Consider the following 115343-nt stretch of genomic DNA (forward strand, 5'->3'; position numbering starts at 1 on the left):
CGAAAGCCAAAACGCTTCCCCGACTTTTTTGCCAGTTCGGGGCCATGCCGGATTTTTTGTTGCAATAAAACTAACAAGATTGGTGATTTATGGATTCTACGAAGAGCACGAACAGCCACGCCCGCCCTCTCGAACTGTGGGGCGGCCTCGAATGCACCGTCAACCGCGTCCGCGACGACTACTTCCACCAGCTCGACCGTAACGGCCACGCCTCCCGGGCCGACGACATCGCCCGTTTCGCTTCCCTCGGCATCCGCGCCATCCGCTACCCCGTGCTGTGGGAACGCACGGCGCCGGAAGGCATCCATGCCGCCGACTGGACCTGGCCCGACGAACGCCTGAACGCGCTCCGCGCCCACGGCGTCACGCCCATCGCGGGCCTGATCCACCACGGCAGCGGCCCCCGTCACACGAGCCTCGTCGACCCCGCGTTCGCGGAACAGCTGGCGGAATACGCCGGCGCCGTGGCCGCGCGCTATCCGTGGATCGAGTACTACACCCCCGTCAACGAACCGTGCACGACGGCCCGCTTCGCCGGGCTGTACGGCGTGTGGTATCCCCACGGCCGCGACGACCGCACGTTCGTGCAGGCCCTGCTGAACCAGTGCCGCGCCGTGGTGCTGGCGATGCGCGCCATCCGCGCCGTGAATCCGGACGCGAAACTGGTGCAGACGGACGATCTCGGCAAGACCTACAGCACGCCCGAGATGGCCAAAGTCGCCGAGTTCTACAACGAGCGCCGCTGGCTCGCGTGGGACCTGCTGTGCGGCATGGTCGGTCCCGAGCACGCCCTGTGGTCGTATCTGACGAAGACCGGTATTCCGGCCGAGGAATTCCTGTGGTTCCGCGACAACCCGTGCCCGCCGGACGTCATCGGCGTCAATTACTATGTGACGAGCGAGCGCTGGCTCGACCACCGTCCGGACCGCTATCCGGCGCACCACCGCGGCGTGGCCGACGGCATCCCGTGCGCCGACATCGAGGCCTCGCGCGCGCTCGCGACGCCCACGGCCGGCATCGCCCCGCTGCTGCACGAGATCTGGGACCGGTACCACATCCCGCTCGCCGTCACCGAGGCCCACATCGACGCCAACCGCGAAGACCAGTTGCGCTGGCTGCTGGAGATCTGGGAAGCGGGCAAGGAAGTGCGCGCGAACGGCGTCGACCTGCGCGCCGTCACCGTCTGGTCGCTGCTGGGCTCGTTCGACTGGAACAGCCTCGTCACCTGCAACAACGGTTATTACGAACCGGGCCCGTTCGACGTGCGCGCGCCGGAACCGCGTCCGACGGCCGTCGCGCGCATGATGCGGGAACTGTCGGCCGACGCGCCGCTGTCGCACCCGGTGCTGCGCGGCCAGGGCTGGTGGCGCCGGCCGGGCCGCTGGCTGTGCACGCCCGTCGCGACGCCCGATGCGCTGACGTCGATCACCGCCGACGGCCACACGCTCGTCGGCAAGGATGCGGCACCGATCCTGATCACGGGCGCGTCCGGCACACTGGGGCGCGCGTTCGCCCGCATCTGCCGCAAGCGCAACCTCGCGTACCGGCTGCTGTCGCGCCAGGACATGGACATCACGGACCCGGCCTCCGTCGAACGCGCGCTGGACAAGTACCGGCCCTGGGCCGTCGTCAACACGGCGGGCTACGTGCGCGTGGACGATGCCGAGCGCGACGCCGAGCGCTGCTTCCGCGAGAACGCGATCGGCCCCGCGATCCTGGCCGCCGCGTGCGCCCGCCACGGCGTGCACCTGACGACGTTCTCCAGCGACCTCGTGTTCGACGGCGCGCTCGACCGGCCGTACGTGGAAAGCGATGCGGTCGCGCCGCTGAACGTCTACGGCCGCAGCAAGGCCGAGGCCGAGCTGCGCGTGCAGGACAAGCACCCGGGCGCCCTCGTCGTGCGCACGAGCGCCTTCTTCGGCCCGTGGGACAAGTACAACTTCGTCACCCTCGCGCTGCAGACGCTGGAGCGGGGCGAACCGTTCCGCGCCGCGCGCGACATGGCCGTGTCGCCGACGTACGTGCCCGACCTCGTGCACGCCTGCCTGGACCTCGCGATCGACGGCGAGTCCGGCGTCTGGCACCTGGCCAACGTCGGCACGCTGACGTGGGCCGAGCTGGCCGAACAGGCGGCGGCGCGCGCGGGCGTTGACTCCAGCCGGCTGGAAGCCGTAGCGTCCGAGTCGTACGGCTTCGCGGCGCCGCGGCCGCGCTACACGGGGCTGCACAGCGAGCGCGGGATCCTGCTGCCGTCGCTGGACCATGCGCTGGGACGCTATCTCGAGCTGCGCAACGAGATCGACCAGGAGATGGAGGAAGTGATCCTGATGGCAGAGAGTCGGCAGGCGTGACGGCGGCACCGCGTGGGCACGGGGTGCCCACTCTACGATTTGTCGATGCCGTAGGGTGGGCTCCCCGAGCCCACGCGTTAAAATTGCCGGGATCCCTGTCCAATAAAGGCCATCCGTGCAAGAGCAACACGCCTTCCCCTTCCTGCGCGAAATCCTGTTATTCCTCGCCCTTGCCGGCATCCTGATCCCGCTGCTGCAGCGCCTGCGCATCAACCAGGTGCTGGGCTTCCTCGCCGTCGGCGCCCTCCTCGGCCCGTTCGGGCTCGGGCGCATGGCGCAGGATTTCGCGCCGCTCGGCCTGTTCACGTTCCCCAACAACGACAACGTCGCCATGCTCGCCGAGCTGGGCGTGTTGTTCCTCATGTTCATGATCGGCCTGGAGCTGTCCGCCGCGCGCCTGTGGGCCATGCGGCGCTGGGTGTTCGGCACCGGCAGCGCGCAGGTAGTGCTGTGCGCCGCACTGATCGGCGGTGCGGCGTATCTTCTGCTCGGCCAGCGGCTCGGCGCGGCGCTCGTGCTGGGCCTCGTGCTGTCGCTGTCGTCGACGGCCGTCGTGATGCAGTTGCTGGCCGAGAGCCAGCGCACCGCGAGCCCAGTCGGCCAGGCCGCGTTCGCCGTGCTGATGCTGCAGGATCTCGCCGTCGTGCCGATCCTGATCCTGATCGGGGCGCTCGGCAAGAACGAAGGCGGCGGCGCGAACGTCGCGTTGATCGCCCTGCTCGCGATGGCCAAGGCGGCCGTCGCCATCGCCCTCATCTACCTCGTCGGCGGCAAGGTCGTGCACCCGCTGTTCCGCGCGTTTGCCCGCCATCGCCAGCCGGACGTGTTCATGGCCCTGATCCTGCTGTCGACCTTCGGCATCGCCGCGCTGTCGCACCTGGCCGGCCTGTCGATGGCGCTCGGTGCGCTGATCGCCGGACTCCTTCTCGCGGAAACGGAATTCAAGCACGAGGTCGAGCTGATGGTCGAGCCGTTCAAGGGCCTGCTCATGGGGCTGTTCTTCATGACGGTCGGCATGGGCATGGACGCGCTGCAGATCCTGCACGCGCCGCTGTGGCTCGCGTGCGCCGTGCTGGGCCTCGTCCTGCTCAAGGGCCTCGTCGTCGCGCCGCTGCTGCGGCTCGGCGGCCTGCCGTGGGGCCGCGCGATCGAAGGCGGCCTGCTGCTGGGCCAGGGCGGCGAATTCGCGTTCATCGTGATCGGCTACGCGACCGCGTCGAAGCTGCTGGATGGCGCCCTCGGCGCGCGCGTGATGCTGGCCGTCGGCCTGTCGCTGTTCATCACGCCGCTGCTGGCGCGCATCGGCCATGCGATCGGCGAACGCTCGGCGGCGGAGCCCCGGGGCGCCGCGGCTCACCTGGCCGACAACGAACTCGATGCGGCGCGGGGCCGCGTGATCATCGCCGGTTTCGGACGCGTCGGCCAGCAGCTGGCCAAGCTGCTCGCGGCCCAGCAGATTCCCTACGTCGCGTTCGAGAACGACGCGAAGCTCGTCTCGCAGCTGCACGCGAACGGCGTGCCCGTTTATTTCGGCAACGCGGCGCGGCCGGAACTGCTGCGCCGCGTGCATGCGGACGAGGCGCCGGCAATCGTGCTGACGATGGATCATCCAGCCTCCGCGCTGCAGGCCGTGCGCGGCATCCGGCGCGAGTTCCCGCACGTGCAGTTGTACGCGCGCTCGCGCGACGAAAAACACGCACGCGCCCTCAAGCGGGCCGGTGCCAACGTCGTCGTGCCGGAGACGCTCGAAGCGAGCCTGCAGTTGTCGGCCTTCGTGCTCGAAGGGATGGGGCTGGACGAGCGCATGGTCGACGACATCGTCGACCGCGAACGCGACGCATTCGCCGCCGCGCTGGACGACGCCCGCTCGCGGGAGCGCGACGAGCGCGACGTATAATCCGCGCCGAGAACAACTCATCGAATCGGAGACCAGATGGCATTCATTCCGAACGGACCGCACAACGGTCCGGACAATCGCCTGCAGGGCGCGCTGGGCCACATCCGCGTGCTCGACCTGTCGCGCGTGCTGGCCGGGCCGTGGTGCTCGCAGAATCTCGCCGACCTTGGCGCCGACATCATCAAGATCGAGCGCCCCGGCGCCGGCGACGACACGCGCGCCTGGGGCCCGCCGTACGCGCCGGACGCCGATGGCCGGCCCACCACCGAAGCCGCCTACTACCTGTCGGCCAACCGCGGCAAGCGCTCGCTCACGGTCGACATCGCGAGCGAACCGGGCCAGGCGCTGCTGCGCGAACTGGTGCGCCATTGCGACGTCGTCATCGAGAACTTCAAGGTCGGCCACCTCAAGCGCTACGGCCTCGATTACGACACGCTGAAGGCCATCAGGCCGGACCTCGTGTACTGCTCGATCACGGGCTTCGGCCAGGACGGGCCGTACGCGCACCGCGCCGGCTACGACTTCCTGATCCAGGGCATGGGCGGGCTGATGTCGGTAACGGGCGAACGCGATGACCTGCCGGGTGGCGGCCCGCAGAAAGTGGGCGTCGCGCTGACGGACCTGATGACGGGCATGTACGCGACCGTCGCCGTGCTCGCCGCGCTGACCCACCGCGACCGCACCGGCGAAGGCCAGCACATCGACATGGCGCTGCTGGACACGCAGGTCGCGATGCTGGCGAACGTCGGCAGCAATTACCTGAACAGCGGCAAGCGGCCGACACGCTGGGGCAATGCGCACGCGAACATCGTGCCGTACCAGACGTTCGCGTGCAGCGACGGCCACATCATCGTCGCCGCCGGCAACGACGGCCAGTACCAGAAGTTCGTGGAAGCGGGCGGCCGCCCGGAACTGGCGCGCGACCCGCGCTTCGCCACCAATCCCGCACGCGTACAGAACCGCGACGTGCTCGTGCCGCTGCTGGCGGACATGGTACGCGAGCGGCCGCGCGCGGCGTGGATCGCGCTGCTGGAAGCCGTGGGCGTGCCGTGCGGTCCGATCAACGACCTGGACGAGGTGTTCGCCAACGAGCAGGTGCGCGCGCGCGGCATGGAGATCGCCCTGCCGCATCCGACCGCGGGGCAAGTGAAACTGGTGCGCAGCCCGATGCGCATGTCGGCCACGCCGGCCACGAGCGACAAGGCGCCGCCGCTGCTGGGCGAGCACACGGAGGAAGTCTTGCGCGACGTGCTGGGCAAGACCGACGCGGAGATCGCCGCCCTGCGCGAGGGCGGCGTCGTGTGAGGCCTGTCAGTGCAGCTTGTGCTTCAGGTCCGACAGTTCGGCATGCACGCGGGTCACCGCGGCTTCGACGTGGGCGGGCATCGTCGGCAGCGAGCGGCTGATGCGCTTGGCTTCGTCGCCCATGTCTTCCAGGCTGTCCACGCATTGCTGGATGCGCTGCTGGTCGTTCGACTGCATCACGCTCTGCGCCTGGCTGGCTTCGCGCGACAGTTTTTCGATGCAGTCGCGGATCTCGTTGGGCGCATCCTGCTGGCAGGCCTGCTGGGCTTCCTGAATGGTTTGCTGAATATGAGTGAATCGCTGCTGGATTTCGTTTGCTTGCAACATGACGTACTCCTTGCATTGATGGCTCGATACCGCATCCGCACGGGATGCGGGGCTGGAGCGTCATGGTAGCCCTGATGGGAATCGGGGGGCGCACGAACCGTATTGACGAGCTCAGCACCTGCCCCTTGAATTACCGGATTTGACGATCAGGGATATTCGGCGTCGATCTCCGAACCGGCATAGTTCTCGAGCTCCACGAACAGCTCCTTCAGCGGCACCTTGCCCGCGATGTTCTGCAGGAGGATGCTGTTGCGGTAGCTCTGGATGCGGTCGGCGATGATGGCCTGGTGCGCTGCCGGGATCTGTTCCAGCAGCGCCGCCCAGCCCGCGTCGAAGTCCGGCTTCGCCTTGCGGACCGTCTGCACGAAGCGCTCGAATTCCTTCTGCCCCGTGCGCGCGACGATGCGTCCGCCGCCTTCGACGCCGAAGATGATCGCGAGCGCGATCACGCCTTCCGCGTTCAGGTCCGGATCCTTGACGGGGCCTTCCCAATGGTGCCGGCGCAGCCATTGCGCGGCGCGCACGACGGCCTGCACGTCCCGGCGCTGCTTCAGCTGTCCCAGGTAGCGCTCGTAGCCGGACCACGTCTCGCCCGGGTCGGCCGTGCAAATGTCGACGAACAGCTCCTTCAGGCGCCGCGCCGAGTACACGGGGTCGTTGTCGAATTCCCCGATCAAGGTGTCCTCCGGCAGCGCCGCCAGGTCGCGGATCAGGCGGAAGCCCTGCTGGAACACGAATTCCGCGCCCTCGCCGAGCAGCACGTCGAGCGCGTCCAGGTCGCCCTGGGGATCATCCGTTTCAACAAGATGTTCCAGCCCCAGCGACACGCAGCCGATGCTCAGGAGCTGCGCGCGCTGGATGCCTTCGGCCGTGCGGTCGTTGGTGAACTTCTCGGCCACCATCGCCGTGATGCCGGCCAGCTCGTCGGCGAGGCCGGCCGCCTCGTCGGCATTGGCGTTCCCGGGAATCAGCCGGATCGCGCGGATCAGCCGGGGCAGTTTTTCGATGACGATAGCCGGCAGCATCGATGCGCTCGCCCCCGTCACGAGAAGATGTCCGTGCCCATGCTGCGGCGCCCGCTGCGGCGCTGCAGGCTGCGGACGGACGGCACCTGCTTGCGCAGGCGGTACAGCAGTTCGCGCGTGCCGCGCTGCTGGAATTCCGTCTCCTCGTCCGGATCGTCCGGCAACTCGACGTCCGCGAGGTCGGCCGTGTTGCGGTATTCCGGGAACAGTTCCAGCAGCGAGCGCTGCCAGCCGTCCTCGCTGGCCTTGGCCAGGTCGACGGCGAGCGGCACGATGTCGCTGTCGGACGTCGTGTGCACGTTGATGTGCGGGCCGCGGTTGTTGATCTCGCCGGCCACTTCGAGGATCTCGCGCGGCGCCAGCGACCACACGATGGCGAACGCGGTCGCGCCGTAGTCGGTGGCGGACGCTTCCGTCAGCAGCTCGTGGCGGCGCCCGTCGTCATCCGTCGCGTAGACGATGCCGTGGATGTGGTTGAACAGGTTTTCCGCGATGCGCTCGGGGTCGTCCTCGATCATGTCGTCCGGCCACGTGGCGGCGAGGTAGGCGAGGCTTTCGGCCCAGGCCTTCGGCGGCACCAGCAGGGTCGCCACCGACGTCTTGGCACCGTCGAAGCCGGCCAGGTGCAGCGCCGTCACCTGCGGGGGCAGCGTGGACAGCACTTCGGCCACGGCGTAGTCGCCATGCTCGTCGGCGGCCTGCGACAGCGCTTCCTCGGCGTGGTGCAGCGAACCGGCCAGCACGAGTTCGCCGACCTGCTTGCTCAGCGCGGGCAGGTTGGATTTGTTGTCGTCGCTCATTCGCGCTCACCTCCATCCTGGTCGAACAGCTGGGAGAAATCGTCGCCCACGGAGGTTTCGTCGAGTTCCTCGTCGTCGCCTTCGTCGTCTTTCGCAAGCTGGTCGAGCGACTGGTCGTCGTCTTCCCAGCGGGCCTGGTTCTTGTACAGGAACGCCGTCACGATGGCCTGGCGCGCCAGTTCCGGATGGTTGTCGCAGATGGCGGCATACATCGCGCGGCCTTCGTCGTCGCCGTCGCAGTTGGCCATCGCGAACACCTTGGCCGGGTCGCCGCCCTCGTAGTCGTAGGCTTCGCGGATCAGGCCTTTCGGGTCCGTGAAGCGGATGCGGTCGACGAGCGCGAACGCCATCATGTTGACGTCGTCGAGGCCGTCGCCGTTGGCGTATTCGGACACGAGGGCCTGCACCATCATGTCGTAGTTCTTGCGGTTGGGCGGGTCACCCAGGGTGCCTTCGATCTGGCCTTCCAGCTCGCGCGACTGGAAAGCGAACTCCGGATGTACTTTTTTCATGATTGACTCGTATTCTGTTGGAACGTGTTCAGGCAGGGAGCTCAGTTGACCAAATTGACGCCGTTCAGTGCGAACACCGAGCGCCACAATTCGAAGGCTTCGGTCTCCGCGTCGAGCACGATGCGGTGGTTCACGCTCTGGTCGTATTCCGCCCGCTTGATCGGGTCGGACAGCATCTCGTACGCCTTCGTGACGGCCTTGAAGCGCGCTTCCGCGCCCGGCGCCTGGTTGCGGTCCGGGTGGTAGCGCATGGCGAGCGAACGGTAGACCTTCTTGATGTCGTCGTCGCTGGCATTCGGCGCGACGCCGAGGATCGCGTATAAATTTTCCACTTGGAACTCTCCGGCTGTGGCCGAAAAAACATTAAACCGAGATTATCCTATAGAAAGCGCCAACTTGACAGGCATCCCAGTATGCGGACTGCCCATCACGCGAACCGTGCGCTTGGCCACATAGCGGACCGGATGCCGTCTTGTACGGTAAAATGCCGGGAATCATACCCATTCAAGATAGGCTTCATGAGTAACGACAAGAACGCTGCGGCGGCCACCCCGTCGCCGAATTTTGTCCGCGCGATCGTCGAATCCGACCTCGCCGCGGGCACCCACACGCGTGCCGGCATGCCGTCCGTGATCACGCGCTTCCCGCCGGAGCCGAACGGCTACCTGCACGTGGGCCACGCCAAATCCATCTGCCTGAACTTCGGGCTGGCACGCGACTACCAGGGCCGCTGCCATCTTCGTTTCGACGATACGAATCCGGAAAAGGAAGACCAGGAATACGTCGACACGATCATGGACAGCGTCAAGTGGCTGGGCTTCACGTGGGAGCAAGGCGGGCAGGAATATCTGCACTACGCCAGCGACTACTTCGACCAGCTGTACGCGATGGCCGAATACCTGATCCAGAACGGCAAGGCTTACGTCGACAGCCAGAGCGCCGAAGACATGTCGCGCAACCGCGGCAACTTCGGCACGCCGGGCACGAACTCGCCATTCCGCGACCGTCCGGTCGAGGAATCGCTGCAGATCTTCCGTGACATGAAGGCCGGCAAGTACAAGGACGGCGAACACGTGCTGCGCGCCAGGATGAGCGAGGACGCGATGGCCTCGCCCATCATGACGAACCGCGACCCGGCCCTGTACCGCATCCGCCATGCGCATCACCACCGCACGGGCGACAAGTGGTGCATCTACCCGATGTACGACTTCACGCACCCGATCTCGGACGCGCTGGAAAACATCACGCATTCGCTGTGCACGCTGGAATTCCAGGACCACCGCCCGTTCTACGACTGGCTCGTGGAAACGCTGGCGGCCGGCGGCTTCTTCGAACGTCCGGTGCCGCGCCAGTACGAATTCGCGCGCCTGAACCTGACCTACGTCGTCACCTCGAAGCGCAAGCTGCGCCAGCTCGTGCTTGACGGTGTGGTGAACGGCTGGGACGACCCGCGCATGCCCACGATCGTCGGCCTGCGCCGCCGCGGCTACACGCCGGAATCCATCCAGCTGTTCTGCGAGCGCATCGGCGTCTCCAAGGCCGACGGCTGGATCGACATGAGCACGCTGGAAGGCGCCCTGCGCGACGACCTCGACCCGAAGGCGCCGCGCGCCGTGGCCGTGCTGCGTCCGCTGAAACTCATCGTCGACAACTTCCCCGAAGGCGAAACGGTGGAGTGCAGCGCACCCGTCCACCCGCACCATCCGGAATGGGGCACCCGTTCGTTCCCGTTCTCGCGCGAGCTGTGGATCGAGCAGGAAGACTTCATGGAAGTGCCGACGAAGGGGTACCACCGCTTCTACCCGCCCATCGACGACAAGCCGGGCTCGCGCGTGCGCCTGAAGTACGGCTTCGTGACCGAGTGCACCGGCTTCGACAAGGACGAGAACGGCAACGTCGTCGCCGTGCACGTGAACTATTTCCCGGACTCGAAATCGGGCACGCCGGGCGCGGACAACTACAAGGTCAAGGGCAATATCACGTGGGTCAGCGCGCAGCACGCGCTGGAAGCGGAAGTGCGCCTGTACGACCGCCTGTTCCTCGACCCGCAACCGGACGGCGGCGGCAAGGATTTCATGAGCGTGCTCAATCCGAACGCGCTGGAAACCGTCACCGCGTACCTGGAGCCGGGCCTGGCCAGGGCCGAGGCCGACCAGCGCTTCCAGTTCGAGCGCCACGGTTATTTCGTCGCCGACCGCGTGGATTCCGTCCCGGGCAAACCCGTGTTCAACCGCGTGACGACGCTCAAGGACAGCTGGGGCAAGTAAAACTCATTTGATCTAGCGCAAAAGCCCGGTTCGGCGACGAATCGGGCTTTTTCTTTGCTCCATTGGGAGCCCAGCGTCGTGCTGGCTCGGCAACTCCCCGATCTGCTAGGTTCATCACGCACCCAAGCCGCGTAAGTTGAATTAAACCAACAATTCCGTGCCGTCGCGGTGCCTCATGTCGATCACGCTGAGAGACGCATTTTCCGTTACGCGGTTCTCGTTCTGGGCCGGTGTCATGCTGTCGACGCTGGTCGGCGGCGTGCTGTACGTGGTCACGACACGCTCCATCGAGAGCGACGTGCAGGAACGCTTCTCCCGCCACGCGAAATATGCGCAGGCCGTCATCAACATGCGCATCAAGTCGTACACGGACCTGCTGCACGGCGCGGCCAGCCTGCTGCAGAGCGGCGAGACGATCAGCCACCGCCAGTTCCACGACTACGTGCAGGGGCTGGACCTGGCCAGGAATTACCCGGCCGTCGACACCCTCAACTTCGCTACCTGGGTGCGCGAAGACGAGCGTCCGCAATTCGAGGCGGACTTCGCGCGCGAACTGCAGGCCTTCCTCGGCCCGGGCGCGCGTCCGGTCGTCACGCCATCCGGCCGCCGTTCCGCGTACCTCGTCGTCACCTACATCGAGCCGGACGCCACGAATACGCAGCTGTACGGCCTCGACCTGATGAGCAATCCGTATTTCCGCACGCAGCTCGCGCAGTCGCGCGACGACGGCAGGTTGCGCGCGTCCGGCCGGCCGATCGCGGCGGTGTCGGCGCCCAACGACAACCACCTCGGCATGCGCCTGCCGGTGTACCGGCACGGCCCCCTGCTGACCGGCGCGGAACAACGGCGCGCGGCCTATCTCGGCTCGCTCGGGATCGCGTTCAGCCTGCCCAAGCTGCTCCACGGGGTGATGGACGAGATGCCGATTCCCGGCGTGCGCATGACGCTGTTCGACGTCGGCCCGCGCGAGGTGATCGGGCACGATACGACGACCTGGCCCAAGGTGCTGTTCGACAGCCATGGCACGGCCGCCAACCCCACGCCGCCGCTCGACGGCGGCGATGACGTGTTCACGGCCACGCTGCCGCTCGATTTCAACGGGCGTCCATGGCAAACCACGTACAGCGTGCCGAAAGCCCGCCTGCGCACGCATTTCGACGTCTATTATCCGAAGCTGATGATGGCGTTCGGCTTCATCGGCTCCGTCCTGCTGTACGCCCTGCTGCACATCCTGACCTCGTCGCGTCGCGCCGCCCTCGAACTGGCGCAGGAGATGACGAGCGAGCTGCGCGAGAGCCAGACCAGGCTGCAACTGTCGCACCAGAAGCTCAGGCGCCTGGCCGACCACGCGTACCAGATCAAGGAACTGGAACGCAAGCGCATCGCGCGCGAGATCCACGACGACCTCGGCCAGAGCCTGCTCGCCCTGCGCATCGAAGCCGAGCTGCTGGCCGGCCGCACGCAGGGCACGCACAACCACCTGAACACGCGTGCCCGTTCCACGCTGCAGCAGATCGACACGACGATCAAGAGCGTGCGCCAGATCATCAACGACCTGCGCCCGACCGTGCTCGACCTGGGCCTGTCGGCGGCCGTCGAATGGCAGGTGGACCAGTTCCAGAAACGTACGGGCATCCAGTGCGAGATCCGCGACGACCACGGCGAGATCGCCCTGCCCGACCATTGCGCGACAGCCTTTTTCCGCATCCTGCAGGAATCGCTGACGAACATCGTCCGGCATGCCAACGCGACGCGCGTGAAAGTGGAGCTGCGCCTGAACGGCGGCTGGCTGTCGCTGACGGTACGCGACAACGGCTGCGGCCTGCCCCCCGGCGGGCGTAACAAGTATGAGTCGTTCGGCCTGGTGGGCATCGAGGAGCGCATCGTGATCCTCGGCGGCACCTGCGCCGTCTTCAGCGAACCGGGCGGCGGCACGACCGTGATCGTGTCGGCGCCCGTCATCGGCGGCCCCGAACCCGCCGTTCCCCTGCAGCAGGAACACGGCCCGGGTTCGGCCGTCGTCTAAACACTTCCTTCGCAACGACCAGCGCCGCCCAATCGGGCGACGCCTCGTCACGCCTATTCCCCGCGGGTATCGCAACTTCATGAAAAAGAAATTGTATAGCCGACTCAACAACAAATGTTGTTTCTTTGACAAATATCAATATCTCATCAGATTGCGTGAATTACATTGATTACGTGTAAGGCGCGCCAACGAATCGACCCACTCGTTGGCAGATGTCATCACGAACCTTGAGGAATTACTGTCCAGCGCTGGCCCGACAAGCCAACACAACCACAACTAGGGAAGCAGTCACAACGCAATCTTCAACAACCAATGAGGATGACCAACATGAACGCCAACGACCTGTTTAACGCCGTAATGCAACTCGACCTGGAACCGATCAAGACGAAGTTGATGCACGTGGAGTCTGGCGAAGGCTGGAGCCTGGACAAGGCCAATGCCGTGGAAAAGGAATACCGGCGCTTCCTGTGCCTGATGAAGATGTATCCCGACGAGTCCATCGCGCCCCTGGTCGACGTGGACACGTTCTGGCACTACCACATCCTCGACACGATGAAGTACGCGGTCGACTGCGAGCAGGCGTTCGGCTACTTCGTCCACCATTACCCGTACGTCGGCATGCGCGGTGGCGACGACGCACAGTTCCGCATCGACAGCGGCGAGCGCATGCAGAGCCTGTACGAAGCGACGTTCGGCGAAGCCTATCCGGTGGCGGACGCGACGCCGGTGGAAGCGTCCGGCACGGCCTATTGCGCCGGTCCGTGGGACAAGCAGGGCGCGCAGGCCGCCGCCCGCGGCGAGACCGCCTACTGTGCCGGTCCGTGGGACAAACCCCGTGCCCGCGCCGCCGCCGGCGCCGGTACGGCCTACTGCGCCGGCCCGTGGGACAAGCACGCCAGCACCGCCTACTGCGCGGGTCCGTGGGACAAGCCGCATGCCCATGGCGCCGCCCAGGCCACGACCGCCTACTGCGCCGGGCCGTGGGACAAGCACGCCGCCACCGCCTACTGCGCGGGCCCGTGGAAACAGGAGGGCGCACGGACCGGGAACAATGCCGCCACCGCGTACTGCGCCGGGCCCTGGAAACCGGCCACCGCGACGTCCCCGCTGAACGTGTGAAGTACCACCGGGGAGCGCGTTCCTCGTACGCACTCCCCGCGCATACCCATTGCCCGCTCCGGAACAGGCGCGGGCCTTTTTCTTTTGAGATAATTCTGCCAGTGAACAACTCTTCGAATGACTAGGTGTCGCACCGCATCCGAGACGAGTAAGTTGCAAATTATAAACTTTGTGGCGCCGAACGCGATTCGGCCGCACGCCTCTGGGAAGATTATGCAGGCCGTTCTGAGGGACGCATTTTCCGTTAACCGGTTCTCGTTCTGGACCGGCGCACTGGTGTCGACGCTCGTCGGCAGCGCCCTGTACGTGATGACCCAGCGGTCGATCGAAACGAATGCCCAGGAACGGTTCATCAACCATGCCAAATATGCGCAAAGCGTCATCAACGTGCGCATCAAGTCCTATACCGACCTGCTGCGCGCGACCGGAAGCCTGATCCATAGCACCGACATCCTGAGCCACCGCAAACTTCACGAATACGTGCTCGGGTTGGACCTCGCCAACAACTTCCCGGCGGTCGATTCGATCAATTTTGCGCTGTACGTCACGGACGACAGGCGCCAGCCCTTCCTCAGCGACCTGCGCGAGGAAATGGGTGGGCACATCCACGCCGCGGCGCCGCTGGACATCGTGCCGCCGGGGCAGCGCGACGCCTATCTGATCATCAGTTACATCGAGCCGGACCAATCGGGCCCAGGCCATTACGGCATCGACCTGATGGCCAACCGTTATTTCAGCAAGCAATTGGCCGAGTCGCGCGACAACGGCACGGTCTACGCTTCCGGCACACCCATTCTTGCCTTGTCCGGCCCCAACGATACCCATCTGGGCATGCGCATGCCGATCTATTATTTCGGCACCATGCCCGACACCGTGGCCGCACGCCGCGCCGCCTATGTCGGGTCATTGGGCATTGCGTTCAGCGTGCCGAAACTCCTGTACGGTGTCATGGACGAGATACCGGTCAAGGGGCTGCGCATGACGCTGTTCGACATCGGCCCCGGCCTGGACGTCCATGGCCATGAAACCGCGGGGACGCCGCGCACGCTGTTCGACAGCCACGGTACCAGCAAGAACCCGATGCCGCCGCTCGCGGACGGCGACACGCGCATGTTCAGCACGACGCTGCCGCTGGATTTCAACGGCCGTACCTGGAAGACGACCTACAGCGCGCCCAAGGCCGCCCTGTACACGGAATTCGACACCTATTATCCGAAGCTCATGATGGCGTTCGGCTTCCTGGGCTCGATCCTGCTCTATGCCCTGGTGCACACGCTTACGTCGTCGCGCCGCGCCGCCCTCGCGCTCGCGCGGGAAATGACGAGCGAGCTGCGCGAAAGCCAGACCAAGCTGCAACTGTCGCACCAGAAGCTCAGGCGCCTGGCCGACCACGCGTACCAGATCAAGGAACTGGAACGCAAGCGCATCGCGCGCGAGATCCACGACGACCTCGGCCAGAGCCTGCTCGCCCTGCGCATCGAAGCCGAGCTGCTGGCCGGCCGCACGAAGGGCACGCACAGCCACCTGCACAAGCGCGCCCGCGCCACGCTGATGCAGATCGACACGACGATCAAGAGCGTGCGCCAGATCATCAACGACCTGCGCCCGACCGTGCTCGACCTTGGCCTGTCCGCAGCCGTCGAGTGGCAGGTCAACCAGTTCCAGCGCCGCACCGGCATCCAGTGCGACATCCAGGACGACCACGGCGAGATCGCCCTGCCCGACCATTGCGCGACGGCCTTCTTCCGCATCCTGCAGGAATCGCTGACGAACATCGTCCGCCATGCCAACGCGACGCGCGTGAAAGTGGAGCTGCGCCTGAACGGCGGCTGGCTGTCGCTGACGGTACGCGACAACGGCTGCGGCCTGCCGCCGGGCGGGCGCAACAAGTACGGCTCATTCGGCCTGGTCGGCATCGAGGAACGCATCGTGATCCTCGGCGGCACCTGCGCCGTGTTCAGCGAGCCGGACGGCGGCACGACCGTCATGGTGTCGGCGCCCGTCATCGGCAGTCCGGACCGCCCGCTGCCCGCGCCAATCGAGCACGGCTCCGGCTCGTCCGTCATCTGACTTAAGTCCCCCCTCCCCGGCTTCCTTTCCCTCCGCTATTCTCTCCAGATACGCCGACCCTATCCAAAGGCTTTGGCGTATCAACCTAAGCAACAAATGTTGTTTATTTGACAAATATCAATAACGCGGTGAATTGCGTCAACTAAATTGAGCACGTGTAAGACACGTCCGCAAATCTGACGAAGATCTGCCGGGCGTCATCACATGTTTAATGGAAATGTCGTTCGAAAGCAGCAGATTCACCGCATAAAACCATAACTAGGGATAGCAGTACTTCACTAACTACTACGAGGATGACCAATGAATACCAACGACCTGTTTAAAGCCGTGATGCAACTCGACCTGGAACCGATCAAGACGAAGCTGATGCACGTGGCATCGGGCGAAGGCTGGAGCTTGGAGAAGGCCAACGCGGTGGAAAAGGAATATCGCCGCTTCCTGTGCCTGATGAAAATGTATCCGGACGAGGACACGGCACCGCTGGTCGACGTCGACACGTTCTGGCACTACCACATCCTCGACACGATGAAATATGCCGCCGACTGCGAGCAGGCCTTCGGCTATTTCCTGCACCACTACCCGTACGTCGGCATGGGCGGCGACGATGACGAACAGTTCCGCCTCGCCAGCGGCGACCGCATGAAAGCGCTGTACGAAGCCACGTTCGGCGACGCCTACCCGGGCGCCGTCGCCCAGGCTGCGGACGGCGCCGGCGCCTACTGCGCGAGCCCCCGTATCGAGGCGGCCTATTGCGCCAGCCCGCGGATCGACACCGCCTACTGCGCCAGCCCGCGCAAGGAAGCGCGCGAAGGCGCCGTGGCGGCGACCGCATATTGCGCCAGCCCGCGGATCGACACCGCCTACTGCGCCAGCCCGCGCAAGGAAGCACGTGAAGGCGCCGTGGCGGCGACCGCATATTGCGCCAGCCCGCGGATCGACACGGCGTACTGCGCCAGCCCACGCAAGGAAGCACGCGAAGGCGCCGTGGCGGCGACCTCATACTGCGCCAGCCCGCGGATCGACACAGCCTACTGCGCCAGCCCGCGCAAGGAAGCACGCGAAGGCGCCGTGGCGGCGACCGCATATTGCGCCAGCCCGCAGATCGACACCGCCTACTGCGCCAGCCCGCGCAAGCAAGCACGCGAAGGCGCCGTGGCGGCGACCGCATATTGCGCCAGCCCGCGGATCGACACGGCCTACTGCGCCAGCCCCCGGGTCCAGACGCAGCCCGGTCGCAGTGAGGCGGCCACAGCCTGACCCGCCACAGGAACACCTTTCAATTCCTGCAACATCCCAGCCCGCTTCGGTTTCCGGAGCGGGCTTTTTCTTGTGCAAAGGACTTCGCGCGACACTCGACACAAGTTTTGCAACAAATTAACATTGCATATCCGGCCGTGCTGGAACACATTCTTTTAGAAAGCGTATTTGATGGCGACGACGCTGAAAGACACCTTTTCCGTGACCCGGTTCTCGTTCTGGGCCGGAGCATTGCTGTCTTCGCTGGTCGGCGCGCTGCTGTATCTGTTCACGGCACGTTCCATCGAAAGCGACGCCGAAGCCCGTTTCATCAGCCATGCCAGGCATGCGCAAAGTGTCATCACGGTCCGCGTGAAATCGTATACGGACCTGTTGCGCGCCACGGGCAGCATGATCCAGAGTTCCGACGTCCTGACGCACCAGGGCTTCCACGAATTCGTGGCCGGACTGGACCTGGCCAGGAGCTTCCCGGCGGTCGACTACATCAATTACGCGGTCCAGGTGCCGCATGAGGGGCGCGACGCGTTCGTTACCGCACTGCGCACGGACGTGTCGCACATCTTTGGCAAGCCGGTCGACCTGGACATCATGCCGCCCGGCATCCGGCCGTCGTACCTCGTCGTCGCCTTCGTCGAACCCGCGCCGCCGGGCGCCCACTACTATGCGATCGACCTGAAGGCCAACCGCTATTTCGGGAACTTGCTGCTGCAAGAGCGCGATAGCGGCATGATATTTTCGACCGGTACGCCGATCCCAATGTTGTCGCGTCCGAACAACATCTACGTGGGCATGCGTATGCCGGTCTACCGCAAAGGCGTGCCGCTGCGCACAGTCGACCAGCGCCGCGCGGCCTACACGGGTTCGCTCGGCATCGCGTTCAGTATCCCCAAGCTGCTGAACGGCGTCATGGACGAAGTTCCGGTCGCGAACCTGCGCATGACGCTGTACGACGTCGGCCCCGGCATCGACGCCCGCGGCCAGCCTACGGTATCGAAGCCGCTCGCGTTATTCGACAGCCGCGGCACGCGCGCCGAGCCGACGCCGGCGCTCGACGTCGGCGATGACGTCTTCACGACCAGCCTGCCGCTCGATTTCAACGGCCGTCCATGGAAAACGACGTTCAGCGCGCCCAGGGCCGCCCTGTACACGGAATTCGACACCAATTATCCGAAGCTCATGATGGCGTTCGGCTTCCTCGGCTCGATCCTGCTCTATGCCCTGCTGCACACGCTCACGTCGTCGCGCCGCGCCGCCCTCGAACTGGCGCGGGAGATGACGAGCGAGCTGCGCGAAAGCCAGGCCAGGCTGCAGTTGTCGCACCAGAAGCTCAGGCGTTTGGCCGACCACGCGTACCAGATCAAGGAAATGGAGCGCAAGCGCATCGCGCGCGAGATCCACGACGACCTCGGCCAGAGCCTGCTCGCCCTGCGCATCGAGGCGGAACTGCTGGCCGGACGCACGCAGGACACGCACAGCCACCTGCACAAGCGCGCCCGTTCCACGCTGCAGCAGATCGATACGACGATCAGGAGCGTGCGCCAGATCATCAACGACCTGCGCCCGACCGTGCTCGACCTTGGCCTGTCCGCCGCCGTCGAATGGCAGGTCAACCAGTTCCAGCGCCGCACCGGCATTCAGTGCGACATCCAGGACGACCACGGCGAGATCGCCCTGCCCGACCATTGCGCGACGGCCTTTTTCCGCATCCTGCAGGAATCGCTGACGAACATCGTCCGCCATGCCAACGCGACGCGCGTGAAAGTGGAGCTGCGCCTGAACGGCGGCTGGCTGTCGCTGACGGTACGCGACAACGGCTGCGGACTGCCGCCGGGCGGGCGCAACAAGTACGGCTCATTCGGCCTGGTCGGCATCGAGGAACGCATCGTGATCCTCGGCGGCACCTGCGCCGTGTTCAGCGAGCCGGACGGCGGCACGACCGTCATGGTCTCGGCGCCTGTCATCGGCGGGCCCGAACCCGTTCTCTCCCAGGAACAGGAACAGGGCGCGGGTTCGGCCGTCATCTGACATTTCACCGGCTCGCCCTACTCCACTATCGAACTTCTGCATAGCCGTTCAAACAACTCATATTATTTGTTTGACAAATATCAAAATCTGGGCGAATTCCCTCAACTACATTGAGGACATGCAACACACGCCCGACCACTCCTGAACCCTTGACAAGGATGACCATGAACACCAACGACCTGTTCGACGCCGTAATGCAACTCGACCTGGAACCGATCAAGATGAAGCTGATGCATGCGGCATCGGGCGAAGGCTGGAGCCTGGAGAAGGCCAACGCCGTGGAAAAGGAATACCGCCGCTTCCTGTGCCTGATGAAAATGTATCCGGACGAGGACACGGCGCCCCTGGTCGACGTCGACACGTTCTGGCACTACCACATCCTCGACACGATGAAATACGCCGCCGACTGCGAGCAGGCGTTCGGCTATTTCCTGCACCACTACCCGTACGTCGGCATGCGCGACGACGATGACGAACAGTTCCGCCTCGCCAGCGGCGACCGCATGAAAGCGCTGTACGAAGCCACGTTCGGCGACGCCTATCCGGGCGCCGTCGCCCAGGCCGCGGACGGCGCGACCGCGTGGTGCGCGAGCCCGCACATCGAGCCGGGCCAGGCGACGGACAGCGCGACCGCATGGTGCGCGAGCCCGCATACCGCAGGCAAGCGCGCTGCCGCCACCGCCTGGTGCGCGAGCCCGCACATCGACAAACTGACCCGGCGCGCAATCGACACGGCCTGGTGCGCGAGCCCGCACATCGGCAAGCTGACCCAGGGCGGCAGCGCCACCGCCTGGTGCGCCAGCCCGCACAACGCCGACAAGGCCGCCTGAGCGGTCAGGCCGCGCTGGTCTCCGCGTGGGGCCGCACCATCAGCGCGCGCAGCTCGCGGATGCTGTAGTCGGACACCTCGTGCATGCGCAGCAGGAGGGTGGCGCCGATCGGCAGGGTGTGATGGCGGATCTTGCTGATCACGGGCGGCGCCACTTCCAGCAGCCGCGACAGCGCGGCGTCGTTCTTGAGCTTGAGTTTATTGATGATGGCGTCGAGGATCCGGTTCGGGTCGTACTCGGCGCCGTCAGGTATGCGTCTGATGGGCATGTTCGTCTTTCGCTTGTGACATCCATGGGAAATTTTCCACAGCCCATAGCGGGTTATGGAAAATCAGCCAGTTTCGGGAAATATAAGTTCTTTGTGTGGTCGCTCTATGGCGTACCCGAATGATACATGGATTAGTTGCGAAATGCTTAAGACGCCCTTATGCCGCCGCCGACATGGGGATAGCGCAGCCGGGCCCGCAGCTCCGTGCCGAGGCGGCGGTTGTCCAGCCGGCGCGATTCCGACATGAAGGACAGCAGCATCGGCGACACCGCCTTCTCCAGCTCGGCACGCGCGAGACGCGGCGGCCGCGCCAGGCCGAATGCGTCGGCCACGAGATCGAAATAATCCCCCATCTTCATGCGCGTGTCGTCGGACGCGTTGTAGACGCGCCCCGGCCAGGCGCGGAACAGCGCCAGCGCGCACAGGCGCGCCAGGTCGTCGGCATGGATATGGTTCGTGTACACGTCGTCCGCGCTCGCCAGCGCCGGCGTGCCCCGCTGCAGCCGTTCGATGGGCAGGCGGTCCGCCGCGTAGATGCCGGGCGCGCGCAGGATCGCCACCTTGCCCCCGCTCGCCACGGCCCATGCGCGCAGCACGCGTTCGGCGTCCACGCGGCGCCGCGCACGCGCATTGCGCGGGGCGACGGGCGTCGTCTCGGGGGTCGCCGCGCCGCCACGGTCGCCGTAGACGCCCGAGGTGCTGACATAAACCACCCGCGTGCCCTCGGGTAGAATGGCGGTCAAATTGCGCGTGCGCAAATCGAGCGCGCCGTCCTGCTGTGGCGGCGCAAGATGAACGACCCGCTGCGCCAATCCTGCCAATCGCTTCAGTGTCGCTGGCCGGTCGAGGTCGGCCACCACGGGGACGGCGCCCGCCGCACGCAGTGCCGCGCACCTGGCGGGCTGGCTCGTCACGGCGAACACGCGAAAACGCTCGCGCACCAGCGGCAGCAAACGCATGCCGACGTCGCCGCAGCCCACGATCAGGAGGCGCGGCTTGTTGAACCTGACTTTGTTTTTTGTATCCATTCGAGGATTGTATGACGTTTCAGATCACTGTCCAGCCCAGCGGCCACCACTACGACTGCGACGCGGACGAAACCGTGCTCGCGGCCGCGATCCGCTCCGGCATCGGCCTGCCGTACGGCTGCAAGAACGGCGCCTGCGGTTCCTGCAAGGGCAAGGTCGTCGAAGGCACGATCCACCACAAGCCGCACCAGGCGCGCGCGCTGACCGAGCAGGAAAAGCTGCAGGGCTTCGCGCTGATGTGCTGCGCCGTGCCCGAGGGCGACGTGGTGATCGAAGCGCGCGAAGTGGGCGGCAGCAGCGAGTACCCGGTGCGCAAGATGCCGACCCGCGTCACCGCCATCCGCCGCGCCGCGCCGGACGTCGCCATCCTCACCTTGCAACTGCCGGCCAACGAAGCCCTCGCCTACCGCGCCGGCCAGTACATCGAATTCATGCTCAAGGACGGCAAGCGCCGCGCCTACAGCATCGCCAGCGCGCCGTCGCTGGGCGGCCCGCTCGAGCTGCACATCCGCCATCTCCCGGGCGGCGCCTTCACGGACCATGTGTTCGGGGCGATGAAGGAACGCGACATCCTGCGCTTCGAGGGTCCGCTGGGTACGTTCTTCCTGCGGGAGGAGTCCGACAAGCCGATCGTGCTGCTGGCCTCGGGCACCGGCTTCGCGCCGGTCAAGGCGCTCGTCGAGCACATGATCCACCTGAAATCGGAACGCCCCGTCGCCCTGTACTGGGGCGGACGCCGGCCGCAGGACCTGTACATGCACGAGTTGTGCGAGCAGTGGGCGCGCGAGCTGCCCCACTTCAAGTACGTGCCGGTCATCTCGGACGCGCTGCCGGAAGACGGCTGGACGGGCCGCACGGGCTTCGTGCATGCGGCGGTGATGCAGGACATCCCCGACCTGTCGAACCACCAGGTGTATGCGTGCGGCGCGCCGATCATGGTCGATTCCGCGCGGCGCGACTACGTCGAGCAATGCGGCCTGCCGGCCGACGAGTTCTACGCCGACGCCTTCACGACGGAAGCGGACCTGGCCCAGTCCTGACGTCCCCGGGCGGGGCGCACATGCAGACGCGATTCCTGTATATCTAGACAAGGATTTGGAGTATGTTCCCGTTTGCCCCGGCCGCACCGGCCGGTTACCAAACAAGAAAGGGTCCAATAACATGTACAAGACGCTCCGCCGTGCCCCTGTCCTGCTCGCCCTGTCGGCCGCCCTCGTATCGACAGCCCTCCTTTCGGGCGCCCTCCCCGCCCACGCTGCCGACCAGGCCGGCAACAACTGGCAAACCGTCCTCGCCAGCCCGCTCCGCACGGACGACGACCGCAAGGGCGACGCACACCGCAAATCCGCCGAATTCCTCACGTTCGCCCAGGTGAAGCCGGGCATGAAGGTGCTCGACGTGTCGTCCGGCGGCGGCGCCACCGCGGCCCTGCTGACGGCGGCCGTGGGCCCCAAGGGCGAGGTCTGGGCCCAGAACGCCAAGCCGAACGCCAAGCTGGACGCGCGCCTGGGCCAGGCCACGCTGCCGAACCTGCACGCCGTCGTGGCGGACTTCAACGATCCGGTCCCGAAAGGCACGCCGCCGCTGGACCTCGTCACGATCAACATGTCGTACCATGACATCGTCAACACGCCGGCCGACCGCGCCGCGCTGAACAAGCGCCTGTACGACGCCCTCAAGCCGGGCGGCCACCTCGTCGTCATCGACAACGCGGCGAAGAAGGGCAGCGGCCTCACGGCGACGAAGACCCTGCACCGCATCGACGAGGACACGGTCGTCGACGAGGTGACGAAGGCCGGCTTCAAGGTCGACGCGAAGAGCGACTACCTGCGCGCGCCGTCCGACCCGCGCGAGCAGCCGTTCTTCGAAATGAAGGGCGCGCCGGACGACAAGTTCGCGATCCGGTTCGTCAAGAAATAAGACCGCTGTCAAGACAGCGCGTTGCGCGGACATCAGGCACAATGAGGGTTGCATTCCCGCCATTCCCTCTCCCAACCTATGTCCGTGCTTTCTCCGACAGGGCGCCTTGCCGTCCTGCGCAACCGTAACGTTTCGTTCTACCTCTCCTCGCGCTTCCTCGGCACGCTAGCCGTCCAGATGCAGAGCGTGGCCATCGGCTGGCAGGTCTACCAGATCACGCACAGCCTGTTCGACCTCGGCCTCATCGGCCTCGCCCAGTTCGCCCCGTTCCTCGTCCTGATCCTGTGGGCCGGCCACGTGGCCGACACGCACAACCGCCGCAAGATCGTTCTCGCGTGCATGGCCACGCAACTGCTGTGCAGCCTGCTGCTCGTCGCATTTACCCTGTCCGGCAGCAAGACCGTGTGGCCCGTCTACGCCGTGCTCGTGCTGTTCGGCAGCGCGCGCGCGTTCATGCAGCCCGCTTCGCAGGCCGTCCTGCGCAACCTCGTGTCCACGCAAGACTTTTCGCAGGCCGTGGCGCTGAGCTCGTCGACGTTCCAGGTATCCGTGATCGCGGGTCCCGTGCTGGGCGGCCTCTTGTACGTGTTCGGGCCGAACGTCGTCTATGCCGTATCGAGCACGCTGCTCGTCATCGCCGTGCTGCTGATGGCCGGCACGAAGAGCGCGCCGCAGGCCAGAAGCAAGGCGCCCGTCAGCTGGCACACCCTGCTGGAAGGGCTGCGCTTCGTGTGGTCGCGGCCGATCGTGCTGGGCGCCATTTCTCTCGACCTGTTCGCCGTGCTGTTCGGCGGCGCCACCGCCCTGCTGCCCGCGTATGCGCACGACGTGTTGCACGCCGGCCCCACGAGCCTGGGCCTGTTGCGGACCGCGCCCGGTGCCGGCGCCACCTTGTGCTCGATCGCGCTCGCGTTCTGGCCCATCACGCGCAAGGTCGGCGCTTGGATGTTCGGCGGCGTCGCCCTGTTCGGCGCGGCCACCGTGACGATGGGCCTCACGCACAGCTTCTACGTCGCCCTCGTCGCGCTGTTCCTGCTGGGCGCGGGCGACATGGTCAGCGTCTACATCCGCCACCTGCTCGTGCAGTACGAGACGCCGGACGAGATCCGCGGCCGTGTCAGCGCCGTGAACGCCGTGTTCATCGGCGCCTCCAACGAACTGGGCGAATTCGAATCGGGCCTCACGGCGAGCTGGTTCGGCCTCGTGCGCGCGATCGTGTTCGGGGGCGTCGCCACGCTCGTCGTCACGGGCACGTGGATGAAGCTGTTCCCCGTGCTGTCGCGCATGGACCGCTTCCCGCACCACGAGGCGGAACAGGCGGCCAAGGCCGGAGCCACGTGATGGAACAGCAGCCAGGCTTCCTGTTGCGCTTCATCCGCAGCCGCCCGTACCTGCTCGGCGCGCTGATGCTCGGCGTGGCGGTCGGGATCCTCGTCCCGGACCGCAACATGGGACACTCCAGCGACCTGCGGCGCGCACTGATCGGCTGGAACAGCGGCGTGTGGTCCTATCTGCTGATCATGGCGTGGACGATGTTCCGCGCCGATCACAGCCGCGTGCGCGCGATCGCCGAAAGGCAGGACGAAAGCGGCGGCGCCGTGCTGAGCGCCGTCGTCGGCGGCGCGATCCTGAGCGTCTATGCCATCGTGACGGAACTGGCAAACATGAAGGAAACGTCGGAGCACGTCAAGGCGCTGCACTACGGATTCACGGCGCTGACCGTGATCGGTTCCTGGCTGCTGGTCGGCGTCATGTACTGCTTCCATTACGCGCACATCTACTACACGGCCAGCAAGCACGCGCTGCCGCTGGAATTCCCCGACCAGCACACGCAGCCGAACTACTGGGACTTCCTGTACTTCTCGTTCACGCTGTCGGTCGCCGTGCAGACGTCGGACGTGACCGTCAGGACGCGCGCCATGCGCAAGCTCGTGCTGGGCCATTGCGTGCTGGCGTTCTTCTTCAACCTCGTCATCCTCGGCCTGTCCGTGAACATCGCGGCGAGCCTCGTGAACACCTGAGTGCGCGTGCGGGACGACGGGTTTTCTCCGGAGCGGGTAACATCGATGCAAATGTGACCACTTTTGGAGGAGTTTATGGAAGTTAATGTCAACACCGATAACACGATCCAGCGCCATTCGGGCCTCGACGAACGCGTCCGCACCATGGTCGAAGAAGCCATTTCCCGCTTCGGCGACCACGTGCGCCGCGTGGACGTGCACCTCTCCAACGAGAACAAGGAAAAGCACGAAGACGGCAGTAACTACTGCATGATGGAAGCGCTCGTCTCCGGTTATGCGCCCGTCGTCGTGCATGCGCATGCGGAAAACCTGCAGCAGTCGATCACGAGCGCCGTCGGCAAGCTCAAGCGCGCCCTGGACAGCGCCATCGGCCGGCTGAACGACAAGAACAAGCGCGAACCGCTGCCCGTGGACGCCGAATCCGATAAAGACCTGACCAGCAATTCCTGATCGCAGTCGCGGGCAACGGACTGCCGCCAGTCCGTTGCCCGCCAAAAGTGTTGCAAAAATTAAAATATGCTTGCGTCATCCGGAGCGTCCATATACGCTTGTCCGGACAACTGCAAGCATCATGACCACGACTGCACAACCCACACCCGTCGCCCGGACCGACAAGCTCCTGACCATCGAAGCGGCCCGCGGCATCGCCGCCCTGCTCGTCGCCTTCTTCCACGGATCGCACGTCGTCGAACTGGCCCAGCCCGACCGCGGCGCGCCGTTTGGCGGCTTCTTCGGCTTCGGCCACGCGGGCGTGCCGTTCTTCTTCGTCCTGTCCGGCTACATCATCTATTACATCCATCATGCCGACCTCGACCGTCCCGGCAGGCTGGGTTCGTTCGCGTGGAAGCGCGCGACGCGCATCTATCCGCTGTACCTGGTCGTGATGGTCCTGATCACCGCGAAATATTGGTTCGCGGGGAACCTCGCGTGGGATTACTGGGTGAAATCCGTGCTGCTGTTGCCGCAGAGCCAGTTGCCGATGCTGATCCAGTCCTGGACCCTCGTCCACGAAATCCTGTTCTACGCCCTGTTTGGCCTGGCCATCTGGCGCGTGCGCGTGAGCCGCTGGGTGCTGCTTGCCTGGGCGATCCTGTTCTGCACGGCGCGCGTGGTCGATCTCCAGCTGCCGGCCGGGCTGTTCGGCGACACCGTCCGGACGCTCGCCTCCCCGTACAACCTGCTGTTCCTCCTCGGCATGGGCGTCGCGTGGGTGCTGCGCCACCGCACGATCCGCTTCCCGCGGCTGCTCGCACTGGCGGGTGGCCTCGCCTTCCTGGCCACGGGCCTCGTGGAGGACACCGGTCTCTACAAGAGCATGGCCGAGCACGGCCTGTTGCCGGTCGTGCTGTACGGCGTGAGTTCCGCCTGCATCATCATTGGCCTCGTCGCGGCCGAAACTGCCGGCAACCTGCGCGTGGGCCGTATCGGCGGCCTGCTGGGCGCGCTGTCCTATCCGCTGTACCTCACGCACGGCATCGCGATCAGCATCGCCGTCGAGGCCGCGCGCAAGCTGCACTACGCCGGATCGGGCGCCCTGCTGCTGACCGGTGCCGTGGCCGTGGCCTGCGTGGCGGCACTGGTCGTGCACCGCTGCGTGGAAAAGCCGGTGGCCAGATGGCTGCGCAACGTGTGGGCCCGCCGCGGAGCGGCCCCGGCCTTTACTTGAGCGTCTGCAGATAGCGCAGCCCGGCCAGCGCACGGCTGCCGTACCACGACATCATCTCGCCGTCGACGAGAACCACGGGAATCCCCAGCTGCTTTTCCAGCGCGTCCGCATGGTCTTCCGTGAAGCGGTAAGGCTCGGTCGACAGCAGCACGGCATCGAGCCCGTCGACGAGCGCCTGCGACCAGGCGAAGCGCGGATACCGGTCCGTGCCCAGGTCCGGCACGCGCCAGCCCAGTTCGGCAAGCATGTTCGCGATATACGTGTCCTTCGACACCGTCATCCACGGATCCTGCCAGATGCAGTAGAGCACCGTGCGCGCCGGTCCCTTCGGCGATGCGTGCAGCGCCGCGTACTCGGCCTCGAAGGCAAGGCACCAGCGCGCGGCGGCCTCTTCCGCGCCGAAGATCCCGCCCATCAGCCGCGCCAGGGGCACATTGTCGCGCGGCGTGTTCGGATGCGTGACGACGACGTGCGGCACGAACGCGGCGAGTTTCTCGACGGTCGGCCTGGCGTTCTCGTCGATGTTGACGACGACGTGCGTGGGCGCGAGCTTGCGGATCTTCTCGATGTTGACGTCCTTCGTGCCGCCCACCTTGGGGATGGCCGCGACCACGTCGCGTGGATGGATGCAGAAACCCGTGCGGCCGACGAGCTCGCCGGCGAGGCCCAGGTCGCACAGCAGCTCGGTGATCGACGGCACGAGGCAGACGATGCGCGCTGCGGGCGCGGGTGCGTGCTGGTGGCCGAGGGCGTCGACCAGGAAATCGGGGGCGGTAGTCATGCCGCCATTGAAACACTGTTGTTTATCGGCGCCAAGCTTCGGCGCTGGTATTTCGTTCAGGTATCATGCGAGGTTGTCAATATAAGTTGTCGCCTGGCAGTCAATCTGATGATCGTGACCGGCACCTTCGGTGCATCCCCCTACAGCATCCGCGACTTGCAGCTCTTTCGCGACATCGACGATCCCGCCGTCACGCAAGCGCTCGCCGATTGCCGGCTCGTGCGGCTGCCGCGGGGCGAAGCGCTCGAGGACGGCCTGCGCGCCCGCCTCTACATCCTGCTCGCGGGCAGCCTCGCCGTGGAGGGCGCGCTGGGCGAAGGCAATGTCGAGCGCATCCTGCCGGGCGAAAGCGTGGGCGAGCAGTCCGTGCTGGACGATGCCGCGAACCTCGACGCCATCGTCGCGCTCGAAGACAGCGAGCTGCTCGTCATCGAACCCGACCGCGTGTGGCAATTGATCGACGGGCACAACAGCGTGGCGCGCAACCTGTTGCGGCTGCTGTCGTTCCGCATCCGCGCGACCAACGCCCGCCTGCGCCGGCGCCAGAAGCTGGGCGAATTCTACCGCCAGCTGTCGTTCAACGACGGCCTCACGGGCCTGTACAACCGTGCCTGGCTGAACGACGCGCTGCCCAAGCTCGTCACGCGCGCGCGCCAGGACGGCGGCCCGCTGTCGCTCGTGATGATCGACCTCGACCACTTCAAGCGCTTCAACGACACGCATGGCCACATCGCGGGCGACGCCGCCCTGTGCGCGGCCGCGGGCGTGATCCGCGCGGGCCTGCGGCCGACCGATTTCGCCGTGCGCTACGGCGGCGAAGAAATGATGGCGATCCTGCCCGCCACCCCGCAGGCGCAGGCGGTCACGGTCGCCGAGCGCCTGTGTGCGCGCATGCGCGAGGCCGCCGTGTTCGACGACATGCGCCTGCCGCTGCCGCACGTCACCGGGTCGTTCGGCGTCGCCACGCTGCTGCCCGGCCAGGACGAACGGGGCCTGGTCGAGGCCGCCGACGCCGCGCTGTACCGCGCCAAGGAAGCAGGCCGCGACCGCATCGGCACATGAAGTTCCCAAAGCCGGATTGAGCCGGTGCTAGGCCATGCGATGCTTGCAAGTTAGAATGGCGCCACGATGAGCAACCACACCTTCCTCTGGCACGATTACGAGACGTTCGGCGCGGAACCGCGGCGCGATCGTCCCGCACAGTTCGCTGCGATCCGCACCGACGCCGACCTCAACGAGATCGGCGAACCGATCATGCTGTATTGCCAGCCGGCGCCCGACTACCTGCCCGACCCGCAAGCCTGCCTGATCACCGGCATCACGCCGCAGCACTGCCTGGGACACGGCGTGCCCGAACACGAATTCGCGGCCCGCATCTGCGCCGCGTTTTCCGAGCCGGGCACGATCGGCGTCGGCTACAACACCATCCGCTTCGACGACGAGGTCACGCGCTTCCTGCTGTGGCGCAACCTGATGGACCCGTATGCGCGCGAATGGCAGAACGGCTGCGGCCGCTGGGACATGCTCGACGTCGTCCGCATGGCCTATGCGCTCCGTCCGGACGGCATCACGTGGCCGCGCCACGATGACGGCCGTCCCAGCTTCAGGCTCGAACATCTCACGCGCGACAACGGCCTCGTGCACGACGCCGCGCACGACGCGCTGTCCGACGTGCGCGCCACCATCGCGCTCGCGCGCCTGCTGCGCAGCAAGCAGCCGAAGCTGTTCGACTTCTGCCTGGAACTGCGCCGCAAGGACAAGGTCGCGGAACAGATGGGCCTGCACCTGGACCGCGCACTGCGCCAGCCGTTCCTGCACGTGTCCGGCATGTTCCCGGCCGAGCGCGGCTGCCTGGGCGTCGTCTGGCCGCTCGCGACGCATCCCACGAACAAGAACGAAGTCCTCGTGTGGGACTGCCGCCACGACCCGTCCGAACTGTTCAACCTGAACGTCGAGACGATCCGCCAGCGGATGTTCACCCGCGCCGCCGAGATGCCCGAGGGCATGACGCGGCTCCCGATCAAGAGCGTGCACCTGAATAAGTCGCCGATGCTGGTCGGTAACCTGAAAACGCTCAGCACACAGATGGCGGCCCGGTGGGAACTGGACGTCGAACAATGTCTCGCCCACGCCCGCAGCGCCGCGGCCGGGCCGGACATGACGGCGATCTGGCAGAAGGTGTACCAGCGCGAGGCGGTCACCGCCAGCGTCGACGTCGACGAAGACCTGTACGGCGGCTTCGTCTCGAACGGCGACCGGCGCCGGCTGGAATCATTGCGCGCGGAAGCCGCGCCGAAGCTGGCGACCTTGCGCCCGTCGTTCGAGGACGAGCGCCTGTCGCACCTGCTGTTCCGCTACCGCGCCCGCAACTTCCCGCACACGCTGGGCGAGGACGAGCAGCAGGCCTGGGAAGACCACCGCGCCGCGCGCCTGTTCGACGGCGCGGGTGGTGCGCGCACGATCGATCAATTGTTTGCCGAGATCGACGCGCTGTCCGAGACGGCGGACGAGCGCGCTGAAGAAATCCTCGGAGCCCTGTATGATTACGCGGAGATGATCGCCCCCAGCCGGTACTGACCGGCATCACGGTGGGCACGTTTCATTTGAGGGCCCCCGGCCTCGAATGTCCACCATTCACACCTTGATGTCCCGCGCCTTTCGCTCGCTCAGCAACTTCAATTACCGCCTCTGGGCCATCGGCGCCCTGGTCTCCAACGTGGGCACGTGGATGCAGCGTACCGCGCAGGACTGGCTCGTGCTGACGGAACTGACGCACCACAACGCGTCGGCCGTCGGCACCGTGATGGCCCTGCAGTTCGGCCCGCAATTACTCCTGCTGCCGTGGACGGGCTGGGCCGCCGACCACGTCGACCAGCGCAAGCTGATGATGGTCACCCAGACCGCGATGGGCTCGCTCGCCCTCGTGCTCGGCGCGATGACGCTGGCCGGCGTCGTCGCGCTGTGGCACGTGTACGTGTTCGCCTTCCTGTTCGGCTGCGCATCGGCCTTCGACGCGCCCGTGCGCCAGACGTTCGTCGCGCACCTCGTCGGGGATGCCGACTTGCCCAACGCGGTCGCGCTGAACTCGACGTCGTTCAACGCCGCGCGGATGATCGGTCCCGCGGCCGCCGGCCTCCTGATCGCCGGCGTCGGCACCGGCTGGGCATTCGTCGTCAACGGGCTGTCGTACGTCGGGGTCCTGTGCTCGCTGGCCTGGCTGCGCAAGGACGCGCTGCACCCGCGCGCGCCCGGGAGCGCAGGCGGGCGCGGCATGCTGGACGGCGTGCGCTACGTATGGAAACGGCCGGACCTGATGGCGCTGCTGGGCATGCTGTTCCTGATCGCCACGTTCGGCCTGAACTTCCCGATCTTCATCGGCACGATGGCCGTCTCGGTGTTCCATACGGATGCGCGGGGCTACAGCCTGCTGTCGTCGACGATGGCGGTCGGCAGCGTCGTCGGCGCGCTCCTCGCCGCGCGCCGCGAGCATACCCGGTTCAGCGCACTCGTCGTCGGTGCCGGCGTGTTCGGCGCCGGCTGCGCGCTGGCGGCCGTGTCACCCGGCTACCTGTGGTTCGCGGCCGCGCTGGCGCTCACGGGCGTGGCCGCCCTCACCTTCACGAATACATCGAACAGCCTGCTGCAACTGTCCACGGAACCCGCGATGCGCGGCCGCGTGATGGCGTTGCGGCTCGGCATTGCCTTGGGCACGACACCGATCGGCGCGCCCATCGTCGGCTGGGTGGCCGACCATGTGGGGCCGCGCTGGGCGCTGGGCGTCGCCGCCGCATCGGGCTTCGCGGCGCTGGCGGTCGGGATGCGCTACCTGGCGCTGGCCAGGCAGCGCAAGGCGGAGACGTAAAACGGACTCAGCCGCGGTAGCGGTTGATGGCGTCGCGCGTCTCGAGCGCCACGCGGCGCGCCGCCGCAGCGAAATCCTCGCCGCCCTGCGGCTGCGCGTAGATGATGGCGCGCGAGGAATTGATCATCATGCCCGCGCCGCCGGCCGTGCGGCCCGATTTGACGGTCGCCTCGATGTCGCCGCCTTGCGCGCCGATGCCGGGCACGAGCAACGGCATGTCGCCGACGATGGCGCGCACTTGCGCCAGTTCTTCCGGGAACGTGGCGCCCACGACGAGGGCGCACTGGCCGTTCCTGTTCCACTTCTCCGCGACGAGGCGCGCCACATGCTGGTACAGCGGCTGGCCGCCAACGTCGAGGAATTGCAGGTCGGAGCCGCCCGCGTTCGACGTGCGGCACAGGACGATCACGCCGCGGTCTTTCCACTCCATGTACGGTTCGACCGAGTCGAAGCCCATGTACGGGTTCACGGTGACGGCGTCGGCGCCATAGCGGTCAAAGGCTTCGCGCGCATACTGGTGCGCGGTCGCGCCGATGTCGCCGCGCTTGGCGTCCAGGATCAGCGGGATGTCGGAATAGTTCTCACGGAGGTAGCGGCAGATGGCTTCCAGCTGGTCTTCCGCGCCGAGGGCGGCGAAATAGGCGATCTGCGGCTTGAAGGCGCAGGCCAGGTCGGCGGTGGCGTCGATGATGGCCTTGCAGAACTCCACGATGCCGTCGGGGCGGCCCTGCAGGTGCGCGGGGAAGCGGGCCGTGTCCGGGTCGAGTCCCACGCACAGCAGGGAATCGTTGCGCTTCCAGGCGGCGTTCAGTTTGTCGATGAAGTTCATGGGCGGCCTCTCTGATCTGATTGCAAACCCTCTATTGTAGCCTTCCACCCGTTTGTCTCGCCATCGCTGTGGCATTTCGGTTATATTTTGGCCATTCGACAACTAATTACGGGTCCTCAGATGAAACCTTCCCTGTTCACGCGCTGGGCCGGCATGCTGCTGGCCGCCGTACTGGCCGCCACGCTGCTGTCGGGCTGCGGCTACAACCAGTTCCAGGCCAAGGACGAGGCCACCAAGGCCGCGTGGGCCGAAGTCGTCAACCAGTACCAGCGCCGCGCCGACCTGATTCCCAACCTGGTGAACACGGTCAAGGGCTATGCGACGCATGAAAAGGAGACGCTGGAAGCCGTCACGCGCGCGCGGGCGGCCGCGACCAGCTTCCAGATCACGCCGGAAGTCTTGAACAACCCGGAAGCCTTCCAGAAATTCCAGCAGGTGCAGGGTGAGTTGTCGAGCGCGCTGTCGCGCCTGATGGCCGTGTCGGAGAACTATCCGCAGCTGAAGGCCGACGCCAGCTTCCGCGACCTGCAGTCGCAGCTGGAAGGCACGGAGAACCGCATCACGGTGGCCCGCCAGCGCTATATCGCAGCCGTGCAGGACTATAACGTGACGGTCCGCAGCTTCCCGACCAACCTGACCGCCATGATGTTCGGCTACCAGGCCAAGCCGTCGTTCACGGTCGAGAACGAGAAGGCCATTTCGACGGCGCCGACCGTCAACTTCGGCAAATAAGGCCATGCCATGAACGCCCTGCCGCGGTTGCTGTGGGCCTGGATGCTGACCTTGCTGCTGGCCTGCCAGGCGCACGCCCAGCAGTTCAAGCCCGTGCCGGCGTTGCGCGCGCGCGTCACCGACGAGATCGGCATGCTGACGCCGGACCAGCGCCAGAAACTGGAAGGCGTGCTGGCCGACTACGAGGCCAAGACGGGCAGCCAGATCGCCGTGCTGCTGATATCGTCGACGGAACCGGAGGCGATCGAGCAGTACAGCATCCGCGTGGCCGACGAATGGAAGCTTGGACGCAAGGGCGTCGACGACGGCGTGCTGCTGGTCGTCGCGAAAGACAATCCGAAGGCGCTGCGCCGCCTGCGCATCGAGGCGGGGCGCGGCGTGCAGGGCGTCCTCACGGATGCGCAATCGAAGCGTATTCTGGAAGACACGATCGCCCCGCACTTCCGCCAGCAGGACTGGTACGGCGGCCTCGTCGCGGGCGTGGGCGCCATCGCCACCCTGCTGAACGAGGAAAAATTCCCCGCACCGCAAGCGCAGCCGTCCGCGCAACAACAACAGGAGGATGACGGCCCCAACATCGTCGTCAGCATCTTTCTGATCCTCGTCGGCATCACCGTCCTGCGTTCGGTGTTCCGCCCGCGCCGCACGCGCCTCGCGCAGCCCGGCCGCTACGGCGCCGGCTGGGGCAGCGGCACGACCGGCTTCATCCTCGGCAACATCCTCGCCAACGCGGCCCACCAGCACGACAACGACCGCTGGCGCGGCGGCGGCGGCTTTTCTGGCGGCTTTTCGGATGGCGGCGGCGGCGGCTTTTCGGGCGGTGGTGGCGGCAGCTTCGACGGCGGCGGCGCCTCGGGAGACTGGTGATGGAGGAACCGAACCGCCTGCGGCGCGCCCTGCGCCATCTACTCAGCACGCGCAACGAAGCCGAGCGCGCGTTCCCGCCGGAAGCCCTCACGGCGATCGCGGAAGCCATCACGGGGGGCGAACAGACGCATCGCGGCGAAGTGCGGCTGATCGTCGAAAAAGGCATGCCGCTGTCGCTCGCGTGGGCCGGCGTGACCACCCGCCAGCGCGCCATCGCCCTGTTCGCCGACTATGGCATCTGGGATACCGAAGACAATTGCGGAGTGTTGATCTACGTAAATCTTGCCGACCGGAAGGTCGATATCATTGCCGACCGGGGCATCGACCGCAAGATCGACGCGGCCACGTGGCAAGGCGTGTGCGACACGATGACGCGCGGCTTCGCCCGCGGCGAGTTCCACGCGGCGACCCTGGCCGCGATCGCCCAGGTGAACCAGCTGCTGCGCCAGCATTTCCCGTCCGGGGGTGCGCGGCCGAATGAATTGCCGGATCGGCCCGTGATGCTTTGATGACGTCGCGGCCCGTCGACGTCGTTGAACGAGGCCATGCGATGAATACTCTGCCGCGCTTGCTGTGGGTCTGGATGCTGCTACTCCTGCTGGCCTGTCACGCGCGCGCGCAAGCGCCGTTCAAACCTGTCCCGCCGCTGCGGACGCGCGTCACCGACGAGGTCGGCATGCTGACGCCGGATCAGCGCCAGCAACTGGAAAGCGCGCTGGCCTACTACGAAACGAAGACGGGCAGCCAGATCGCCGTGCTGATCGTGGCGTCCACCGAACCGGAAGCCATCGAGCAGTACGGCATCCGTGTCGCCGACGCGTGGAAGCCCGGGCGCGTCGGCATCGATGATGGCGTGCTGTTGATCGTCGCGAAGGACAATCCGAAGGCGTTGCGCCGGCTGCGCATCGAAGCCGGGCGTGGCGTGCAAGGCGTGCTCACGGACGCGCAATCGAAGCGCATCCTGCAAGACACGATCGCGCCGTATTTCCGCCAGCACGACTGGTATGGCGGCCTCCACGCGGGCGTGGGCGCCATCGCGTTGCTGCTCGACCAGGCGTCGTTCATGGCGCCGCGGCGGCACACCAGGTCGGAGATGGACGGTTACATCGTGCTGGCCTTCTTCGCCGTGGCTGGTCTCACTGTCATCATCGTGGCGTTCATCGCGATCCGTGCCGACAGGCGTTCCCGCCGCACATCGCGACCGGTCCGCCGCGCGCCACGCGACACGACATACGTCGACAGCGCCCCTGCCTTCGCCTTCGGCAGCAACGACAGCAGCAGCTCGGACAGCAGCAGCGACTTCTCCGGCGACGGCGGCAGCTTCGACGGCGGCGGCGCCTCCGGAGACTGGAGCGATTGACGGGGCCCGCTAGAATGGCGGCTTTTCATTGCAGCAGCGAGGACATCCATGAAACTCACCCGGAAAACCGCCATCGTCACCGGCGCCGGCCAGGGCATCGGCCTGGCGTGCGCCGAACGCCTCGTGCGCGAGGGCGCGCGCGTGATGCTCGTCGACGTGCGGCCCGAAGGCGCGGCCGCGGCCGAGGCGCTGGGCGACACTGCCCGCTTCTTCCAGGCGGACGTGAGCATCAAATCCGAAGTCGACGCGATGGTCGCCGCCACGCTGGCCGCGTTCGGCCACGTCGACATCCTCGTCAACAATGCCGGCGTCACGCATGCGGCCGATTTCCTCGACCTCGACGAGGAGGATTTCGACCGCGTCCTGCGCATCAACCTGAAGTCCATGTTCCTGTGCAGCCAGGCCGTCGCGCGCGGAATGGTCAAGCGCAACGATACGCAACAGCGCGGGTGCATCATCAACATGTCGAGCGTGAACGCGGAACTGACGATTCCAAACCAGATCCCGTACGTGGTGTCCAAGGGCGGCGTCAACCAGCTCACGCGCGTGATGGCCATCAGCCTGGCCCAGCACGGCATCCGCGTCAATGCGATCGGCCCGGGCACGATCCTGACGGAACTGGCGAAGCAGGCCGTGCTGGGCAGCCCGGAGGCGCGCCACACGATCCTGTCGCGCACGCCGCTGGGCCGCTGCGGCGAACCGGAAGAAATCGCCGCCATCGCCGCGTTCCTCGCCAGCGACGATGCGTCGTACATGACGGGCCAGACGTTGTATGCGGACGGTGGCCGCATGGCGCTGAACTACACGGTGCCCGTCAAGAATGAATAGCGAGCTGAACCATTATCACCCGGGGTAATACCAGGTATCCGAATTCATCATTGGACACATATATCGCACCGCAACATAATGGCACCTGTCTCCACTATTCTCCTCCAAGAAAATAGTTTGAAGCCCGCTAACAGCGGGCTTTTTTTTTATCGGCGTCACGCGACGTGACCGGTCCCATCCGAAAACGTTCCGGCACAAAGGGGCACACCCTTGATATGTGTCATCACCCTTTCACATTGTGTCTTTATACTGAGTTCATCTGCATACACGCAACCGATATGCGTGATCGCAGAAGGTGTGTCGCTCGCGGCACACCGCACCGGATTCTGCGTCTCTTGGCCCGATCTTGGGTTGTGCCCGTCCTCCGTTGGCGGGCATTTTTTTGTTCCGTATCCTTGTTGTTGTGTTCGCCACGCACTGCACAGTTCTTTCGTTGTCGTACTTGAACCATCTCAGGTTTCCGCTATGATGAAATTCGCGCCTCGCGATTTTTCCAGTCGCGTGGGGACAAGACTATTCCAAGGAGCCGGTCCAATGACTTTACCTGTACCTGAGACGATGTCGCCACCCCAGCAGCACCCCGAACCATCGCGCCGCCGCCATGCGGAACCGGAAGACTGCCTGGTTCTCAGCGAGCTCAATCCGCGGATGGTCATCGACCACCTCGACGATGAAGGGCAACCTCTTCACGTACTGACTTTCGGCAGCGTCCGGGAGATCTGTCCCAAATGCCAGAGCGGCCACTTGAAACTGGTCCTGCGCCAGTCCTCGGTGCGCGTGGCCCACCTGTTCTGCGCCGACTGCGCCAGCTGTTTCGACGCCCACTACCCGAACGGCGCGCCAGCCCTCACGATCTGAGGCCGGCACACGTGTCATGTGCACGTGCACAACGAGCATGGTAAGGTGAGCGTTTTTCCGAGCTGCCTTGCCATGACGATGCCTTTATTCGCCTTCCTGCAGAACCCGCGCGTGCGCCTGCTGTGCCTTGCCGGAGCCGTCCTGGTGTATGTGACAATCATTACGGTCGGCAACGTTCCAGGCGCCCGCGCCGATATCGCCGCCTACGCACCGGGAGCCGTCCTGCATTCGATCGCCTATGCCGTGCTGGCTGCGCTGTGGTTCAGCGGCAGCCGCGGCACGCCGCTCGCACGCGCCTGCAAGGCCGTGCTGGCGGTCGCGGCGATGGGCGCGGGCGACGAATACGTGCAAAGTTTCTTTCCCTACCGCGGCGCCAGCGTGCGCGACTGGGCCGTCGACGTCAGCGCCGCCATCGTGGTGGGCAGCGTGATGGCCCTGCTGGCAGCGCGCGCCACCGTCGACGCCGGACGCTGAGCCGGCGCGCCACGACTTTGACGTGGCTCATGTTCAACGACAGGCAGTTTGAACGCCGATACCGAACACGCCTCTTACCAAAGTGGCACGCGGCATCGTCACTCATCTAACCTGACACTATCCCATCAGAAGGAGTTGATCATGAAGCAAAAACACCAGAGCGTCTTCCTGGCGGGCTTGCTGGCGCTGGCAGTCGGGCTGTCCGCGTGCAGTTCCTGGCGCGGCGGCGGCATGGGCAGCAGCGGCAGCAGCGGCGGCGGCGAGACAGGCAGCAGCGGCACGGCCACGGGCACGTCGACCAGCGGCGGCATGTCGGGCACCGGCGGCGGCACCGGATCGCAAGGATCGGGCAGCTGGGGTGGCGCCAGCGGGTCCTCGGGCTCGTCCGGTTCCTCCGGCAGCTCCGGCGCGGCGGGCAGCTCGAGCGGCTACGACACGTCCGGCTCGCAAGGCACCTCCGGCATGACGCAGGACCAGGGCGCCACCACCGGCAGCGGCATGACCGGCGGCAGCCAGAGCAGCTACGGCGCGTCGGGCGGCGGCACGTCCGCGTCCAGCATGAGCCCGAACGCCACCGTCGCCGCCATCGAAGTCATGCCCCGGTCAAGCAGCGCCGCCACCGAAGGCGATACCAGCGCCAGCGCCGCCATGGGCAGCAGCTCCGGCGGCACGACGGGTTCCTCGTCCGACCGCGTCTACCGCGTCACCCTGCGCATGGACGACGGCAGCACGCAGGTCGTGACCCAGCAGGCGACGCCGGATTTCCGCACCGGCGACCGGGTCAGCCTGTCCGGCGGCGCCATACAACACTAGGCAGCACCAGGCGGGCGCGCGCCTATTCCGAACTGGCTTTCTGCGCCCGCGCACGCTTGGCATGGACGATGTCGGCGCCGCGCTTGCCGGCCAGCAGGGCGTGGTCGGAATTGTAGTATTCCCACTCGCTGTAGCGGCCGACGAGCGTGATGTCGTACTGCTTCAGCCATGCCTTGCACGTCTCGACGTTGCGGGCGCGCGCGTGGTCGTACAGCACGTAGGCGTACGGCATGTCGACCTGGTTCGCGGCGAGGATCGTGTCGCCGTCCTGGATCATGCCGACCTTGCGGCAATCCTCGATGGCACGCGCGATCAACGCCTCGCCGTCGACTGGCAGGGGTTTGTACGGTGAGTACGAGATTTCGCAGGTGAAGCCGAAGCCGCCCGGCGGATTGCAGCCTGGGCTCGCATTGCCCTGCACGAAGATGCGGTGGAAGATCGTGTCTTCCGGATAGTAGATCCAGTGCTTGTCGGTGGCGACGCGGTCGATGCCGATGTTCACGCAGCGGATCGACACGTGGCGCAAGCCCTTTGCCGCCGCCCTCACCTCTTCCGGCGCCTCGTTGCCGATCGCCTTGATCAGCTCGGGCAGCGGCATCGTGGAAATCAGGTCGTCGTAGCGGAAGCGGCGCCCGTCGCGCAGGGCGACGATGTGTTCGCGCGGCAACACCTGCACGACGTCGGCATTCAGTTCGATCTTGCCCTTGATATGCGGCAGGAAGCCGTTCATCAATGCCTGGAAGCCGCCCTTCAGCGGATAGCCGAAACGGGCGTTCGGCCCCAGCGGCTTCGGCGACGGTTCCAGCGCGCCCTGGATGATCTCTTCCAGGTTCGGCAGCGGCACGCGGCCGCCCAGCCACGACGTCTCCATCTCGGACAGCGGCACCGTCCAGATCTTGCGGTTGTACGGGATCGCGAAGTGCTTCGCGATGCCCTTGCCCCATACCTTGTAGATGAACTGTTCGAAGTTCTTCACTTCGCCTTTCACCGAGCGATCGGTATTGCACACGTCCGTCGTGCCGTCGGCGCAGCAGTCGTCGACGGCTTGCGCGGCCGCGGTCCTGCTCTCCGCGCTTTCGTAGCGCGCCTCGATGGCGCCCATGACGCATTCCGTGACAACCTTCGGCGGCAGGCCGTACAGCGCGCCCTGGAACGGGTAGCGGGTGTAGACGCCCTTGCTGTAGATCCAGGCTTCGCGGTTCTGCCAGTGCACGTTATCGCCCAGCAGCACCTCGTACATCTTGAGGACGTAGGGGTCGTTCGAGAACATGATGTGGCCCGCGTGATCGAACGTGAAGCCGTTGTCCTCGATGGAGCGGCACCAGCCGCCGACGGATTCGTTGCGGTCCAGCAGCAAGGTATCGGCGCCGAGATGGTACGCGGCCGACAGCCCCGTCGGTCCGCCGCCGATGACGACCGTGCCCACGTGCGGCTCGTGCGCGCGCAGCGTGTTCACTTTCGATCCGCGCAAGGACGCGGCGGCAGGATCGTCGGCCGCATCCAGCCTGCGCGGCGTGGCGCGCCGGTCCGTGTGCGGCGGCGCCGTGTCGATCAGCTCGCGCATGCGCGCGGCCGTGTTGTCCCACGACGTGGCGGCCACGACGGCCTGCATCGCGTCGACCATGTGGCGGCGCTGTTCGGAGGTCTGCGCCAGTGCCGCTTCGCAGGCCGCGACGAATTCGTCAGGCGTGTCCGCGATGGCGACCACGTGGCCGTAGGGATTGGCGACATCGGCGATCGGCGTGCTGACGATCGGCAGTTGCGCCGCCATGTATTCGAGCACCTTGGTGGGGCTGATGAACCTGGTCGCCTCGTTGATGGCGAACGGCATCAGGCACACGTCCCAGCCCGCCAGCAGGTCGGGTAACGCGGCGTACGGCTGCTGGCCCAGGTAGTGGATGTTGGGGCGGCGTGGAAGACGCTCCGGATCGATCTTGACGACCGGTCCGGCCAGCACGATCTGCCACTCGGGGTGCGCGTCGGCGACGACGCCGGCGAGGTCCGGGTCGAAGCGCTCGTCCAGCACGCCGTAGAAGCCGAGGCGCGGGTGCGGGATGGCGTCCTGCTGAGGATGCGTGCGCGTGCGGTCCAGCGCCTGCTGGAAGTGCACGACGTCGACGCTGCTGGAAAAGCAGTGGACGTTCGGGTGGCGGTGGCGCTTGGCCTCGTACAGGCTGGGGCCGCCGGCGAACACGAGGTCGGCGATGGAGAGCAGCGCGCTTTCACGCTGCAGCAATTGCTTCGGAGGATTGCGGAACGAGGCCAGTTCATCCATGCAGTCGTACACGACGAGCGCGGGCCGCAACGATTGCAGCAGCGGCAGGGCCATCGGCGTGTAGAACCACGCGACGACCTCGTCTCCTGGCGGTGCCAACTGCGCGACCATGGGCTGGAGCAGCCGCAGCTGTTCGTCGTGGAAACCGTTGGCGTGGATCGGGGTGTGCGCGCGGCACACGGTCACGTTCGGAGCGGGGCTGGATCGTTCCATGAACGGGGCGCCGTCATCGTACACCGGTTCCTCGACGAACAGGACCGGGTAATGCTGTGCCAGGCGCGACAGCAAATGCTGCGGCCGCTGGAACACGAAATCCCAGCGCAGGTGGCTGAAAACGACGATCGTGGACATGATGGCTCCTTCTCGCCCGCGCGGGGCGTTCAATTGATCGGTGGCGTGGGCCGACCGACCGCGCCGCGGCGCGGCGTCGAACGCTCTGCGCGCGGTACGGACGAGCGAGCCCGTCCACAGCGCGGCCAAGGGTGAGCTGATCAACCGTGGCCGCGCTGCGATGGGGCGGGCGCCCAAAGGGTGCCGTGCTCGCGTCGGGGTTCGGAGCGCGCCGGGCGGCGCCTGCGTCAGCCCGGCTTGTCTCCCTCCTCTTCCACGTCCTTGGGTTCGAGGGCGACGTTGCGCGTTGCCGCGCTGATCAACTCGAACGGCAGCTTGGGTGTACGGTCCGCGTTGAGCAGGCCGTTCGCTTCCTGGAACGTGTCGGCGAACTGGGTATAGCAGAAGCCGCTGAACATGAAGGTCTCGTTGACCACCTTCAGCAGATCTCGGTACAGCGCGTGATAACTCTCGGCCGTATGGGCACGGGTATAGCCCCACGTGCCGTCCTCGGGCGTCGCGTTCGGATCGAATGCGATGCCGCCGAATTCGGTAAGCACGATGGGCTGGCCGCGGTGCGGGAAGCCGTCCAGGGTGAGGATGCGGCCGCCGGGGCGGCGCTGGTCGAACAGCGTGCGCACGGGGTCGGAAACCTCGTAGCGCGTCTTCACCTTGTCCGGATTGCAGTCGTAGTCATGGATGCCCAGGATGTCGGTGGCCGAGGCTTCCCAGCCGTCGTTGCCGATCACCGGGCGGGTCGCGTCGAGGGTGCGCGTCAGGTGGTACAGCGCCTCGACCGCGTTGCGGTGCGCCTGGGTCAGCGTCAGGTTCGGCACGCCCCAGGATTCGTTGAACGGCACCCACACGATGATGCACGGGTGGCTGTAGTCGCGCTCGATCGCTTCCGTCCATTCCTTGACGATGCGCGTGATCGCGCGCGGCGAGAACCGGTAGGCCGATGGCATCTCTTCCCACACGAGCAGGCCCAGCCTGTCGGCCCAGTACAGGTAGCGCGGGTCTTCGATCTTCTGGTGCTTGCGCACGCCGTTGAAGCCCATCAGCTTGGCCAGTTCGACGTCGCGTTTCAAATGCTCGTCGGACGGCGCCGTCAGGAACGATTCGGTCCAGTAGCCCTGGTCCAGCACGAGGCGCAAGGGATACGGGCGGCCGTTCAGCAGCAGGCGGTCGCGGTTGATGTGGAACGCGCGCAGCGCCGTGTACGACCTGACCGTGTCGACGACCTTGTCGCCGCAGCGCAGGATCACCTCCGCGTCCAGCAAGGTGGGCCGCTCCGGGCTCCACAGCAGCTCGTTGCGGGAATCGTCGATGCCGGGGTCGGACAGCGCGATCTTGCGGTTCGCCTCGCCCTGCAGCAGCTTGTAATTGTCGTCCGCGAGCAGCTGTTCGCCGTGCCAGATCTTGACCTCGACGAACATGTCTTCCTGGATGTCGCCGCCGGCAAACACTTCGCAGCCGATCTCGAACGTCTCGAAGATCGGCGTCCAGCGCAGCGAACGGATGAAGGTGCGCGCCACCTTCTCGATCCACACGGTCTGCCAGATGCCGGTCGTGCGCGGATACCAGATCGAGTGCGGTTCCAGCAGCCAGTCCTGCTTGCCGCGGGGCTTGGCGAGGTCGGCCGGATCGTCCTCGACGAACACGGTCACGGTCTGCCTGCCGTTGCCGTTCAGCGCGGACGTGATGTCGGCACTGAACGGCGTGTGGCCGCCTTCGTGCTCGGCCACGAGCTGGCCGTTGACCCACACGCGGGAAAAATAATCGACGGCGCCGAAGTGCAGGATCACGCGCTCCTCGGACGGCATCAGCTCGAAGTCGCGCTCGTACCAGCAAAAGCGGTGGAAGCCGGTGTCCTGGATGCCGGACATCTCCGTCTCGGGTGCGAACGGCACGTTGATCTCGTGGGTCCAGCCGGTCACGCCGGCCGGCATCTTGTTGACCAGCTCATCGTCGAAACGGAAGCGCCATTTACCGTTCAGATTGATCCAATTGTCGCGGACCAGCTGCGGGCGGGGATACTCAAACTGGCTCATTGTTTTCCTTTCCTTGAGTCGGGACCGGGATCAGGATACGACCCTGACGTCCTGCTTTGTTGTAGGTGGAGAGTGCAGTTTCCGCTGCCTGTCGTGCCGAATTTTCTTTACCTTCGGCGCGGCATAGTGCGACGCAGGCACCGCCGAATCCCGCGCCGGTCAAGCGTGCTCCGAGCACACCCGGGGCGGCACGCAACGCGGCCACCAGCTGGTCGAGCTCGGGAATCGAAACCTCGTAGTCGTCGCGCAGGCTCTCGTGCGACGCGTTCATCAGTTCGCCGAAGCGTTCGGCCGGCACGCCCTTCGCCGCTTCCAGCACGCGCAGGTCTTCCAGCACGACGTGGCGCGCGCGCCGGCGCAGCGGCTCGGGCAGCGACTCCACGGCCGCCGGGTCGGTCACGTCGCGCAGCGCCTTCACGCCCAGCTTGCGCGACGCCTCTTCGCATTCGGCGCGGCGTTCGTTGTACTTGCTGGCCGCGAGCGTGCGCGGCACGCCGGAGTCGACGACGATCAGCTCCGCGCCTTCCGGCAGGGGCACGAGATGGTGTTCCAGCGTGCGCGCATCGATGAACAGCATGCTGCGTTCGTCGCACAGGCTCGACGCCATCTGGTCCATGATGCCGCAGTTGACGCGCGCGAACTCGATCTCGGCGCGCTGCGCGATCTGCGCCAGTTTCACGTCGTCGAGGGAGAACCCGAGCAGGTTGCGCATGGCGCGCAGCATCGCCACTTCGAGCGCCGCGGACGACGACAGGCCCGAGCCGACGGGCAGGTTCGTGGTGACGAACACGCGCAGCGGCGGCACGGTGACGCCCGTCGCTTCCACGAGGCGGATGCAGCCTTCGATATAGCTGCCGAAGCCCTGCGGCGCGCTGCCCCCTTTTGCCGCGAACGTGACGTTGCCGTCCAGGGTGCCGGAGTACAGGTGGTGCTGGTCGTCGTGGCTGCGCGCGAGGGCGATGAGGGTAGCCTGCGGGGTCGCCACGGGCAGCATGTAGCCGTCGTTGTAGTCCGTGTGCTCGCCCAGCAGGTTGACGCGGCCGGGGGCCGATGCGAACGCTTCCGGAGCGCCGCCGAAGAAGGTCTCGGGATTGTTCATGTCATGTCACCTCCAGCCAGACAGGGCGCGCACGGCCCTGGATTGTCGTCGCCGGCCAGTCCGGATCCAGCGTCACGTTGTCCAGCCCATTCGGGCCGAGCAGGAACGTGTCTTCCATCTTCATACCGGCGAAGCTCGGGTTGAACGCGAACGCCATGCCCGTCTCGATCCCGGTCGCGGTGCTCGGACTCGCGACGATCTCGCGCGCCTGGTAACCCGTGATGCCGCCCTGGTGGTGCTCGCGGATCGCGTCCGGCCGGTTCACATGGCGGTACGCGGCTTCCAGCGCGTGGTAGACGGCCGCCAGCGACTGGCCCGGACGCACGGCATCGAGCCCCGTCGCTTCGACCTGCAGCAGGTCGGCCTGCGCATTGCGCTCGTCGTCGGAGAGCGGACTGAAAGCGACGCCACGCGACAGGCTCGCCACGAGGCCGTGACGGCGCGCGCAGAACACGAGCATCGCGCGTGCGCCCAGCGGCTCGTTGGCCGGCACGGGATGGCGGAACAACGGCAACCGCCGTGCGCCCGCGGCCAGCACGAGCGCGGGCTGGATCCCGCGCCGCCACAAGGCGTGTGCGCCTGCCGCCGCAAGTTCGAGTTCGGTCCATCCGGGCCGCGCGGCACGGAGTGTCTCCGCCATCGCGATGGCCGCGTCGCGGCCCAGCGCGCGGTAGCGTTCCTGTTCGGCCGGCAGCAGCACCATGCGGCGCAGGCGCAGGCTCGCGGGCAGCGGCTGTTCGGCATGACTGTTGCCGTGGCGAGGATGGTCGGACAGCACGACGCCGCCATTCGCCACGCCCAGCACATAGGTGTCGCGCAGCTCCGTCTCGGCCCACGGCGCGATGTGGAATGTGAAGCCCGGCGGAACCTGTTCCACGCGGAGGCGCTCGGCTTCGATGGCGTCCGTCAGGATCACGGCGTCGTCGCGCGTGACGAGCACCTCGGCCACGCCGCAATCGGCGGCCAGCAGCACGGACGAATCTCCGCCCGCCGTCGCCCACGCGAACCAGTCGGTGCCGCGCAGCCGGATCGCCTGCGCGCCTGCCTCCGCCAATGCCGCGCGCAGCAACGCGAGCTTGTCCGCGACCTCGGCGGCGCGGCTCATGCTTCACCCTCCAGCCGCACCTCGACCTGCTGCAATTCGTACGCCGTGGTCTCGGGCAGCACGTCCATCGCGAACATGCCGGCGCCGATCTCCGTGCCGGCCAGGTATTTCAGCCGGTCGCGCGTGCGGTACGGCGGATAGAACTGGCAGTGCAGCTGCGTCTCGGGGTGATCCGCGCCATCCGTCGGCGCCTGGTACCACGTCATCAGGTACGGGAACGGGCGCTCCCACAGCGTGTCGAACTTGAGCAGCACCGTCTTCAGCGCGCGCGCCAGGCTCGTACGCTGCGCGGGGCTCAAGGCCGCGAAATCCTTGCATGGCGCGGTCGGCATCACCCACACCTCGTACGGATAGCGCGCGCAGGCCGGCACGAAGGCGATCGCCTCGTCGTCGCGGTACACGACGCGCTTCTCGTCGGCCGCCTCGTCGCGCGCCATGTCGCACAACAGGCTCGTGCCGTGCTGCAGGTAGTACTCGCGTTCCTGTGCGAGCTGGCGCGCGGGCACGGGCGGGATGAACGGGTACGCGTAGATCTGGCCGTGCGGGTGGTGCAACGTGACGCCCACTTCCACGCCGCGGTTCTCGAACGGCAGCACGTACTGGATGTGGTGCCGGCCACCGATCCTGCGCGTGCGGTCGCCCCACACTTCCAGCAGCAGTTCGATGCGCGCCAGCGGCAGCCGGCCCAGGGCCGCCTGTGGGTCCTGCGTGAACACGACGACTTCGCACTTGCCGTTGGCGGGCGCGGTCGGCACGGTGAGCGTCGGCGGCTCGTGCGCGTCCAGCGCGAGCGACGGAAAGCGGTTGTCGAACACGGCGATCTCGTAGTCGCCCGCCGGCATCTCGGTCGGGTGTTCGGGATCGCGCGTGGGGGCCAGCGGGTTGTACTGCGGGGGCGGCTGATACGTGCGGTTCTGGCGGAACGCTGCATACGCGACCCATTCGCCGCGCAGCGGATGCCAGCGCAGGTGCGGGTTGGCGTGTTGCGATTCGGCGAAGGGACTGGTCGCGACGATGCCGTCCGGGATGGGCCGGCTGCTGTACAACGTCAGGTGTCTTCCGTCAGGTTTGATCAGTTCTTGGCTGTGCATGGCATCGACAGGTCAGGCATTGCTACGTCAGGTCTGATCCTATCATGGCGTTTTCGCCACATTTTCTCGGGGCCACCTCTAGCTTTTCCGACAATCAACGGGGCACAGGGAGGCCGGTCGGGCGGCCGTGGCCCGGCCTGCTGTCTCTCCTAGGGAAACGGGTATTTATCCCCTATGAAGACCATGCTCATGTAGGCCTAAACCTACAAAACTTTTGGAAGGATTTACACATTTTGGCGAGAAGCCGACCTACATGACTGCCGGGCGTCCAAAATCGTGAAGCGCCCCCGGAAACGGACCCGGCGGCGCTGCATTGCGACATTTATTTCGCGAGCTCGGCGAGCACGGCCGTGTACATCTGCAGGTTCAGCAGGAGCTGCTTCGTGGTGATGAACTCATGCTCCGAATGGCCCGTGTAGACCGTGCCCGGCATTGCCGGGCCGAAGCTGACTGCGTGCGGGAACAGGCGCGAATTCGTGCCGCCGCCGATCGCGACCGGCTTCGGATCCTTGCTGCCCGTGAAGTACGCGAACGTCTTCATCAGCACCGGCAGTTGCGGCGCATCCTTCTGCACCCATGGTTCGCCGATCTGCATGCTCACCTTCGCCAGCTGCACGTGCGTGCCCTGCCACTGCGCGAGCGCGGCGTTGATCTCGTTGGTCAGCTGTTCGGTCGTCTTGCCTTGCGGCCTTCTGATGTTGATCGCGACTTCAAGGCCACCAAACGGCGCGCCGCCATCCTGCTGGCGGATCACGGTCGGCGCGAACGTCATCGGGCCCATGAATGCGTCGCGGTAGGCGATGCTGCCGAACTTCTCGCCGTAGTAGCCGGTGCCCACCATCTCGTTGAGGAAATTCACCAGCGCGCCTGCCGTCGTGTCCGGCCATGCCTGCACGGCGAGCGCGTCGGCCAGCATGCTGATCGCGTTGACGCCGTCTTCCGGTTTCGACGAGTGCGCCGACAGGCCCTTCGCGACGACGAGCAGGTCGCCGTCCTTGCGCTCGAACCGGTAGTGCATGCCCGTCTGCTTGCCGGCGCGCGCGCGGATCTGCGCTTCCAGTGCCGGCGTCGCGTTGGCGATCGTGGCCTGCGCATCTTCCGGAATCTGGCTGCCGAAGAAGCCGCCCTTGAAGGCCTTGACGAACGGGCTGCCCGCCGGCGGCGCGGCCGTGGTGGCCGGCATCGTCACGGCCAGCGTGCCATAGCCCTTCTCCGCCGACACGGCCGGATACTCCGCATCGAGCGTGATGTTCATCTGCGGCAGCGGGTGCGTCTTGATGAATTCTTCCAGCGGCCCCCAGTCCGATTCCTCGGCCATGTACACGTACAGTTCGATACGCCTGGACAGCGGCACCTGCAGGTCCTTCAGCGACTTCATCGCGTACAGCGCGGTGGCGATCGGGCCCTTGTCGTCCTCGGCGCCGCGCGCCAGCAGGCGGCCCGGCTCGCTCGTGCGGTCCAGCTCGAACGGCGACTTCTTCCACTTGCTCGCGTCGACGGGCTGCACGTCGCCATGCGCGACGAGGCCCACGCGCTCAGCGCCCTTGCCCAGGCCGACGATGGCCACGCAGCCGTAGTCCGCATAGTCCAGGCCCAGGCGCGTCGCTTCCTGTTTCAGGGCGTCCTTGAACGCCTGGTGGCGCGGGTTGCGGTCGCACGGGATGTCCTTGTCCGCGACCGTGTTGTAGCTGACCAGTTTGGCCAACGTGTCGACGACGTCGTCGCGGTATGCCGTGACGGCATGTTTGGCCGCCTTGATCGCCGTGTCGCCGGGCACGGCCTGGGCGGGTGCGCCCGTCGCGCTTGCTGCCCAGGCGAGGCTGATGGCCACGGCCAGGTTGCGTGCGCTGGTCTTCGTATGCATTGTCTCCATCTCCAGAAGTGAAAGGGGGAAACGAGCATAGCAGGGATGCGTAAAGATTGCTGGCGACTCCTCCGCGCGCAATCGGTTATCGTAGGCGCTGCACATTCAAACGAAAACGAACATGACCCACAAGATCATCCGGCGCGTGCACCCCGCGCTGCGCGACGACATCGGCGACCTCATCACCCAGCGCCCCGTGCCGGGTCCGCATCTCGACCAGGTCGATCCCTTCCTGTTCCTCAACCATCACGGCCCGCAGGTCTATCCGCCGCATAACCGCGGCCTGCCGTTCGGCCCGCATCCGCACCGCGGCTTCGAGACGGTGACGTTCATCCTCGACGGCCTGCTCGCGCACCGCGACAGCGCGGGCCATGAAAGCGTGATCGGTCCCGGCGGCGTGCAATGGATGACGGCCGGCCGCGGCATCGTGCATGCGGAAGTGTCGCCGCGCGAGTTCATGGAACGCGGCGGGCCGCTCGAGATCCTGCAATTGTGGGTCAACCTGCCGCCCGCGCTGAAGATGACGGCGCCCCGCTACATCGGGCTGCAGCGCGACGAGATTCCCGTCGTGGACAAGGGCGATGGCGTGCGCGTGCACCTCGTGTCGGGCACGTATGGCGGCGTGACGGGGCCGATCACATCGCTGACGGATGTGTCGCTGTGCACGGTGGAGATGAAGGCGGGTGCGCGCCTGCACGTGGATGGACTACTCGACCGCAACGTGTTCCTGTACGTCCTGCGCGGCGTGATCCAGGGGGTGCCGGAAACGGTCAGCGCAATGCACCTTGCGGAGTTCGATGCGGAGGGCGATGAACTGGACATCCTGGCCGACCACGACAGCGTGCTGCTGCTCGGTCACGCCTTTCCGATCCGCGAACCCGTCGTGGCGCACGGGCCGTTCGTGATGAACACGCGCGAAGAAATCCAGCAGGCGATCATCGATTACCAGGCCGGGCGCTTCGGCGCGCCGATCTGACCCGCGGTTGACATGCGCCGGCCCGGTCCGCATCGGCCAGGCCGGCCGTGTTCGGCGCCGCGCATCAGCGCGCGGCCTGGTTGACGACGACCTCGTCGGCGAACGGCACCTGGTTGAAGGCGATCTCGGCACCCGTGTCGCGCGTGACGAATTTCTTCGGAGCGACCGGCACCATTTCCTCGCGCTTGCCGTCCAGGTCGACGAACAGCTTGTTCATCCGGTTGGTGACCGTGATCGTGCGGCCGTCGGTGAGGCGGAACGAACCGCGCATGTGTTCGGCTTCATCCTGGGTCAGGCGGTAGGCGGTGTGCGTCGACGACGACATCGTGACGGCGCTGGCGGTGGCCGAGGACGGCGCGATGGACGGGTCGGCGAAGGCGCCCAGGGACAGGGTGGCGGCGGCGGTGAAGACCAGGGCTTGTACGATACGCATGATTGCTCCGAGATTAATTTTCGATATGTATTACGGACCATGAGCACGATTTCAAAAGAATCGTCGGATGCTCTAACGGTCCACCGTTTTTCGTATCGCCGCGTCGTTAATGTGCGGCGAGTGATGACAGTGTAGGAAAGGCGGATTGAGGCGTCATCGGGGAGACGCCAAAGCGTCGAAATGGAGGGATGAACTGTCGAAAAACCGGACCGAAATGCTGCGGATGCATATAGTTTTTGGCATCGTTCCGGGCCGCGTTTGCGCTCCCCGGGCGGCCGGAATCCGTTACAGTGTCGGCTTCGAACAGCCCATCCAGACGAAGGAGCGAACCGATGCATCCAGTGCCTTTGGTCGCCACCACGCGTGGCTATCCGCCCGACGGCGAGCTCGCCGGCGGCTACGCGGTCGAGAACATCCATTACGGTTCGATCGCCGTCGTCGACGTCGCCGGCCGCCTGCTGTGGTCGGCGGGCGATCCCGACTTCATGACCTTCACCCGTTCCGCGCTGAAGCCGTTCCAGGCCCTGCCCTTCGTGCTCGACGACGGCCCCGCGCGCTTCGGTCTCACGCGTGCCGAGCTGGCCCTGCTGTGCGCCAGCCACTCGGGCGAAGAAAAGCACCTGGTGGGCGTGACGTCCATCCTCGACAAGATCGGCCTGGACGAAAGCCACCTCGCCTGCGGCTGCGCGGCGCCGCTCTACTACGACGCCGTCGGCCTGCCCGTGCCGGCCGAACGCCGCTGGCGCACGGTCCACCACAATTGCTCGGGCAAGCACAGCGGCTTCCTCGCCTGGTGCCGCCTGCACGGCGCGCCGACGGAAGGCTATGTCGATCCCGCGCACCCGCTGCAGCGCGCGATCCGCAGTACGCTGGCCGACTGCGTGCAGATGACGGAAGACACGCTCCCGACGGGCATCGACGGCTGCTCGGCGCCGAACTACGCGATGCCGCTGGCACGCCTCGCGCACCTGTACGCGCGCCTCGCGCAAGGCAGCGCGGACGCGCGCCTCGGCGCCGCGCTGGGTGACCTGTTCGACGCGATGACGGCGCATCCCGACATGGTGTCGGGCGACGCGCGCACCGACCTCGCGTGGATGCAGGCCGGCGGGGGCGACTGGGTCGCGAAGATCGGCGCGGACGCGGTGCAGGCCATCGGCATCCGCTCGGCCGGCATCGGCATCGCGATCAAGGTGGCCGATGGCGCCGTACGAGCGCTGCATCCGGCCACGTTCGCCGTGCTCGATCAACTGGGCCTGCTGGACGACACGCGCCGCAGGCATCTCGAGCAGTACCGCGCACCGCCCATCAGGAACGCGCGCGGCGTCGTGGCCGGCGACGTGCACGCCGTGTTCACCTTGGACAAGGCCGAATCGCCCATCTGACCGCCCTGCAAAAATTCGGGGTCAGAAAAATTCGGGGTCAGAGCACATTTTTCTGGAAATTCGGGGTCAGAGCACTTTTTCAAGAAATGGCTCGTCGGCCATGTACCCAACTGCCGGGGCACAAGGTGCTGCCGCCAGCATGGCGATTTACCGGTAAAGACGACTTTAATGCTTCGAGAGCAATTGATCTCCAAAGTGCTCTGACCCCGAATTTTCGACAGACCGGGGTCTGACCCCGATTCTGTGCAATTTCCGGAAGCGGGGGAGCTGACCCCGGCGTTGTCACTTGCGCAGTTCGGTTGCGCAGCATAAAATCGATAGGTTCCTATCTATTTTATGGCTAATGATGAGCAAACTACCTGAGTCGATCGAGGAACGCTTCTCGGCGGCCCTGCACACGAGCGCGCGCCTGTGGCGGCTCGCGCTGGACAAGCGCCTCAAGCACCTGGGCATCGGCCAGTCCGGCTGGATGACGATCGCGATGATCGCCAAGTCGGGCGCGCCGATGTCGCAGCGGGCGCTGGCCGACCTGGTCGGCGTCGAGGGGCCGTCGATGGTGTCCATGCTCGACCGCCTGGAGCGCGACGGTTTCGTCACGCGCGCGCCCTCGCCCACCGACCGTCGCGTCAAACTCGTGCAGCTGACCGACACCGGCAAGACCGTCTACGCCGAAGTGCTCGCGGAAGCGCAGCCGTTCCGCGCCGACCTGCTGGCCGGCCTCGACCGCGACGCACTGGCCGCCGCGACCGTCCTGCTGGAAACCCTCAGGAAGCGCCTCGAGGACGGCCTGTGACGACAGCGGCGCCCATCAACCGCACCATGATCACGATCTCGATCATGCTGGCGACGATCATCCAGGCACTGGACGGCACCATCGCCAACGTGGCGCTGCCGCACATGCAGGGATCGCTGTCGGCGTCGCAGGACCAGATCACGTGGGTACTGACGTCGTTCATCGTGGCCGCCGCCATCGCGACGCCGCTGAACGGCTGGCTCGTCGACCGTTTCGGCCTGAAGAAGGTGTTCCTCGTCTCCGTCGCCGGCTTCACGCTTGCCTCGGTGCTGTGCGGGATCTCGGCGACGCTGACGGAAATCGTCGTCGCGCGCATGCTGCAGGGCGTGTTCGGCGCGGCGCTCGTGCCGTTGTCGCAGTCGGTCCTCCTCGACATCAACCCGCGCGAAAAACACGGCTCCGCGATGGCCGTGTGGGGCATGGGCGTGATGATCGGGCCGATCCTCGGGCCGACGCTGGGCGGCTGGCTGACGGACAGCTACAGCTGGCGCTGGGTCTTCTTCATCAACGTGCCGATCGGCGCGCTGGCCTTCTGGGGCATCTGGCGCTACATCCACGCGGCCGATCCGGCCCGGCGCGTCCGCTTCGACACGTTCGGCTTCGTCACCTTGTCCATCGCCATCGGCGCGCTGCAGATGCTGCTGGACCGCGGCGAGCAGAACGACTGGTTCGCGTCGACGGAGACGTGGGTCGAACTGATTTTGACGACGCTCGCGTTTTCCTATTTCATCGGCCACACGCTGACGCGCCCCGCCGGCCAGTCGTTCGTCGATTTCCGCCTGCTGAAGAACGCGAACTACGTCACGGGCCTGCTGCTGATCTTCATCGTCGGCATGGTGCTGTTCGCGACGCGCGCGCTGATGCCGACGATGCTGCAAGGCCTGATGGGCTATCCGGCCAAGCTCGCGGGCCTCGTCACGGCGCCGTCCGGCCTCGGCACGATGGCCGCGATGATGATCGTCGGGCGCCTCACGGGCAAGGTCGATTTCCGGCTGCTGCTGGGCGTCGGCTTCGCGATCACCGCGTTCTCGCTGTGGCAGATGACGCATTACACGCTCGTGCTGTCCCAGTCCGACATCGTGTGGCCCGGCGTGATCCAGGGCGTCGGGCTGGGCCTCGTGTTCGTGCCGCTGTCGGCCGCCACGTTCGCGACCCTGTCGCCCCAGATGCGCGCGGAAGGCACGGCGCTGTACAGCCTCGTACGCAACATCGGCTCGTCGATCGGCATCGCGCTCGTGCAGGCCCTCCTCGTGCGCAACACGCAGATCGCGCACGCGTCGCTGGCCACGCAGGTCACCGCGGCGAATCCCGCCGTGCACGATCCGACGAGCCTTTACGACATGGCCACGCAGGCCGGCCCTGCCCTCATCAACAACGAGATCACGCGCCAGGCGTCGATGATTGCCTACGTCGACGACTACTGGCTGATGATGCTGCTGACCATGGCCGTGATCCCGATGCTGCTGCTGATCCGCCCACCGAAGGCCGCCGCCGCGCCGGCGCAGGTGGATCATGCAGCACTCGAATAACCAACAAGACTACACCGTGCGACACTTCAAACTTTCATCCATCGCGGCCGCGGCACTGACGCTGCTGTCCGGCTGCATCAGCGTCCCGCCGGACGCGAACAAGGCACCGGGCCCGGACTTCGCCAAGGCCCAGCATGCGCCGGCGATCCAGTTGCCGGCCGCCGCCTGGCCCGCCGAGCAATGGTGGCTCGACTACCACGACCCGCAACTGAACGCCCTGGTGGCCCGCGCCCTGCGCGACAACCCGACGCTCGCCGTCGCCGCCGCGCGCGTCGCCAGCGCCCGCGCCGCGTTCGGCGCGGAAGTGGCCAATGAAGGCGCCAAGGTCGACCTGGCCTCGGGCCTGAACCGCCAGCGCTATTCGTCGAACGGCTTCTTCCCGCCGCCGATCGGCGGGGCGTGGTTCAACGACGCCAGCGTGTCCCTGCGCGCCAGCTACGACGTCGACTGGTGGGGCAAGCACCGCGCCCTCATCGCCGCCGCGCTGGGCGAGACGAATGCGGCCGCCGCAGAAAGCGCGCAGGCCCGCCAGGTGCTGGCGGCGTCGGTCGTGCAAAGCTATCTGCGCCTGCAGATGCTGTGGGCGCGCCAGGACAACACGAACGCCCTGATCGCCGTGCAGCGCGACGTCATCGCCGGGCGTAAATCGCGCATGGCGCATGGCTTGATCAGCGCCGATGCGCTGCAAAGCGCGGAGCAGGACCTCGCCAGCCTGCAGGAACAGGCCGCGCGCTACGACACGGACGCCGCGCGCGAACGCGAAGGCCTGCGCGCGCTGATCGGCGGTGACGCCGCCGCATTGACCGACCTCGCCCGCTTCCAGCCCGCGCCCGCGACCGACGCCGTGCCGCGCGAACTGGGCATGGAGCTGCTCGCGCGCCGGCCCGACCTGCAGGCCGCGCGCTGGCGCATCGAGGCGCAGCTGGGCCGCGTGGCCGCGAGCGAAGCCGCGTTCCGGCCCGACATCAATCTCGCCGCGGCCATCGGCCTCGATGCGACGTCGCTCGGCAAGCTGCTGCGCTACCCGAGCCGCACCCCACTGATCGGCGCGACGCTGGACCTGCCCCTGTTCGACAGTGGCCGCCTGCACGCCCAGCTGGGCCAGGCGCGCAGCAGCCGCGACGAATTGCTGGCCGAGTACAACGAGGCCGTGCTGAACGCGGTGCGCGACGTCGCGCGCGAAGCGGCCACCCTGCAAGGCATCGCGCAGGAGGCGGCAGCACACGCCGCGACCATTGACGCGAGCCGCAAGCTGGCCGCGAACGCCGAGGCGCGCATGCAGCGCGGCCTCGCCGACCGCGCCGCGGTCCTGCAGGCGCGGCTGGCCGTGCTGCGCCAGCGCGACGTCGACCTGCAGTTGACGGATGCCCGCCTGCAGACGCAGGTCGCCCTCGTGAAGGCGCTCGGCGGCGGTTATCACACCCAATCGAATACCAAATAAAACCATGAGCACCCAAGCACCCACCAACAACAAGCGCCGCGTCGTCCTGGCCGGCATCACCGCCGCCTTCCTCGCCGCCGGCGCGGCCTATGCGGCCTATTACGCCCTGGTCCTGTCGAAGCGCGTCGAGACGGACAACGCCTACATCGGCGGCAACCTCGTGAACGTGTCGTCGCAGGTGACGGGAAGCGTCGTCGAGATCCGCGCCGACGAGACCCAGCTCGTGCAGGCGGGTACGGAGATCGTGCGCCTCGATCCATCCGATGCCGAGGTCGCGCTGGCCCAGGCCGAGGCGCGGCTGGGCACCGCCGTGCGCCAGCAGCGCGAGCGCTACACGAACGTGGCGCAGTACGAGGCCCTCGTCGACCAGCGCCGCGTGGAACTGAAGTCGAAGCAGGAAGACCTGGCACGGCGCGCGCCGCTGGCCGCGGACAACATCGTCTCCGGCGAAGACGTGGCGCACGCCCGCCGCGCCGTCGACGATGCGCAGGCGGCACTTGTCGTCGCGCAGAAGCAGCTGGCGGCCGCGCGCGTGACGGTGGCCGGCGTCTCCCCGGCCGAACACCCGAACGTGCTGGCCGCGAAGGCCGACTACCTGTCCGCGTGGCTCGCCGCGCGCCGCAACGCCATCGTCGCGCCGGTGTCGGGCTATGTCGCCAAACGCAGCGTGCAGGTGGGCAGCCGCATCGCACCGGGCGCGCCGCTGCTGTCGATCGTGCCCCTGGACCAGCTGTGGGTCGACGCCAACTTCAAGGAATCGGAACTGCGCGACATCCGCGTGGGCCAGGCGGCCACCATCGAGGCGGACATCTACGGCAGCAAGGTCGTCTACCACGGCAAGGTCGTGGGCCTCGGCGCGGGCACGGGGAGCGCGTTCTCGCTGCTGCCGGCGCAGAACGCGACGGGCAACTGGATCAAGGTCGTGCAGCGGGTGCCGGTGCGCATCTCGCTCGATCCGAAGGAACTCGCGGCGCATCCGCTGCGCGTGGGCCTGTCGGCCACGGTCGACGTGGACATCAGCCAGAAAGGCGGCAGCGCGCTGGGCACGGTGGCCGCACCGGCGCCCGCGTATGCGACCACCGTATTGAACCAGCCGTTGCAGCAGGCGCGGGCGGCGACGGATGCCATCGTCGCCAGGAATATGGCCAACTAACGGCCGCGTGGGCTCGGCGAGCCCACCAACCATCAGCCCGGTTCGACCGGCGTCAGCGCGCGCCCGCTGCGGAACCAGCTGCGCACGTTGTCGAGCATGAGCTGCGCCATCGCCGCGCGCGTCTCGTGCGTGGCGCTGCCCAGGTGCGGCGTCAGCAGCACGTTGTCCAGTGCGAAGAAGCGCGGGTCGATGTCCGGCTCGTTGTCGAACACGTCCAGCGCCGCGCCGGCAATGGTGCCCTCCTCCAGCGCCGCGAGCAATGCCGCCTCGTCGACGAGCGTGCCGCGCGCCACGTTCACGAGGTAGCCGTTCGGTCCGAGCGCGTGCAGCACGCGCGCATCGATCAGGTGCTGCGTCTCGGCCCCGCCGGGCGCCACGACGACGAGGATGTCGGAATCGCGCGCGAGCGCGGCCAGGTCGGGCTCGTAGCGCCACGCCAGCTGCTGGTCCGTGCGGCCGTGGTAGGCGAGCGCCACGCCGAACATCTCCAGCCGGCGCGCGATCTCCTTGCCGATACGCCCCATGCCGACGATCCCCACGTGCTTGCCCGCGAGGCTCGTCGCCAGCGGGAAGTTCGCGTTCGTCCAGGCGCCCGCGCGCACGTAGCGGTCGGCCTGCGGCAGGCGGCGCAGCAGCGCCAGCAGGGAGCCGATGCACAGCTCGGCCACGGCCGCGTTCAGTACGTCCGGCGTGTTGGCGACGACGATGCCCCGTTCGGCTGCAAGCGCGCGCGGAATCAGGTCGTAGCCGACGCCGCACGTGGCGATGATTTCCAGCGCCGGCAGGCGCCGCACCACGTGTTCCGGCACCTCCTGGTTGCTGCGCGTGAGGATGGCGCCGACCTCGCTCGCCAGGCCGGGCTCGCGCTCGAGATCCGCGAGGCCGACGCAGCGGAATTCGGCGTCGATCCGGGCCTGGATCTCGGGCGCGAAGCCGCCGATCTGCAGGACCGTCTTCCGCATTACTCTCATTCTGCCGCGCCGATCTCGAGTTCGAACGAAGTCACGCCGTCGACGCCGCCGCGCACCTTGTCGCCCGGGTTCAGCGCGTCCACGCCGGCCGGCGTGCCCGTGTAGATCAGGTCACCCGGCGCCAGCGCGACGAGGCGCGACAGGGCCGCGATCACGTCGGGGATCGGCCAGATCATTTCGTTCAGGTTGCCCTCCTGCTTCAGCTGGCCGTTCACTTCGAGCCAGATGCGCGCTTCTTGCGGGTGACCGGTGCGCGCGACGGGGATCAGCGGGCTGCACGGCGCGGAGGCGTCGAAGCCTTTCGCCATGTCCCACGGGCGGCCATCCTTCTTGGCGAGGGCCTGCAGGTCGCGCCGCGTCAGGTCCAGGCCCACGCCATAGCCCCACACGAGGTCCAGCGCCTGTTCCGGCGCGATGTTCGTGCCGCCGCCTTTCAGTGCGACGACCAGTTCGACTTCGTGATGCAGCTCGCGCGTGGACGACGGGTACGGCACGGTGCCGCTGGCCGGCACGACGGCGTCCGCCGGCTTGGTGAAGAAGAACGGCGGTTCGCGGTTCGGATCGGAACCCATCTCGCGCGCGTGGGCCGCGTAGTTGCGGCCCACGCAGAACACGCGCCGCAGCGGGAAAACCTGGTCGGAGCCGGCCACGGCGAGGGCCGGGACGGCGGGAGGCGTAATGACGAAGCCAGTCATGCGTATCCTTGTAAAGACAGTGTCGGCGCATCGGGCCCAAGGCCGGATGCACCGGACAGCCTATCACAATCGCAAGCTGGACGAAGAGGCAATAACGGTCAGAACGCTTCCCAGTCGCTCTCGGCGGACACCTTCGCGGCAGTGGCCTGCGGACGGGCCGGCGCCTTCGCAACCGGCTTGCTCAAGCGCGGTGCAGACGCGGGAGTCATCGCACGTGCCGGCGCTGCCGCCGGCGCGCCGCCGTCGAGCCGGAACACCGCCACGGCCTCCGCCAGGCGCGCGGCCTGGTCCTGCATCGCCTGCGACGCGGCGGCCGCCTGCTCGACGAGGGCCGCGTTCTGCTGGGTCACGTCGTCCATCTGCGTGATGGCCTGGTTGATCTGCTCGATGCCGGCGCTCTGCTCCTGGCTCGCGGCCGTGATCTCCGTGAGGATGTCGGCCACGCGGCGCACGCTGTCGACGATCTCGCCCATCGTGCTGCCCGCCTCGCGCACGAGCGAGCTGCCCGTGTCGACCTTGCCGGTGGAGTCGGCGATCAGCGTCTTGATCTCCCTGGCGGCGGCAGCCGAGCGCTGCGCCAGGTTGCGCACTTCGCCCGCCACGACGGCGAAGCCGCGGCCCTGCTCGCCGGCGCGCGCCGCTTCCACGGCCGCGTTCAGCGCGAGGATGTTGGTCTGGAACGCGATGCCGTCGATGACGCCGATGATGTCCACGATGCGGCTCGACGACGTGTGGATCTGCGCCATCGTGTCGACAACCTGCTCGATCACGTCACCGCCCTTGGCCGCGACCGTCGATGCCGTCGCGGCCAGCGTGTTGGCCTGGCGCGCGTTGTCGGCATTCTGCTTCACGGTCGACGTCAGTTCTTCCATCGACGACGCCGTCTCTTCCAGCGCGCTGGCCTGCTGCTCGGTGCGCGCCGACAGGTCGCGGTTGCCGGCCGCCACTTCGCCGGACGCGAGCGCGATGGCGTCGGTGCCGCCGCGCACGGTGCCGACGGTGGCCACCAGGTTCTCGTTCATGCGCTTCAGGGCGCCCAGCAGCTGGCCCACTTCGCAGGTGCTGTCGACGTCCACGCGCGACGTCAGGTCGCCGCCGGCGACGGCGGTCGCCACGTCCAGCGCACGGCGCAGCGGCCGCGTGATCGAGGCACTGATCCACCAGGCCAGCGCGCAGGCGAGCGCCAGCATGACGGCGCCCAGCACGATCATCAAGGTGCGCGTGTTCGTGTACATGGCCTGGGCTTCCCGGGCCGTGTCGTTGGCGAGGCCGGCCTGGACCTGGATCTGCTGGCCGATCACGGCCTTGTAGTCCGCCAGCACGGGGCGCAGCTTCGTCTTCAGGTAGGCGCGCGCGCCCGCGTCGTCGCCGCTCTCGATCAGGCGGATCAGGTCGACCTGCCCCTGCGTGTACTTCGCATTGAGTTCGACTTCCTGCGCCAGCAAGGTGCGGGACCTGGGAGCGCGCAGCAGGCCGTCGAGCTGCGCCAGCAGGCTGTCGAGGTCCTTGCGCATGGCGGTGATGCTGGCGACCTGCTTCGCGCGGTCGTCGGCGCTGTCGTCCAGCATCATGTTGCGCAGCGCGATGGCGATGTCGTTCACGTCGCTCAGCATGCGCGACGTCAGTTCCATGCGCGGCAGCCGCTTGTTGACGATCTCGTCGGTGCCGTCATTGACCCGGCCCAGCATGATCGTGCCCTGCCCGACCATGAAGACCAGCGCCACGCACAGGAAGCCGAAGCCCAGCGCGAGGCGCTTGCCAATTTTTAAATTTCGAATGTTCATCGTTCTCTCTTTCCGCACGGATGTCCCGTTTTGCTGGTTTCCCACATCCCAGAAATGTTACGGTACAGAAAGATTTGAGTCGATGTCGAGATGTTAAATCAGGGCAATATATTTAAATGATGAAGTTTGCACGCAACGTTTTGGTGCATTGGATTCAATAAATCTCTTTTGCGGCAGCCCGCACGGCACGCAACAGCAGGTCGGCACCCGGCGACAGCAGATGGTCCTGGTGGCGGATGATGCCGAACGCATCCATCTTGCACGGGATCTCGATGGGCAGGATGCGCATCACGTTCAGCGACGCATAGTATTGCGCCACCTCGATCGGCATCACGTGCAGCGAATCCGTCTGCTGCAGCAGCGCCGTGATCATCAGCATCGCCGTCGTGTCGACCACGTTCGCGGGCGGCACCAGGCCGGCGCGGCGGAACATCATGTCGAAGCGGTAGCGCAGGATACTGCCGTGCGGCGGCACGATCCACGGCAGCGGCGCGATGTCCTGCAAGGTGAGGTTCTTGCGCTCCAGCAGCGGATGGCCGGGGCGCACGACCGCGCAGGCCGGTTCCTCGGTCAGCTCTTCGTAGATCAGGCCGGAGGTGTCGCCGGTGTCGAAGATGCGGCCGATCATGAAGTCCAGCATGCCATGCTGCAGCTTGTCCAGCAGCAGGTTACTGGTTTCCAGCTGCACGCCGATGCGCAGCAGCGGCGCTTCTTCCTTGACGCGGGCGATGGCGCGCGGCAGGAGCGCCATCGCGGGCGTCATGATCACGCCAACCTCGGCCTGGCCCGTGAGGCCGGCCTTCAGCGTGACGATGTCGTCGTGCGCCAGCGCCAGGCTCGTCAGGGCCATGCGCGCGTGGCGGATCATCGTTTCGCCGTAGATCGTCGGCTCCATCCCGCGCGGGAGGCGTTCGAACAGCTTGACGTCCAGCATCTCCTCCAGATCCTTGATCTGCTTGGAGGCGGCCGGCTGCGTCATGTGCAGCTCGTCGGCCGCGCGGTGGATGTTGCGGTAGTCGTCCAGCGCGATCAAGAGTAGCAGTTGACGCGTCTTGAGGCGGGCCTTGAGAAACCAGTTCGGATTGGTCGTGTCCATCAGACAATCATATCATTATCGATATCGGTTCTGCGTAGTTTTACGCAGAACTTTTATCGCTTGCAGGCTGCCGACGGATTGGCGGCAGGACCTTGTACTGTCTGGGGCACGGGCAGGATCTTGCCGTCCGGACCATAGTGCAATTCCTCGACGGCGACCGAGCGGCGGAACTCGCCACCAGTCGGCAGCTTGCCGTTGTGATATGCGATGTAGGACTTGCCGTTGAAATCGAAGATCGCGTGGTGGATCGTGCCGACGTTCTCGTTCTTTTCCATGATCACGCCGCCGAAGGACCACGGCCCCGTAGCCGTCGGGCCCGTCATGTACACGGTCTCTTCCGGCCACTTGCGCGAGTACGACAGGTAGTATTTGCCGGCGTGCTTGTGCAGGTACGACGCTTCGGTGAACGCTTCCAGGCCCACCGTGTGGATCGGGCCGTCCAGCTCGATCATGTTCGGTTTCAGCTTCGCGTACTTCATGACGGTATTGCCCCAGTACAGATAGGCCTGGCCGTCGTCGTCGACGAAGACCCCCGGGTCGATGTCGTCCCAGCTGATCGGCGTTTCGTGCGTCATGTCGTTCGTGACCAGGGCCGTGCCGCGCGCGTCGACGAACGGGCCCGTCGGGCTGTCGGACACGGCCACGCCGATCGCCTTGCCCGGGACAGTCTTGTGCTCGACCGTCACGTACAGGTAGTACTTGCCGTTGCGCTTGGCGACGTCGGTGGCCCAGGCATCCTTGGCCGCCCATTTGAAAATGGAAAACGGCACGCCGGCCGGATGCTCGGTCCAGTTCTGCATGTCGCAGCTGGAGAACACCTTCCACTCGTTCATCAGGTAATCCTTGCCGCCGACGGGGGCTTCGTCGCGGCCCACGTACAGATAGACGCGGCCGTTGTCGACGAGGGCAGCGGGGTCCGCGGTGAAGATCTTGCTGGTGATGGGGTTGGCGGCACCGGCGAGTGCCGTCGTCGCGAGCAGCGTCGCGGCGATCAGTGGCTTGAGCATGTAGTCTCCAGTTTTTATGTTTATTCGGTGGGCAATAAGCCCACGTCGCCCCCGCCGCGGCGGGGGCGCAAGTTCAGCGCCGTGGCAACGTGACTTGTTATTGCTTGGCGCGGCCGCCCATCACCCTCTGCACGACGCAGAAGACGAACAGCAGCGCGCCGATGACGATCTTGGTCCACCACGAGCTGAGCGTGCCGTCGAAGGCGATCAGCGTCTGGATGGCACCCAGCACCAGCACGCCCGACAATGCGCCGGCGATGTAGCCGTAGCCGCCGGTGAGGAGCGTCCCGCCGATGACGACGGCGGCGATGGCATCGAGCTCCGTGCCCTGGCCGTGCAGGCCATAGCCGGACAGCATGTAGAAGGCGAACAGCACGCCGCCCAGCGCCGCGCAGAAGCCCGACAGCGCATACACGAGAACCTTGGTGCGGCCCACGTTCAGGCCCATCATCGCGGCCGATTGCTCGTTGCCGCCGACGGCGTACACGGCACGGCCGAACGCGGTGAAGTGCGCGAGCCAGATGGCGACCAGCAGCACGACCAGCGCGATGATGGCGCCCGGCGACAGGAAGCCGTCGAGGATGGGCACCTGCGTCTGCGACATCGCCGTGAACAGCGGGTCATCGATCGTGATCGACTCGACGCTGATCAGGTAGCACAGGCCGCGCGCCAGGAACATGCCGGCCAGGGTGACGATGAACGGCTGCAGCTTGAACAGGTGGATGATCGCGCCCATCGCGCCGCCGAAGCACGCGCCCAGCAGCAGCACGAGCGCGATGACGGCGGCCGGCGGCCAGTGGGCGTGCTGCAGCAGCCAGGCCGAGATCATCGTCGACAGCGCCAGCACGGAACCGACGGACAGGTCGATGCCGCCCGCCAGGATCACGAAGCCCATGCCCACCGCGATCACGAGCAGGAACGCGTTGTCGATCAGGAGATTGAAGATCACCTGCAGCGACAGGAAGCCCGGATAAACGGACCCGCCGATGCCCATCATCGCGACCAGCAGGATCACGGTGACGAGGGACGTGAACCACGGCGCACTGGTGACGCCGCGGGAACCGGTTGCGACCGCGCTCATGCGGACCTCCGCAGGATGTTCTTGAATTCGCTCGACTGCGAGATGCAGACGACGAAGACGACGATGGATTTGACGACCATGTTCACTTCGGGCGGCACGCCCAGCGAGTAGATCGTGTAGGTCAGGGTCTGGATGATCAGCGCGCCGATCATGCTGCCCACGAGGCTGAATTTGCCGCCGGCCAGCGACGTGCCGCCCAGCGTGACGGCGAGGATCGCGTCCAGCTCCAGCAGCAGGCCCGCGTTGTTCGCGTCCGCGCTCTTGATGTTCGACGTGATCAGCATGCCGGCCAGGCCCGCGCAGGCGCTGCAGAACACGTACACGAAGGTGATCAAGGTGGCCGTGCGCAGGCCCGCGAGACGCGCCGCCACCGGATTGATGCCGACCGCCTGGATGAACAGGCCGAGGGCCGTCTTCTTCACCAGCAGCAGCGTCACCGCGAACACCGCAGCGACGACGAACAGCGAGAACGGCAGGCCGGCGAGATAGCCGCTGCCCAGGAAGAAGAACGGCTCGTAGTACACGGTGACGATCTGGCCGTCCGTCAGCAGCTGCGCGAGGCCGCGGCCCGCCACCATCAGGATCAGCGTGGCGACGATCGGCTGCAGCTTGATGCCGGCGACGAGGACGCCGTTCCACAGGCCGCACAGCAGCGCGACACCCAGCGACGCCGCCAGTGCGAGCGCCATCGGCGTCGTGGGCTCGCTGCCGCCGATCAGCATCGCGGACACGGTGCCGGACAGGGCGACGACGGCGCCCACGGAGATGTCGATGCCGCGCGTGGCGATGACGAGGGTCATGCCGAGCGCCGCCAGCATCAGCGGCGCGGCGCGGTTGAGGATGTCGATGATCGCGCCGTACAGGTGGCCTTCCTTGACCTCGAGGTGGAAGAAGCCGGGCACGAGGAACGCGTCGACGAGCAGCAGCGCGACGAGCGCGCCCAGCGGCCGCACGAGCGGGTGCTGCAGCCAGGCGGTGCGCGATGCCCCTGCCTGCGCGGACGGTTTGACGGTAGCGCCGGTCGTGCTCATGCCGTCTCCCCTGCGATCACGTGCAGCACGGACGTCTCGTCCAGTTCACCGCGCCGGTATTCGCCGCACGCCTTGCGGTCACGCATGACGACCATGCGGTCGGACACGCGCAGCACTTCCGGCAGCTCGGACGAGATGAAGAGAATGGACATGCCCTTGCGGCACAGGTTACTGACGTAATCCATGATTTCCTGCTTGGCGCGCACGTCGATGCCGCGCGTCGGTTCGTCGAGGATCATCAGGCGCGGATCGGTCGCGAGCCAGCGCGCCAGCAAGACCTTCTGCTGGTTGCCGCCGGAGAGCGTGCCGATCGGCGTCTCGATGCTGGCCGTCTTGATGCCCAGCCACTTGACGTAGTCGGTCGCCAGCTGCTGCTGGCGCTTGAATGGAATGGCGCGGAAGATGCCTTGTCGCGCCTGCAGCGCGAGGATCAGGTTTTCGCGCACGGACAGCGCGAGGATCGCGCCTTCGTGCTTGCGGTCTTCCGAGCAGAAGCCGATGCCCTCGCGAATCGCGTCGCGCGGGTTCGAGAAGCTCACCTGCCTGCCGTCGATGTCGAAGCTGCCGGCATCAAGCTTGTCGGCGCCGAACAGCAATCGCGCCGTCTCCGTGCGGCCGGAGCCCAGCAGGCCGGCAAGGCCCAGCAATTCGCCGCGGCGGATTTCCAGGTCGACCGGCGACAGCACGCCCTTGCGCGCGATGCCGCGGGCGCGCAGGAAGACTTCGCCGTGTGCATTGGCTTCACCGGTGGCCGCCGTCTCGGTCGCGTGTTCCGCGTCGGCCGGCGCGCCGATCATCTTGTTGACGAGGGCAAGGCGCGACAGGTCCGCGCACGCGTACTCGCCTTCGCGCTCGCCGTTGCGCATCACGGTGATGCGGTCCGAGATCGCGTACGTCTGGTCGAGGAAGTGCGTGACGAACAGGATCGCCATGCCCTCTTCGCGCAGGCGGCGCAGCACCGAGAACAGCATCTGCACTTCCGCCTCGTCCAGGCTGGACGTGGGTTCGTCGAGGATCAGCACGCGCGATTCCGTGTTCAGCGCACGGGCGATGGCGACCATCTGCTGGATCGCGAGCGGGTAATCGGCGAGCGGCTTGCTGACGTCGACGTGGATCTCGAGGCGCGCGAGCAGCGCCATGGCCTGCGACCGCATCGAGCGCCAGTCGACCATGCCGAAGCGGCGCGGATAGCGGCCGATGAAGATGTTCTCCGCGACCGACAGGTTCGGGCACAGATTGACTTCCTGGTAGACGGTGCTGATGCCGAGGTTCTGCGCATCCTGCGTGGAGCGCGGCTGGATGGCCCGGCCCTCCAGCACGATGCTGCCAGCGTCCGGCTGGTAGACGCCGGTGAGGACCTTGATCAGCGTGGACTTGCCCGCGCCGTTCTGGCCCATCAGCGTGTGGACTTCGCCGGGGAACAGGCGCAGTCCGGCATCGGACAGCGCCTTCACACCCGGGAAGGCTTTATGGATGCCGGTGACTTCCAGCACCGGCTGCTTCGAATCGATCATGCCCCGCCCGATCAGTATTTGCGGTTCGGGAGTTCCTTCGCCGCCACCTCAGCCGGGAACACGCCCTCGTTGACGACGATGCGTTTCGGGACCGGCTTGCCGGCCACGACGTCCTGCGCCGTCTGGATCAGCGTCGGACCGAGCAGCGGATTGCACTCGACCGTCACATTCAGTTTGCCGGCCTTCATGGCTTCGAACGCGCCTTTCACGCCGTCGATCGAGATGATGATGATGTCCTTGCCCGGCTTCAGGCCCGCTTCCTCGATGGCCTGGATGGCGCCGATGGCCATGTCGTCATTGTGCGCGTACAGCACGTTGATCTTCTTGCCTTCCGACTTCAGGAAGGCTTCCATGACTTCCTTGCCCTTGGCGCGGGTGAAGTCGGCGGTCTGCGAGCGGATGACCTTCAGCTTCGGATTCGTGCCGATGACTTCCGCAAAACCGTTCTTGCGGTCGATCGCCGGCGCGGCACCGGTCGTGCCCTGCAGCTCGACGATGTTCAGCGGCTTGTCGCCATTCTTCTTGGCGTAGTCCAGCAGCCAGCGGCCGGCGCGGCGGCCCTCTTCCACGAAGTCGGAACCGATGAAGCTGACGAACAGCGACGGATCGGTGACCTTGACGGCGCGGTCGGTCAGGATCACGGGGATTTTGGCGTTCTTCGCTTCGCGCAGCACGGTCTCCCAGCCGGTTTCCACGACCGGCGAGAACGCGATCACGTCGACGCGCTGGGCGATGAACGAGCGGATGGCCTTGACCTGGTTCTGCTGCTGCTGCTGGGCGTCGGCGAATTTCAGGTTGACGCCGGCCTTCTTGGCGGCGTCCTTGATCGAGGCGGTATTCGCAGTGCGCCATTCGCTTTCGGCGCCGACCTGCGAGAAGCCGATCGTGAGGGGTTTGGCGGCGAAAGCCGGGATGGCGGCGGCGCACGCGATGGCGGCAGCGGCGCCCAGGAGGGTTCTGCGGGTGATGATCATCACTTAGTCTCCGGAATTGTTGTGCACGGATACTATGACAGAACTGACATATCTATCCAATCATTTTTTTGACGGTAGACATATCCATTTCGGCATCAATACAAATGTCGGTTGCATGGCCGGGCCGCCGCGCTATACTTGCCTTTTCATTCACTGACGAGGAGCGCCCCATGAACCAGCCGGATATTGCCCTCCCGTCGGCCGCCTGACCGCCTTTCTTCGCCGATCACCGTCGTCGCTCATCGTCGTTGCGAATGGGCGCGCCAGCCGCGCCGACCTTCCCTGACCAAATCCATCGTTGCCGCCGCATCGTATTGCGTGCGGCAGCGTGCCCGCGCGTCCGCGCGCTTCGCAACAGGAACACAACGACCATGATCGACTTCGATATCGCGGCACTGCGCCGTATCGGACTCACCAACTCCATCGCCGCACGCCTCGCCCCGCACGACCGCGGACTACCCGCGCGCGTGGCGAGCGTGCACCGCACCGCCCTCATCCTGCACGACGGCCAGCGTGAATTCCCCGCCCGCCCGCATCCATCCCTCGACGCGCCGCTTGCCGTCGGCGACTGGGTACTGTTCGACCTTAACGAGCAAAACGAAGCGTGGGTCCACACACTCGTCGACCCGCTGAATCAGCTGGCACGGCGCGACGCCCACGGCACGCGCCAGCGGCTGGCGGCCAACGTCGACACGGCCCTCCTGGTGATGGGCCTCGACGGCGATTTCAATCTGCGCCGGCTGGAGCGCTACCTGATGGTGGCCAGATCCTGTGACGTGGCGCCCGTGATCGTGCTGACGAAGGGCGATCTCGTGCCCGACGCGGACACGAAAGCGGCGCAAGTGGACGCGCGCCTGCCGGCGGCGGTGCCGGTGGTGCGCGTGCATCCGCAGGAAGCCGGCGCCGCAGACGCGCTGGCACCATGGACCGGAGAAGGCCAGACGCTCGTCCTGCTCGGCACGTCCGGCGTGGGCAAGTCGACGCTCACGAACACCCTGACCGGCGCGCAGCAGCAGACGGGCGGCGTGCGCAAGGGCGACGACCGCGGCCGCCACACGACGACGTCACGCTCGCTGCACCTGTGCGCGGGCGGCGCCTGCGTGATCGACACGCCGGGCCTGCGCAGCTGGCAGCCGGACGCCGACGAGGACGACGTCAACGCGGCGTTCGACGACATCGAGACGCTGGCGGCGCACTGCCGTTTCCATGACTGCACGCACGTGGAGGAGCCGGGATGCGCGGTGCGCGGCGTCGTGGATGCGGACCGGCTGCGCAACTACCACAAGCTGTTGCGCGAGGTGCGGCATGCGGCGGCGACGCCGCTGGATCGCATCGCGGAGCGGGCGCGGTGGAAGGTGTTGAACAAGATGGTGAGGGCGCGGGCGCAGGCTAAACGTTAACGTCTGAAACGTCGTCCCCGCGCAGGCGGGGACCCAATTTGCACGCGTTATCGCGACGCGTGCAGAGCTTGGATTCCCGCCTGCGCGGGAATGACGGTTTTTAGCTCAACGTAGTGCTTTTTGAGTCAGCGCATCAATCGCAGCCCGTACAACCCACCCGCCATCGAGCCTTCCTTCGCGACGAACTTGACTTCGAGCTTGCCGTTCGCGCCCTGCACCAGCGCGGGCGGCAGCGCGAAGTCGCGCGTGTAGAACTCCTGGTCCTCGCCGGCCGCCAGTTCCACTTCGGCGATGCGCTGGCCGTCGACGACGATGTCGAACCTGCGGCCCGCGTCCCCGCGCGCGAACGTGAGGCGCAGCGCCTTCGCTTCGTGCTTGGGATCGTTCAACTGGTAGCTGAACCACTTCGTCGCATGGCGCCAGTGGCGGCCGTTGTTCAGGCCCGCGTCGGCACCCTCGCCCTTGAAGCCGTGGTCCGATTCCGGCTGCTGCTCGCCCGGCGCCACCTGGTCGATGGTCTGGGCGTCCAGCGCGAGGCGCTCCGCTTCGTTCGCAGCATTCTCTTCCTTCATGCGGGCGAATTCGGCCGGGGTGCTCTGCTGCCAGTAGATCATGTAGCGCGAGTCGTGCAGGCGAAAGAACGGGATGAATTCCGTCGACGACCCCGCCCCGCCCTGCACGACGCCGGGCGCCGTGAACGTCAGCGGCTTGCCTTTTACCGGCTTGAAGCGCCGGGTGAAATCCTTGCTGTCCGAGACGAAGGTCGGCGCCGCCTCCAGCGGGCACACCTGGCCGGACGGGCTGTGGCCCATGCGCGAATCGTCCGCGAGGAAGTTCAGGTGCTCGGTCGGGAACGGATTCGTCTTCGCGGCCAGCACGATGGGGCCGTACAGCACCGCGTAGTAATTCGACTTGTCCGGCATCTGCTCGAGCCGCATCGTCATCGGCAGGCTCACGTCGACGCGGTCGCCCTTCTTCCACGTGCGCTCGATACTGACGTAGCTGCCCGGCTGCGCATTCACCTTCACGGCCTTGCCGTTCACCTTCACGCCCAGCTTGCCCGGCGCGACCCAGGCCGGATAGCGGATCTTCAGCGCGAACCTGGCATCGCCGTCGACAGTCATGCGCGTGCTGGCCTGGTCGGGGAAGTTGTTCGCCTGCGTGACCTTGACGTTCTTCTCGCGCCAGTCGAGCGTCGACGGGATGAACAGGTTCACGAACAACGCATCGCCCTCATGGGCATAGATGAATTCGCCGTACTTCGCGTGGCTCTCGATGCCGGAGCCCACGCAGCACCACATCGCCTGGTCCACCTGCGAGTACACGCGGTAGTGGTTCGGGCGCATCGGCGTGAAGTAGACGAAGCCGCCCGTGCCAGGACGTTCGGACGCGAGGATGTGGTTGTACAGCGCACGCTCGTAGTAGTCGGCGTACGCTGCCTTGTCCGAGGTCTCGAACAGCATCTCCGTCAGCTTCAGCATGTTGTACGTGTTGCAGGTCTCCGGCCCCTCGACCTCGTTGATCATGGGGCTGAAGTCCTTGTCGTCATGGAAGTGCTCCCTGACGCTGTTGCCGCCGATGGCCACCGTGCGGTGGTCGACGACGGTCTGCCAGAAGAACGCGGCGGCATCCGCCATGTCCTTGCGGCCCGTGAGGTCGCCGATGCGCTTGAAGCCGATGACTTTCGGGATCTGCGTGTTCGCGTGCAGGCCCGTCAGCTTGTCCTCGTGCTTCTCCAGCGGCTGCAGGATGGCCTGGTGCGAGAACCTCAGCGCCAGGTCCATGTAGCGCTGGTCCCCCGTCATCTGGGCGACGTCGGCGAGCACCTCGTTCATGCCGCCGTGTTCGGCCTTCAGCATCTGCTGCATCTGCTCGTCCGTCAGGCGGCTCGTCAGGCGCAGGGCCCAGTCGGCCATGGCGATCAACATCGCCTTCGCATCCTCGTTGCCGGCATAGCGGTACGCGTCGCGCAGGCCCGCGTAGACCTTGTGCAGGTTGTACCACGGAACCCACTTGCCGTTGACGGAGAAGTTGTCCGCATGGAGCTTGCCCGCGGCGACATCGCGCCACGCGGCGCGGCCACCGGGCACGCCGCCGACATAGCCGTCGCCGTTGGCCGTCTGCGCGCGCTTCAGCTCCGCGACGAAGTAGTCGAGGCGCTTCTTGACTTCGGCATCGCCGGTCGACGCATACATCAATGCCAGCGCCGACAGGTAGTGCCCGCCCATGTGGCCGTCCAGTCCCGACGATTCCCAGTTGCCGTAGCTGGGCTGCTTCGGCGTGAGCCCCGCTTCGCGCAGGAATGGCGCCAGCAGGCGGTCCGGCTCCATCGCCATCAGGTAGTTCAGGTCCGTCGCCTGGGCGTCGAGGAAGGGGCTGGGCCCCAGGCGCACGGCCTGCAGCGGGAACAGGTCGGCGGCCTGGGCGCACGTCGCGCCCAGGGTGAACAATAGCGCGGCGATGCGTGTCAGCTTCATTTCAGTTCTTCGCTCACATACTTGTTGAGGTCTTTGGGATCGACCGTGGGCCAACCGTCCTTGTCCCAGCGGATGTCCATCACTTTCAGCTTCTGCTTGTACTTGTCGGCCGTCTCGTAGGCGTGCAGCACGAGGTAGTCCTTGCCGTCGAACGTGTAGGCGCTGTTGTGGCCGAGCCCCTGCCAGTCCTTGTCGCCCTTGACGACGAGCGAGCCGCCGCCTTTCGCCATATCCTTGCCCTGGCGGTCGAGGTACGGTCCCTTCACGTCCTGCGCGCGGCCCACGACGACGTGGTACGTGCTCTTCGGCCCCCGGCAGCACAGGCCCCACGAGACGAACAGGTAGTAATAACCGTTCTTCCTGAAGATGAACGGTCCTTCGATCTCGGCCGGCGCCGCGTCCTCGTCCGGCGTGAACGCGGGACGCTCGCGGCGCGCGATCGTGTGCCATTCCTGCGGTTCGGCGAGCTTCGTCCAGCTGTCGTCCAGCTTCACGAGCTTGATGCCGCCCCAGAACGAGCCGAAGCTCATCCAGCCCTGGCCCTTGTCGTCCTCGACGACGTTCGGGTCGATGGCGTTCCACAGGTCGCGGCCCGGCACCGACTGCACCATCATGCCCTGGTCTTCCCAGCGGTAGTTCGGCGCGCGCGGGTCGAGCGTGGCATTGGTCGTGACGCCGATGCCCGACGTGTTCTTGCCGAAGCCGGACACCGAGTAGTACAGCAGCCAGCGGCCGTTGTGCTGGTGGATGTCCGGCGCCCAGATATGGTCGTTGAACGTGGGCGCGGCGCGCTTCGCCCACGTGGGCTCGCCCGCGAACACGCGGCCTTCCGGCTTCCAGTGCAGCATGTCGGACGACGAATAGAACGTGATCCCGGGGCCCGTGCTGTACAGGTAGTAGGTGCTGCCGTCCCTGGCCATCACGGGGTCGTGCACGCCGACCTGCGACGCCTGCGCCATCCACGCCGCGGCCAGCGCCACCGCGCCGACGCCGAGTACCACTGCTTTACGCATGCCTGCTCCTTTCGATTACGGGCCCGTGCGGATGCCCCACAGCGACACGCCGGTCTTCGACTGCGCCGTGAAGGTCACGGCAAACGCGTTCGCGTTCGGGTTCCACTGGCGCGACAGCACGCCGCTGTACGTGACGCCGTCGATCACGATGGCCACGTTGTTGTTGCCCTTGTGCGTCCACGTGCCGCTCGCGCCGCCCGTCACCGTGCCGGCGGCGTCGAGCCGGATCGCGACGGACGGCTTCACGGTGGCCGAGATGTCCTTGCCGTGGTTGACCATCTTGTATGCGCCCGCGGTGTCCGCGCCGGTGACGGTCGGTGCGATCGGCGTCGCGCTCTTCGCCAGCGGCACGTAGCGCAGCGGCGCCGCCACCGGCCAGCCGTCCTCGTTGATGAACATTTCGTGCACGCGCACTTCGTGATACTCGCCCTGGCCCGGGAAGCGGGTGTGGAAGATCAGGAAGTACTGGTTCGTCGCCGCTTCGTAGCGGGCCGAATTGTGGCCGGGCGACACGTAGCCGAGCGGCGTGCCGGATTCTCCGGCCGCCAGCGCGAACTGGTGGCTGCCCACGAGCTTCTGGCCGAACGGCGCGATGCTCGCGTCGTCGAACAGGGGTTTCGTCGGATCCGACTTCACCTCGGCCATGTCCTTGCCGGAGGCGTCCAGGTACGGGCCGTCCGGGCTCGTCGCACGTGCCACGCGCAGGTTGTAGCCGCCGGCCGCATCCAGTCCGCCGAACGACGTGAACAGGTAGTAGTACTTCGTGGCCGGACTGTACATCACGTATGCGCCTTCGATGCGCGCGTGGTTGCCGCCCATGAGGTGCTTGCCGTAGCCCTGCCCGGCGACGGGCAGGCCGGTGGCCGGGTCCATCGCCATGATGAAGATGCCGCCGGAGTAGGAGCCGTAGATCATCCACGGCTTGCCGGCCGCGTCGCGGAACACGTTCGGGTCGACGACGTTCGGATGCTTCAGCGCGTCGTACACCGTGCCGTCCGGGCTCGCCTCGCCCCACATGCCGGATTTCAGGAACACCTGCTTGTTGACGTACGGGCCATCGACCTTGTCGGCCACGGCCACGCCCAGCGCCGAGCGGGGCGAATCGCCCTTGCACGCGTCGTAGTACATGTAGAACTTGCCGTCGTCCAGCTGGATGACGTCGGGCGCCCACAGGTCCGTCACCTGGGCCCACGCGAACGTATCGGCCAGCGCCGCCGTTACTTTCGTGAACAGCGGGTTGGCGTCGTTGACGCCGTCGGCGATCTTCGTCCAGTTCATCAGGTCCGTCGTCTTCGCGGCCGCGAGGTGCGAGCCGAACGCGTACCACGTGTCGCCGACCTTGATGACGGCCGGGTCGTGCACGGACACGTTGGCGAACGTGATCGCCGCCTGGGTCGGGGTATCGGGCGTCGTCGCCGGCGCAGGCGCGGCCGGCGTCGCGGCGACGGGCGTGCTGACCGCCGCAGTGCCGCCGCCGCCGCCCCCGCCGCAACCGGCGAGGACGAATGCGGCCGCGACCGCGGCAGCCAGCGCACGCGGAGTGAATGCGTGCGCCATGCGTCAGCCTTCCACGGCCACCACCAGCACCGACTTGGCCGGCACCTTGATCGTCAGCTTGCCGCCGCTGGCGTTGGCGCTGAACGGCACGGGCTTCACGGCGTCCTTGCGCTCGAAGGTGTTGTGGGCGTCCATCGCATCGGCCGTCAGCAGCTGGCCGCGCACGGCGCCGACGTTCTGGCCGGCGACGTTCAGGACGACGTCGGTGGCGTCATGCGGGTTCGTGTTGACGAGGGCGACGTAGGTCTTGCCGTCCTTGGCCTTCGCGGCCGACGCGCTGATGCCCGGCACGCCCTGGCCGTTCGAGCCGTAGGTCGTGTTGTTCGACAGCGACACCGGCAGCGACGTCGCGCCCTGGAACGGCACGTACATCTTGAAGGCGTAGTACGTCGGCGTCAGCAGCATCTTCTCGTTGTCGGTGATGATCATGGCCTGCAGCACGTTGACCATCTGCGCGATGTTCGTCATGCGTACGCGGTCGGCGTGGGCATGGAAGATGTTGAAGTTGAGCGCGGCCACGACGGCGTCGCGGATCGTATTACGCTGGAACAGGAAGCCCGGGTTGGTGCCCTTCTCGACGTCGTACCAGGTGCCCCACTCGTCCACGTCGAAGCCGATCTTCTTCTCCGGGTCGTTCTTGTCGAGGATCGCGACGTTCTTGCGGATGAAGTCATCCATGCGCAGCGTCTGCGACATCGTCGAGAACCATTCCGATTCCGGGAAGCCGGTGGCGGCGCCCTTCACTTCCCATTTACCGGTCGGCAGCGTGTAGTAGTGGAAGCTGATGCCGTCCGTGCGGCCCTTCAGGTCGCGCGACAGGACGTCGGTCCATGCCGTGTCGTCGCCGGTGCCGCCGCTGGCGATCATCTTCGGACGCAGGTGCTGCGGCGCCTTCAGGAAGGTATTCCATTGGCGGTACAGGTCGGCGTAGTACTCGGGACGCATGTTGCCGCCGCAGCCCCACGACTCGTTGCCGATCGCGAAATAGGCGACCTTGAACGGCGCCGGGTGGCCGTTCTTCGCGCGCAGTTCGGCCAGCGTCGACTTGCCTTCCGACGTCATGTATTCGATCCACTCGGCCGCTTCCTGCGGGGTACCGGTGCCCAGGTTGCCGTTGACGTAGGCGTCCGCGCCCAGCATCTCGACGAGGTCGAAGAATTCATGCGTACCGACCGCATTGTTTTCCGGGACGCCGCCCCAGTTCGTGTTGACCTTCACCGGACGCTTGTTGCGCGGGCCGATGCCTTCGCGCCAGTGGTATTCGTCGGCGAAGCAGCCGCCCGGCCAGCGGACCAGCGGCACGTGCATGTCCTTCAGCGCGCCCACGACGTCGTTGCGCCACCCTTTGGTGTTCGGGATCTTCGAATCCGGGCCAACCCACAGGCCGCCGTAGATGCCGGTGCCGAGGTGCTCGGCGAACTGGCCGTAGACGTCCTTGTCGATCACCGCGCCCGGCTTGGACGCGTCGACGGTGACGTTCACCTGGGCGAACGCGGCGCCGGCGCAGAATGCGGCGGCAAGGCCGAGGGCGAGGACTTTGGGTTGGAATGCCTTCATGTGGTCTCCGTTTGTTTTGGTCGTTAAGGTGATTGCATTAACAGCCGTCATTCCCGCGGAAGCGGGAATCCATAGGACACGTGCCGGAGAGTCCCAGTATGGATTCCCGCGTGCGCGGGAATGACGGTCTTGAAGGTAGCGGCGGGATCGGAAATGCGACGGTATATCCGTCACACCCACCCGGCATCGACGATGAATTCCTGCCCCGTGCACATCTTGCTGTCGTCGGCGGACAGGAACAGCACCATCGCGGCGATATCCTCGGGCATCAGCTTGCCCGGCAGGCATTGCGAGCGGGCGATCTCGGCCTCGCCCGCCTCGTCCAGCCACAGGTCGATCTGGCGCTGGGTCATCACCCAGCCCGGCGTCACGGTGTTGACGCGGATGTTGAATTGTCCGAGGTCGCGCGCGAGGCAGCGCGTCAGGCCGATCACGGATGCCTTCGTGGTCGCATAAATCGGGTAGTTCGGGTTCTTGGCGTGCCACGACATCGAACTGAAGTTGATGACGGAGCCGCCGCCGCGGCGCTTCATGCCTTCCAGCGCCGCCTGCACGGTGAAGAACATCGGACGCTGGTTGATGGCGATGCGCTCGTCCCAGTACTCGACCGACACCTCGCCGATCTGGTGGCGCTGGTCGTTGGCGGCGTTGTTGACGATGACGTCGAAGTCGCCCAGCTTGGCGGCCATCTCGGCCATCACGGCCTGCAGGCTCGGGATGTCGGTGATGTCGCAGTAACGGTAGATCGGCGCCTTGTGGCCCGCCGCAGCGAGTCGCGCCACCAGCGCCTCGCTGGCGTCGCGCATGATGTCGACGAAGCCGACCAGCGCGCCCTGCTCCACCAGCGCGGCGACGATCGCTTCACCGATCCCGCTGCCGCCGCCCGTCACGAATACCCGTTTGCCTTCGAGGCTACCGTACTTGGCTAAAGTACCCATCGTCGTCTCCTAAATCTTATTGTAAGCGGCGCCAGGATACCCCCGGCGCCGCCATCTTTCGTACTTATTCCTTGCCCAGCGCGCCGTCGCGGCGGCGCCAGATGCCGCGCGGGTTCTCGTCGCGCAGCACCGCCGGCAGCAGTGCCTGCGGCAGGTTCTGGTACGCCACGGGGCGCAGGAAGCGGAAGATCGCGCCCGTGCCCACCGAGGTGCTGCGGCCGTCGGCCGTGGCCGGGAACGGACCGCCGTGCACCATCGCATGCGCCACTTCCACGCCGGTGCCGAAGCCGTTGGCCAGGATGCGGCCGACCTTGCGCTCCAGCGTCGGCAGCAGGACCCGCGCCGCCGCGATGTCGCCCTCTTCCAGGTGGATCGCGGCCGTCAGCTGGCCTTCCAGGTGCTCGACGATGGCGCGCATCTGCTCGACGTCCTTGCACACGACCAGCAGCGAGGCCGGGCCGAACACTTCTTCGTGCAGCTCCTTGCGGGCCAGGAAGGCGTCGCCTTCCACGCGGAACAGCGCGGCGTGGCCCTGGTTCTCCTCGTGCTCCAGGCGCAGCAGCGTGGTCACCGCTTCGTTGCTGGCCAACGCGCCCACGCCGCGGCGGAAGCTCGACGCGATACCGGCCGACAGCATCGTGGCGGGCTGCGTGTCGTTCAGCGCGGCCGTCGCCGATGCGCAGAACGTGGACAGGCCCGGACCGTCGATCGCCAGCACGAGGCCAGGGTTGGTGCAGAACTGGCCGACGCCCAGCGTGAGCGACGCGGCGAATTCGCGGCCGATGCGCTCGGCGTGCTGTTCCAGCGCCTGCGGCAGCAGGAACACCGGGTTGATGCTGCTCATCTCGGCGTAGACCGGGATCGGCTGCTGGCGGCCGGCTGCGACGGCCATCAGTGCGGTGCCGCCCGAACGCGAACCGGTGAAGCCGACGGCCTGGATGGCCGGATGCGCGACGAGCGCCTGGCCGATGCCGTTGCCCGTGCCGGTCAGCAGCGCGAACGTGCCGGCCGGCAGGCCGCACAGTTCGACGGCTTTCACGACGGCGCGCGCCACCAGTTCCGACGTGCCCGGGTGGGCCGAGTGGGCCTTCAGCACGACCGGGCAGCCGGCCGCGAAGGCCGATGCCGTGTCGCCGCCGGCGACGGAGAACGCGAGCGGGAAGTTCGATGCGGCAAACACGGCGACGGGACCGACGCCGATCAGGCGGCTGCGCAGGTCGGGACGCGGCGGCGTGCGCTGCGGCAGGGCCGGGTCGATGCGCGGATCCTGCCACGAACCTTCGCGCAGCAGGCTGGCGAACAGTTTCAGCTGGGTGCAGGTGCGGCCACGCTCGCCTTCGATGCGGCCGCGCGGCAGGCCGGTTTCCGCCATCGCGCGCTCGACCAGGGCATCGCCCAGGGCCATGATCTGCTCGGCGACCGTGTCGAGGAACGCGGCACGCTCTTCGTCGGTCGTGTTGCGGAAGATGTCGAACGCCTTGCCGGCCAGGCCGCAGGCCTGGTCGATCTGGGCGATGTCGACCATGTTGAATGCGGGTTCGATATGCGTGCGCGCGCCCGGGTTCCAGGCTTTGAACGAGCCGCCGGCGCCGCGCTGGGCGACGCCGCCGATGAGGGCTTCGCCCGTGATCTGTGCGATGGTCATAAGGTCTTTACTTTCGCGAATTGGGTGGACTGGACGGCGAGCTTGTTGCGCAGCGCAGGGCCGAATTGCGGCGACTCGACTTCGAACGTCTCGCCGGCCTGCACGCTGATATTGTCGGCGAAGCTCAGGGTCGCGGTGCCGAAGAAGTGGATGTGCACGTCGCCCGGGCGGTTGAACAGGCCGTACTTGAAGTGATGGTATTCCAGGTTGCCGATGGTGTGCGACATGTTCTGCTCACCCGACACGAACGCTTTTTCCCAGCGCACGGAACCGTCGGCGGCGCGGATGCGCGACACGCCTTCGACGTGGGCCGGCAGTTCGCCGACCAGCAGCGCCGGGCCGACGCCGCAGTTGCGCAGCTTCGAGTGCGCGAGGTACAGGTAGTTCTGGCGTTCCGTCACGTGGTCCGAGAACTCGTTGCCGATCGCGAAACCGACGCGGTACGGCTGGCCGTCGTCGCCGATCACGTACAGGCCGGCGATCTCCGGCTCTTCGCCGCCGTCCAGAGAGAAGTCCGGCATTTCCATGTCCTGGCCGCTGGCGCGCACGATCGAGCCGTCGCCTTTGTAGAACCATTCCGGCTGCACGCCGGCCTTGCCCGCTTCCGGCTTGCCGCCTTCGACGCCCATGCGGAACATCTTCATGGAGTCCGACAGCGACTCGACGTCGCCGCCGATCTTCTTGTGCATGGCGTCGCGCGCGTCGGCGCTGCCCAGGTGCGTCAGGCCCGTGCCGGTGACGTAGGTGTGCGCGGCGTCCGGGTGGTCGATCGGGGCCAGCACGCGGCCTGCCTGCGCGATCGCTTCATAGGATTCTTTGTCGCCGGTGGCGGATGCGTCGGCCAGCGCGGCGAGCGACTTGCCTTGCGCGATCGCGGCCTTGGCGAGTTCCAGCGTGGTGGCGTAGCCGGTGATGGCGGTGACGGCGTCGCCGTTCAGGATGCCGACGCGGCGGTCGCCGGTGGCGGATTTGTATTGGATGAGCAGCATGGTGGAATCCGTTCGTTCAGAATGAACAGGACGCGGGAACGGCCAAACCGTTCACGCGTCCAACGTCGATCAATCAATGGGAATGCTTGGGCACGGCCGAACCGCGGCAGCCGACGAGGAAGTCGAAGTCGCAGCCCTCGTCCGCCTGCAGCACGTGATCCAGGTACAGGCCCGCGTAACCGGTGCGCGGCGCTTCCTTCTGGTTCTCGGCGCGGTCGGCGAGACGGGTCTTGATCTCGTCTTCCGGCACGTCCAGGTGCAGGCGGCCGGCCTTGCAATCGAGTTCGATGAAGTCGCCGTCCTTGACGATGCCCAGCGGACCGCCGGCCATCGCTTCCGGCGCCACGTGCAGCACGACGGTGCCGTAGGCGGTGCCGCTCATGCGCGCGTCGGAGATGCGGACCATGTCGGTGATGCCCTTCGCCAGCAGCTTCGGCGGCAGCCCCATGTTGCCCACTTCGGCCATGCCCGGGTAACCCTTCGGACCGCAGTTCTTCATCACGAGGATCGAGTTCTCGTCGACGTCCAGGTCCGGATCGACGATGCGCGCCTTGTAGTGATCGAAGTCCTCGAACACGACGGCCTTGCCGCGGTGCTTCATCAGGTGCGGCGAGGCGGCCGACGGTTTCAGCACGGCGCCGCGCGGGGCCAGGTTGCCGCGCAGGATGCAGATGCCGCCGTCGTCGATCAGCGGGTTGTCGATCTTGCGGATCACTTCGTCGTTGTAGATCGGCGCGTCCTGGACGTTTTCCCAGATCGTCTTGCCGTTCACGGTCAGCGCGTCCTTGTGCGGCAGCAGGTTGCTTTCGCCCAGGCGGCGCAGCACGCCCGGCAGGCCGCCGGCGTAATAGAACTCTTCCATCAGGAAGCGGCCGGACGGCTGCAGGTCGACGATGGTCGGGGTGCCCTTGCCGACGGCGGTCCAGTCTTCCAGTTCCAGCGGCACGCCCATGCGGCCGGCGATGGCTTTCAGGTGGATCACGGCGTTGGTCGAGCCGCCGATCGCGGCGTTCGTGCGGATCGCGTTCTCGAAGTTCTCGCGCTTGAGGATCTTCGACAGCTTGAGGTCTTCGTTGACCATCTCGACGATGCGCATGCCCGACATGTGCGCCAGCACGTAGCGGCGCGCGTCGACGGCGGGGATCGCGGCATTGTGCGGCAGCGAGACGCCGAGCGATTCGGCCATGCAGGCCATCGTCGACGCGGTGCCCATCGTGTTGCAGGTGCCGGCCGAGCGCGCATGGCCGGCTTCGGCGGCGAGGAAGTCGTGCATCGAGATCTGGCCGCCCTTGGCCTGCTCGTGCAGTTTCCAGACGGCGGTGCCGGAGCCGATGTCCTGTCCGTTCAGCTTACCGTTCAGCATCGGGCCGCCGGTGACGACGATGGCCGGAATGTCGACGCTCGCGGCGCCCATCAGCAGGGCCGGCGTGGTCTTGTCGCAGCCGACCAGGAGGACGACGCCGTCCATCGGGTTGCCGCGAATGGATTCTTCGACGTCCATGCTGGCCAGGTTACGGGTCAGCATGGCGGTCGGGCGCAGGTTCGACTCGCCGTTCGAGAAGACGGGGAATTCGACCGGGAAGCCGCCCGCCTCCAGGATGCCGCGCTTGACGTGCTCGGCCAGCTTGCGGAAATGGGCGTTGCAGGGCGTGAGTTCGGACCAGGTGTTACAGATGCCGATGATCGGCTTGCCCTGGAATTCATGATCGGGGATACCCTGGTTCTTCATCCAGCTCCGGTACATGAAGCCGTTCTTGTCCTGGGTACCGAACCACGCTGCTGAACGCAGGGTGGGCTTCTTTTTTGTCTCGGACATTCTTCCTCCGTCGTTTTTGTAATCTGAGCGACCCTTGTCGTCGTCCAGCTCAGCGATGAAGGAAGTCTAAAGGCCGCTAAGATAACTTTCCAATCAATTTTTAGCAGCAATCGATATCGTTATCGACATCGCTGTTACCGCTATCGGCTCCGGCCAGCGAATTTAACCTCTGCCAAGCCCTTAATTGTTAGCGATTTTGCAAACACACCGCCCGATTTTGGTGCATCCGCCAGTTGGCCGGCGCGCAGGCCAACTGTTGCGGAAGTGACATACAAGACGTCCAGGTTGCGGCCGCCGAACGCCGGACACGTCGGTTGCGGCGCCGGCAACGTCAATACGCGATCGACGGTACCATCCGGGGCGAAGCGCACGACCTGCCCCGCGCCCCAGCGCGTGCTCCACAGATAGCCGTCCGCATCGATCGTCGAGCCGTCCGGATCGCCCGGGGCCGCGTCGGCCGCCGCGAATTCGCGCAGGTTAGCCACTGCGCCGGTGTCCGGGTCGTAGTCGCAGCAACGGATCTCGCGCGTGCCCGAGTCCGCGTAATACATCGTGCGGCCGTCCGGGCTGAAGCAGATGCTGTTGGCGATGGCGACGCCGCCCAGCGGCAGGCGCTCCAGCGACAGGTCGTGGTTCAGCCGGTAGAAGCCGCCGATCGGCTCCTTCGGGTTCTCGGCCTGGTTGAACACGCCGAAAACGAAGCGGCCCTGGCGGTCGGTGCGGCCGTCATTGAGACGCGTGGTGGGCAGGTCTGCCTCGACGTCGCAGATGCGGTCGAGTTCTCCGCTGGCGAGATCGAAGAACGCCAGGCCGGAGGCGAGGCCCAGCAGCAGGCGGCCGTCGTCGTGCGTCAGCGCCATCGAGCACAGGCGCTCGGGCAGCGGCCAGCGCTGCAACGCGCCCGTCGCGGGGGCGTGCGACCACAGTTCGCTGCCTTCGATATCGGTCCAGAACAGGCGCGCGTCCTTGTCGTCCCAGATGATTCCCTCGCCGAGTACGTTCCGGCCATCCACCACCAGTTCCATCATGTAGCGTCTCTCCTGATTGACTTATTGCGCCACCGAGAAGCGGAAGCGCGATTCCGTTTCATAGACCTCGCCCGGACGCAGGATCGTGTTCGGGTACGTCGGCTGGTTCGGCGAATCCGGGTAGTGTTCCGGCTCGATGCAGAAGCCGCTGCGGAAAATCCAGGGATGGCCCTTGCCGCTCAGCGAGCCGTCGAGGAAGTTACCGCTGTAGAACTGCACGCCCGGTTCCTGCGTGAACAGTTCGAGCACGCGGCCCGTCGTGGGCTCGACCACGTGGACGGCGCGCTTCAGGCTCTTGTCGCCCAGGTGCTTGTTCAGCACCCAGCAATGGTCGTAGCCGGTACCGTGGCGCAGTTGCTTGTCCGGTTGCGTGATGCGCTCGCCGATCGCGCGCGGCTTGCGGAAATCGAACGGCGTGCCCGTCACGGGGGCCAGTTCGCCGAACGGGATCGATTCCGCATCGATGGGCACGAATTTATCCGCGTCGATCGTGATCTCATGGGCGAGGATGTCGCCCTGCCCTGCTCCGGCCAGGTTGAAATAGCTGTGCTGGGTGAGGTTGACGGGCGTCGGCTGGTCGGTCACGGCGTGGAAGCGCACGACGATCTCGTTGTCGTCGGTCAGCACATACGTGGCGATGGCGTCGAGATTGCCGGGATAACCCTGCTCGCCGTCCGGGCTGTGGTAGCGCAGGACGAGGCTGTCGCCTTCGACAGCGGCCGTCCACAACACCTTGTCGTAGCCCGGATCGCCGCCATGCAGGTGGTTGTTGCCGTTGTTGGTCGTCAGCTGGACCTCCTTGCCGTCGAGCGTGAAGCGGCCCTTGCCGATGCGGTTGCCGTAGCGGCCGATCAGCGCGCCGAAATACGGGCTGTCCTTGACATAGGGCTCGAGCGTTTCGAAGCCGAGGGCGACGTCGGCAAAGACGCCGTCGCGGTCCGGGACGTGGATCTCGGTGATGATGCCGCCGAAGTCCAGCACCTTGACGACCATGCCGTTATTGTTCTTGAGCGTGTACTGGTTGACTTGCCGACCGTCGGGCAAGGTCCCGAACGGCGCTTGGGTAATTCCGTTTTGCACGTTGTTGTTTCCTCAGAGGGTAGATGGCCGCCCGAATACCGGCATGCCGTTCTCGTCCCAACGCAGCGGTTTGACGAAGGTATGGCGGTCCGGGTTCCACAACGGATCGCCGACGATTTCCGTATAAGTGCGCGCGTGGTAGACGAGCATGACGGTGTCGCCATCTTCAGCATAGGTAAAGCTATTGTGGCCGGGTCCGTAGATGCCGTGATCGTAGCATGTACGGAACACGGGCTCGCGCGACTTTGTCCATACGGCCGGATCGAGCAGGTCCGCATTCTCGTCGGCCCACAACAGGCCCATCGCGTAATTCTCGTCGGTGGCGCTGGCCGAATACGAAATAAAAATCTTGCCGTTGCGGCGCAGGACGGACGGGCCTTCGTTGACCCAGAAACCGCGGATTTCCCAATCGTGTTCGGGCTTCGACAGCAGCACGGGCTTGCCTTCGATCTGCCACGGCGTCTTCATCTTCGCGATGTACAGGTTCGAATTGCCTTCGATCTCGTTATCCTTCTGCGCCCACAGGTAGTACAACACGCCGTTGTGGTTGAACGTGGTCGCGTCCAGGCAGAACGTGTCGATGCCCGTGTCGACCTGGCCCATGAATTCCCACGTGCCTTCGAGCGGATTCGCGTTGGTATTGCGGATCGCGTACATGCGGTGCTGGAACAGCTTGTACTTGATCTCGCGGCTCGGCGCGGCGGCGAAATAGACGTACCACGCGCCCATGTTGAAGTGCAGCTCGGGCGCCCAGATCAGCTCGCTGTACGGGCCCGTGTCCGGCTTGACCCACGCGTCGACGGTGGGTGCGGCGGCCAGTTCCGCGATCGTCCTTGCGCGGCGCAGTTCGATGCGGTCGTATTGCGGGACCGAGGCGGTGAAGTAGTAATAGCCGTCCGTGTGCTTGTAGATATATGGGTCGGCGCGTTGTTCGATCAGAGGTTTAAGAACGGTTTCCATAGCAATTCTCATCTTTACATTAAAAACCGTCATTCCCGCGAAGGCGGGAATCCATGGAGACTTCGCAGAATCGCCGAGGATGGCTCAATCGCACACTCAGCATGGATCCCCGCTTTCGCGGGGATGACGTTCAAAAAATCAGCCCGCCGCGGCCTGGCTCGCCCGCAAATCTTCCTTGACGGTAGAGTAATACTCATCACTGATGCGGTACTTGAACATCAGCGCCCCCATCAGGAAATGGAAGAAGCCGGGAATCACGGACAGCATCAGGGCGATGCCCTGCAGCGCCAGCGCGCTCTGTTCCTGGTTCGGCTGGTAGTGGAAATAATTCAGCAGCAGGCCCACCATGCCGCCCGCGAGTCCCATGCCGGCCTTCTGCGCGACCGAGATGCCGCCGAACGCGAAGCCCGACACGCGCTTGCCCGTTTTCACTTGGCCATAGTCGATGGTCTCGGCGATCGCGGACCAGAACACCGGTGCGTGCAGGTCGACGACGAGCGACAGCAGGAAGTACAGGAAGAAGGCCAGTGCCGTGTCGCCCGGCTTGACCAGGAAATAAATCATCACCGACAGCACCGCCACCATCAGCTGCGTGTAGCGGAACAGTTTGACCTTGCAATAGAACTTGGTCACCCACGTCGACACGACCATCGCAATGATCGCGGCCGCGACACCCGTCGACAGGAAGGCGGACACGGTCTCCGTGTCGCCGTGCAGATAATACTTGGCGTAATAAATGGCGACGGAGCCGCGGATCACGTAGCCGATGGTGCCCGTCACGCAGACCGCGCACAGGATCAGCCACTGGTCGTTCTGCGCCAGCACCGCGATCTGTTCCAGCAGCGGCTGGCGCTTCGTCTTGTAGACGACGCGTTCGGTCGTCGTGAAGAACGTGAACAGGAACAGCACGACGCCCAGCACCGCCATCAGGGCCATCGCCGCCTGGTAGCCGGCGGCCTGGTTGCCGTTGCCCCAGCGCTGCGCGAGGATCGGCACGACGATCGTGACCATGAACGCGCCGACCTTCGCGAGGAACAGGCGGTAGCCGTTGGCCGACAGGCGCTCCTGCGGGTCGCTCGTCAGGCCGCTGATCAGCGAGATGTACGGCACGCCCACGCCCGACGTCATCAGCGTCATGATGATGTAGGTGGAATAGGCCCACACGAGCTTGGCGTCGTAATTCCAGTCCGGCGTGCTGAACACGGCGTACACGGATAGGCCGTACGGGATCGCGAGGAACAGGAAATACGGCCGGTAGCGGCCCCAGCGGGACAGGAAACTGTCCGTCATCTGGCCGACGATCAGGTCGGAAATCGCGCCCACGATCTTGACGAGCACGAACAGCAGCGCGAGGTCGGTCGTCTTGAGTCCATAGACGTCCGTATAGAAAAAAGTGATGATCAGCATCATCGATGAGATCACCACGTTGAGCGCCATGTCACCGGCGCCAAAGCCCACTTTTTCGAGCGTGGAGAGTTTCTGGGTATGCATACGGACCTCTTTCCAAACGACGAAGGTGCTACCCGGATTCCTTCCGCGCAGCACCCTGATTATTGCCTAGTGATTAGAAACCTGAATCAGTGTTTCCAACGGAGGGCAAAGCCGACGACACGGTCATGACGGCGCACGGCAGCCGCGCGGGTAGCGGGCGCCGATCGGCCCGATGCGATGGGTTCCATACGTCTCCTATGACTTTGTAAGTATTGTTATGTTTCTGAAAGCTGGGGAAGCCTTCTGAACTGGCATGCTTATCGGTAATGTTAGGCGCAACATCGAGAACGATCCAATCAATTTTTCGGCAACTTCAATATCGTTTTTCGTATGGGTAAGCCGCATTAAAAGGAAGTGAGAACGATTCACGTGGCACAATGCGAGGCATCCGAACTTTTTGCAATTTCATGCAGGCGACCTTTTCCACGTTCCGCGACCTCATCCTGGACACCGATCCGGACCTCGCAGGCACGCCCGCGCAGATCCCGGCCGGCTTCCTGCTGGCGCGCACGGGCAACATCAGCGCGCACTACATCCCGTTCGATTACGTGAACCACGGGGCCCGGCTCGTCCTCGTCGGCATCTCGCCCGGCTTCGTGCAATGGAAGAACGCCGTGCGCGAGGCGCGGCGCCTGCTGGCGCAAGGTGCCGCAGAGGATGAGATTCTGCGCGCGGCCAAGTACACCGGCGCGTTTTCCGGCGCGATCCGGCCGAACCTCGTCGCCCTGCTCGACCACGTGGGCCTGCAGCGCTGGCTCGGCATCGCCAGTTGCGCGTCGCTGTTCGGCGCGCACGCGCACCTGATGCACGTGACGGCCGTGCTGCGCCATCCCGTCTTCGTTAATGACAAGAATTACAACGGCGCGGCGCCGAACATGCTGACGACGCCGCTGCTGCAGGCCCAGCTCCTCGACTATTTCGCGGCCGAAGCGGCGTCGCTGCCCGATGCGGTGTACGTACCGCTGGGCCCGAAAGTCGGCCTCGCGCTCGACTGGCTGGCGGCGCGCGGCGTGCTGGATGCGGACCGGATCCTGCACGGCATCCCGCACCCGTCCGGCGCCAACGCCGAGCGCATCGCCTACTTCCTCGGCCGCAAGGACAAGGCCGCCCTGTCGCGCCAGACGAACGGCGCGCAGATCGATGCGGACCGGCTGGCGCTGCGGGCGAAAATGGCGGCGCTGGGCGTGGATTGAACCGGCTGCGTCCGCCAGGCAACTCGATGCGGACACCGCTGTCTTTCGTGCTGCATGCCGGCCTCAGGCGGCGTTACACTGATAACGTCCAGCGCCAAGGTAGACGATCATGCAGAATTGTTCTCCTGAAGAAGTCCGCTCCCTCCTCGACAAGATCGAACAGTTGCCGGTGCCGTTCTTCAAGCGACTGATCGAGGCGAGCAACACGGGCATCATCATTTCCGACGCCAGCCTGCCGGACAATCCCATCGCGTACGTCAACCCCGCGTTCGAACGGATGACGGGTTACGCGCTGTACGAAGTCGTCGGCCGCAACTGCCGCTTCCTGCAGCGCGACGACCGCGACCAGCCCGAGATCGCGCTGATCCGCCACTGCGTCGAGCGCGCCGAGATCTGCACGGCGCTGCTGCGCAACTACCGCAAGGACAGCACCCCGTTCTGGTGCCGCATGCACCTGTTTCCCGTGCGCGAGAACGGGAACACGCCCACCCACTTCGTCGCCTTCCTGCAGGATGTGACGGAAGTCGTCGAAGCCCAGCAGGCCGCCGTGCAGGCGCGCGAACGCCTGAGCACCGTCCTGGAGAGCATCTCCGACGGCTGCGTATCGCTCGACCGCGAATGGCGCTTCACGTACATCAACGCGCGCGGCGCGGCCTGGATCGACCGTAGCCAGGACGACCTCATCGGCAAGAACATGTGGGACGAGTTCCCGGAATCCGTCGGCGGCCCGTTCTACGACGCCTACCAGCACGCGATGCACGACCGCGAAGTCGCCCGTTGCGAGAACTTCTACGCGCCGCTGGGCATCTGGCTCGAATTGCGCGTGTACCCGTCGCGCGAAGGCGTCACCGCATTCTTCGCCGACGTCACCGAGCGCAAGGAAGCGGAGACGCGGCTGCTGCACCTGGCCACGCACGACAGCCTGACGGGCCTGCACAACCGCCTCAGTTGCCTGCGCGCGCTCGACGAGGCCCTGGCACGTTCGGTCGAGGACGAGCGCCCGGTCGGCGTCCTGTTCGTCGACCTCGACCACTTCAAGGAAGTCAACGACGCCCACGGCCACAGCGCGGGCGACATGGCCTTGCAGGAAATCGGACGGCGCCTGGGCAGCCTCGCCGGCGCCGGCATCACGGTCGCGCGCATCAGCGGCGACGAGTTCGTGGTCGTCCTCGAAGGCATGAACGCCGACGGCGCGAAGGGTGTGGCCGCGGCCGTCCTGCGGCACCTCGCGACCCCCATCGCCGTCGACGGCCATTACGTGACGGTGGGCGGCAGCATCGGCATCGCGATCGGCAACGGCCGCGAGTATTCGGCCGACGAGCTGCTCAACAACGCGGACGCCGCGATGTACGAGGCCAAGGACAATGGCCGCCACACGTACGCCATCTTCTCGACGGCCGCGCGCCACCTGCTCAAGCAGCGCCTGGAACTGCGCCAGGACGTGTTCTCCGCCCTCGAACGCCGCCAGTTCGTGCTGTTCTACCAGCCGCAGGTGAGCGCCGTGAACGGCGCCGTCGTCGGTGCGGAGGCGCTGCTGCGCTGGGAACATCCGCGCCTCGGGCTGCTCGCCCCCGACCTGTTCCTGCCGATGCTGGAAGGCTCGCCCGCCATCACGTCCGTCGGCGCCTGGGTGTGCGAAGAAGCGTGCCGCCAGGCGCGCGAATGGGAATTGCTGGGCTACCGGCTGCGCATGGCGGTGAACGTCTCGCCGCGCCAGCTGACGGACGAAAACCTGCCGCCGCTGCTGAAGAACCTCGTCAACCGCTACGACCTGGACCCCGAGTGCATCAAGCTCGAAGTCACCGAGAGCATGCTGATGCAGGACATCGACAAGGCGGCGTCGGTGCTGCGCTCACTGCAGCGCGACGGTTTCCGCATCGCCCTCGACGACTTCGGCACCGGCTATTCGAACCTGTCTTACTTGCGCACCTTGCCGATCACCGCGATCAAGATCGACCGCTCGTTCGTGCGCGAGATCGAACAGGACCGGCGCTGCCTGGACATCGTCAACGGCGTCATCGCCTTTGCCAAGTCGCTCAAGCTGGACGTGATCTGCGAGGGAATCGAGACGGAGCTGCAGAAGGAAGCGATCCGCTCGACCGGATGCGACGTGCTGCAGGGCTATTTGATCGGCAAGCCGATGCGGTCGGACGATTTCCGGGCGCTGCTGCTGGCGCAGACCGCGGCGCCAGACCAGGCCGATCCAGGATGCAAGCCGTAGGACCATGGAAAAGGGCGTTGCTGGTGTGAACCAAGCAACGCCCTGTCTGGCTGGCGGGGTCGTTCGACCCCAGGGCCTTACAGCTTCCAGCGCAGGCCGACCGCGACCGAACGTCCGATCTGGAGCGTACCGAAATTGGTCAGCTGCGCGTTACCCGCGGTGCCGAAGTGGTAGTACGCCTGCTGCACTTCGTTGGTCAGGTTGACACCACTGATATCGAGCGTCGTGTTGTCGTTGATCTTGTAGGAGATCTGCATGTCGACGCTCTTCTCCGGATGACGCCAGATACCGATCGGATTGGCAAACAACGCGGCTTCGTTGGAGGCCAGGAAGCCCGAGCGCCAGACCTGGGACAAGCGCGCGCTGACCGGGCCCTTTTCGTACGCCAGCGTGGCGTTGTAGGACTTGTTGGAGACGCCGAAGAACGGTGTCTCGAGCTGCGAGACGATTTCGCCGGCATCATTAACCTCGGGCACGTTCTGCGACGAGGTGAGTCGCGTATAGCTGGCCTGGATGCCGAAGCCGTCCAGCGCGCTCGGCAGCCACTTCGGGAAGTAGATCAGGCCGAGCTCGGCGCCCTTCATGGTGCCGTTGGATGCATTCGCCGGCGAGCTGATGACGTAGTCATAGCCGTTCGTATGGTCGCCGCCTCCGGTCGAGTTGCGGAACGGGTCGTCCGCCGGATCGACGTGGACCTTGCGACGCGTATTCACGATCAGGCCGTCGATCTTGCGCTTGAACAGCGTGCCGTAGATTGCACTGTCCTTCTGGAAATACCACTCAGCCGTCAGATCGAGGTTCTTGGAGTGTGTCGGTTTCAGGTCGGGATTGCCGCCGCTGCCCGAGCCATAACCGACCCTCGAGACGTCATCACCGAGTTGATAGACGGGATTCAGATCACCGAAGCTCGGGCGGCGCAGGGTTTCACCATAGTTGAAGCGCAGCACGACGTCCTTGGATGGGTCGTAAATCAGGGTCATGCTCGGCAGGAACTTGCTGGTCGACTTGCTGGCGCTGGACGCCGTGACCGCCTTGGTGGTGGCATCGACCTTGTAGAAGTTCATGTCGGTCTTGACCTTGACGTAGCGCACGCCGAAATTGCCGCGCAGGCTATGGCCGAACAGGTCGTTCTGGGTATTCCCCATCAGGAACAGGTTGGTCGTCTTTTCATCGACGTCGAACGTCTTCTGCAGGCTCAGTTTATCCGTCGTCTGGAAGTTCGCATCGACCGAGTTATAAAGCTTGCGCCAGTCATCGATATGGTCACGGATGTAGTAGGCATTGGCCTCCACCCATGAGCGCGGAACGTCCGAGATGCCCGTGCCGAAGCCCGAATTGACGGAGGAATACTCCGGCCCCAGGGAGGCGAGGCTGCGGCCCAGGAAGGCCGATTGCGCCCGGTTGGCCTCCGACGCCTTGCGGTCGTCGAAGCGCGCGCCGAACTGGAGCGTCTGCAGCGCACCCCAGTCGGCATCGAAGACGCCCGCCAGGCTGGCCGTCGCGGCGCTCCCCTTGTTGCGGTTGGCGTTATCGTAGAACTGCGCGACATTCCACTTGCTCGGGTCGGTCAGGTCGGCATCGTTGTTGAAATGGAACGCCGTGTTGTTGTTGCCGTCATTGAACTTGACGTTGATGGACGGCGCAACGCGATCGATGCGGGTGGCGGTGAATTCCGAGTGGAAGGTACTCGTCTGGTACGACACGTCACCTTCCAGCTTCAGGCGGTCGCCAATATCCCATTTGCCGTTCAGGGCATACACGTACGAGTCGGTTGCCGAGGTGGTGTAATCGCCGCTGTTGAAGCCATAGACGTTATTGACCGTACGGCTCTGGATGATATTCGTTCCCGGGAACGTCGTGATCGACCCCGCGGGGTTGGCGCCGAGATCGCCCCACCAGTCGACGAAGCTGAACAACAACTTGTTGAAGGTCTTGTTACGATAGCCGTTGTACATCGATTCGAAGGTGTAGATCGAATCGCTGTTCGGTTTCCACTGCAAGGCGATGTTGGCGGAAGGACGCTCCCGCTCGCCCTGGAGGTCGTTCTGGAAAATAGCGTCACGCGACAGGTAGTACGGATACGCCTTGCCGTTGAAATTCAGCGTCGAACCCGCAGCCGTCGGCAAGCCGGTACGCGTACCGGGCGTCCAGACACTGTTGTCGAAGATGCGCTGCAAGGGCGTATAACCTGCGGGGTCTTCCGCGGCATTGGGGCTGACGAACGGCACCATCGCACCCGGCGCCACGCTTTCGTTGCGGTATTTCGTCTTGGTATCCGACAGATTGACCAGGGCGCCGAATTCGCCGAAGCCGGTTTGCCAGCGGTTGCTCAACATGCCGCTGAGCTGCGGGTTCCCCTTCTTCGCGGGATCGAGATAGGTTTCACGCGCCGACAGCGAGATTTTCGAACCCTTGAAATCGAACGGCCGCAGCGACTTGACGTCAATCTGGCCTGCGATCCCGGTTTCCAGCTGGCTGGCGTCGCGTGTCTTGTAGACGTCGATCTGGCGCACCAGGGTCGACGGAATGTCCTGCAGCGCGACCTGCGTGCCGGAGGCGGTAAAAATGGTGCGGCCGTTCCAGGTGGTCTGCACGTCGGGCATGCCACGGATGGACAGCGTGCCGACTTCGCCGCCGGCGCGGTCGGTGACCTGGATGCCCGTCACGCGCTGCAGCGCTTCGACGACATTGTTATCTGGCAGCTTGCCGATGTCGTCGGCGACGACCGATTCCACGACCTGGTCGTTGGTGCGCTTGATGGCCAGGCTCTTGATCAGCGATGCCTTGACGCCCGTGACGACCACGGTCTCGACCGGCTCGGTCTTTTCGGGGGCCGCTTGCGCCCATACGGAGGCGCTGGTGAGCAGTCCGGCGCCCATCAACGCGGTAACCGACATCTTCAGGGCCAAAGGACGTGCAGATAATTGCGATTTCATACGTCTCCTGTGTTTCTAGTTATAGAAATATTGACTTCTCGACTGGCATGTTTTGAATGTTAGAGACGCGGCAATGATCGATCCAATGATTTTTTCTGGGTTTCCCATATCGGTTTTGATATCGAACCAAACTTTTTGACAACAAATCAGGAGCCGACTTTGCGCGCCATTAAATGGCGCAAAGCCGGTTCCGTAGAGGGAAAACGTAGTGAAATGGGCGGGGAAAACGGGGACGATCAGCCGCACATGGGGCAGCGATCAGGAGGCGGCGCGAGGGAGTCCGCCAGCAGGGTCATGCATGTGGGAACGTAGCGGATCAGCAACAAACATGTCCTTGCGGATCCGTCACGCGGGTCAAATCAACTCGTGCGGCCGGGCCGTCCACGCGGCGCCGGCGGTTTTTTCCACCTGCCGCTTGAACGCGTACAGGCTTACCACCATCAACACGATCGGCACGAGCGTCAGGTAGAACGCGAAGTGCCCGTTCACGTGGCCGAACACATACCCCGTGATCAATGACCCCGTGGTGCCGCCGAGCGCCGAGAAGATCACGAGCAGGCCCGTCATCGGTGCGTGCTGGTGCCGCGGCAGGGAACTCAGCATCACGGAATTGATGCCCGGGTAGATCGGCGCCATGAACAGGCCGATGAGCGGGAACAGGAACGCGGCGACAGGCGCCGTCGACCACGTCACGTTCGGATCGTGATTGACGCCGTGCGTGAGCGGCAGCGTAAGGAGCACCGTCGCGCCCATCGCCAGCATGCACACGGTCAGCACGGGATACCAGTTCAGGCGGCGCATCACGACGCCGGCCAGCAGGCGTCCCACCGCGAGGCAGCCCGCGAAGATGCTCGTCACCTGCACGCTCATCGTGGCGGGCAGCATCAGGATCTCGTTGTTGAACGTGGGGAGCCACGAACCGATCGCCTGCTCGACGAGGACGGACAGGAACGCCGTCAGCACGAACACGTACACGAGCGGCCGCACGAACAGGCGCAGCATCTGCAGGAAGTCGGCCGCCGGCCCGCGGCTGTCCGGCGGCGCGGCGCCGGCTTCGTCGAACGTCGTCGCCAGCACGAGCACGAACGTGGCCGCGCAAAGCACGGACAACAGCCAGTAGACGTTCAGCCAGCTCGTCGACGCGGGATGATCGGCATCGATGAAGAAGCCGAAGATCCAGTACGCCGACAGCACGCCGACCATGAAGAAGCCTTCCAGCATGTTCGTGATGCCGGCATGGTGCTTGCGGTCGCGCGCGACGAGGCCGATGGTCGAGTACACGGACACCTTCACCAGCGCGAACGCGACGCCCACGCACAGGAACAGCAGTTTCGCCGTCGCGAAGGCCGGGATCAGCGGCATCGCCAGCGTGGCGATGGTGACGATCGCCAGCGCCACCAGCATCGCCTTCGTGTAGCCGAAGCGCGGCAGGGTCGACGCGACGAAGAACGACACGATCGCGATCGGCAGGTCCTTGAACCCTTCCAGCACGCTCGCCGCGCCCTTGTCGACGCCGTAGGTGTGGATGACCTGCAGGATCACCGTCCCCACGCTGTTGAGCAGGATGGCGAACACGAAATAAATCATGAACAGGGCGAGCAGGATGCGTCGTTGGTTCATGTTGTCTCCAATGTGTTTTATGTTTTATGTTTTTTAGTAGTCCTGCAGCCGGAACGCGTCCATCGACGGTATCACACGGTCGGCGCGATGCAGCACCTCGGGACTGCCGACACCGACGGCGAACATGCCCGCATCCTTGATCGACGCGACGCCCGCCGCGGCATCTTCCACGCCCAGGCAATCCTTGGGATCGACGCCCAGGTGCGCGGCCGCCGTCAGGAAAATCTCGGGATCGGGCTTGCCGTTGACGATGGTCGCGGCGTCGACGACGTCGTCGAAGCGGTCGCGGATGCCCAGGCGGTCCAGCACCGTGAACGCGTTGCGGCTGACCGACGCGAGGCCGATCCGGAGTCCCGCCGCGCGCACCTCTTCCAGCGCGCGCAGGGCGCCCGGCAGCAGATCGTCCGGGGTCATGGTCGCGATCAGTTCCTGGTAATGCGTGTTCTTCGCATCGGCCAACGCGCGCTTTTCTTCAAGCGTGTACGTGCGCGGCGCGCGTGCGAGGATCAGGTCCAGGGAACCCATGCGGTCGACGCCCTTCAGTTGTTCGTTGAACGCTGCGTCGAACGGCGCATCGACGCTGTCCGCGAGGCGCTTCCACGCCAGGTAGTGGTAGTGCGCCGTGTCGGTGATGACGCCGTCGAGGTCGAAGATGACGGCTTTGAATCTTGAAGTCATTGTGGGTTCTCCATGCGGATGTGGGCGCGCTGCGCGTCCAGGGCGATCGTGGTTCCAGCGTGCGCGAAGGTGAGGCTGGCGCCGCGCAGCAGGCGGTAGTCGGTGCCGGCGCCGTCGACCGCGACTTCCAGCAGCGCGCCGCGCACCTGCGCCTTGAAGCGGTAGCCCGTCCACCGGTCGGGAAGCGTCGGCGCGAAGCGCAGGCCCGCGTCGTCGAGGCGCATGCCGGCGAAGCCGTAGGCGACACCGAGCCACGTGCCGGCCATCGCGGCCGTGTGTACGCCGTATTGCGTGTTCGCGTGCGTGTTGTCGAGATCCAGGCGCGCCGTCTCCATGAAGTAGCCGTACGCCTTGTCGCGGTAGCCGATCTCGCTCGCGACGATGCTGAAGATGCACGAGGACAGCGAGGAATCGTGCGTCGTCACACGCTCATAGAAATCGAAGTCGCGGCGCTTGTCGTCGAGCGAGAACTGGTTCGACAGCAGCAGCAGCGCCAGCACGACGTCCGCCTGCTTGCACACCTGGTGGCGATAGATCACGAGCGGGTGGTAGTGCAGCAGCAGCGGGTAATTCTCCTTCGGCGTGTTCGCGAAGTCCCACGGTTTCTTGGACAGGAAGCTGTCGTCCTGCTCGTGGATGCCGAGCGCGTCGTCGTACGGCAGGCGCATCGCGGCGCTGGCGGCGCGCCACGCCCGGATCTCGGCGTCCTCGAGGCCGATGGCTTGCGCCACGCGCGCGTAGTCCGCCGGGCGTTCGGCACGCAGGCGCTCCGCGACGTCCGCCGCGAACGTCATGTGCATGCGCGCCATCGCGTTCGTGTAGTAGTTGTTGTTGACGATGGCCGTGTATTCGTCCGGTCCCGTCACCGCGTTGATGCAGAAGCGCTGCGCGCGGTCGTAGCTGCCGATGCCCGTCCAGATGCGCGCCGTTTCCAGCACGATCTCGGCGCCCTGCTCCGCCATGAAGTCGAAGTCGCCGGTCGCCAGCAGGTATAAACGGATCGAGTACGCGACGTCCGCGTTGATGTGGTATTGCGCCGTCCCGGCCGGGAAGTAGGCCGAGCATTCCTCGCCGGCGATCGTGCGCCACGGGTACAGCGCGCCTTTCGCATGGGCCATCTGGCGGGCGCGCTCGCGTGCCTTCGGCAGGCCGTTGTAGCGGTACTGCAGCAGCGCGCGCGCAATCTCGGGACGGGAATACAGGAAGAACGGGAACACGTAGATTTCCGTGTCCCAGAAATAGTGGCCTTCGTAGCCTTCGCCCGTCACGCCCTTGGCCGCGATATTCGTCTTGCCGTCGCGGCCGACCGATTGCAGCAGGTGGAACTGGTTGAAGTGCACGCCCTGCTGCAGGGCGTCGTCGCCGGAGATCGCCACGTCGGCGTCTTCCCAGAAGCGGGACAGATAGTCGGCCTGCTCGGCGGCCAGGGCATCGAAGCCGGCCGCGCGGGCCTGCGCCAGCTCGGCGCGCGCGTGCGGGCCGACGGCGTCCTGCGCCATGTCGCGCGAGCTCGCGTAGGCGACGTACTTGTGCACGGTGAACGTGGCGCCCTGCGCGACGTCGGCATCGAACGCGTGGCCCAGTCCGACCTGCCCGACGCGGGCGGCGCTGGACGGCACGGTATCCGTCGCCGTGGCCAGCGTAAAACCGCTGTGGCGCGTGCGCTGCAGCAGCAGCACGTCGTGTGCGCCGGGCTCGCCGCCCACCTCGCGCTGCGTCTCGATCAGCGACGCCCCAGTCAGCGCGGAACCGACGCGCGGGTCGTCGCCGGCCTGCAGATTCGTCACGTCCGCATCGATGTCCGCGACGATGCGCACGCCCCCCGAAAAATTCAGCGGCGTGACGGCGTATTCGATCGCGGCGACGTGCTTGCGTGCGAGGGACACGAGGCGGCGGCTGGCGATGCGCACGCGCTTGCCCGTGGCGGTCTCCCACTCGACCGTGCGCTCGAGCAGGCCGGTGCGGAAGTCCAGCGTGCGGTCCCACGCGAGCACGTTGCCGGCGTCCAGCGCAAAGCGTTCGCCATCGATGACGGCCGCGATGCGCTTCGCGTTCGGCACGTTCAGCATGAATTCGTTGATGCGGGCGAGACCGTACGCGTTTTCCGGGTAGCGGATCGCTTCGGTGTCGTGGAAGCCGTTCAGGTACGTGCCTTCCAGCGTCTGGCCGGCAGCGCCGACGGTGCCTTCGTCCGGCGTGCCGCGCATGCCGATCCAGCCATTCCCCAGGGTGAACAGGGTCTCGTGCAGGAACGCACGCGCCGGGTCCAGCGCGTCTTCGCGGATGCGCCACGACTCGGCCGCGATGGCGCTATTGTTATCGATGTCATTGGTGTTATCGATGTCATCTTTCACTTCAGTTTCCTCGTCTCGTGCGCGGGGCGCGTTCTTCAAGCTTATGGGTGATGTAGCGTGATCAGGTGTGGCGTACGATCAGCGTGGTGGGCAGCATTTCCGAATGCGCCGGCTGGCCTTCGATCATGGCCAGCATTTTTTTCGCGAGCAGCACACCGCCGTCGCGCAGGTATTGGTGGACGCTCGTGAGCGGCGGCACGAAGCTGGCGGCGCCCGGCGTGTCGTCGTAGCCGATCACGGAAATATCGTCGGGCACGCGCAGGCCCGCTTCCGTCAGCGCGCGGATGGCGCCCATCGCCAGCAGGTCGCTGGCGGCGAACAGGCCGTCGATGCTGTGGCCGTTCTTCTTTTTCAGGATCGACGTGACGCAATCGAAGCCCGCTTCGAACGTGAACGCCTTCGGGCGCAGGATGTGCACGGTGGCGCGGCCGGACAGCGCGTCGATGAAGCCGGCACAGCGTTCCTGCACCTCGGCGTGGTCGACGTCGCCGACGAAGATCAGCTTGCGCCGGCCCTGCTCCAGGAAGCGCTCGGCGACGCTGGCGCCGCCCTTGCGGTTGTCGGAACCGACGACCGTGTACGTGGCGCCCTCTTCCGGCGCGCCCCACACGACGAGCGGCAACGTGGTCTGCTGCAAGGCTTTCACGGCCTCGCCGTGCGAGCCCTGGCCCAGCAGGATCAGGCCGTCGGCGCCCTGCACCGGGGCCGTGTCGAGCAGCTGCTTGGACGTGAGCACGACGCTGTAGCCGGCGGTGGTGAGTTCCTGCGTGATGCCGCCCAACAGTTCGAGCGGATACGGGTCGGACATCGGCCGGCCCTTCACGGGCGTCATCTCGACGACGACGGCGACGGAATACGACCGGCGCATGCGCAGGTTGCGCGCGCTGATGTTGAAGCGATAGCCCTGCTCCTGCGCGATCTTGCGAATCTTTTCCCGCGTGTTTTCCGTCACGAGCGGACTGTCGCGCAATGCCCGCGACACCGTGATCGTGGAGACCCCGGCGATCTTCGCCAGGTCTTCCATCGTCACGGCGGTATCGCCGGCCAGGGGTTTCTTCGCTTGCGCCATAGTCTTGTAAGCAATAGGTCGTGAGAAATAAGCTTGGGGTAGCGGTAACAGATTACTTGAGCGGGATGGATTATGACAGATTTTTTTGTCGTGTCGACAAAAAATGACATCGATAGCATTTTGATTGACATCGATGTCAATCCGATGTTTCAATGGCCAGACTTTCCTTGTCGAACCATCAATCGACAAGTAAATCGGGGAGGAGACGCCCCGCAGCCGGTTCCCAATCACTGAGAGCGTAAGATGAATAAAACAATGCTGAAAACCACCATGCAGTTCCCGCAACTGTCGGCAGTTGCCCTCGCTGTCCTCGCCCTCGTTGCCCAGTCCCATGCGGCCGCTCAGGACAATGTCCAGCAAGAAATCCAGCAAGTCGTCGTGACCGGTACGGCATCGGCCTCCGGCACGCGCAAGATCGACACGAGCTTCTCGATCACGACCGCGACCGAAGAGCAACTGAAGCAGGCCGCACCGTCGTCGACCGCCGACGTGCTGAAGATCGTCCCGGGCGTGTATGCCGAAGCGACGGGCGGCCAGTCCGGCGCCAACATCGAAGTGCGCGGCTTCCCGTCGGGCAGCGACTCGCCGTTCGTCTCCGTGCAGATGAACGGCAACCCGATCTTCCCCGTGCCCGTGCTGTCGTTCTTCGAAGGCTCGTCCGCGTTCCGCCTCGATGACACGATCGAGCGCGTGGAAGTGCTGCGCGGCGGTCCGAGCACGATCTACTCGAGCGGCCAGCCGGGCGCCACGATGAACTTCATCATGAAGAAAGGCGGCGACGAGCCCGAAGGCAGCCTGCGCTTCACGACCGGTACCGGCAGCCTGCGCCGCTTCGACGGCGTCTACAGCGGCAAGATCGCCGACGGCTGGTACGGCATGATCGGCGGCTTCTACCGCACGACGAACGGCGTGCGCGACGCCGGCTTCCCGGCCGACGACGGCGGCCAGCTGTCCGCCTCGCTGACCCGCAAGCTGGACCAGGGAGAATTGACGGTCTACGCCCGCTCGACGTCGGACAAGAACGCGTTCTACACGGGCGTGCCGCTGATCTCGTCGAACAACGGCCACACGATCTCGTCGTTCCCCGGCTTCGATCCGCTGCGCGGGACGCTGATGAGCAACGAGATGCGCAACTTCACGGTGGAAGCCGGTCCGGGCAAGACCCTGACGTACGACCTGGGCGACGGCCGCGGCCTCTCGTCGAACCTGGTCGGCGCGGACTTCCAGCAAAAGCTGAACGGCTGGGACGTGTCGAACAAGTTCAACTACTTCAAGGGCGACCTGAACACCATCGCCATGTTCACGGGTAACAACCCGCTGAGCGCGGCCGACTACGTGAGCCAGGCCGTCTCCTCCGCCAACGGCAATTCAGCAGTGCTGGCCGCGGCGGGCGGCGTCGCTGCCACCGGCGGCGCAATTACGTACACGAACGGCGGCGGCACGGTCGCACCGAACCAGCAGGTGGTGCAGGCGGGCCTGTGGGCCGTCGAGAAGAAGCTGCGCTCGTTCACGGACGAGTTCCGCGTCTCGAAAGACATCGGCAATGACAACACGATCACGGCGGGCGCCTACATCGCGAACTATTCGTCGCACGACGTCTGGTACCTGGGCAACAGCCACCTGATGACCGCGACGCCGAACGCGCGCCTCATCGACGTCAAGCTGAACAACGGTGCCGTCGTCTCCAGGAACGGCACGGACGGCAACGTGTTCTACGCCCCGATCGCCTCGTACGACGGCCGCAACACGGCGGTGTTCATCGCCGACGAATGGCGCATCAACGACCGCATCAAGGTCGACGCCGGCATGCGCCACGAGAAGCAGCACATCTCGGGCTCGATCTCGAACCTGACCTCGGTCGATCCGGACAACAATCCGCTGACGGTCTACAACAACGGCACGTCGACGCCGAGCGGCAGCTTCACGGGCCTGTCGCGCGACGACACCGCGAACTCGTTCACCGCGGGCGGCCTGTACAAGCTGACCAAGGATTCCAGCGTGTTCGTGCGCGCCAACCAGGGCCACACGTTCATCTACTTCGACGACCTGCGCAACGCCGGCACGCAGGATGTCGTGAACGACCGCAATCGCGTCCCGACGCCGAAAGTCACGCAGTACGAGATCGGCTACAAGACGGCGACGCCGCTGTACAGCGCCTACGTGAACGCGTTCTTCACGGACTTCACGGGCATCTCGTTCCAGCAGATCACGACGTCGGGCGTGCTGTATTCGGTGAGCGGCTCGCACGGCAAGGGCGTGGAATTCGAACTGGCGGTGCGTCCGATCGCGGGCCTGCAACTGCAGCTGACGGGCGACTGGCAGGATTCGACGTACAAGGACAATCCGACCATCGCCGGCAACCAGGTGCAGCGCCAGCCGAAGTTCCAGTACCGCTTCTCGCCGAGCTACCGCCTGCCGATCGGCGACTATGCCCTGCGCTTCTACGGCACCTACTCGCACATCGGCGCGCGCTGGGCGGACCAGCAGAACACCCAGTACCTGCCGTCGTATAACACGCTGGACCTGGGCATCCTGGCCGAGCTGTCCGACAAGCTGGAATTCCGCGTCACGGGCACCAACGTCAACAATTCGCTCGGCCTGACCGAGGGTAACTCGCGCCTCGTGGGCGCCAGCACCGGCCCGATCAACGCGCGTCCAATCTTCGGCCGCGCGTGGGAGGCGTCGCTGACCTACCGCTTTTAAATCGACGTAAAGCTTTACCCTCCTCTTCTGCTGTACCCTCTTGGCGGGACTTCGGTCCCGCTTTTTTTTTCAGGATTCGCGCGACAGCGCCACAGCCGCCGCCAGCACGACGATCGCGGCCACCGCATACGGCGCACTCGCCGCGATGCCGTACAGCCAGGCCGACGCCAGCGGTCCCACCGTCCGGGCGATGGCCTGCTGCGCCTGGTTTGCGCCCTGCACTTCGCCCTGCCGTTCCGGCGGCGCGGCATTGGCGATCAACGCGCTCGCGGATGGCTGGAACAGGCCGTCGCCGAATGTAAAGACCGCGATCCCGGCCACGAGCAGCGGCACGATGGCGTGCAGCGGCAGCAGCGCGACGATGGCAAGGCCGAGTCCATTGATCGCGAGGCCGGCAGCGGCGACGCGGCGCTCGCCGAAACGGGTTTGCAGCCGCGGCGCGGCGAAGCCCTGGCTGACGATGTCCATCACGCCTACGCCTGCCAGCACCAGCCCGATGCTGCCCGGCTGGAAGGCCAGCAAGTCCTTCAGCAGCACCGTCAGGTTCGCCTGCAGCACGGTGCCGCCCAGGGCGAAGCAGAACACGACCGCGAACAGCAGTCGCAGGCGCGGTTCGCGCAGCGCGCGCAGCAGCTGGCCCACGGCGTTGAACTGGCCCCAATGCAGGCGTACGCTGCGGCGCGCGTGCGGATGGCTTTCCGGCATGCAGAACCAGACCAGCACGCAATTCAGCAGCGCCACGGCGGCCGCGCCATACAGCGGCGCCGACAGCGACACCTGGCCGAGGGCACCGCCCAGGACGGGCCCCACCATGAAGCCAAGGCCGCCCGCGGCGCCGAGCGTGCCGAACGCCGGACCGCGTTCGGCGGGACCGTGGGTGTCGGCGACATACGCATACAGGGCCGAGATGCTGCCGGCCGTCAGGCCTTCGATCACGCGGCCCAGCACCAGTACCCATAACGCCCCGCCGACACCGAACACGGCGAATCCGAGGGCGGAGCCGCACAGCGACACCAGCATCACCGGCCGCCGCCCGAAGCGATCGCTCAGCGCGCCGAGCACGGGCGCCGCGATGAACGAACAGAGCGAATACAGGGCGAGGATAGCCGACACCCACCAGGCGACGTCGGGTGCCGCGACGTAGCGCGCCACCGAAAACGGCAGCACGGGGATGATCAGGGTGAAGCCGGCGAAGTTGAAGAAAACGGAGACGGCGATGATGCCGGTGCGACCGGTAAAGCGGAGAAAAAATGAGGATGACGATGCGTCCATGGGCTGCTCCTTGATCGACTGTTCGACCGGAGCGGCGCATCGACATGACGACCACACGGACGAACAGTTGGCGCCGACGGGCGCCAGTGTTCGTCGAGGGTTCGCACGCGCGGACGCATGAAACAGAGCTTTCGTTTCCGAAAGGACTTGGGCCTACCTATAACCAAGTCTGCCTTTTCCGACAACGCAAGTCTAACGTGGTTTTTCCTGACGGGCAATCAGAAGCCGACCTTCAGCCCCGCCGACCACACGCCCGCGCGCGCGCCGAAATCCTTGCGCTTGCCGTAGTTCTCGTACTCGCCGACGAGGGACAGCGTGTCGTTCAGCTTGTACTGCGCGCCCACGCCGGCATACACGTCGTTGTCGTTCTCCGTTGCCGAGTAGCCGATGTCGTTGTTCCACTTGCGCTGGCTGTGCGCGAGGCCCAGCTTGCCGTACGCGGAGAAGCGGTCGGTGATGGGCACCGTGTATTTCGCGGCGACGTAGGCGCCGTACCCCTTCGTCGTCGTCTTCACGCCGCCCGGGATGCCCGTCAACGCTTCCGAATACTGGCGGTCGCGGCTGGAGAAATTGACGTAGCCCGCTTCCACGCCCAGGTTGTTCGAGAAGTCCACGCCGCCGAAGATCTTCGCGTCGGCGTGGCGGCCGTCGGTGTCCCGGTTGCTGGTGCTCGCGACGCCCGCGCCGATATACGGCTTGAACGTCGTCGACTGCTGCGCGTGGGCGGCAGTGCCGGCGACGAGCGTGGCAGCGGCGAGGGCGAAGGTCAGTGCTTTCATTGCTATCTCCTGTGGTGGTGTGAGGCCGCCACGATAGCAATGTGTTCAAGAACGAAACATTGGGGATTGGTAAGGATCTGTTACCGGTGTGCATATCAATGACCCGGAGATCAAATATGCATGCAGACAAGCAAACGCGCGTTGCAGGACGTAGCGCGGCGTTGACTGCACGATCCCAGCCATACGCCGACGCCACTCCTGTTTCACTTGCTTACGATTGCGAGGATCATTTAACGCTGTTGCTCACGTTGATGAACGGGATCGCACCACCCGCCACGCTGGGCAGCTTGCCATCCCACTTCTCGATGGCCATGCGCTGGTTCTCCATCTCGCGCAGGCGGATCAGTTCCGGCGTCACCTGCTGGCGCTGCACGGCCAGCGATTCGGCTTCGGCCTTGGCCTGGGCGACGCGCTGCTTCGCCTCCACCTCGATGCGCTGCAGGTCGCGTTCCGCCTTCAGCTTGAGCTGTTCGGCCGTCGTCTTCGCTTCGATCGCCTCATTGAACGAGCGCGAGAAATTGAAGTTCACGATCGAGAACTCGTCCACGACGATGCCGTGGCGCGCCAGCCGTTCGCGCAGCTGGGTGACGATCTGGTCGCGCACGTCGGTACGCTTGGCGATCAGTTCCTCGGCCGTGAAGCGGGCCGTGACGGCCTTCACCGCTTCCTGCACGGCGGGGATGATGATGCGCTGGCCCGGCTCGTTGCCCAGGTCGCGGAACACCGTCATCGCGGCATCCGGACGGACGTGGTAGTTCAGCGCCACGCGGGTGTGCACGGTCTGCAGGTCGCGCGAGGCGGCATCGCCATCGCCTTCGCCCTTCTGGATCGAGACGTTGACGAGGTTGAGCTTCTGCGCGATCGGCACGCGGAAGTGGATGCCCTCGCTCAGCACCTGGTCGCTCGGGCTGCCGAACGTCGTCATCACGCCGCGATGGCCGGCCGGCACCGTCCCGAACGGTGCCAGCGCGAACAGCAGGATCAGCACGACGACGGCGATGACGAGCTTCACGCCCGCGTTCAATGACACTCGATTCATTTCAATTCCCTTTCAGCTGTGGTTCCGCCGATCGGCTCTGGATCGGCAGGTCGCCTTATATTGACGACGGACAAAGTGTAAAGCTGTCAGAGGAACAATAGAATCAGAAATATCGGAAGCAGAAGTTCGGGAAAGCCGAAGCACCCGGGTTCAGGCCGCGGCGATGGCAGCGGCGAATGCGCGATAGCTGCGCAGCGGACGGCCCAGCAGCGCGGTCAGGCGTGCGACGTCGCCGGCGGCCGGCACCATGCCGTCGGTGAGGAAGCGCTCGCTCATCAGGCGCATGTCGTAGGCCATCCAGGCCGGCATGAACTGGCGCAGGTTCTGTTCGAAGGCGGCCGTGTCGTCGCCGCCGTACGCGATCGGACGCTGCAACACGTCGGACCAGATGGCGGCGACGTCGGCACCGGTCAGCGTGTCCGGGCCGACGACGTTGATGCGCTCGAGCGGCAACGGCTGCGCGGCATCGTGGCGGCGGATCAGCTCAATGGCGGCCACCTCCGCGATGTCGCGCGCATCGACCATCGCGAGGCCCCTGGCGCCGACCGGCATCGGATACACGCCGTAGCCCAGCACCACGTCCTTGATCGTGACGTCGTTGTCGATGAAATAGGCCGGACGCAGGATGGTGGCGGTAAAGCCCATCTGCTCGATCATCCGCTCGACGCCGAATTTACCGGCGAAGTGCGGCACGTTCACATACAGGTCGCTGTGGATGACGGACAGGTAGACGACCCGCTGCACGCCCGCTTCCCGCGCCACGTTCAGCGTGACGAGCGCCTGCGTGAATTCGTCGGGGACGACGGCGTTCAGCAAGAACAGCGTCGACACGCCGTCGAATGCGCGGCGCAGGGCATCCACGTCGAGCAGGTCGCCCTGGACGACGTCGACGCCATCCGGAAATGCAGCCTTGGCGGGATTGCGGACGAGTGCGCGCACGGGGGCGCCGCGCTGCACGAGTTGGCTAACGACGTGGTGGCCGATGTTGCCCGTTGCGCCGGTGACAAGAATGGTCATGGTGTGTGCTCCTGTTGGATTGTGAAAAGTGTCGGTTGACGCTTCACAGCTTAGACATCCCGCAGATGGACCGATAGACGGTAATATTGGACATCCCGTCTCACAGGTGGAACACATGGACTTGCTCGCCCTCGCCGATTTCAATCTCGTCGCCCGCCACGGCGGCTTCGGCCGTGCCGCCCGCGAGACGGGCCGGCCGAAGGCGACGCTGTCGCGCCGCGTCGCGGAACTGGAAGCGGATCTCGGCCTGCGCCTGTTCGAACGGGGCGCTCGTCTGCTGAAGCTCACGCAGGAAGGACGCGCGCTGCACGAGCGGACCGGGGCACTCCTCGCGGAGATCGACGAGACGGCGGCGGCCCTCGCCTCGGGCGGCGACCGGCCGCGCGGCCGGCTGCGCATCAGCGCCCCGCTGCTGTTCTCGCAGACGGCGATGGGCATGCTGGCCGCAGGCTTCGCGCGGGCGTATCCCGACGTGCGGCTGGAGGTGACGACGGAAGACCGGCCCGTGGACATGGTCGAGGAAGGCTACGACCTCGTCATCCGCGTGAATCCCGATCCGGACGAGAACCTCGTCGGCCGCATCTTCCTGCGCGACCGGCTCGTCGTCGTGGCGGCACCGCATCTGGCGCGGCCGGCCGGTGGGGCACCCGTTCCCGCCGTCGTGCGGCCCGTGGGCGACCAGGCGGCGTGGCAGGTGGCGGGCCAGCCGGACATCGCGATCGACCCGGTCTTGCGCCTGTCGTCGCTCGTGATGGTGCGCGACGCGGTGCGGGCGGGCGTCGGTGCGGGCTGCTTGCCCGCGTCGGTCGTCAGCCACGATCTCGCGGCCGGGCGGCTGGTGCGCTGGGGCGACGTGGCCGGGCCCGAGATCGCGCTGTGGGCGTTGTACCCGTCGCGCAGGCTGCTGAGCGCGCGCGTGTCGGCGTTCCTCGATTATTTGAAAGCGGCGTTTCCGAAAGGGACGCCGGACGAGCTGGCGGCCTGTCTCGCGCCGTGATCAGCGCACGCGCCTCGGCGCCACGCCTTCGTTCGTCATGACCACGGGCCGGATCGTGCCGTCGTCGTTGAAGTCGAGGCGCTCGACGGCCAGCTCGCGATGGTTGCCGTCGGTTTCGCCCAGCGGGCGGCGGTGGTAGGCGATGTACCACTCGTCGGTGCCGGGCACGTTGACGATCGAATGGTGGCCCGCGCCGCGCGCGATCTTGCCGTCCTGCGCGAGGATCGTGCCGACGCGCTTGAACGGTCCGAACGGCGACGGGCCCATCGCATACGCGACGCGGTAGTCCGGCCCGGTCCACTCCCCTTCCGACCACATGAAGTAGTACACGCCACGGCGCTTGGCCATGAACGGGCCTTCCACGTAGTCCGGATCGGGCGTGATGTCCTTGTACGTCGTCCCGTCCGGGAACGGCACGACACCGAGCAGGTCCGGCGCGAGTTTCACGACGTTGGCGTGCTTCCAGCCGCCGTAGACCATGTACGCCTGGCCGTCGTCGTCCTTGAACACCATCGGGTCGATCGGCTGCGCGCCGTTGTGGATCCGGCCGATCAACGGCTTGCCGAGTGCATCCTTGAACGGACCTTCGGGCCGGTCGCCGATGGCCACGCCGATGCCGCCCAGCTGGTCGTTGCCCTTGATGTCGTTCGCGCCGAAGAACAGGTAGTACTTGCCGTCGTGCGCGATGGCCGACGGCGCCCACACGGCATACGCGGCCCAGGCCACGTGCGCGACGTCGAGCACGCGCTCGTGCCGCGTCCAGTGCACGAGGTCGCGCGACGAGAAGGCGTCGAGGAACGTCTGCTTCAGGAACGGCGCCCAGATCAGGTCCGAGCGTGCGCGCATCCGCTGCTGGTCCGGCGTGAAGGCCGTCGGTCTCGCAGGTCGTTCGTAGTCCGCGGAATACGTCGGATAGATCCAGTACGTGTCGTCGAAGAGGCGGATCTCCGGATCGGCATACCAGCCCTTGACGATCGGGTTGGCCGCCTGCGCGTTCAGCGCGACGGCGGCGGCCGCGGCCAGCAAGGCGCGCTTCATCGCGGCAGCGTGAAGCGGAACGTGGGTTCGATGCCGCGCGCGTGCAGGACGCGGACGATGTCTTCCAGCGTCGCGTCCTTCAGCAGCAGGCCGTCGGCGGCGGGAGGCGGCGGCGCGGCGACGGGTGCCGCGGGGGCCTCGAGCCGCGCCAGCGCCTGCGCGAACTGGCCGGGCGCGATGCTGTCCAGGCCTTCCAGGAACGCGACCTGCCCCGCCGCGGGCGGCGCCATGTCGAGCCCGGACTCGTCCGCGAACGACGCACCCATGCCCGGATGGATGAACGCGGCCCACGTCCCCGTCGCCGCGTTCGGGCACGGCGGGAATTCGACGGGGACGCCGATCGTGTCGGCGGGCGGCAGCGTGTCCGGCCACAACCGGCCCAGGCCGGCGACGAGGCGGCGCGCGTCCGCGACCGGCACGGGCGCCGCCAGCGACAGCCACAGCATGAAGCCGCCGCTGCTCGTCACGCTCACCGCGGGGGCCGGGAAGCCGAAGTCGGCCTGCAGGCCGTTCGCGACGGTGCACAGGCGTTCCCAGTGCTCGGCGTCCGCGCCGGGCGCCTTGCGGAACGGGATCGCGATGGCGCGCAGGAGGCCCGCGCCGGAGACAAGGTCCGCGGCCGGGCCGGGGCCGCGCTGCGCGGCCGGGCTGTCCGGCAGCAGGTACAGGCGATTCAATTCGGAGAGCAGTTTTTCCATGCCCGCGATTGTGACACAGGCTCAGAAACCCATCTTGAACTTGGCCTGCAGGCCCGAGTTATTGGTCTCGCTTCCCCATTTCTTCGCGGTGTTGCCGTACTGCTCGTAGCCCGCCGTCACGGACGCCTTCTCGCCGACCTTGTAGCGCGCGCCCATGCCGACGTACGGGCCGACGTCCGTGTCCGACGCGGTATTGCGATACGTCTTGTCGTGAGCCACGCGCTCGCTGACGGCGACGCCCAGCTTGCCGTACGCGGAGAACTGGTCGTTGACGGGCACGTTCAGCCGCGCCGCCAGGTAGCTGTTGGCGCCCTTCGTGCCGAGCGCGCCATTCACCTCGTCGGGCCGGGCGTAATCGGCGAAGTGGAAGCCGCGCGTGTACAGGTTCGCGTAGCCCGTCTCGATGGCGAAGTTCGGCGACAGGTTGACGCCCGCGAACAGCTTCGGATCGGAGACGTAGACGCCGAACGCGCTCTTGTCCTGGTAGCGCAGGCCATCCGTTTCCGCCGCATTGCCCATGTACGTGCGCGGGACGGGCTGGATCTTCGCGAACGGCGGGGACAGCGTGCGCGTGGCCGACAAGTCCTTCGATGCCGCCGCGCCGTCCAGCAACTGCGCGTGCGCGCCGCCGGCGGCGAGCAGCCCGGCGGCCAATGCGAGATGGATGGTATTCATGCGTGTCCCCTTTGTCTTGGAAGCCTCCGATCAGGATAGCAGGCCGTGTTCAAAATCGCATCATCCGGCACGTAAGCGTTTGTGACTAAAAATATGCATTCCTCAAGTATGGTCGGCCAATTTACCGCGCAACATGTCCAGCTGACGCTTGAGCGCAGCGAGATCGGACGGTTCGCACGCGGTGGCGCACAGCACGCCGTCGTAGATCGCGGCGGCTTCCTGCTCCAGCGCGCGGCCGGCGGGGCGCAGGGCCACGACGACCTGCCGTTCGTCGGCGGCGGAACGGGTCCGGCTCACCAGGCCGGCCGCCTCCAGCCGCTTGAGCAGCGGCGTCAGCGTCGCCGAGTCCAGGAACAGCCGGGCGCCGATCTCGGACACCGTCTGCTCGTCCTTTTCCCACAGCACCAGCATGACGAGGTATTGCGGGTAAGTCAGGTCCAGCCTGCGCAGCAGCTTGCGGTACACCTTGTTCATCGCCAGACCGGTCGAGTACAGCGCAAAGCACAACTGGTCGTCGAGCAGCGGGGTCCGCTTGCCTTGCTTGGTCGATGTGTCGTTCGCTTCCATGGTTTGCCTATCAGATCGCGAGGCAGCCTCCACATCAGTGTAGACCTTTTACGGCCGGCCAGCGCACGGCATCACGCGGCCGCTTCGTGTCCCTCGCGCGACACGACGCGGTTGCGGCCGGCGTCCTTGGCCTCGTACAGCAGCCGGCCGGCCACGTCGACCCAGGCCAGCGGATCGTTGCGCTCGGCCAGCGCCGGATGGCCCACGTACAGGCCCATGCTGAGGGTGACGCGGCCGGCCGGGTTGTCCGCGTGGCGCAGGTCCAGGGCCGCCACGGCCGCGCGGATCGTATCGGCCACCGCGTTGGCGCCGGTGAGGTCGGTGTCGGCCAGGATGATGGCGAATTCCTCGCCGCCGTAGCGCGCGGCCAGGTCGCCCGGCCGCCGCGCCCCGCTCTCGATGGCACCGGCCACCTTGCGCAGGCACTCGTCGCCGGCGGCGTGGCCGTAGCGGTCGCTGTACTGCTTGAAGTGGTCGACGTCGGCCAGGATGAGGGCGAACGGCGCCCCGCTGCGGCGCGCGCGCTCGTATTCGCGCACGAGGCGGTCTTCGAACAGGCGGCGGTTGGCCAGGCCCGTCAGCGCATCGCTGTCGGCCAGGTTCTGCAGCGACGCGTTGTGGCGCCTGAGCGAGACGCCCACGCGGATCAGGTCGCGCTCGAGCCGTTCGCGGACGCGGATCTGGCGCACGAGGATCACGCCGCCGCACGCCAGCAGGAGCATGGCCGCCGCGCCCAGGATCGCCGTCTGCACCGTGGTGCGGCGCCATCCGGACAGGACCTCGTCCGTCGCCTGCCCGCTGGCGACGAACAGCGGATAGCCCGCCAGGTGCCGGTAGCTGTACAGGCGCTCGACGTTGTCGATGCGGGGTGTCGCCACCATCGAGCCGGCCTGGCCGTCGCGCTGGATCTGCTGCCAGATGGTGCCGTTGCGGATGTCCATGCCGACCTGGTCGTCGCGGAACGGCCGGCGGTAGATCAGCGTGCCGTTGTCGAACGCGAACAGGATCGTGCCGTTCTCGCCGACATCGAAACTGTCGTAGAAGCGGCCGAACCACGCCAGGTTCAGCGTGGCCAGCACTACGCCGGCAAAGCTGCCGTCGGGTGCTTCGAGGCGGCGCGACAGCGGCAGGATCCACACCCCGGTCGACCGGCTGCGCACGGGCACGCCCACGTGCGTCGCGCGCCCGCCGTGCAGCAGGTGGAACTGGAAATATTCGCGGTCGAAATTATTGCCCTGCATGGGGCGCGGCAGCGACGATGTCAGCCACTTGCCGTCCGGCCCGTACACGAACAGGCCTTGCAGTTCGCCCACGTCGCGCGTGATCGCGCGCAGCCGTCCCGTCAGGCGTGCCGTGGCGGCCTCGCCCAGGCCATCGTGCTCGACGCGCTCGACCATCTCGGTCAGCACGGCGTCGCCCAGCCGGATCGACGTCTCCGCATGCGTCGCGAGCGCCCGCGCCATGTTGGCCGTGGCGACGCGGCTGTCCTCCCGTTCGGCCTCGTAGGCATGCCAGGCGCTCCAGCCCTGCAGGCCGCCCAGCAGCAGGCAGAAGCAGGCGAGCAGCCCGACGGCCAGCGCGACCAGTGGGCGGCGCTGGCCGTCGAGTGCGGACAATCCCTGGCCGTCGTGGCCGGCGGCGCTGTGGTCGGCATCGTGCATGGTGCGGACTCCCCTCCGGCTCCAGCTTATCCGCGTCGGCGCCCGCCGTCCACATTCGCACGAGCGGCGCCGCTAGATTTCCACCTGCGTACCCAGCTCGATGACCCGATTCGTTGGAATGCGGTAGTAATCGGCGGCGTCGCGGGCGTTGCGCTGCATCGCGACGAACAGGTGCTCGCGCCACGGCGCCATGCCCCCGCCCGGCGTCGAGATCACGGTCTGGCGCGCGACGAAGAACGAGGTCTGCATCATGTCGAACGCCAGGCCATGCGCCGCGCACTGGTCGAGGATGCCGGGGATGTCCGGCTCGTCCTTGAAGCCGAATTTCACGTCGACCTGGTGGCAGCCGTGTCCAAGATCGGTAATACGGATCCGGGACGCCGCATCGACGTACGGCTCGTCGCCAATGTACACGGTGAGAAACACGACGCGCTCGTGCAGCACCTTGTTGTGCAGCAGGTTGTGCAGCATCGCATGCGGGACGCCATCGCTTTCGCCGCGCAGGAAGATGGCCGTGCCGGCGACCCGCGTCGGCGGCGCGATAAACAATGATTCGAGAAAAGCGTCGAGCGGGATGGCGTGCTTCTGCAGGTTCTCGAACATCTGCGCGCGGCCGCGGCGCCACGTGAGCATCAACGTGAACAGCAGCACGCCCAGCGTCAGCGGGAACCAGCCGCCGTGCAGCAGTTTCAGCACGTTGGCCGAAAAGAACGCCGCGTCGATCACGAAAAAGAAGCCGGTCGCGCCCAGGCACAGCAGCAGATTCATGCGCCAGCGGTAGCGGATCACGAAGTAAGTGAGGATGGTGGTGGCCAGCATCGTCGCCGTGACCGCGATGCCGTAGGCGGACGCCAGCGCGTCGGACGAGCCGAACCCGACGACGGCCAGCAGCACGGCGATCAGCTGCAGCCAGTTGATGACGGGGAGATAAACCTGGCCGATCTCGCGCTCCGACGTGTGCACGGTGCGCATGCGCGGCAGGAAGCCGAGCGCGATCGCCTCCTTCGTCATCGAGAAGGTGCCCGAGATCGTCGCCTGCGACGCGATCACGGTGGCGATCGTGGACAGCACGACGAGCGGATAGACGCTCCAGCTGCCCAGCTGCTGGTAGAACGGGTTGGCGATCGCGTCCGGCCGCGCCAGCAGCAGCCCGCCCTGCCCGAGATAATTCAGCGCGAGGGCCGGAAAGGCGACGGCGAACCACGCGAGACGGATCGGTTTGCGGCCGAAATGGCCCATGTCGGCATACAGCGCCTCGGCACCTGTGAAGGCCAGTACGATCGCGCCCAGCGCCAGGAAGCCGAGGCTGCGGTTGTCGAGGAAGAAGCGCACCGCATGCCACGGATTGAGCGCGACGAGGATGCCCGGACTGCGCACGATGTTCAGCACGCCCATCGCCGCCAGCGCCGCGAACCACACCAGCATGACGGGGCCGAACCAGCGGCCGATACCGGCGGTGCCGTGGCGCTGCGCCGCGTACAGGCAGATCAGGACGACGATCGTCAGCGGCACGACCCAGGCCTGCAGCGCCGGGGTCGCGACTTCGAGACCCTCGATGGCGGACAGCACCGAGATCGCGGGCGTGATCACGCTGTCGCCGTAGAACAGCGACGCGCCGAACACCCCGATCAGCAGCAGCCCGAGGTGCATCCGCCTGCGGTCGCCGACGGCGCCCAGCGCGAGCGCCAGCAGGGCCATGATGCCGCCCTCGCCGCGGTTGTCGGCGCGCAGCACGAGCGTCACGTACTTGAACGAGACGATGACGGACAGGCCCCAGAAGATCAGCGACACGACGCCGACCAGGTTGGCTGGCGTGAGGGGCAGGCCGTGCGCGGGGTCGAAGACGGTCTTCAGCGAATACAACGGGCTCGTGCCGATGTCGCCGTACACGATGCCGATGGCGGCCAGCGCGAGGCCGGTGATGTTCTTGTTGTTCTTGTGCTTGTCCAAACGGTTTCTCCGGCAATGTTCGTGGACCGTATCGTACTGGCGCCGGCGTAAAGATTTTGTAAAAAGGCGGCTGCGGCGGCCTCGTAAACGAAGCCTTTATCCGGGCCGGGCGTCTTTTTAGAAAATTTTTACGTGGCGTTTTCTACACTTCTTCCATCGCTATCCACGATGTAAGGAGTCCACATGATCGTCACGATCGTTCACGCCGCGCTCCCCGCCGCGGGTGCGCAACTGGCCAGCCAGCTGGTGCGACTGCGCGCCGGGCACGGCCGCGACGTCGTACAGCTGGACGCCGACCGGACGCGCGGCGGCGGCCTGTCGGAGGAACTGGAAAGGCTGCTGGCGCGGCACAGGTGATGTCGGCCGGCGTCGCGGCCACCGCGCTGCACCTGCCCGCATTCTGCAACGCCGCCGACATGGCGGCGCTGTACGAGGAGGTCTACCAGGCCCCGCACGCACTGCCATCGCAGTGCCTTTTACAACAATAAGGAAACGCATCACCATGAGAAACACCGTCTTCATTCCCGCGCTCCTCGCCTTGCTGGCTGTCCCGCTGCACGCGCAGGAAACGCCGCCGGCGAACAGCGTCACGTTCAACGCGGCGCTCGCGTCCGACTACCGCTACCGCGGCATCTCGCAGACCCGGCTGCAGCCCGCGCTGCAGGGCGGCGCCGACTGGACCCACAACCCAACCGGCCTGTACGCCGGCACGTGGCTGTCCACCATCAAGTGGACGAAGGACGCGGGCGGCGGCGGCGACATCGAGTCGGACCTGTATGCCGGCAAGCGCGGCCAGTTGAGCGCCGACGTGACATACGACGTCGGCGTGCTGGGCTACGTCTATCCGGCCAATGGCCTGAAGGACGTGCCCGGCTCGGCCGACGCGAACACGGCGGAAGTCTACGGCCAGCTGGGCTACGGCCCCGCGTACGTAAAGTACTCGGCGGCGCTGACCAACCTGTTCGGCTTCACGGACAGCCGCCACAGCGGCTACCTGGACGCCGGTGCCAACATCGACCTGGGCAACGCCTTCACGCTGAACCTGCACGCCGGCCGCCAGGACGTACGCCACCACGACGCCGCCAGCTACACCGACTACAAGATCGGCGTGACGAAGGATCTCGGTTTCGCGAGCGTGGCGGCGGCCTTCGTCGGCACGAATGCCGACGAGACCGCGTACGCGTCGTCCGCCAACGGCAAGTTCCTCGGCCGGAAGGCGCTCGTCGTCACCGTCGGCAAGACATTCTGATCAACCGTAACGAGGCAACCATGGATATCGTCTTCATCGGCGCCATCGCCCTGTTCGCCGTCCTGATCGCGGGCATGGCGCACGGCTGCGCCAGACTGGGAGAACGCAAATGACATTGTTTTACCTGATCGGCGTGCTCGCATCGGGCGCGCTTCTCGCGTACCTGCTGTACGCCATGTTCTGCGCGGAGGATTTGTGATGGATACGCAATCGCTGGCGCTGCTCGCCCTGTTCTTCGCGATCCTGCTGGCCCTGTCGTGGCCGCTCGGCATCCTGCTCGCACGCGTGGCCGAAGGCGGCCGCGTGCGCGGCTTCGGCTGGCTGTATCGCATCGAGGCCGGCCTGTATCGCGCGGCCGGCGTCGACGCGGCCACGGGCATGCACTGGAAAACCTATGCGCTGTCCCTGCTCGCGTTCAACGCGCTCGGCACGCTGGTCGTCTACCTGCTGCAGCGGGTCCAGGCCTGGCTGCCCTTCAATCCCCAGAGCCTCGCCAACGTCGCCCCCGATTCGGCGTTCAACACCGCCGTCAGCTTCGTCAGCAACACCAACTGGCAGGGCTACGGCGGCGAGCAGACGATGAGCTACCTCACGCAGATGCTCGCCCTCACGTGCCAGAACTTTTTCTCGGCCGCCACCGGCATCGCCGTCGTGTTCGCGCTGATCCGCGGCTTCTCGTCGAAGTCGGCGCGCGCCATCGGCAACTTCTGGGTCGACCTCGTCCGTACCACTCTGTACGTGCTGCTGCCGCTGTCGCTCGTGTTCGCCGTGTTCCTGACCGGCCAGGGCGTGATCCAGAATTTCTCGGGCTACCAGGAGGTGCAACTACTCGAACCGCTCACGTACACGCAGCCGAAGACGGGCGCGGACGGCCAGCCCGTGCTGGACGCCCAGGGCCAGCCGGTCACCGAGGCGGTGACCACGACGACGCAGACGATCGCGATGGGCCCGGTCGCCTCGCAGGAAGCGATCAAGATGCTGGGCACGAACGGTGGCGGCTTCTTCAACGCGAACTCCGCGCACCCGTACGAAAACCCGACCCCGCTGTCGAACCTGCTCCAGATGGTGTCGATCTTCCTGATCCCCGCCGGCCTGTGCTTCGCGTTCGGCCGCCTCGTCGGCGACAGCCGCCAGGGTTGGGCGATCCTCGCCGCGATGACGGTGCTGTTCGTCGTGATGGCGGCCGGCGTGATGACGGCCGAGCACCAGGCGCATCCCGGGTTCGCGGCGCTGGGCATCGAGGGCGGCAACATGGAAGGCAAGGAAACCCGCTTCGGCATCGACGCCTCCGCGCTGTTCGCCGCGGTCACCACGGCCGCCTCGTGCGGCGCGGTCAACTCGATGCACGATTCGTTCACGCCGCTGGGCGGCGCGGTGCCGCTGCTCCTGATGCAGTTCGGCGAAGTGGTCTTCGGCGGCGTCGGCTCGGGCCTGTACGGCATGCTGGTCTTCGCGATCATGGCCGTGTTCATCGCCGGCCTGATGATCGGCCGCACGCCCGAATACCTCGGCAAGAAGATCCAGGCCTACGAGATGAAGATGACGTCGGTCGCCATCCTCGTCACGCCCGTGCTGGTGCTGGCCGGTACCGCGATCGCCGTGCTGGCGGCCGCGGGCAGGGTTGGCGTCGCCAACCCCGGCGCGCACGGCTTCTCGGAAATCCTGTACGCGTTCAGCTCCGCCGCGAACAACAACGGCAGCGCGTTCGCGGGCCTGTCCGCCAACACCCAGTTCTACAACTGGATGCTGGCGTTCGCGATGTGGTTCGGGCGCTTCGCCGTGATCGTGCCCGTGCTGGCGATCGCCGGTTCGCTCGCGGCCAAGCAGCGCCTGCAGACGACCGCCGGCAGCATGCCCACGCACGGTCCGATGTTCGTCGGCCTGCTGGTCGGCGTGGTCGTGCTGGTCGGCGTCCTCAACTACGTGCCGGCGCTCGCACTCGGCCCCGTCGTCGAACACCTGCAGCTGTTTGCCAAATAACCTGGAGTCGCCATGAACCAACTGAAATCCCCGGTGACGGCCCCCCTGGCCGCGCCGGCCGCCGCGGCGCCGGGCCAGCGCCTGTCGCTGTTCGACACGAAGCTGGCCGGCCCCGCCCTCGTCGACGCCTTCAGGAAGCTCGGCGTGCGCACCCAGCTGCGCAGCCCCGTCATGTTCGTCGTGTACGTCGGCAGCATCATCACGACCCTGCTGTACGTGCAGGCCCTGTTCGGCACAGGCGAAGCGCCGTCCGGCTTCATCCTCGCCTGCGCCGTGTGGCTGTGGTTCACGGTGCTGTTCGCGAACTTCGCGGAAGCGCTGGCCGAAGGCCGCAGCAAGGCCCAGGCGGCCTCGCTGCGCGGCCTGAAGGAAGCCGTGACCGCGAAGAAGCTGGCGGTGCCGAAGCACGGCACGACGTGGCTGCCCTGCCCCGCCACCGACCTGCGCAAGGGTAACCACGTGCTGATCGAGGCGGGCGACGTCGTGCCCATCGACGGCGAGGTCGTCGACGGGGTCGCGTCCGTGGACGAAAGCGCGATCACGGGCGAATCCGCGCCGGTGATCCGCGAATCCGGCGGCGATTTCTCGGCCGTCACGGGCGGCACGCGCGTGCTGTCCGACTGGCTCGTCGTGAAGGTGACGGCGAACCCGGGCGAGACCTTCCTCGACCGCATGATCGCGATGGTCGAAGGCGCGAAGCGCAAGAAAACGCCCAACGAGATCGCGCTGACGATCCTGCTGGTGGCGCTCACCATCGTGTTCCTCGTCGTGACGGTGACCCTGCTGCCGTTCTCGCTGTACGCGGTCGACGTCGCCAAGTCCGGCACGCCGGTCACGATCACCGTGCTGATCGCGCTGCTCGTGTGCCTGATCCCGACGACGATCGGCGGCCTGCTCTCGGCCATCGGCGTCGCGGGCATGAGCCGGATGATGCGCGCCAACGTGGTCGCGACCTCGGGCCGCGCCGTGGAAGCGGCCGGCGACGTCGACGTCCTGCTGCTCGACAAGACCGGCACCATCACGCTGGGCAACCGCCAGGCCGCCGCCTTCCTGCCCGCCGCGGGCGTCACCGAACACCAGCTGGCCGACGTGGCCCAGCTGGCGTCGCTGTCCGACGAGACGCCGGAGGGCCGCAGCATCGTGGTGCTCGCCAAGCGCTTCGGCATCCGCCAGCGCGAGCTCGAAGCCCTCCATGCCGTGTTCGTGCCGTTTTCCGCGCAGACCCGCATGAGCGGCGTCGATTGCGGCGAGCGCCGCATCCGCAAGGGCGCCTACGACGCCGTGCGCCGCCACGTCGAGTCGCTCGGCGCGACGTTCCCGGCCGACGTCGTGCGCCTCGCGGAAGACGCCGCGCGCCGCGGCAGCACCCCGCTCGTCGTGGCCGAGGATGGCCGGGTGCTGGGCGTCGTGGAGCTGAAGGATATCGTCAAGGGCGGCATCAAGGAACGCTTCGCCGAACTGCGCCGCATGGGCATCAAGACCGTGATGATCACGGGCGACAACAAGCTGACGGCGGCGGCCATCGCCGCCGAGGCCGGGGTCGACGATTTCCTCGCCGAGGCCACGCCGGAAGACAAGCTGAAGCTGATCCGGCAATACCAGGCCGACGGCCGCATGGTCGCGATGACGGGCGACGGCACCAACGACGCCCCCGCGCTCGCGCAAGCCGACGTGGCCGTGGCGATGAACTCCGGCACGCAGGCGGCCAAGGAAGCGGGCAACATGGTGGACCTCGACTCGAACCCGACCAAGCTGCTGGAGATCGTCGAGATCGGCAAGCAGATGCTCATGACGCGCGGCGCGCTGACCACGTTCTCGATCGCGAACGACGTGGCCAAGTATTTCGCGATCATCCCCGCCGCCTTCGTCGGCACCTATCCGCAGTTGCGGGCGCTCGACGTGA

At 66.2% G+C, this 115343-nt stretch carries 95 protein-coding genes (1 of these 95 running past the window's edge); 43 read left to right on the plus strand and 52 right to left on the minus strand.

Translation table 11 applies throughout. The annotated features are described in order from the left end of the window. The first annotated feature begins 89 nt into the window (after positions 1-89). From ACEN9G_RS04925 to ACEN9G_RS04935, 3 genes are all read left to right on the plus strand, one after another. A complete protein-coding gene (locus ACEN9G_RS04925) occupies positions 90-2351 on the plus strand; it encodes a family 1 glycosylhydrolase (protein ID WP_483126445.1) in 2262 nt (753 codons plus the stop codon). A 115-nt stretch (positions 2352-2466) separates the two neighbouring features. After that, positions 2467-4248 (plus strand): cation:proton antiporter domain-containing protein, encoded by a 1782-nt coding sequence (locus ACEN9G_RS04930; protein ID WP_483126446.1) that lies wholly within the window; start codon positions 2467-2469, stop codon positions 4246-4248. A gap of 36 nt (positions 4249-4284) precedes the next feature. Further along, on the plus strand, positions 4285-5553 hold the full coding sequence (locus ACEN9G_RS04935) for a CaiB/BaiF CoA transferase family protein (RefSeq protein ID WP_413338429.1): 1269 nt from the start codon (positions 4285-4287) through the stop codon (positions 5551-5553). 6 nt (positions 5554-5559) lie between these two features. Here ACEN9G_RS04935 and ACEN9G_RS04940 read toward each other — a convergent pair whose 3' ends face one another. The 5 genes from ACEN9G_RS04940 to ACEN9G_RS04960 form a co-directional block, all read right to left on the minus strand. Then, positions 5560-5880, minus strand: a complete 321-nt coding sequence (locus tag ACEN9G_RS04940; protein ID WP_413338427.1) for a hypothetical protein — start codon at positions 5878-5880, stop codon at positions 5560-5562. A 146-nt stretch (positions 5881-6026) separates the two neighbouring features. After that, a complete protein-coding gene (locus tag ACEN9G_RS04945; RefSeq protein ID WP_413338425.1) occupies positions 6027-6905 on the minus strand; it encodes a hypothetical protein in 879 nt (292 codons plus the stop codon). A 17-nt stretch (positions 6906-6922) separates the two neighbouring features. Continuing rightward, positions 6923-7705, minus strand: coding sequence for a hypothetical protein (locus ACEN9G_RS04950; RefSeq protein WP_413338424.1), 783 nt, complete (start codon positions 7703-7705; stop codon positions 6923-6925). Next, entirely contained in the window at positions 7702-8217 is a 516-nt protein-coding gene (locus tag ACEN9G_RS04955; RefSeq protein WP_413338422.1) for a hypothetical protein, read from the minus strand. The genes ACEN9G_RS04950 and ACEN9G_RS04955 overlap by 4 nt, the downstream gene beginning before the upstream one ends. Positions 8218-8258: 41 nt before the next feature. After that, positions 8259-8549 carry a DnaJ domain-containing protein gene (locus ACEN9G_RS04960; protein ID WP_413338420.1) on the minus strand — a complete coding sequence of 97 codons (291 nt, stop codon included), beginning with the start codon at positions 8547-8549 and terminating at the stop codon, positions 8259-8261. 186 nt (positions 8550-8735) lie between these two features. On the opposite strand from ACEN9G_RS04960, the gene ACEN9G_RS04965 reads away from it, so the two are divergent. The 7 genes from ACEN9G_RS04965 to ACEN9G_RS04995 all read left to right on the plus strand — a co-directional run bounded on the left by ACEN9G_RS04965 (position 8736) and on the right by ACEN9G_RS04995 (position 19811). Continuing rightward, entirely contained in the window at positions 8736-10484 is a 1749-nt protein-coding gene (locus tag ACEN9G_RS04965) for a glutamine--tRNA ligase/YqeY domain fusion protein (protein WP_413338418.1), read from the plus strand. 175 nt (positions 10485-10659) lie between these two features. Then, the gene (locus ACEN9G_RS04970; protein WP_413338416.1) at positions 10660-12510 is read left to right on the plus strand and encodes a sensor histidine kinase; all 1851 of its coding nucleotides are present in this window, start codon (positions 10660-10662) and stop codon (positions 12508-12510) included. Between the two features lie 327 nt (positions 12511-12837). Beyond that, positions 12838-13629, plus strand: coding sequence for a glycine-rich domain-containing protein (locus ACEN9G_RS04975; RefSeq protein WP_413338414.1), 792 nt, complete (start codon positions 12838-12840; stop codon positions 13627-13629). Positions 13630-13842: 213 nt separating this feature from the next. Beyond that, positions 13843-15699, plus strand: a complete 1857-nt coding sequence (locus ACEN9G_RS04980; protein WP_413338412.1) for a sensor histidine kinase — start codon at positions 13843-13845, stop codon at positions 15697-15699. Between the two features lie 300 nt (positions 15700-15999). Then, positions 16000-16956, plus strand: a complete 957-nt coding sequence (locus ACEN9G_RS04985) for a UCP032817 domain-containing protein (RefSeq protein WP_413338410.1) — start codon at positions 16000-16002, stop codon at positions 16954-16956. Between the two features lie 171 nt (positions 16957-17127). Next, positions 17128-18981 (plus strand): sensor histidine kinase, encoded by a 1854-nt coding sequence (locus ACEN9G_RS04990; protein WP_413338408.1) that lies wholly within the window; start codon positions 17128-17130, stop codon positions 18979-18981. Between the two features lie 164 nt (positions 18982-19145). Beyond that, positions 19146-19811, plus strand: a complete 666-nt coding sequence (locus ACEN9G_RS04995) for a glycine-rich domain-containing protein (protein ID WP_413338406.1) — start codon at positions 19146-19148, stop codon at positions 19809-19811. A 4-nt stretch (positions 19812-19815) separates the two neighbouring features. Here ACEN9G_RS04995 and ACEN9G_RS05000 read toward each other — a convergent pair whose 3' ends face one another. Together ACEN9G_RS05000 and ACEN9G_RS05005 are read right to left on the minus strand one after the other, a co-directional pair. Further along, a complete protein-coding gene (locus ACEN9G_RS05000) occupies positions 19816-20079 on the minus strand; it encodes a hypothetical protein (protein WP_413338404.1) in 264 nt (87 codons plus the stop codon). Between the two features lie 146 nt (positions 20080-20225). Further along, entirely contained in the window at positions 20226-21107 is an 882-nt protein-coding gene (locus ACEN9G_RS05005; RefSeq protein ID WP_483126447.1) for an NAD-dependent epimerase/dehydratase family protein, read from the minus strand. An 11-nt stretch (positions 21108-21118) separates the two neighbouring features. On the opposite strand from ACEN9G_RS05005, the gene ACEN9G_RS05010 reads away from it, so the two are divergent. The 6 genes from ACEN9G_RS05010 (at position 21119) to ACEN9G_RS05035 (ending at position 26714) form a co-directional block, all read left to right on the plus strand. Beyond that, positions 21119-22147, plus strand: a complete 1029-nt coding sequence (locus ACEN9G_RS05010) for a CDP-6-deoxy-delta-3,4-glucoseen reductase (RefSeq protein ID WP_413342301.1) — start codon at positions 21119-21121, stop codon at positions 22145-22147. 121 nt (positions 22148-22268) lie between these two features. After that, positions 22269-23027, plus strand: a complete 759-nt coding sequence (locus ACEN9G_RS05015; RefSeq protein WP_413342302.1) for a class I SAM-dependent methyltransferase — start codon at positions 22269-22271, stop codon at positions 23025-23027. 78 nt (positions 23028-23105) lie between these two features. Beyond that, entirely contained in the window at positions 23106-24368 is a 1263-nt protein-coding gene (locus ACEN9G_RS05020; protein ID WP_413342304.1) for an MFS transporter, read from the plus strand. Next, entirely contained in the window at positions 24368-25048 is a 681-nt protein-coding gene (locus ACEN9G_RS05025) for a DUF1345 domain-containing protein (protein WP_413342306.1), read from the plus strand. The genes ACEN9G_RS05020 and ACEN9G_RS05025 overlap by 1 nt, the downstream gene beginning before the upstream one ends. A 75-nt stretch (positions 25049-25123) precedes the next feature. After that, positions 25124-25498: an HPF/RaiA family ribosome-associated protein gene (locus ACEN9G_RS05030; protein ID WP_413342307.1), complete on the plus strand. Its 375-nt coding sequence runs from the start codon at positions 25124-25126 to the stop codon at positions 25496-25498. 121 nt (positions 25499-25619) lie between these two features. Next, complete coding sequence (locus tag ACEN9G_RS05035) at positions 25620-26714, plus strand: acyltransferase family protein (protein WP_413342309.1); 1095 nt, start codon at positions 25620-25622, stop codon at positions 26712-26714. Here the strand turns inward: ACEN9G_RS05035 and ACEN9G_RS05040 are convergent. Continuing rightward, the gene (locus ACEN9G_RS05040; protein WP_413342311.1) at positions 26707-27495 is read right to left on the minus strand and encodes a helical backbone metal receptor; all 789 of its coding nucleotides are present in this window, start codon (positions 27493-27495) and stop codon (positions 26707-26709) included. The genes ACEN9G_RS05035 and ACEN9G_RS05040 overlap by 8 nt on opposite strands. 108 nt (positions 27496-27603) lie before the next feature. On the opposite strand from ACEN9G_RS05040, the gene ACEN9G_RS05045 reads away from it, so the two are divergent. The 3 genes from ACEN9G_RS05045 (at position 27604) to ACEN9G_RS05055 (ending at position 31357) form a co-directional block, all read left to right on the plus strand. Next, positions 27604-28557: a GGDEF domain-containing protein gene (locus tag ACEN9G_RS05045; protein WP_483126448.1), complete on the plus strand. Its 954-nt coding sequence runs from the start codon at positions 27604-27606 to the stop codon at positions 28555-28557. Positions 28558-28623: 66 nt separating this feature from the next. Continuing rightward, complete coding sequence (gene sbcB / locus ACEN9G_RS05050; protein ID WP_413343656.1) at positions 28624-30072, plus strand: exodeoxyribonuclease I; 1449 nt, start codon at positions 28624-28626, stop codon at positions 30070-30072. 67 nt (positions 30073-30139) lie between these two features. Next, entirely contained in the window at positions 30140-31357 is a 1218-nt protein-coding gene (locus ACEN9G_RS05055; protein ID WP_413343658.1) for an MFS transporter, read from the plus strand. A gap of 7 nt (positions 31358-31364) precedes the next feature. Here ACEN9G_RS05055 and pyrF read toward each other — a convergent pair whose 3' ends face one another. Beyond that, a complete protein-coding gene (gene pyrF / locus ACEN9G_RS05060; protein ID WP_413343660.1) occupies positions 31365-32186 on the minus strand; it encodes an orotidine-5'-phosphate decarboxylase in 822 nt (273 codons plus the stop codon). Positions 32187-32339: 153 nt separating this feature from the next. Here pyrF and ACEN9G_RS05065 point away from each other — a divergent pair, with 153 nt between their 5' ends. From ACEN9G_RS05065 to ACEN9G_RS05100, 8 genes are all read left to right on the plus strand, one after another. Beyond that, a complete protein-coding gene (locus tag ACEN9G_RS05065) occupies positions 32340-32918 on the plus strand; it encodes a LemA family protein (RefSeq protein ID WP_413343666.1) in 579 nt (192 codons plus the stop codon). A 9-nt stretch (positions 32919-32927) separates the two neighbouring features. Next, the gene (locus tag ACEN9G_RS05070) at positions 32928-33785 is read left to right on the plus strand and encodes a TPM domain-containing protein (protein ID WP_483126449.1); all 858 of its coding nucleotides are present in this window, start codon (positions 32928-32930) and stop codon (positions 33783-33785) included. Continuing rightward, positions 33785-34294 carry a TPM domain-containing protein gene (locus ACEN9G_RS05075; RefSeq protein ID WP_413344342.1) on the plus strand — a complete coding sequence of 170 codons (510 nt, stop codon included), beginning with the start codon at positions 33785-33787 and terminating at the stop codon, positions 34292-34294. Before ACEN9G_RS05070 ends, ACEN9G_RS05075 begins: the two co-directional genes overlap by 1 nt. A 41-nt stretch (positions 34295-34335) precedes the next feature. After that, positions 34336-35145 carry a TPM domain-containing protein gene (locus tag ACEN9G_RS05080; RefSeq protein WP_413344340.1) on the plus strand — a complete coding sequence of 270 codons (810 nt, stop codon included), beginning with the start codon at positions 34336-34338 and terminating at the stop codon, positions 35143-35145. A 48-nt stretch (positions 35146-35193) separates the two neighbouring features. Further along, complete coding sequence (locus ACEN9G_RS05085; RefSeq protein WP_413344338.1) at positions 35194-35973, plus strand: SDR family NAD(P)-dependent oxidoreductase; 780 nt, start codon at positions 35194-35196, stop codon at positions 35971-35973. A gap of 534 nt (positions 35974-36507) precedes the next feature. Next, complete coding sequence (locus tag ACEN9G_RS05090) at positions 36508-36831, plus strand: hypothetical protein (RefSeq protein WP_413344337.1); 324 nt, start codon at positions 36508-36510, stop codon at positions 36829-36831. Positions 36832-36903: 72 nt separating this feature from the next. Beyond that, entirely contained in the window at positions 36904-37305 is a 402-nt protein-coding gene (locus tag ACEN9G_RS05095) for a VanZ family protein (protein ID WP_413344336.1), read from the plus strand. Positions 37306-37446: 141 nt separating this feature from the next. Further along, on the plus strand, positions 37447-38118 hold the full coding sequence (locus ACEN9G_RS05100; RefSeq protein WP_483126450.1) for a hypothetical protein: 672 nt from the start codon (positions 37447-37449) through the stop codon (positions 38116-38118). Positions 38119-38140: 22 nt separating this feature from the next. Here ACEN9G_RS05100 and ACEN9G_RS05105 read toward each other — a convergent pair whose 3' ends face one another. From ACEN9G_RS05105 to ACEN9G_RS05130, 6 genes are all read right to left on the minus strand, one after another. Next, complete coding sequence (locus ACEN9G_RS05105) at positions 38141-40744, minus strand: NAD(P)-binding protein (protein WP_413339279.1); 2604 nt, start codon at positions 40742-40744, stop codon at positions 38141-38143. 227 nt (positions 40745-40971) lie between these two features. Further along, positions 40972-42774: a glycoside hydrolase family 2 protein gene (locus ACEN9G_RS05110; protein ID WP_413339278.1), complete on the minus strand. Its 1803-nt coding sequence runs from the start codon at positions 42772-42774 to the stop codon at positions 40972-40974. Beyond that, positions 42761-43873 carry a galactokinase gene (galK, locus tag ACEN9G_RS05115; protein ID WP_413339276.1) on the minus strand — a complete coding sequence of 371 codons (1113 nt, stop codon included), beginning with the start codon at positions 43871-43873 and terminating at the stop codon, positions 42761-42763. The genes ACEN9G_RS05110 and galK overlap by 14 nt, the downstream gene beginning before the upstream one ends. Position 43874: 1 nt before the next feature. Then, a complete protein-coding gene (locus tag ACEN9G_RS05120) occupies positions 43875-44978 on the minus strand; it encodes a M24 family metallopeptidase (RefSeq protein WP_413339274.1) in 1104 nt (367 codons plus the stop codon). Beyond that, a complete protein-coding gene (gene galT, locus ACEN9G_RS05125) occupies positions 44975-46069 on the minus strand; it encodes a galactose-1-phosphate uridylyltransferase (protein ID WP_413339272.1) in 1095 nt (364 codons plus the stop codon). The genes ACEN9G_RS05120 and galT overlap by 4 nt, the downstream gene beginning before the upstream one ends. A 322-nt stretch (positions 46070-46391) precedes the next feature. Continuing rightward, entirely contained in the window at positions 46392-47933 is a 1542-nt protein-coding gene (locus ACEN9G_RS05130; RefSeq protein WP_413339270.1) for a dipeptidase, read from the minus strand. A 121-nt stretch (positions 47934-48054) separates the two neighbouring features. Between ACEN9G_RS05130 and ACEN9G_RS05135 the strand changes: the two genes are divergently transcribed. Next, entirely contained in the window at positions 48055-48909 is an 855-nt protein-coding gene (locus ACEN9G_RS05135) for a pirin family protein (protein ID WP_413339268.1), read from the plus strand. A gap of 64 nt (positions 48910-48973) precedes the next feature. On the opposite strand, the gene ACEN9G_RS05140 is transcribed toward ACEN9G_RS05135, so the two are convergent. Next, positions 48974-49342, minus strand: a complete 369-nt coding sequence (locus tag ACEN9G_RS05140) for a hypothetical protein (RefSeq protein ID WP_413339266.1) — start codon at positions 49340-49342, stop codon at positions 48974-48976. Between the two features lie 332 nt (positions 49343-49674). Here ACEN9G_RS05140 and ACEN9G_RS05145 point away from each other — a divergent pair, with 332 nt between their 5' ends. The 5 genes from ACEN9G_RS05145 (at position 49675) to ACEN9G_RS05165 (ending at position 55640) form a co-directional block, all read left to right on the plus strand. Then, positions 49675-50724, plus strand: coding sequence for an asparaginase (locus ACEN9G_RS05145; RefSeq protein WP_413339264.1), 1050 nt, complete (start codon positions 49675-49677; stop codon positions 50722-50724). A gap of 346 nt (positions 50725-51070) precedes the next feature. Then, a complete protein-coding gene (locus ACEN9G_RS05150) occupies positions 51071-51517 on the plus strand; it encodes a MarR family winged helix-turn-helix transcriptional regulator (RefSeq protein WP_413339263.1) in 447 nt (148 codons plus the stop codon). A gap of 26 nt (positions 51518-51543) precedes the next feature. Next, on the plus strand, positions 51544-53046 hold the full coding sequence (locus ACEN9G_RS05155; RefSeq protein ID WP_413339281.1) for an MDR family MFS transporter: 1503 nt from the start codon (positions 51544-51546) through the stop codon (positions 53044-53046). Between the two features lie 16 nt (positions 53047-53062). Continuing rightward, on the plus strand, positions 53063-54487 hold the full coding sequence (locus ACEN9G_RS05160) for an efflux transporter outer membrane subunit (RefSeq protein WP_483126451.1): 1425 nt from the start codon (positions 53063-53065) through the stop codon (positions 54485-54487). 4 nt (positions 54488-54491) lie between these two features. Beyond that, positions 54492-55640 (plus strand): HlyD family secretion protein, encoded by a 1149-nt coding sequence (locus ACEN9G_RS05165; protein ID WP_413344515.1) that lies wholly within the window; start codon positions 54492-54494, stop codon positions 55638-55640. 32 nt (positions 55641-55672) lie between these two features. On the opposite strand, the gene ACEN9G_RS05170 is transcribed toward ACEN9G_RS05165, so the two are convergent. From ACEN9G_RS05170 to ACEN9G_RS05210, 9 genes are all read right to left on the minus strand, one after another. Further along, positions 55673-56602: a 2-hydroxyacid dehydrogenase gene (locus ACEN9G_RS05170; protein WP_483126452.1), complete on the minus strand. Its 930-nt coding sequence runs from the start codon at positions 56600-56602 to the stop codon at positions 55673-55675. Positions 56603-56607: 5 nt separating this feature from the next. Continuing rightward, entirely contained in the window at positions 56608-57306 is a 699-nt protein-coding gene (locus ACEN9G_RS05175; RefSeq protein WP_413344518.1) for a fumarylacetoacetate hydrolase family protein, read from the minus strand. A 98-nt stretch (positions 57307-57404) separates the two neighbouring features. Next, positions 57405-59090, minus strand: a complete 1686-nt coding sequence (locus ACEN9G_RS05180) for a methyl-accepting chemotaxis protein (protein WP_483126453.1) — start codon at positions 59088-59090, stop codon at positions 57405-57407. 154 nt (positions 59091-59244) lie between these two features. Then, positions 59245-60186, minus strand: a complete 942-nt coding sequence (locus ACEN9G_RS05185) for a LysR family transcriptional regulator (RefSeq protein WP_413337210.1) — start codon at positions 60184-60186, stop codon at positions 59245-59247. Positions 60187-60239: 53 nt separating this feature from the next. Beyond that, positions 60240-61193: a glycoside hydrolase family 43 protein gene (locus ACEN9G_RS05190; protein ID WP_413337209.1), complete on the minus strand. Its 954-nt coding sequence runs from the start codon at positions 61191-61193 to the stop codon at positions 60240-60242. Between the two features lie 97 nt (positions 61194-61290). Next, positions 61291-62274, minus strand: coding sequence for a galactofuranose ABC transporter, permease protein YjfF (gene yjfF, locus ACEN9G_RS05195; protein ID WP_413337208.1), 984 nt, complete (start codon positions 62272-62274; stop codon positions 61291-61293). Beyond that, positions 62271-63305, minus strand: coding sequence for an ABC transporter permease (locus tag ACEN9G_RS05200; RefSeq protein ID WP_413337207.1), 1035 nt, complete (start codon positions 63303-63305; stop codon positions 62271-62273). Before ACEN9G_RS05200 ends, yjfF begins: the two co-directional genes overlap by 4 nt. After that, entirely contained in the window at positions 63302-64819 is a 1518-nt protein-coding gene (locus ACEN9G_RS05205; RefSeq protein WP_413337206.1) for a sugar ABC transporter ATP-binding protein, read from the minus strand. The genes ACEN9G_RS05200 and ACEN9G_RS05205 overlap by 4 nt, the downstream gene beginning before the upstream one ends. A gap of 11 nt (positions 64820-64830) precedes the next feature. Continuing rightward, complete coding sequence (locus ACEN9G_RS05210; RefSeq protein ID WP_413337205.1) at positions 64831-65793, minus strand: ABC transporter substrate-binding protein; 963 nt, start codon at positions 65791-65793, stop codon at positions 64831-64833. A 371-nt stretch (positions 65794-66164) separates the two neighbouring features. Between ACEN9G_RS05210 and rsgA the strand changes: the two genes are divergently transcribed. Beyond that, positions 66165-67193: a ribosome small subunit-dependent GTPase A gene (gene rsgA / locus ACEN9G_RS05215; protein ID WP_413337204.1), complete on the plus strand. Its 1029-nt coding sequence runs from the start codon at positions 66165-66167 to the stop codon at positions 67191-67193. 125 nt (positions 67194-67318) lie between these two features. Here the strand turns inward: rsgA and ACEN9G_RS05220 are convergent, their stop codons facing one another. From ACEN9G_RS05220 to ACEN9G_RS05275, 12 genes are all read right to left on the minus strand, one after another. Further along, positions 67319-69670, minus strand: coding sequence for a beta-L-arabinofuranosidase domain-containing protein (locus tag ACEN9G_RS05220; RefSeq protein ID WP_413337203.1), 2352 nt, complete (start codon positions 69668-69670; stop codon positions 67319-67321). Beyond that, entirely contained in the window at positions 69667-70683 is a 1017-nt protein-coding gene (locus ACEN9G_RS05225) for an arabinan endo-1,5-alpha-L-arabinosidase (RefSeq protein WP_413337202.1), read from the minus strand. The genes ACEN9G_RS05220 and ACEN9G_RS05225 overlap by 4 nt, the downstream gene beginning before the upstream one ends. 15 nt (positions 70684-70698) lie before the next feature. Next, the gene (locus tag ACEN9G_RS05230; RefSeq protein ID WP_483126454.1) at positions 70699-72240 is read right to left on the minus strand and encodes a glycoside hydrolase family 43 protein; all 1542 of its coding nucleotides are present in this window, start codon (positions 72238-72240) and stop codon (positions 70699-70701) included. A gap of 3 nt (positions 72241-72243) precedes the next feature. Beyond that, on the minus strand, positions 72244-73797 hold the full coding sequence (locus ACEN9G_RS05235; protein ID WP_413337200.1) for an alpha-N-arabinofuranosidase: 1554 nt from the start codon (positions 73795-73797) through the stop codon (positions 72244-72246). Positions 73798-73967: 170 nt separating this feature from the next. Continuing rightward, positions 73968-74735, minus strand: a complete 768-nt coding sequence (locus tag ACEN9G_RS05240; RefSeq protein WP_413337199.1) for an SDR family NAD(P)-dependent oxidoreductase — start codon at positions 74733-74735, stop codon at positions 73968-73970. A 64-nt stretch (positions 74736-74799) separates the two neighbouring features. Beyond that, positions 74800-76380, minus strand: a complete 1581-nt coding sequence (locus ACEN9G_RS05245; RefSeq protein WP_413337198.1) for an aldehyde dehydrogenase (NADP(+)) — start codon at positions 76378-76380, stop codon at positions 74800-74802. Further along, positions 76377-77369 (minus strand): AraD1 family protein, encoded by a 993-nt coding sequence (gene araD1, locus ACEN9G_RS05250; protein ID WP_413337197.1) that lies wholly within the window; start codon positions 77367-77369, stop codon positions 76377-76379. Before araD1 ends, ACEN9G_RS05245 begins: the two co-directional genes overlap by 4 nt. A gap of 73 nt (positions 77370-77442) precedes the next feature. Further along, positions 77443-79185 carry an IlvD/Edd family dehydratase gene (locus ACEN9G_RS05255; protein ID WP_371765825.1) on the minus strand — a complete coding sequence of 581 codons (1743 nt, stop codon included), beginning with the start codon at positions 79183-79185 and terminating at the stop codon, positions 77443-77445. Between the two features lie 140 nt (positions 79186-79325). After that, complete coding sequence (locus ACEN9G_RS05260; RefSeq protein ID WP_413337196.1) at positions 79326-80213, minus strand: SMP-30/gluconolactonase/LRE family protein; 888 nt, start codon at positions 80211-80213, stop codon at positions 79326-79328. Between the two features lie 21 nt (positions 80214-80234). Beyond that, entirely contained in the window at positions 80235-81293 is a 1059-nt protein-coding gene (locus ACEN9G_RS05265) for an aldose epimerase family protein (RefSeq protein WP_413337195.1), read from the minus strand. A 12-nt stretch (positions 81294-81305) separates the two neighbouring features. Further along, positions 81306-82253, minus strand: coding sequence for a glycoside hydrolase family 43 protein (locus ACEN9G_RS05270; RefSeq protein WP_413337194.1), 948 nt, complete (start codon positions 82251-82253; stop codon positions 81306-81308). A 138-nt stretch (positions 82254-82391) separates the two neighbouring features. Next, positions 82392-83744, minus strand: a complete 1353-nt coding sequence (locus ACEN9G_RS05275; protein WP_413337193.1) for an MFS transporter — start codon at positions 83742-83744, stop codon at positions 82392-82394. A gap of 407 nt (positions 83745-84151) precedes the next feature. Here ACEN9G_RS05275 and ACEN9G_RS05280 point away from each other — a divergent pair, with 407 nt between their 5' ends. Together ACEN9G_RS05280 and ACEN9G_RS05285 are read left to right on the plus strand one after the other, a co-directional pair. Beyond that, positions 84152-84937, plus strand: coding sequence for a hypothetical protein (locus tag ACEN9G_RS05280; RefSeq protein ID WP_413337192.1), 786 nt, complete (start codon positions 84152-84154; stop codon positions 84935-84937). A 109-nt stretch (positions 84938-85046) separates the two neighbouring features. After that, on the plus strand, positions 85047-87158 hold the full coding sequence (locus ACEN9G_RS05285) for an EAL domain-containing protein (protein WP_413337191.1): 2112 nt from the start codon (positions 85047-85049) through the stop codon (positions 87156-87158). 77 nt (positions 87159-87235) lie between these two features. Here the strand turns inward: ACEN9G_RS05285 and ACEN9G_RS05290 are convergent, their stop codons facing one another. The 5 genes from ACEN9G_RS05290 to ACEN9G_RS05310 all read right to left on the minus strand — a co-directional run bounded on the left by ACEN9G_RS05290 (position 87236) and on the right by ACEN9G_RS05310 (position 95815). After that, positions 87236-90094 (minus strand): TonB-dependent receptor, encoded by a 2859-nt coding sequence (locus ACEN9G_RS05290; RefSeq protein ID WP_413337190.1) that lies wholly within the window; start codon positions 90092-90094, stop codon positions 87236-87238. A gap of 354 nt (positions 90095-90448) precedes the next feature. Beyond that, complete coding sequence (locus ACEN9G_RS05295; RefSeq protein WP_413337189.1) at positions 90449-91714, minus strand: MFS transporter; 1266 nt, start codon at positions 91712-91714, stop codon at positions 90449-90451. A 33-nt stretch (positions 91715-91747) separates the two neighbouring features. After that, a complete protein-coding gene (gene pgmB, locus ACEN9G_RS05300) occupies positions 91748-92392 on the minus strand; it encodes a beta-phosphoglucomutase (RefSeq protein WP_413337188.1) in 645 nt (214 codons plus the stop codon). Further along, the gene (locus ACEN9G_RS05305; RefSeq protein ID WP_413337187.1) at positions 92389-94746 is read right to left on the minus strand and encodes a glycoside hydrolase family 65 protein; all 2358 of its coding nucleotides are present in this window, start codon (positions 94744-94746) and stop codon (positions 92389-92391) included. The genes pgmB and ACEN9G_RS05305 overlap by 4 nt, the downstream gene beginning before the upstream one ends. Positions 94747-94807: 61 nt before the next feature. Continuing rightward, entirely contained in the window at positions 94808-95815 is a 1008-nt protein-coding gene (locus ACEN9G_RS05310) for a LacI family DNA-binding transcriptional regulator (RefSeq protein WP_413337186.1), read from the minus strand. 255 nt (positions 95816-96070) lie between these two features. Here ACEN9G_RS05310 and ACEN9G_RS05315 point away from each other — a divergent pair, with 255 nt between their 5' ends. After that, a complete protein-coding gene (locus ACEN9G_RS05315; RefSeq protein ID WP_413337185.1) occupies positions 96071-98518 on the plus strand; it encodes a TonB-dependent receptor in 2448 nt (815 codons plus the stop codon). A 69-nt stretch (positions 98519-98587) separates the two neighbouring features. Here the strand turns inward: ACEN9G_RS05315 and ACEN9G_RS05320 are convergent, their stop codons facing one another. From ACEN9G_RS05320 to ACEN9G_RS05335, 4 genes are all read right to left on the minus strand, one after another. Next, the gene (locus tag ACEN9G_RS05320; protein WP_483126455.1) at positions 98588-99790 is read right to left on the minus strand and encodes an MFS transporter; all 1203 of its coding nucleotides are present in this window, start codon (positions 99788-99790) and stop codon (positions 98588-98590) included. Positions 99791-100008: 218 nt separating this feature from the next. Further along, on the minus strand, positions 100009-100569 hold the full coding sequence (locus ACEN9G_RS05325; protein WP_413344614.1) for a porin family protein: 561 nt from the start codon (positions 100567-100569) through the stop codon (positions 100009-100011). Positions 100570-100795: 226 nt separating this feature from the next. Next, complete coding sequence (locus ACEN9G_RS05330; protein ID WP_413344612.1) at positions 100796-101608, minus strand: prohibitin family protein; 813 nt, start codon at positions 101606-101608, stop codon at positions 100796-100798. 150 nt (positions 101609-101758) lie between these two features. Then, on the minus strand, positions 101759-102625 hold the full coding sequence (locus ACEN9G_RS05335) for an SDR family oxidoreductase (protein WP_413344610.1): 867 nt from the start codon (positions 102623-102625) through the stop codon (positions 101759-101761). A gap of 115 nt (positions 102626-102740) precedes the next feature. Here ACEN9G_RS05335 and ACEN9G_RS05340 point away from each other — a divergent pair, with 115 nt between their 5' ends. Beyond that, positions 102741-103622, plus strand: coding sequence for a LysR family transcriptional regulator (locus tag ACEN9G_RS05340; protein WP_483126456.1), 882 nt, complete (start codon positions 102741-102743; stop codon positions 103620-103622). Here ACEN9G_RS05340 and ACEN9G_RS05345 read toward each other — a convergent pair whose 3' ends face one another. The 6 genes from ACEN9G_RS05345 to ACEN9G_RS05370 all read right to left on the minus strand — a co-directional run bounded on the left by ACEN9G_RS05345 (position 103623) and on the right by ACEN9G_RS05370 (position 110211). After that, the gene (locus ACEN9G_RS05345; protein ID WP_413345823.1) at positions 103623-104660 is read right to left on the minus strand and encodes a glycoside hydrolase family 43 protein; all 1038 of its coding nucleotides are present in this window, start codon (positions 104658-104660) and stop codon (positions 103623-103625) included. After that, positions 104657-105358, minus strand: coding sequence for a hypothetical protein (locus ACEN9G_RS05350; RefSeq protein WP_483126457.1), 702 nt, complete (start codon positions 105356-105358; stop codon positions 104657-104659). The genes ACEN9G_RS05345 and ACEN9G_RS05350 overlap by 4 nt, the downstream gene beginning before the upstream one ends. 21 nt (positions 105359-105379) lie before the next feature. Beyond that, entirely contained in the window at positions 105380-106033 is a 654-nt protein-coding gene (locus tag ACEN9G_RS05355; protein WP_483126458.1) for an outer membrane protein, read from the minus strand. Between the two features lie 102 nt (positions 106034-106135). Further along, on the minus strand, positions 106136-106600 hold the full coding sequence (locus ACEN9G_RS05360; protein WP_413342118.1) for a MarR family winged helix-turn-helix transcriptional regulator: 465 nt from the start codon (positions 106598-106600) through the stop codon (positions 106136-106138). A 71-nt stretch (positions 106601-106671) separates the two neighbouring features. After that, positions 106672-108261: a GGDEF domain-containing protein gene (locus tag ACEN9G_RS05365; protein WP_413342115.1), complete on the minus strand. Its 1590-nt coding sequence runs from the start codon at positions 108259-108261 to the stop codon at positions 106672-106674. A 72-nt stretch (positions 108262-108333) separates the two neighbouring features. After that, a complete protein-coding gene (locus tag ACEN9G_RS05370; RefSeq protein ID WP_413342112.1) occupies positions 108334-110211 on the minus strand; it encodes a potassium transporter Kup in 1878 nt (625 codons plus the stop codon). A gap of 183 nt (positions 110212-110394) precedes the next feature. Between ACEN9G_RS05370 and ACEN9G_RS05375 the strand changes: the two genes are divergently transcribed. The 5 genes from ACEN9G_RS05375 to kdpB form a co-directional block, all read left to right on the plus strand. Continuing rightward, positions 110395-110568, plus strand: coding sequence for a hypothetical protein (locus tag ACEN9G_RS05375; RefSeq protein WP_413342110.1), 174 nt, complete (start codon positions 110395-110397; stop codon positions 110566-110568). After that, positions 110568-110699: a hypothetical protein gene (locus tag ACEN9G_RS05380; RefSeq protein ID WP_413342108.1), complete on the plus strand. Its 132-nt coding sequence runs from the start codon at positions 110568-110570 to the stop codon at positions 110697-110699. Before ACEN9G_RS05375 ends, ACEN9G_RS05380 begins: the two co-directional genes overlap by 1 nt. Positions 110700-110713: 14 nt before the next feature. Further along, entirely contained in the window at positions 110714-111460 is a 747-nt protein-coding gene (locus ACEN9G_RS05385) for a TorF family putative porin (protein ID WP_413342106.1), read from the plus strand. Between the two features lie 198 nt (positions 111461-111658). Beyond that, positions 111659-113440 carry a potassium-transporting ATPase subunit KdpA gene (gene kdpA / locus ACEN9G_RS05390; RefSeq protein ID WP_413342104.1) on the plus strand — a complete coding sequence of 594 codons (1782 nt, stop codon included), beginning with the start codon at positions 111659-111661 and terminating at the stop codon, positions 113438-113440. Between the two features lie 12 nt (positions 113441-113452). Next, positions 113453-115343, plus strand: partial view of a potassium-transporting ATPase subunit KdpB gene (gene kdpB / locus ACEN9G_RS05395; protein WP_483126459.1) — the 5' portion only. Its footprint extends 227 nt past the window's final position; the window shows 1891 of its 2118 coding nt (coding positions 1-1891); its start codon is at positions 113453-113455; its stop codon lies off the right edge, out of view.

The organism is Massilia sp. Masssp94 (genome assembly GCF_059491305.1).

What these genes read in the sequence shown, in the direction of transcription:
- ACEN9G_RS04925 (WP_483126445.1), top strand. Translation starts at nt 90, where the DNA reads ATGGATTCTACGAAGAGCACGAACAGCCACGCCCGCCCTCTCGAACTG.
- ACEN9G_RS04935 (WP_413338429.1), top strand. Translation starts at nt 4,285, where the DNA reads ATGGCATTCATTCCGAACGGACCGCACAACGGTCCGGACAATCGCCTG.
- ACEN9G_RS04940 (WP_413338427.1), bottom strand. Translation starts at nt 5,880, where the DNA reads ATGTTGCAAGCAAACGAAATCCAGCAGCGATTCACTCATATTCAGCAA.
- ACEN9G_RS04945 (WP_413338425.1), bottom strand. Translation starts at nt 6,905, where the DNA reads ATGCTGCCGGCTATCGTCATCGAAAAACTGCCCCGGCTGATCCGCGCG.
- ACEN9G_RS04950 (WP_413338424.1), bottom strand. Translation starts at nt 7,705, where the DNA reads ATGAGCGACGACAACAAATCCAACCTGCCCGCGCTGAGCAAGCAGGTC.
- ACEN9G_RS04955 (WP_413338422.1), bottom strand. Translation starts at nt 8,217, where the DNA reads ATGAAAAAAGTACATCCGGAGTTCGCTTTCCAGTCGCGCGAGCTGGAA.
- ACEN9G_RS04965 (WP_413338418.1), top strand. Translation starts at nt 8,736, where the DNA reads ATGAGTAACGACAAGAACGCTGCGGCGGCCACCCCGTCGCCGAATTTT.
- ACEN9G_RS04970 (WP_413338416.1), top strand. Translation starts at nt 10,660, where the DNA reads ATGTCGATCACGCTGAGAGACGCATTTTCCGTTACGCGGTTCTCGTTC.
- ACEN9G_RS04975 (WP_413338414.1), top strand. Translation starts at nt 12,838, where the DNA reads ATGAACGCCAACGACCTGTTTAACGCCGTAATGCAACTCGACCTGGAA.
- ACEN9G_RS04980 (WP_413338412.1), top strand. Translation starts at nt 13,843, where the DNA reads ATGCAGGCCGTTCTGAGGGACGCATTTTCCGTTAACCGGTTCTCGTTC.
- ACEN9G_RS04985 (WP_413338410.1), top strand. Translation starts at nt 16,000, where the DNA reads ATGAATACCAACGACCTGTTTAAAGCCGTGATGCAACTCGACCTGGAA.
- ACEN9G_RS04990 (WP_413338408.1), top strand. Translation starts at nt 17,128, where the DNA reads ATGGCGACGACGCTGAAAGACACCTTTTCCGTGACCCGGTTCTCGTTC.
- ACEN9G_RS04995 (WP_413338406.1), top strand. Translation starts at nt 19,146, where the DNA reads ATGAACACCAACGACCTGTTCGACGCCGTAATGCAACTCGACCTGGAA.
- ACEN9G_RS05000 (WP_413338404.1), bottom strand. Translation starts at nt 20,079, where the DNA reads ATGCCCATCAGACGCATACCTGACGGCGCCGAGTACGACCCGAACCGG.
- ACEN9G_RS05005 (WP_483126447.1), bottom strand. Translation starts at nt 21,107, where the DNA reads ATGGATACAAAAAACAAAGTCAGGTTCAACAAGCCGCGCCTCCTGATC.
- ACEN9G_RS05010 (WP_413342301.1), top strand. Translation starts at nt 21,119, where the DNA reads ATGACGTTTCAGATCACTGTCCAGCCCAGCGGCCACCACTACGACTGC.
- ACEN9G_RS05015 (WP_413342302.1), top strand. Translation starts at nt 22,269, where the DNA reads ATGTACAAGACGCTCCGCCGTGCCCCTGTCCTGCTCGCCCTGTCGGCC.
- ACEN9G_RS05020 (WP_413342304.1), top strand. Translation starts at nt 23,106, where the DNA reads ATGTCCGTGCTTTCTCCGACAGGGCGCCTTGCCGTCCTGCGCAACCGT.
- ACEN9G_RS05025 (WP_413342306.1), top strand. Translation starts at nt 24,368, where the DNA reads ATGGAACAGCAGCCAGGCTTCCTGTTGCGCTTCATCCGCAGCCGCCCG.
- ACEN9G_RS05030 (WP_413342307.1), top strand. Translation starts at nt 25,124, where the DNA reads ATGGAAGTTAATGTCAACACCGATAACACGATCCAGCGCCATTCGGGC.
- ACEN9G_RS05035 (WP_413342309.1), top strand. Translation starts at nt 25,620, where the DNA reads ATGACCACGACTGCACAACCCACACCCGTCGCCCGGACCGACAAGCTC.
- ACEN9G_RS05040 (WP_413342311.1), bottom strand. Translation starts at nt 27,495, where the DNA reads ATGACTACCGCCCCCGATTTCCTGGTCGACGCCCTCGGCCACCAGCAC.
- ACEN9G_RS05045 (WP_483126448.1), top strand. Translation starts at nt 27,604, where the DNA reads ATGATCGTGACCGGCACCTTCGGTGCATCCCCCTACAGCATCCGCGAC.
- sbcB (WP_413343656.1), top strand. Translation starts at nt 28,624, where the DNA reads ATGAGCAACCACACCTTCCTCTGGCACGATTACGAGACGTTCGGCGCG.
- ACEN9G_RS05055 (WP_413343658.1), top strand. Translation starts at nt 30,140, where the DNA reads ATGTCCCGCGCCTTTCGCTCGCTCAGCAACTTCAATTACCGCCTCTGG.
- pyrF (WP_413343660.1), bottom strand. Translation starts at nt 32,186, where the DNA reads ATGAACTTCATCGACAAACTGAACGCCGCCTGGAAGCGCAACGATTCC.
- ACEN9G_RS05065 (WP_413343666.1), top strand. Translation starts at nt 32,340, where the DNA reads ATGCTGCTGGCCGCCGTACTGGCCGCCACGCTGCTGTCGGGCTGCGGC.
- ACEN9G_RS05070 (WP_483126449.1), top strand. Translation starts at nt 32,928, where the DNA reads ATGAACGCCCTGCCGCGGTTGCTGTGGGCCTGGATGCTGACCTTGCTG.
- ACEN9G_RS05075 (WP_413344342.1), top strand. Translation starts at nt 33,785, where the DNA reads ATGGAGGAACCGAACCGCCTGCGGCGCGCCCTGCGCCATCTACTCAGC.
- ACEN9G_RS05080 (WP_413344340.1), top strand. Translation starts at nt 34,336, where the DNA reads ATGAATACTCTGCCGCGCTTGCTGTGGGTCTGGATGCTGCTACTCCTG.
- ACEN9G_RS05085 (WP_413344338.1), top strand. Translation starts at nt 35,194, where the DNA reads ATGAAACTCACCCGGAAAACCGCCATCGTCACCGGCGCCGGCCAGGGC.
- ACEN9G_RS05090 (WP_413344337.1), top strand. Translation starts at nt 36,508, where the DNA reads ATGACTTTACCTGTACCTGAGACGATGTCGCCACCCCAGCAGCACCCC.
- ACEN9G_RS05095 (WP_413344336.1), top strand. Translation starts at nt 36,904, where the DNA reads ATGACGATGCCTTTATTCGCCTTCCTGCAGAACCCGCGCGTGCGCCTG.
- ACEN9G_RS05100 (WP_483126450.1), top strand. Translation starts at nt 37,447, where the DNA reads ATGAAGCAAAAACACCAGAGCGTCTTCCTGGCGGGCTTGCTGGCGCTG.
- ACEN9G_RS05105 (WP_413339279.1), bottom strand. Translation starts at nt 40,744, where the DNA reads ATGTCCACGATCGTCGTTTTCAGCCACCTGCGCTGGGATTTCGTGTTC.
- ACEN9G_RS05110 (WP_413339278.1), bottom strand. Translation starts at nt 42,774, where the DNA reads ATGAGCCAGTTTGAGTATCCCCGCCCGCAGCTGGTCCGCGACAATTGG.
- galK (WP_413339276.1), bottom strand. Translation starts at nt 43,873, where the DNA reads ATGAACAATCCCGAGACCTTCTTCGGCGGCGCTCCGGAAGCGTTCGCA.
- ACEN9G_RS05120 (WP_413339274.1), bottom strand. Translation starts at nt 44,978, where the DNA reads ATGAGCCGCGCCGCCGAGGTCGCGGACAAGCTCGCGTTGCTGCGCGCG.
- galT (WP_413339272.1), bottom strand. Translation starts at nt 46,069, where the DNA reads ATGCACAGCCAAGAACTGATCAAACCTGACGGAAGACACCTGACGTTG.
- ACEN9G_RS05130 (WP_413339270.1), bottom strand. Translation starts at nt 47,933, where the DNA reads ATGCATACGAAGACCAGCGCACGCAACCTGGCCGTGGCCATCAGCCTC.
- ACEN9G_RS05135 (WP_413339268.1), top strand. Translation starts at nt 48,055, where the DNA reads ATGACCCACAAGATCATCCGGCGCGTGCACCCCGCGCTGCGCGACGAC.
- ACEN9G_RS05140 (WP_413339266.1), bottom strand. Translation starts at nt 49,342, where the DNA reads ATGCGTATCGTACAAGCCCTGGTCTTCACCGCCGCCGCCACCCTGTCC.
- ACEN9G_RS05145 (WP_413339264.1), top strand. Translation starts at nt 49,675, where the DNA reads ATGCATCCAGTGCCTTTGGTCGCCACCACGCGTGGCTATCCGCCCGAC.
- ACEN9G_RS05150 (WP_413339263.1), top strand. Translation starts at nt 51,071, where the DNA reads ATGAGCAAACTACCTGAGTCGATCGAGGAACGCTTCTCGGCGGCCCTG.
- ACEN9G_RS05155 (WP_413339281.1), top strand. Translation starts at nt 51,544, where the DNA reads ATGATCACGATCTCGATCATGCTGGCGACGATCATCCAGGCACTGGAC.
- ACEN9G_RS05165 (WP_413344515.1), top strand. Translation starts at nt 54,492, where the DNA reads ATGAGCACCCAAGCACCCACCAACAACAAGCGCCGCGTCGTCCTGGCC.
- ACEN9G_RS05170 (WP_483126452.1), bottom strand. Translation starts at nt 56,602, where the DNA reads ATGCGGAAGACGGTCCTGCAGATCGGCGGCTTCGCGCCCGAGATCCAG.
- ACEN9G_RS05175 (WP_413344518.1), bottom strand. Translation starts at nt 57,306, where the DNA reads ATGACTGGCTTCGTCATTACGCCTCCCGCCGTCCCGGCCCTCGCCGTG.
- ACEN9G_RS05180 (WP_483126453.1), bottom strand. Translation starts at nt 59,090, where the DNA reads ATGAACATTCGAAATTTAAAAATTGGCAAGCGCCTCGCGCTGGGCTTC.
- ACEN9G_RS05185 (WP_413337210.1), bottom strand. Translation starts at nt 60,186, where the DNA reads ATGGACACGACCAATCCGAACTGGTTTCTCAAGGCCCGCCTCAAGACG.
- ACEN9G_RS05190 (WP_413337209.1), bottom strand. Translation starts at nt 61,193, where the DNA reads ATGCTCAAGCCACTGATCGCCGCGACGCTGCTCGCGACGACGGCACTC.
- yjfF (WP_413337208.1), bottom strand. Translation starts at nt 62,274, where the DNA reads ATGAGCGCGGTCGCAACCGGTTCCCGCGGCGTCACCAGTGCGCCGTGG.
- ACEN9G_RS05200 (WP_413337207.1), bottom strand. Translation starts at nt 63,305, where the DNA reads ATGAGCACGACCGGCGCTACCGTCAAACCGTCCGCGCAGGCAGGGGCA.
- ACEN9G_RS05205 (WP_413337206.1), bottom strand. Translation starts at nt 64,819, where the DNA reads ATGATCGATTCGAAGCAGCCGGTGCTGGAAGTCACCGGCATCCATAAA.
- ACEN9G_RS05210 (WP_413337205.1), bottom strand. Translation starts at nt 65,793, where the DNA reads ATGATCATCACCCGCAGAACCCTCCTGGGCGCCGCTGCCGCCATCGCG.
- rsgA (WP_413337204.1), top strand. Translation starts at nt 66,165, where the DNA reads ATGATCGACTTCGATATCGCGGCACTGCGCCGTATCGGACTCACCAAC.
- ACEN9G_RS05220 (WP_413337203.1), bottom strand. Translation starts at nt 69,670, where the DNA reads ATGAAGCTGACACGCATCGCCGCGCTATTGTTCACCCTGGGCGCGACG.
- ACEN9G_RS05225 (WP_413337202.1), bottom strand. Translation starts at nt 70,683, where the DNA reads ATGCGTAAAGCAGTGGTACTCGGCGTCGGCGCGGTGGCGCTGGCCGCG.
- ACEN9G_RS05230 (WP_483126454.1), bottom strand. Translation starts at nt 72,240, where the DNA reads ATGGCGCACGCATTCACTCCGCGTGCGCTGGCTGCCGCGGTCGCGGCC.
- ACEN9G_RS05235 (WP_413337200.1), bottom strand. Translation starts at nt 73,797, where the DNA reads ATGAAGGCATTCCAACCCAAAGTCCTCGCCCTCGGCCTTGCCGCCGCA.
- ACEN9G_RS05240 (WP_413337199.1), bottom strand. Translation starts at nt 74,735, where the DNA reads ATGGGTACTTTAGCCAAGTACGGTAGCCTCGAAGGCAAACGGGTATTC.
- ACEN9G_RS05245 (WP_413337198.1), bottom strand. Translation starts at nt 76,380, where the DNA reads ATGACCATCGCACAGATCACGGGCGAAGCCCTCATCGGCGGCGTCGCC.
- araD1 (WP_413337197.1), bottom strand. Translation starts at nt 77,369, where the DNA reads ATGCTGCTCATCCAATACAAATCCGCCACCGGCGACCGCCGCGTCGGC.
- ACEN9G_RS05255 (WP_371765825.1), bottom strand. Translation starts at nt 79,185, where the DNA reads ATGTCCGAGACAAAAAAGAAGCCCACCCTGCGTTCAGCAGCGTGGTTC.
- ACEN9G_RS05260 (WP_413337196.1), bottom strand. Translation starts at nt 80,213, where the DNA reads ATGATGGAACTGGTGGTGGATGGCCGGAACGTACTCGGCGAGGGAATC.
- ACEN9G_RS05270 (WP_413337194.1), bottom strand. Translation starts at nt 82,253, where the DNA reads ATGGAAACCGTTCTTAAACCTCTGATCGAACAACGCGCCGACCCATAT.
- ACEN9G_RS05275 (WP_413337193.1), bottom strand. Translation starts at nt 83,744, where the DNA reads ATGCATACCCAGAAACTCTCCACGCTCGAAAAAGTGGGCTTTGGCGCC.
- ACEN9G_RS05280 (WP_413337192.1), top strand. Translation starts at nt 84,152, where the DNA reads ATGCAGGCGACCTTTTCCACGTTCCGCGACCTCATCCTGGACACCGAT.
- ACEN9G_RS05285 (WP_413337191.1), top strand. Translation starts at nt 85,047, where the DNA reads ATGCAGAATTGTTCTCCTGAAGAAGTCCGCTCCCTCCTCGACAAGATC.
- ACEN9G_RS05290 (WP_413337190.1), bottom strand. Translation starts at nt 90,094, where the DNA reads ATGAAATCGCAATTATCTGCACGTCCTTTGGCCCTGAAGATGTCGGTT.
- ACEN9G_RS05295 (WP_413337189.1), bottom strand. Translation starts at nt 91,714, where the DNA reads ATGAACCAACGACGCATCCTGCTCGCCCTGTTCATGATTTATTTCGTG.
- pgmB (WP_413337188.1), bottom strand. Translation starts at nt 92,392, where the DNA reads ATGACTTCAAGATTCAAAGCCGTCATCTTCGACCTCGACGGCGTCATC.
- ACEN9G_RS05310 (WP_413337186.1), bottom strand. Translation starts at nt 95,815, where the DNA reads ATGGCGCAAGCGAAGAAACCCCTGGCCGGCGATACCGCCGTGACGATG.
- ACEN9G_RS05315 (WP_413337185.1), top strand. Translation starts at nt 96,071, where the DNA reads ATGCTGAAAACCACCATGCAGTTCCCGCAACTGTCGGCAGTTGCCCTC.
- ACEN9G_RS05320 (WP_483126455.1), bottom strand. Translation starts at nt 99,790, where the DNA reads ATGGACGCATCGTCATCCTCATTTTTTCTCCGCTTTACCGGTCGCACC.
- ACEN9G_RS05325 (WP_413344614.1), bottom strand. Translation starts at nt 100,569, where the DNA reads ATGAAAGCACTGACCTTCGCCCTCGCCGCTGCCACGCTCGTCGCCGGC.
- ACEN9G_RS05330 (WP_413344612.1), bottom strand. Translation starts at nt 101,608, where the DNA reads ATGAATCGAGTGTCATTGAACGCGGGCGTGAAGCTCGTCATCGCCGTC.
- ACEN9G_RS05335 (WP_413344610.1), bottom strand. Translation starts at nt 102,625, where the DNA reads ATGACCATTCTTGTCACCGGCGCAACGGGCAACATCGGCCACCACGTC.
- ACEN9G_RS05340 (WP_483126456.1), top strand. Translation starts at nt 102,741, where the DNA reads ATGGACTTGCTCGCCCTCGCCGATTTCAATCTCGTCGCCCGCCACGGC.
- ACEN9G_RS05345 (WP_413345823.1), bottom strand. Translation starts at nt 104,660, where the DNA reads ATGAAGCGCGCCTTGCTGGCCGCGGCCGCCGCCGTCGCGCTGAACGCG.
- ACEN9G_RS05350 (WP_483126457.1), bottom strand. Translation starts at nt 105,358, where the DNA reads ATGGAAAAACTGCTCTCCGAATTGAATCGCCTGTACCTGCTGCCGGAC.
- ACEN9G_RS05355 (WP_483126458.1), bottom strand. Translation starts at nt 106,033, where the DNA reads ATGAATACCATCCATCTCGCATTGGCCGCCGGGCTGCTCGCCGCCGGC.
- ACEN9G_RS05360 (WP_413342118.1), bottom strand. Translation starts at nt 106,600, where the DNA reads ATGGAAGCGAACGACACATCGACCAAGCAAGGCAAGCGGACCCCGCTG.
- ACEN9G_RS05365 (WP_413342115.1), bottom strand. Translation starts at nt 108,261, where the DNA reads ATGCACGATGCCGACCACAGCGCCGCCGGCCACGACGGCCAGGGATTG.
- ACEN9G_RS05375 (WP_413342110.1), top strand. Translation starts at nt 110,395, where the DNA reads ATGATCGTCACGATCGTTCACGCCGCGCTCCCCGCCGCGGGTGCGCAA.
- ACEN9G_RS05380 (WP_413342108.1), top strand. Translation starts at nt 110,568, where the DNA reads ATGTCGGCCGGCGTCGCGGCCACCGCGCTGCACCTGCCCGCATTCTGC.
- ACEN9G_RS05385 (WP_413342106.1), top strand. Translation starts at nt 110,714, where the DNA reads ATGAGAAACACCGTCTTCATTCCCGCGCTCCTCGCCTTGCTGGCTGTC.
- kdpA (WP_413342104.1), top strand. Translation starts at nt 111,659, where the DNA reads ATGGATACGCAATCGCTGGCGCTGCTCGCCCTGTTCTTCGCGATCCTG.